The 114,072-nt window shown below is 60.3% G+C and carries 91 protein-coding genes and 8 tRNA genes; 37 read left to right on the top strand and 62 right to left on the bottom strand.

Features of this window, described 5'->3' with window-relative positions; all coding sequences use genetic code 11:
- Window positions 1-316 precede the first annotated feature (316 nt).
- From AAA069_RS05190 to AAA069_RS05200, 3 genes are read right to left on the bottom strand one after another with little or no spacing between them, the layout of a single operon-like run.
- Window positions 317-1,522, bottom strand: coding sequence for an ABC transporter permease (locus AAA069_RS05190; RefSeq protein ID WP_349127745.1), 1,206 nt, complete (start codon window positions 1,520-1,522; stop codon window positions 317-319).
- Window positions 1,509-2,696, bottom strand: a complete 1,188-nt coding sequence (locus AAA069_RS05195) for an ABC transporter permease (protein ID WP_349127746.1) — start codon at window positions 2,694-2,696, stop codon at window positions 1,509-1,511. The genes AAA069_RS05190 and AAA069_RS05195 overlap by 14 nt, the downstream gene beginning before the upstream one ends.
- Before the next feature lie 9 nt (window positions 2,697-2,705).
- Window positions 2,706-3,644 carry an ABC transporter ATP-binding protein gene (locus AAA069_RS05200; RefSeq protein WP_349071247.1) on the bottom strand — a complete coding sequence of 313 codons (939 nt, stop codon included), beginning with the start codon at window positions 3,642-3,644 and terminating at the stop codon, window positions 2,706-2,708.
- Between the two features lie 197 nt (window positions 3,645-3,841).
- Here AAA069_RS05200 and AAA069_RS05205 point away from each other — a divergent pair, with 197 nt between their 5' ends.
- Together AAA069_RS05205 and AAA069_RS05210 are read left to right on the top strand one after the other, a co-directional pair.
- Entirely contained in the window at window positions 3,842-4,987 is a 1,146-nt protein-coding gene (locus tag AAA069_RS05205; protein WP_161144988.1) for a histidine kinase, read from the top strand.
- The gene (locus AAA069_RS05210; protein WP_349127747.1) at window positions 4,984-5,613 is read left to right on the top strand and encodes a response regulator transcription factor; all 630 of its coding nucleotides are present in this window, start codon (window positions 4,984-4,986) and stop codon (window positions 5,611-5,613) included. The genes AAA069_RS05205 and AAA069_RS05210 overlap by 4 nt, the downstream gene beginning before the upstream one ends.
- A gap of 597 nt (window positions 5,614-6,210) precedes the next feature.
- Here AAA069_RS05210 and AAA069_RS05215 read toward each other — a convergent pair.
- The 9 genes from AAA069_RS05215 to AAA069_RS05255 all read right to left on the bottom strand — a co-directional run bounded on the left by AAA069_RS05215 (window position 6,211) and on the right by AAA069_RS05255 (window position 22,439).
- Window positions 6,211-12,507, bottom strand: a complete 6,297-nt coding sequence (locus tag AAA069_RS05215) for an FctA domain-containing protein (protein WP_349127748.1) — start codon at window positions 12,505-12,507, stop codon at window positions 6,211-6,213.
- Window positions 12,508-13,235: 728 nt separating this feature from the next.
- Window positions 13,236-13,577, bottom strand: coding sequence for a 4Fe-4S dicluster domain-containing protein (locus AAA069_RS05220; RefSeq protein WP_349116460.1), 342 nt, complete (start codon window positions 13,575-13,577; stop codon window positions 13,236-13,238).
- Window positions 13,578-13,584: 7 nt separating this feature from the next.
- On the bottom strand, window positions 13,585-14,673 hold the full coding sequence (locus AAA069_RS05225) for a nickel-dependent hydrogenase large subunit (RefSeq protein WP_349127749.1): 1,089 nt from the start codon (window positions 14,671-14,673) through the stop codon (window positions 13,585-13,587).
- A 5-nt stretch (window positions 14,674-14,678) separates the two neighbouring features.
- Complete coding sequence (locus AAA069_RS05230; RefSeq protein WP_349127750.1) at window positions 14,679-15,389, bottom strand: NADH-quinone oxidoreductase subunit C; 711 nt, start codon at window positions 15,387-15,389, stop codon at window positions 14,679-14,681.
- Window positions 15,389-15,940 carry an NADH-quinone oxidoreductase subunit NuoB gene (gene nuoB, locus AAA069_RS05235; protein ID WP_349127751.1) on the bottom strand — a complete coding sequence of 184 codons (552 nt, stop codon included), beginning with the start codon at window positions 15,938-15,940 and terminating at the stop codon, window positions 15,389-15,391. The genes AAA069_RS05230 and nuoB overlap by 1 nt, the downstream gene beginning before the upstream one ends.
- 12 nt (window positions 15,941-15,952) lie before the next feature.
- Window positions 15,953-18,835, bottom strand: a complete 2,883-nt coding sequence (locus tag AAA069_RS05240) for a proton-conducting transporter membrane subunit (RefSeq protein ID WP_349127752.1) — start codon at window positions 18,833-18,835, stop codon at window positions 15,953-15,955.
- A gap of 286 nt (window positions 18,836-19,121) precedes the next feature.
- On the bottom strand, window positions 19,122-19,517 hold the full coding sequence (locus tag AAA069_RS05245) for a transposase (RefSeq protein ID WP_006235758.1): 396 nt from the start codon (window positions 19,515-19,517) through the stop codon (window positions 19,122-19,124).
- A gap of 447 nt (window positions 19,518-19,964) precedes the next feature.
- Window positions 19,965-21,995: a bilirubin reductase, long form gene (bilR, locus tag AAA069_RS05250; protein ID WP_349127753.1), complete on the bottom strand. Its 2,031-nt coding sequence runs from the start codon at window positions 21,993-21,995 to the stop codon at window positions 19,965-19,967.
- A 367-nt stretch (window positions 21,996-22,362) separates the two neighbouring features.
- Window positions 22,363-22,439, bottom strand: a tRNA-Met gene (locus AAA069_RS05255).
- Between the two features lie 196 nt (window positions 22,440-22,635).
- Between AAA069_RS05255 and AAA069_RS05260 the strand changes: the two genes are divergently transcribed.
- Entirely contained in the window at window positions 22,636-23,409 is a 774-nt protein-coding gene (locus AAA069_RS05260) for a type III pantothenate kinase (RefSeq protein WP_349127754.1), read from the top strand.
- A gap of 145 nt (window positions 23,410-23,554) precedes the next feature.
- Here AAA069_RS05260 and AAA069_RS05265 read toward each other — a convergent pair whose 3' ends face one another.
- From AAA069_RS05265 to AAA069_RS05275, 3 genes are all read right to left on the bottom strand, one after another.
- Window positions 23,555-24,256, bottom strand: coding sequence for a hypothetical protein (locus AAA069_RS05265; protein ID WP_349127755.1), 702 nt, complete (start codon window positions 24,254-24,256; stop codon window positions 23,555-23,557).
- Window positions 24,257-25,999: a dihydropteroate synthase gene (gene folP / locus AAA069_RS05270; protein WP_217107394.1), complete on the bottom strand. Its 1,743-nt coding sequence runs from the start codon at window positions 25,997-25,999 to the stop codon at window positions 24,257-24,259. It lies immediately after the preceding gene.
- A gap of 95 nt (window positions 26,000-26,094) precedes the next feature.
- Window positions 26,095-26,847, bottom strand: a complete 753-nt coding sequence (locus AAA069_RS05275; protein WP_349127756.1) for an NAD-dependent protein deacylase — start codon at window positions 26,845-26,847, stop codon at window positions 26,095-26,097.
- 135 nt (window positions 26,848-26,982) lie between these two features.
- Between AAA069_RS05275 and AAA069_RS05280 the strand changes: the two genes are divergently transcribed.
- Entirely contained in the window at window positions 26,983-27,801 is an 819-nt protein-coding gene (locus AAA069_RS05280) for an exodeoxyribonuclease III (protein ID WP_349127757.1), read from the top strand.
- Between the two features lie 150 nt (window positions 27,802-27,951).
- On the opposite strand, the gene AAA069_RS05285 is transcribed toward AAA069_RS05280, so the two are convergent.
- The 3 genes from AAA069_RS05285 to AAA069_RS05295 are packed head-to-tail and all read right to left on the bottom strand — an operon-like array spanning window position 27,952 to window position 31,200.
- Window positions 27,952-28,665: a DUF6580 family putative transport protein gene (locus AAA069_RS05285; protein ID WP_349127758.1), complete on the bottom strand. Its 714-nt coding sequence runs from the start codon at window positions 28,663-28,665 to the stop codon at window positions 27,952-27,954.
- A 4-nt stretch (window positions 28,666-28,669) separates the two neighbouring features.
- On the bottom strand, window positions 28,670-30,313 hold the full coding sequence (locus AAA069_RS05290) for an ATP-binding cassette domain-containing protein (RefSeq protein ID WP_349127759.1): 1,644 nt from the start codon (window positions 30,311-30,313) through the stop codon (window positions 28,670-28,672).
- The gene (locus AAA069_RS05295) at window positions 30,313-31,200 is read right to left on the bottom strand and encodes an energy-coupling factor transporter transmembrane component T (RefSeq protein WP_271739759.1); all 888 of its coding nucleotides are present in this window, start codon (window positions 31,198-31,200) and stop codon (window positions 30,313-30,315) included. The genes AAA069_RS05290 and AAA069_RS05295 overlap by 1 nt, the downstream gene beginning before the upstream one ends.
- 200 nt (window positions 31,201-31,400) lie before the next feature.
- Here AAA069_RS05295 and glmU point away from each other — a divergent pair, with 200 nt between their 5' ends.
- The 5 genes from glmU (at window position 31,401) to gltA (ending at window position 37,459) form a co-directional block, all read left to right on the top strand.
- Window positions 31,401-32,813, top strand: a complete 1,413-nt coding sequence (gene glmU / locus AAA069_RS05300; RefSeq protein ID WP_349127760.1) for a bifunctional UDP-N-acetylglucosamine diphosphorylase/glucosamine-1-phosphate N-acetyltransferase GlmU — start codon at window positions 31,401-31,403, stop codon at window positions 32,811-32,813.
- 192 nt (window positions 32,814-33,005) lie between these two features.
- On the top strand, window positions 33,006-33,992 hold the full coding sequence (locus tag AAA069_RS05305) for a ribose-phosphate pyrophosphokinase (protein ID WP_117769752.1): 987 nt from the start codon (window positions 33,006-33,008) through the stop codon (window positions 33,990-33,992).
- Between the two features lie 223 nt (window positions 33,993-34,215).
- The gene (pth, locus tag AAA069_RS05310) at window positions 34,216-34,845 is read left to right on the top strand and encodes an aminoacyl-tRNA hydrolase (protein WP_006235792.1); all 630 of its coding nucleotides are present in this window, start codon (window positions 34,216-34,218) and stop codon (window positions 34,843-34,845) included.
- A gap of 374 nt (window positions 34,846-35,219) precedes the next feature.
- Window positions 35,220-36,059, top strand: a complete 840-nt coding sequence (locus tag AAA069_RS05315) for a sulfide/dihydroorotate dehydrogenase-like FAD/NAD-binding protein (protein ID WP_006235793.1) — start codon at window positions 35,220-35,222, stop codon at window positions 36,057-36,059.
- A complete protein-coding gene (gene gltA / locus AAA069_RS05320) occupies window positions 36,050-37,459 on the top strand; it encodes an NADPH-dependent glutamate synthase (protein WP_349127761.1) in 1,410 nt (469 codons plus the stop codon). Before AAA069_RS05315 ends, gltA begins: the two co-directional genes overlap by 10 nt.
- Before the next feature lie 126 nt (window positions 37,460-37,585).
- On the opposite strand, the gene AAA069_RS05325 is transcribed toward gltA, so the two are convergent.
- The 11 genes from AAA069_RS05325 to purF all read right to left on the bottom strand — a co-directional run bounded on the left by AAA069_RS05325 (window position 37,586) and on the right by purF (window position 47,661).
- Complete coding sequence (locus tag AAA069_RS05325; RefSeq protein ID WP_117734775.1) at window positions 37,586-38,209, bottom strand: cytidylate kinase-like family protein; 624 nt, start codon at window positions 38,207-38,209, stop codon at window positions 37,586-37,588.
- A gap of 48 nt (window positions 38,210-38,257) precedes the next feature.
- On the bottom strand, window positions 38,258-38,896 hold the full coding sequence (locus AAA069_RS05330) for an amino acid ABC transporter permease (RefSeq protein WP_349127762.1): 639 nt from the start codon (window positions 38,894-38,896) through the stop codon (window positions 38,258-38,260).
- Window positions 38,897-38,899: 3 nt separating this feature from the next.
- Window positions 38,900-39,646 carry an amino acid ABC transporter permease gene (locus tag AAA069_RS05335; protein ID WP_035136546.1) on the bottom strand — a complete coding sequence of 249 codons (747 nt, stop codon included), beginning with the start codon at window positions 39,644-39,646 and terminating at the stop codon, window positions 38,900-38,902.
- A gap of 25 nt (window positions 39,647-39,671) precedes the next feature.
- Window positions 39,672-40,547, bottom strand: coding sequence for a transporter substrate-binding domain-containing protein (locus AAA069_RS05340; protein WP_161144972.1), 876 nt, complete (start codon window positions 40,545-40,547; stop codon window positions 39,672-39,674).
- An 8-nt stretch (window positions 40,548-40,555) separates the two neighbouring features.
- Window positions 40,556-41,287, bottom strand: coding sequence for an amino acid ABC transporter ATP-binding protein (locus AAA069_RS05345; RefSeq protein WP_055251548.1), 732 nt, complete (start codon window positions 41,285-41,287; stop codon window positions 40,556-40,558).
- Window positions 41,288-41,533: 246 nt separating this feature from the next.
- Window positions 41,534-41,977 (bottom strand): GatB/YqeY domain-containing protein, encoded by a 444-nt coding sequence (locus tag AAA069_RS05350; protein WP_349127763.1) that lies wholly within the window; start codon window positions 41,975-41,977, stop codon window positions 41,534-41,536.
- Window positions 41,978-42,031: 54 nt separating this feature from the next.
- On the bottom strand, window positions 42,032-43,252 hold the full coding sequence (locus tag AAA069_RS05355; protein ID WP_349127764.1) for a peptidylprolyl isomerase: 1,221 nt from the start codon (window positions 43,250-43,252) through the stop codon (window positions 42,032-42,034).
- A gap of 170 nt (window positions 43,253-43,422) precedes the next feature.
- Window positions 43,423-43,887 (bottom strand): PTS sugar transporter subunit IIA, encoded by a 465-nt coding sequence (locus AAA069_RS05360; RefSeq protein WP_349127765.1) that lies wholly within the window; start codon window positions 43,885-43,887, stop codon window positions 43,423-43,425.
- 152 nt (window positions 43,888-44,039) lie between these two features.
- Window positions 44,040-44,741 carry a phosphoribosylglycinamide formyltransferase gene (gene purN / locus AAA069_RS05365; RefSeq protein WP_349127766.1) on the bottom strand — a complete coding sequence of 234 codons (702 nt, stop codon included), beginning with the start codon at window positions 44,739-44,741 and terminating at the stop codon, window positions 44,040-44,042.
- Window positions 44,731-45,834 carry a phosphoribosylformylglycinamidine cyclo-ligase gene (gene purM, locus AAA069_RS05370; RefSeq protein ID WP_055251557.1) on the bottom strand — a complete coding sequence of 368 codons (1,104 nt, stop codon included), beginning with the start codon at window positions 45,832-45,834 and terminating at the stop codon, window positions 44,731-44,733. The genes purN and purM overlap by 11 nt, the downstream gene beginning before the upstream one ends.
- Before the next feature lie 156 nt (window positions 45,835-45,990).
- Complete coding sequence (gene purF / locus AAA069_RS05375; RefSeq protein WP_349127767.1) at window positions 45,991-47,661, bottom strand: amidophosphoribosyltransferase; 1,671 nt, start codon at window positions 47,659-47,661, stop codon at window positions 45,991-45,993.
- A 296-nt stretch (window positions 47,662-47,957) separates the two neighbouring features.
- Between purF and AAA069_RS05380 the strand changes: the two genes are divergently transcribed.
- Window positions 47,958-49,187 carry a putative ABC transporter permease gene (locus AAA069_RS05380; protein WP_148331752.1) on the top strand — a complete coding sequence of 410 codons (1,230 nt, stop codon included), beginning with the start codon at window positions 47,958-47,960 and terminating at the stop codon, window positions 49,185-49,187.
- 106 nt (window positions 49,188-49,293) lie between these two features.
- Here AAA069_RS05380 and AAA069_RS05385 read toward each other — a convergent pair whose 3' ends face one another.
- From AAA069_RS05385 to rpsF, 15 genes are all read right to left on the bottom strand, one after another.
- A complete protein-coding gene (locus AAA069_RS05385; protein WP_229025831.1) occupies window positions 49,294-49,710 on the bottom strand; it encodes a molybdenum cofactor biosynthesis protein MoaE in 417 nt (138 codons plus the stop codon).
- 53 nt (window positions 49,711-49,763) lie between these two features.
- Window positions 49,764-50,762: a class B sortase gene (locus AAA069_RS05390; protein ID WP_349127768.1), complete on the bottom strand. Its 999-nt coding sequence runs from the start codon at window positions 50,760-50,762 to the stop codon at window positions 49,764-49,766.
- 35 nt (window positions 50,763-50,797) lie between these two features.
- Window positions 50,798-51,262 carry a 5-(carboxyamino)imidazole ribonucleotide mutase gene (purE, locus tag AAA069_RS05395; RefSeq protein ID WP_006235810.1) on the bottom strand — a complete coding sequence of 155 codons (465 nt, stop codon included), beginning with the start codon at window positions 51,260-51,262 and terminating at the stop codon, window positions 50,798-50,800.
- A 483-nt stretch (window positions 51,263-51,745) separates the two neighbouring features.
- A complete protein-coding gene (carB, locus tag AAA069_RS05400; RefSeq protein ID WP_349127769.1) occupies window positions 51,746-55,060 on the bottom strand; it encodes a carbamoyl-phosphate synthase large subunit in 3,315 nt (1,104 codons plus the stop codon).
- Between the two features lies 1 nt (window position 55,061).
- Window positions 55,062-56,501, bottom strand: a complete 1,440-nt coding sequence (gene carA, locus AAA069_RS05405; RefSeq protein WP_349127770.1) for a glutamine-hydrolyzing carbamoyl-phosphate synthase small subunit — start codon at window positions 56,499-56,501, stop codon at window positions 55,062-55,064.
- 207 nt (window positions 56,502-56,708) lie between these two features.
- Window positions 56,709-57,674 carry a hypothetical protein gene (locus tag AAA069_RS05410; RefSeq protein WP_349127771.1) on the bottom strand — a complete coding sequence of 322 codons (966 nt, stop codon included), beginning with the start codon at window positions 57,672-57,674 and terminating at the stop codon, window positions 56,709-56,711.
- Window positions 57,675-57,693: 19 nt separating this feature from the next.
- Window positions 57,694-59,466 carry an ABC transporter ATP-binding protein gene (locus AAA069_RS05415; RefSeq protein ID WP_349127772.1) on the bottom strand — a complete coding sequence of 591 codons (1,773 nt, stop codon included), beginning with the start codon at window positions 59,464-59,466 and terminating at the stop codon, window positions 57,694-57,696.
- Between the two features lie 80 nt (window positions 59,467-59,546).
- Window positions 59,547-60,242: an NUDIX hydrolase gene (locus tag AAA069_RS05420; RefSeq protein WP_349127773.1), complete on the bottom strand. Its 696-nt coding sequence runs from the start codon at window positions 60,240-60,242 to the stop codon at window positions 59,547-59,549.
- 21 nt (window positions 60,243-60,263) lie between these two features.
- Window positions 60,264-61,568: a phosphoribosylamine--glycine ligase gene (gene purD, locus AAA069_RS05425; protein ID WP_349127774.1), complete on the bottom strand. Its 1,305-nt coding sequence runs from the start codon at window positions 61,566-61,568 to the stop codon at window positions 60,264-60,266.
- 118 nt (window positions 61,569-61,686) lie between these two features.
- Window positions 61,687-62,973, bottom strand: coding sequence for an adenylosuccinate synthase (locus AAA069_RS05430; RefSeq protein WP_161160904.1), 1,287 nt, complete (start codon window positions 62,971-62,973; stop codon window positions 61,687-61,689).
- Window positions 62,974-63,066: 93 nt separating this feature from the next.
- A complete protein-coding gene (gene dnaB / locus AAA069_RS05435; RefSeq protein ID WP_022094074.1) occupies window positions 63,067-64,458 on the bottom strand; it encodes a replicative DNA helicase in 1,392 nt (463 codons plus the stop codon).
- 224 nt (window positions 64,459-64,682) lie between these two features.
- Window positions 64,683-65,222 carry a 50S ribosomal protein L9 gene (gene rplI / locus AAA069_RS05440; RefSeq protein WP_022094073.1) on the bottom strand — a complete coding sequence of 180 codons (540 nt, stop codon included), beginning with the start codon at window positions 65,220-65,222 and terminating at the stop codon, window positions 64,683-64,685.
- Window positions 65,223-65,237: 15 nt separating this feature from the next.
- Entirely contained in the window at window positions 65,238-65,504 is a 267-nt protein-coding gene (gene rpsR, locus AAA069_RS05445; protein ID WP_006235829.1) for a 30S ribosomal protein S18, read from the bottom strand.
- A gap of 72 nt (window positions 65,505-65,576) precedes the next feature.
- On the bottom strand, window positions 65,577-66,029 hold the full coding sequence (ssb, locus tag AAA069_RS05450; RefSeq protein WP_006235830.1) for a single-stranded DNA-binding protein: 453 nt from the start codon (window positions 66,027-66,029) through the stop codon (window positions 65,577-65,579).
- 48 nt (window positions 66,030-66,077) lie between these two features.
- On the bottom strand, window positions 66,078-66,371 hold the full coding sequence (rpsF, locus tag AAA069_RS05455; RefSeq protein ID WP_006235831.1) for a 30S ribosomal protein S6: 294 nt from the start codon (window positions 66,369-66,371) through the stop codon (window positions 66,078-66,080).
- A 504-nt stretch (window positions 66,372-66,875) separates the two neighbouring features.
- On the opposite strand from rpsF, the gene AAA069_RS05460 reads away from it, so the two are divergent.
- The 4 genes from AAA069_RS05460 (at window position 66,876) to AAA069_RS05475 (ending at window position 69,416) form a co-directional block, all read left to right on the top strand.
- Window positions 66,876-66,966: transfer RNA gene (locus tag AAA069_RS05460), tRNA-Ser, on the top strand.
- 48 nt (window positions 66,967-67,014) lie between these two features.
- Window positions 67,015-67,105, top strand: a tRNA-Ser gene (locus AAA069_RS05465).
- Window positions 67,106-67,473: 368 nt separating this feature from the next.
- Entirely contained in the window at window positions 67,474-68,163 is a 690-nt protein-coding gene (locus AAA069_RS05470) for a TRIC cation channel family protein (protein ID WP_252200106.1), read from the top strand.
- Window positions 68,164-68,270: 107 nt separating this feature from the next.
- Window positions 68,271-69,416, top strand: a complete 1,146-nt coding sequence (locus AAA069_RS05475; protein WP_349127775.1) for a polymer-forming cytoskeletal protein — start codon at window positions 68,271-68,273, stop codon at window positions 69,414-69,416.
- A 128-nt stretch (window positions 69,417-69,544) separates the two neighbouring features.
- On the opposite strand, the gene typA is transcribed toward AAA069_RS05475, so the two are convergent.
- The 14 genes from typA to AAA069_RS05545 form a co-directional block, all read right to left on the bottom strand.
- On the bottom strand, window positions 69,545-71,383 hold the full coding sequence (typA, locus tag AAA069_RS05480; protein ID WP_006235837.1) for a translational GTPase TypA: 1,839 nt from the start codon (window positions 71,381-71,383) through the stop codon (window positions 69,545-69,547).
- 117 nt (window positions 71,384-71,500) lie between these two features.
- Window positions 71,501-71,950, bottom strand: coding sequence for a hypothetical protein (locus AAA069_RS05485; RefSeq protein WP_089572580.1), 450 nt, complete (start codon window positions 71,948-71,950; stop codon window positions 71,501-71,503).
- A 30-nt stretch (window positions 71,951-71,980) separates the two neighbouring features.
- Window positions 71,981-72,337, bottom strand: a complete 357-nt coding sequence (locus AAA069_RS05490; protein WP_349127776.1) for a hypothetical protein — start codon at window positions 72,335-72,337, stop codon at window positions 71,981-71,983.
- Between the two features lie 33 nt (window positions 72,338-72,370).
- Window positions 72,371-72,871, bottom strand: a complete 501-nt coding sequence (locus AAA069_RS05495) for a bifunctional nuclease family protein (protein ID WP_118098345.1) — start codon at window positions 72,869-72,871, stop codon at window positions 72,371-72,373.
- A gap of 159 nt (window positions 72,872-73,030) precedes the next feature.
- A tRNA-Ile gene (locus AAA069_RS05500) sits at window positions 73,031-73,107 on the bottom strand.
- A gap of 4 nt (window positions 73,108-73,111) precedes the next feature.
- Window positions 73,112-73,187, bottom strand: a tRNA-Ala gene (locus AAA069_RS05505).
- A gap of 67 nt (window positions 73,188-73,254) precedes the next feature.
- A tRNA-Ile gene (locus AAA069_RS05510) sits at window positions 73,255-73,331 on the bottom strand.
- A 299-nt stretch (window positions 73,332-73,630) separates the two neighbouring features.
- Window positions 73,631-76,342 carry a DNA gyrase subunit A gene (gene gyrA / locus AAA069_RS05515; RefSeq protein ID WP_349127791.1) on the bottom strand — a complete coding sequence of 904 codons (2,712 nt, stop codon included), beginning with the start codon at window positions 76,340-76,342 and terminating at the stop codon, window positions 73,631-73,633.
- Between the two features lie 41 nt (window positions 76,343-76,383).
- Entirely contained in the window at window positions 76,384-78,414 is a 2,031-nt protein-coding gene (gyrB, locus tag AAA069_RS05520) for a DNA topoisomerase (ATP-hydrolyzing) subunit B (RefSeq protein ID WP_349127777.1), read from the bottom strand.
- Between the two features lie 105 nt (window positions 78,415-78,519).
- The gene (locus AAA069_RS05525; protein ID WP_349127778.1) at window positions 78,520-79,083 is read right to left on the bottom strand and encodes a DciA family protein; all 564 of its coding nucleotides are present in this window, start codon (window positions 79,081-79,083) and stop codon (window positions 78,520-78,522) included.
- Window positions 79,070-80,176, bottom strand: a complete 1,107-nt coding sequence (recF, locus tag AAA069_RS05530; protein ID WP_349127779.1) for a DNA replication and repair protein RecF — start codon at window positions 80,174-80,176, stop codon at window positions 79,070-79,072. The genes AAA069_RS05525 and recF overlap by 14 nt, the downstream gene beginning before the upstream one ends.
- A gap of 9 nt (window positions 80,177-80,185) precedes the next feature.
- On the bottom strand, window positions 80,186-81,289 hold the full coding sequence (dnaN, locus tag AAA069_RS05535; protein ID WP_349127780.1) for a DNA polymerase III subunit beta: 1,104 nt from the start codon (window positions 81,287-81,289) through the stop codon (window positions 80,186-80,188).
- Between the two features lie 238 nt (window positions 81,290-81,527).
- The gene (locus AAA069_RS05540) at window positions 81,528-83,252 is read right to left on the bottom strand and encodes a DnaA/Hda family protein (RefSeq protein ID WP_349127781.1); all 1,725 of its coding nucleotides are present in this window, start codon (window positions 83,250-83,252) and stop codon (window positions 81,528-81,530) included.
- Window positions 83,253-83,267: 15 nt separating this feature from the next.
- Entirely contained in the window at window positions 83,268-84,692 is a 1,425-nt protein-coding gene (locus AAA069_RS05545; protein WP_229025827.1) for an ATP-binding protein, read from the bottom strand.
- Window positions 84,693-84,965: 273 nt separating this feature from the next.
- On the opposite strand from AAA069_RS05545, the gene rpmH reads away from it, so the two are divergent.
- The 9 genes from rpmH to AAA069_RS05590 all read left to right on the top strand — a co-directional run bounded on the left by rpmH (window position 84,966) and on the right by AAA069_RS05590 (window position 89,996).
- Entirely contained in the window at window positions 84,966-85,100 is a 135-nt protein-coding gene (rpmH, locus tag AAA069_RS05550; RefSeq protein ID WP_019127408.1) for a 50S ribosomal protein L34, read from the top strand.
- Between the two features lie 20 nt (window positions 85,101-85,120).
- Window positions 85,121-85,459 carry a ribonuclease P protein component gene (gene rnpA / locus AAA069_RS05555; RefSeq protein WP_006236191.1) on the top strand — a complete coding sequence of 113 codons (339 nt, stop codon included), beginning with the start codon at window positions 85,121-85,123 and terminating at the stop codon, window positions 85,457-85,459.
- Window positions 85,456-85,680 (top strand): membrane protein insertion efficiency factor YidD, encoded by a 225-nt coding sequence (gene yidD, locus AAA069_RS05560; protein WP_082222962.1) that lies wholly within the window; start codon window positions 85,456-85,458, stop codon window positions 85,678-85,680. Before rnpA ends, yidD begins: the two co-directional genes overlap by 4 nt.
- 29 nt (window positions 85,681-85,709) lie before the next feature.
- The gene (locus AAA069_RS05565; RefSeq protein ID WP_118373080.1) at window positions 85,710-86,480 is read left to right on the top strand and encodes a YidC/Oxa1 family membrane protein insertase; all 771 of its coding nucleotides are present in this window, start codon (window positions 85,710-85,712) and stop codon (window positions 86,478-86,480) included.
- A gap of 44 nt (window positions 86,481-86,524) precedes the next feature.
- Complete coding sequence (locus AAA069_RS05570) at window positions 86,525-87,094, top strand: R3H domain-containing nucleic acid-binding protein (protein ID WP_022093802.1); 570 nt, start codon at window positions 86,525-86,527, stop codon at window positions 87,092-87,094.
- 87 nt (window positions 87,095-87,181) lie between these two features.
- Entirely contained in the window at window positions 87,182-87,928 is a 747-nt protein-coding gene (gene rsmG / locus AAA069_RS05575; protein WP_349127782.1) for a 16S rRNA (guanine(527)-N(7))-methyltransferase RsmG, read from the top strand.
- A gap of 134 nt (window positions 87,929-88,062) precedes the next feature.
- Complete coding sequence (locus AAA069_RS05580; protein WP_022093800.1) at window positions 88,063-88,863, top strand: ParA family protein; 801 nt, start codon at window positions 88,063-88,065, stop codon at window positions 88,861-88,863.
- Window positions 88,856-89,752, top strand: a complete 897-nt coding sequence (locus AAA069_RS05585) for a ParB/RepB/Spo0J family partition protein (protein ID WP_349127783.1) — start codon at window positions 88,856-88,858, stop codon at window positions 89,750-89,752. Before AAA069_RS05580 ends, AAA069_RS05585 begins: the two co-directional genes overlap by 8 nt.
- Window positions 89,742-89,996, top strand: a complete 255-nt coding sequence (locus AAA069_RS05590) for a hypothetical protein (protein ID WP_148331771.1) — start codon at window positions 89,742-89,744, stop codon at window positions 89,994-89,996. Before AAA069_RS05585 ends, AAA069_RS05590 begins: the two co-directional genes overlap by 11 nt.
- Before the next feature lie 199 nt (window positions 89,997-90,195).
- On the opposite strand, the gene rlmN is transcribed toward AAA069_RS05590, so the two are convergent.
- Entirely contained in the window at window positions 90,196-91,248 is a 1,053-nt protein-coding gene (rlmN, locus tag AAA069_RS05595; protein WP_349127784.1) for a 23S rRNA (adenine(2503)-C(2))-methyltransferase RlmN, read from the bottom strand.
- An 85-nt stretch (window positions 91,249-91,333) separates the two neighbouring features.
- On the opposite strand from rlmN, the gene AAA069_RS05600 reads away from it, so the two are divergent.
- Window positions 91,334-92,299, top strand: coding sequence for a D-alanine--D-alanine ligase (locus AAA069_RS05600; protein WP_349127785.1), 966 nt, complete (start codon window positions 91,334-91,336; stop codon window positions 92,297-92,299).
- The gene (locus AAA069_RS05605; RefSeq protein ID WP_349127786.1) at window positions 92,293-95,187 is read left to right on the top strand and encodes a helicase C-terminal domain-containing protein; all 2,895 of its coding nucleotides are present in this window, start codon (window positions 92,293-92,295) and stop codon (window positions 95,185-95,187) included. The genes AAA069_RS05600 and AAA069_RS05605 overlap by 7 nt, the downstream gene beginning before the upstream one ends.
- On the opposite strand, the gene AAA069_RS05610 is transcribed toward AAA069_RS05605, so the two are convergent.
- Together AAA069_RS05610 and AAA069_RS05615 are read right to left on the bottom strand one after the other, a co-directional pair.
- The gene (locus tag AAA069_RS05610; RefSeq protein WP_152068603.1) at window positions 95,184-96,101 is read right to left on the bottom strand and encodes a WYL domain-containing protein; all 918 of its coding nucleotides are present in this window, start codon (window positions 96,099-96,101) and stop codon (window positions 95,184-95,186) included. The two genes, AAA069_RS05605 and AAA069_RS05610, sit on opposite strands and share 4 nt — an antisense overlap.
- Window positions 96,088-97,110: a WYL domain-containing protein gene (locus tag AAA069_RS05615; RefSeq protein ID WP_349127787.1), complete on the bottom strand. Its 1,023-nt coding sequence runs from the start codon at window positions 97,108-97,110 to the stop codon at window positions 96,088-96,090. Before AAA069_RS05615 ends, AAA069_RS05610 begins: the two co-directional genes overlap by 14 nt.
- 198 nt (window positions 97,111-97,308) lie before the next feature.
- Between AAA069_RS05615 and AAA069_RS05620 the strand changes: the two genes are divergently transcribed.
- Both AAA069_RS05620 and AAA069_RS05625 read left to right on the top strand, forming a co-directional pair.
- Window positions 97,309-100,467 (top strand): hypothetical protein, encoded by a 3,159-nt coding sequence (locus AAA069_RS05620; RefSeq protein ID WP_349127788.1) that lies wholly within the window; start codon window positions 97,309-97,311, stop codon window positions 100,465-100,467.
- A 21-nt stretch (window positions 100,468-100,488) separates the two neighbouring features.
- Window positions 100,489-100,707 (top strand): hypothetical protein, encoded by a 219-nt coding sequence (locus AAA069_RS05625; protein ID WP_349127789.1) that lies wholly within the window; start codon window positions 100,489-100,491, stop codon window positions 100,705-100,707.
- A gap of 66 nt (window positions 100,708-100,773) precedes the next feature.
- Here the strand turns inward: AAA069_RS05625 and AAA069_RS05630 are convergent, their stop codons facing one another.
- A complete protein-coding gene (locus tag AAA069_RS05630) occupies window positions 100,774-104,205 on the bottom strand; it encodes a SpaA isopeptide-forming pilin-related protein (RefSeq protein ID WP_349127790.1) in 3,432 nt (1,143 codons plus the stop codon).
- A gap of 297 nt (window positions 104,206-104,502) precedes the next feature.
- On the opposite strand from AAA069_RS05630, the gene AAA069_RS05635 reads away from it, so the two are divergent.
- The 10 genes from AAA069_RS05635 to AAA069_RS05680 all read left to right on the top strand — a co-directional run bounded on the left by AAA069_RS05635 (window position 104,503) and on the right by AAA069_RS05680 (window position 113,449).
- Window positions 104,503-104,577, top strand: a tRNA-Gly gene (locus AAA069_RS05635).
- A 425-nt stretch (window positions 104,578-105,002) separates the two neighbouring features.
- A complete protein-coding gene (purB, locus tag AAA069_RS05640; protein ID WP_022093797.1) occupies window positions 105,003-106,349 on the top strand; it encodes an adenylosuccinate lyase in 1,347 nt (448 codons plus the stop codon).
- Between the two features lie 128 nt (window positions 106,350-106,477).
- Window positions 106,478-106,741 (top strand): TIGR03905 family TSCPD domain-containing protein, encoded by a 264-nt coding sequence (locus AAA069_RS05645; protein WP_006236206.1) that lies wholly within the window; start codon window positions 106,478-106,480, stop codon window positions 106,739-106,741.
- A complete protein-coding gene (locus tag AAA069_RS05650; RefSeq protein WP_138374268.1) occupies window positions 106,741-107,952 on the top strand; it encodes a twin-arginine translocation signal domain-containing protein in 1,212 nt (403 codons plus the stop codon). Before AAA069_RS05645 ends, AAA069_RS05650 begins: the two co-directional genes overlap by 1 nt.
- A gap of 153 nt (window positions 107,953-108,105) precedes the next feature.
- The gene (locus AAA069_RS05655; RefSeq protein ID WP_006236208.1) at window positions 108,106-108,828 is read left to right on the top strand and encodes a response regulator transcription factor; all 723 of its coding nucleotides are present in this window, start codon (window positions 108,106-108,108) and stop codon (window positions 108,826-108,828) included.
- Between the two features lie 11 nt (window positions 108,829-108,839).
- On the top strand, window positions 108,840-110,405 hold the full coding sequence (locus tag AAA069_RS05660; protein WP_040360026.1) for an ATP-binding protein: 1,566 nt from the start codon (window positions 108,840-108,842) through the stop codon (window positions 110,403-110,405).
- 118 nt (window positions 110,406-110,523) lie between these two features.
- Window positions 110,524-111,402: a phosphoribosylaminoimidazolesuccinocarboxamide synthase gene (locus tag AAA069_RS05665; RefSeq protein WP_035136481.1), complete on the top strand. Its 879-nt coding sequence runs from the start codon at window positions 110,524-110,526 to the stop codon at window positions 111,400-111,402.
- Window positions 111,403-111,978, top strand: coding sequence for a hypothetical protein (locus AAA069_RS05670; protein WP_022093792.1), 576 nt, complete (start codon window positions 111,403-111,405; stop codon window positions 111,976-111,978).
- Between the two features lie 89 nt (window positions 111,979-112,067).
- A complete protein-coding gene (locus AAA069_RS05675; protein ID WP_161155894.1) occupies window positions 112,068-113,348 on the top strand; it encodes an aminopeptidase in 1,281 nt (426 codons plus the stop codon).
- Window positions 113,349-113,376: 28 nt separating this feature from the next.
- A tRNA-Lys gene (locus AAA069_RS05680) sits at window positions 113,377-113,449 on the top strand.
- The last annotated feature ends 623 nt before the right edge of the window (window positions 113,450-114,072 follow it).

The raw sequence follows: 114,072 nt of genomic DNA on the forward strand, positions 1-114,072 counted from the left end.
CCTGCCCGGCACTTTCCTATCAGCCGTCGGGGGCGGCGCGCCCCGCGCCGGCAGCACCCAACAGGCCCTCTCGGGGGCAGGGACGTTCGGCCGTGCGCGGGCGCCCGGTCGGCGGCCCGTTCTGGGCGCGCCTCAATCGTAGCCCGAGACGGTCCCGGGCTGACAATTTCGACTGTAATGGACGTTCCCTTTCTGCCGGCAGCTGGGGACAGTCCTTGGCAACCCGGCCGGCAAGCCGGCGGTTCGGCAAAGACTGTCCCCAATGAGTACCCACCCGATGGCTAGTCGTTTAAGAACGCCCCCAACGACTAGGCGGTTAGGCGCGGGATTTGTTGTGGGCGAGGGCTAGGCCTACGGCGGCGATGGCGGCGGCGAAGAGTACCGTGACGCCTAGGTCGCAGGCGATGTCGTCCAGCACGGCGAACGTCAAATCCGAGGCAAGCGCCTTGCCGATCGCATCGTTCACCCAATATGTCGGCACAAAGTGCGCCACGGTCTGCACGGCCGGGCCCATCAGCGACAGCGGCATCCAGGCGCCGCCCAAAAACGTCATGAGCATGCCGAGCAGGTTGCCCACACCGTTGAGCAGCTCCTCGCGCGCACCCAGGCTCGAAAGGGCAAAGCCAACGGCCAGCGGCGTGCACGCCAGGGCAAACGTCGCCGCCAGTGCCAGGCACACACGGCCCACGCCGACCTCGGCGACCGCGCCGGCAAAGCCCACGACGCCCATCATGCTCGACACAAACCAGATGCAGACGGTGATCACGGCGGCGGCCGCAAACACGGCGAGCGAACGCCGGCGCTCGGAGATTGGGCCGGCATCCATACGACGCACGCGCTCGGGCTCGTTCATGCCCGAGAACACCAGTCCCACCGATACGATGACCGACGAGATAATCGCGTACGCGCCAAAGTTGAAATACGACTCGAGCGTGGCGGCAGCCGTCGAGTCGACCTTGACCTGCTCGATCTGGACCTCGGCACGCTCGGTGGCCGCGTGTTCGGCAGCCTTGGCAACGTCGCCGTTAGAAGCAGCGGGCTCAAGCGCCGCCGCAGCGCCCGCGAGCGAGATCCAGCGCGAAGCCTCGGCAGACGAAAGCGCCGCCGCCATGGTGCCGGCACCGTAGGTCACATCGAGCTTGGGCAGGGACTCCCCCGCGCGGGCAGCCGCGACCAGGTCGTCCTCGAACCCCTCCGGGATAAAGAACACGCAGTCGGCGCTGCCCTTGGCGCTGTTGCTCTTGGAGAGCGCGTCCGCAAGGTCGTACGTGTCATCGCCGACGCCCGTGACCAGGTCAAACCGCGAACCTAGGTGCTTGGTGAGCGCAAGTGAAAGATCACTGCCATCGCGGTCGACCACGATCACGTTGGCGTCGTAGGGCTTGTACTCGGTGAGCTGCGACGAGTTCCAGCTCACAGATGCCGCGATGAATACGCCCATCAGCGAAATGAACACCGTATAGATGAGCAGGTAGAACGGGTGCGCCAGCGCCATGCGAAGCGCGGTCTTAAAGGTGCTCATAGCGGCTCCTTCCAAAAATCAGCGTGGCGGCGGCAACAAACACCAGCGTCATGAGGACCAGCGCGCCCGCGCGAACGGCAAAAGGCCCCAAGTCTTCAAAGAAATACAGGCGGTTGAACATGTCGCAGATAAGCTTGACGGGGTTGAGCCAGCACTCAGCCGGGCAGGCGCGGGCGACGTCGTCGGCAAGCGCCATCGCTGGCTCGCCGTAGAGGCCGGCGAACAGGGCGCACGTAGTGGCAAAGCCCGTGAGGATGCCAGACTTGGACGCCTTGCCGCCCTTAACGGGAAGCGTGCCCACAAAGAGTCCCAAGCCCGTGGCGGCAAGCGCGGAAGCGGCGCCGCCCACCAAACACAGCCCCTCGCGCCCGCCAAAGTCGACGCCCACGACCAGACGCACGTAGCCGATCGCGATCGCCATCGAGGCAAAGGAGACCAGCCACGAGCCCACAAAGATACCGGCCAGCGACGCCGTTTTGGAAAGACCGCCCACGCAGCGACGCGCGCCAAGACCCGACAGATTGGGCTGCAGGTCGATGACGCTCAAGGCGGCAAACTCGGCAGACATCATCGCGACCAGGCCAAAGAGCGCGTAATAGTAGATGACCGTGCCGTCGGGCGTGGTGCGTGTCAGGCTTACGCGGCGGGTGCCGCCCTCGAGCGACAGGGCGCGCGCAACCGCCTCGGGGTCGGCGAGCGCCGCCGGGTTGTCCTGGGCAATCTGGGACATGAGCTCGGCATTTTGTGTATACGAGCTTGCCACCGTCTCCAAAATGCTGCGGTCGATGAGCACCGACGACGCACGCGAGTTGTCATAGCTCGAAAGCAACGTGAGTTTGGGCGTGCCCGCGTCGTCGACCGTATGGATGCCCGCAACCTCGCCGGCCTTAAGCGCACGGTTCGCATCGGCTGCGTCGTCGAGCTCGTGGGTCTCGAGCAGATGATCGTCACCTTCCTTGGCAAGCGACGTCGCCACGCCCTTAAAGGTCGAAGCGTCCCAAGCCTCGTCCGCCACGACGGCAACCGGCACCGGGTCGATCTTGCCGTCGGAGCTGAGGTTCGCAAACATAAACATGAACATCGTGGAAAGTGCAATGGGAAAGAGAGCGCCCCAGACCCACGTGCTCGGCCGGCGCAGCAGCGTCTTGACCGTAGTGATGATGGTGTTGAACATGGCCGCCCCCTAGTCGCGCAGCTCGCGGCCGGTGATCTCGAGGAACACGTCGTTGAGGGTCGGCGGCTCGCTCCACACGCGGCCGAGTGCCACGTCGGCAGCGCGCAGCGTGTCGAGGATGTCGACCAGATTGTGCGGGCTCGCTTCGCAGGTGCAGACGAGCTCGCCGCCGGACAACTCAACCGAAAGCACGTGCTCGAGGGCGCGCAGCCGCTCGACCGTGGCGGTCTCTACGGCGCTGACCTCGACAGTCACGCGCTCGCCCATTTGAATCATGCGTTTGAGCTCGTCATTGGTGCCCTGCGCCAGCACACGTCCGCCGTCCATGATCATGATGCGGCTGCAAATCTGCTCGACTTCCTCCATGTAATGGCTGGTATACACCACCGTGGCGCCCTCGTCGCGCAGGCGGCAGATGCCCTCCAGGATGGCGTTGCGGCTCTGCGGGTCGACCGCCACCGTGGGCTCGTCAAAGAAGATGAGCTCGGGCTTGTGCGCGATACCGCAGGCGATGTTGAGGCGACGCGCCAGGCCGCCCGAGAGCTTGCCGGGGCGAAACTTGGTAAAGTCGCCCAGCCCGACAAAGTCGATCGCCTCGTCCACCAGCGCGCGGCGGCGCTTGCGGTCGTTGACGTAAAGGCTGCAGAAATAGTCGATGTTCTCGCGCACCGTAAGCTCGTCAAACACCGCCACCTGCTGCGGCACCACACCGATGCGGCGCTTGAGGTCGTAGCGGGCGGGCGTCATGGGCTCGCCGAACAGCTCGATGGTGCCTTTGTCGTAGGCGAGCAGCTGCAGAATGCAGTTGATGGACGTGGTCTTGCCCGAGCCGTTGGGGCCCAGCAGGCCAAAGATCTCGCCGGGGGCGATGCTCAGGCTAAAGTGGTCGAGCGCGATAAGGTCGTCGTAGCGCTTGACGAGGTTTTCGACGTGGACGATGTCTGTCATGAGGCGGCCCTTCTGTTGATTGCGGCCCGGTACGATTGCATCATCGCAGGAGCGAGCGGCGCGCACCAGTGAGCTTTGTCACGAGTGCGGAGCTTGGCCGTGCGGCCTGCCGACGTCCCCGCTTTGCCGCGTGGGAGGAATGTCACGGTTGCGCAGGCGGTCCCTCCACCACGCGCGGCTTCGCGTACAATACCCGTATGAACAGGCTTTTCGACAAATCGATCGTGCTGGCGTGCTGTATTGCGGCCGCCATGGGTCTTGCTGTGGACGCTCGCCTGGTCGCGGCGTTTTGCCTTGGCGTTATTGCCACCTCGCTGGCCGAGGTCGTACAGGGAAACCGCGCCCGCCGTGTGAGCGAGGCCGCGAGCTACGCCTGCATCATCGCGGCTGTCTTCGTGCCGCCGTTTGTGCCGTTTGCGCCTCTCGCTCTCTATGACATCGCGCGACGCGTTCGCCGTGAACGAATCTGGCCCGCGCTGGCGATTGGCGCCGTGTTTGTCTGCGCGCTTGTCGCGGACCTTCGTGGTGGCGTGCTCACCACCCGAACGCTGCTGTTAACCGCCATCCTTTCGGTTGCCGCCACCTTGCTATCGCTACGCACCGCCCAGTTGGAGCGCGAGCAGCGGCGCATGCGCCGCACCCGCGACGAGCTGCAGGAACGAGCCCTCGCGCTCGAGGCGCGCAACCGCGATCTTGCCGATCGCCAGGACTACGAAGTCGAGCTCGCGACGCTCGCCGAACGCGCCCGCATCGCGCGCGAGATCCACGATAACGTCGGGCACCAGCTCACGCGCGCCTCACTGCAGGCCGAAGCCCTACGCGTGGTCCACGCCGACGAGCCTGGCGTCGCCGCCGATTTCGCCGACGTTAAACGCACGGTTGACGAGGCGCTCCAGCTTGTGCGCACCAGCGTCCACGCGCTCAACGACAACGCCGTCGACCTTTCCGTGCAGCTCGAACGCATTGTCGAAGGCACACGCTCGGACGGCGGCCCGCAGATTGAGCTTGAAGTTATGGCCGAACATGCGCCCGCAAACGTCGCCAACTGCTTTGCAGCGGTCCTGCGCGAAGCGCTCTCCAATACCATGCGCCACGCTTGCGCCCAGACCGTCACCGTACGGTGCATGGAGCATCCGTCGTTTTACCAGCTCATTGTTACCGACGATGGCGTGGGTGAGGTCCAAGCAAGCGGCCGCGGCACCGCAGAGGGCATGGGGCTCGCCTCCATGCGCGAGCGCATCGAGGCGCTTGGCGGCACCTTCACCGCCGGCCCGCGTGCCGGCGCCGGCGGCTGGCGTGTGTTTGCCACCGTTCCCAAACAGCAAGGAGATGAGGGCCGATGAGGCTCATCGTTGTCGACGACGACCGCTTGGTGGTCGATTCGCTCAAGATTATCTTGGGCGCCCAGCCGCAGATCGAAGTGGTGGGCACCGGTGCCAACGGCAACGATGCGGTGGCGCTCTACGCCGAGCACGCACCCGATATTGCGCTGCTCGACATCCAGATGCCGGGACGCGACGGCCTTTCGGCCGCGCGCGAGATCCTTGAGCACGACCCTGCGGCGCGCGTGGTGTTTCTGACGACGTTCTCGGATGACGAGTACATTGTGTCGGCGCTCAAGCTGGGCGCCCGCGGCTACCTGATCAAGACCGATGTCGCTGCCATTCCGCCGGCGTTGGCGCAGGTCATGGACGGCAAACGCGTGCTCGAGGGCAAGGCGATCGAGGACATCGATTTTGACGGAACGGACGTCGAGGCGGGCACGCCCCGCCGGCCCGCAGCCTTCGCCAGCCTGACCGACCGCGAGTTCGAAGTCGCCGAACTCATCGCCCGCGGCCTCGACAACAAAGAGATCGCCGCCACCGCCTACATGGGCGAAGGCACCGTGCGCAACCACATCAGCTCAATCCTGGCAAAGATGGGCCTGCGCAACCGCACGCAGATCGCTATCGCCTACCTGCGAGGGTAGTTGCCCGAAGACCGACCGTTCCGGCATAGCAAAATGGCTGCTACCGATTTAAGGCCATTTCAAAACTATGCCGGTTTACGGGGCCAAACTCAGGACCCCCATCCATACCCGCGTTTTCTGCAAAATGACGGCTCGTCTACCTGCGGTTTTATTTTCACGAATATCGGCATGGTTGGAGACTCGTAACTCAGCCCCGTAAACCGGCATAGTTTTGTTCGGGCGGCCCTGGACGAGTGCCTCCGCCAGCCTCGCGGGACCAAAATGATCCGTTTTCCTCCGTCCCCAAGGGATCAGCCGGAACCGCTCGCCACGAAATCGGCCCATCTACTACGTTTGACGCGATACCCATGACCATACCTTCGTTTTGAACAAAACCACAGGCGTTCTACCTGCGGTTTTGTCTTCGCGTTTTTTTTGGCATGGTTGGGGGTAAGGGGCTAAACGTAGTAGATGGGCCGGTTTCGTGGCGCCCCCGGCACACAAAAGTGCCGCCACGGAGGAGGGAGATGCCTCCGTGGCGGCTGGGGGTAGGAGTAGGTCGGAATTTAGCCCTGCCGGCCGCCCGGGGCCTTTTGGCCCCGGGCGCTGTCGACGTGCCTAGCGCTTACGGATACCCCAGACTAGGGCTCCGACGCCGGCCATGGCGATGACAAATGCCATAAGCAGAGCGGCAGCCTGTTGGTCACCCGTGGTGGGCAGGAAACCCTTGACCGTCTTGACGATGTTCGTCACGGTCTTGGGCGTGCCGGGGTCGGGCGTCGGCACGGGCGTCTCGGGCTTCTTGTACGTGTTGTTGAACACGATACCCTCGACGCTCTTGTCGCCCTTGGTAAAGGCAACGTTCGCCTTGAGGTTGCCCTCGCCGTCGTCGACCACGTTAACGGTCGCGGTAAAGACGGACTTGTCGTAGGTCATACCGGCCTCGTCACCCTTGACCTCGCTGATGGTGTAGACGTACGTACCGGGCTCGTCGTACTCGAGCTTGTCGAAGTTGATCTTGCCGTCGGCATCGTTGGTAACCGTAGACTCGATGTCCTCGCCAACGAGCTTAAAGCTAAACTCGTCCTTCTTGAGCTCGCGTCCCTCGAGCACCTTAATGGCGCCGATGGAGACCTGCGTGGGCATGGCGTGATACTTGTTGGTAAAGCCAGCCGACTCGGTGGTTCCCTCGAGCTTGTGCGTCGCGGCCAGCGTACCGTCGCCGTTGTCGGAGACGGTGGTCACGACGGTGTAGGTCGTGCCGTCATAGGTGACACCCTTGTACAGGCTAAGCGCGTTCGGGCGAGCCTCGCGCAGCGTGTACGTGTGCGTACCGGGCGCCTCGTAGTGGATCGGGCTCAGCGTAACGTTGCCGTTGGCGTCGTTGGTGCCGCTGGCGACAACCACGCCGTCCTCGAGCAGTTCAAACGTGAACTCGCCGGTTGCAAGGTCACGTCCGGTCAGACGCTTAACCGTCTTGACCTGATCGGTCACGGAAGAGTCGGTGGGCGCCACGACGTAGGTGTTGGTGAACGTGAAGTCCGCACCGTCGTCGCCGTTGCGCACGACACTCAGATGTCCGGCGCCGTCGTCAGTCACGGTGTAGGAAACCTTGCGCGTGGCGTTGGTGTCATTGGTCACGCCAGGGGCACTACCGGACTCGGTCACCGTGTAAGTAAAGGTGTGCGAGCGCGGAGCGGTGGGGGCTGCGGGCTCGGGCTCGTCGCTGGGCTCGTCGGCGTTGGCATCGGTGTCGGCCTCTTCAGCCTCTGCCTCGTCGGCCTCTGCCTCGTCGGCCTCGGCTTCGTCAGCTTCGTCTGCCTCGGCCTTATCGGTCGCATCGTCCGTCACGCCCAGAGCGCGGTTGAGGTCCTCGAGCGTAAAGTGGATCTTGCCAAAGTCCACGTTGCCAGCCGCGTCGTTGGTTGCGGTCGTGCGCTCGGGCATCGGGGCACTAGCCTCGTCGGCGGTCACGGTAAAGGTGAACTTGCCCGTGATGTCAGCCGGGGTCAGGCCCTCGGCAGCTTGGAGCTTCTTAGTGCCGGTGAGCGCGGCATCGACGGCTTCGGCGCCGTAGACGTTCTCGAACAAGGGCTCGACGCCGCCGTAGTCGACCGTTGCCGTCAGGGTACCGTCACCGTTGTCGACGACGATAACCTTAAAGCCAAAGCTCCACGTTGTAGCGGAAACGCCATTCGGCAGCCCGAATAAATCTTCGTAGGCCGTGTAGTTAATGGTCCAGGCAAGCTTGCCGTCCTTATCGGTACGATAAGCAAGCCCAGCAGCCTCAAGATTAGCAAGCATCTTGGTGTCGTAGTGCAGCGTATCAAAGCTCACGTGCCCGCCGATATTGGGCTTGAGGTTTTCGTATGCCACAAGCTCACCCTGATAGGCGATGCCGAACCAGAACTCGCCGTCGGCCATCGGGCGGCCGGTCAGAGTCTTGGTGGCAACGACCTGAGCAGCGGTGCCACCAGGCGTGTTGGTCGTAGCGCTGTAACTGTTGTGGAACGGCACCAGGGCTTTCTCGACCTTGTTCTCGCCACTCTTGTGGACCGTCTCATGCGTGCCCTCGGGACCACCGGAAACGGTCGTCGTAGCAGTGAGCGTACCGGCGGTGTCGTCGGCGATGGCGATCGTCACCGTGCGTACGGCGTCATCGTAGGTGTAACCGGGCTGGCCGTCGTTCTTTTCGGCCACGGTGTACTTGAAGGTCTTGCCGGCGTCAGCCTGCGTAAATTTAACCTCATGACCAGCCAGAATGTCGATCAGTCCGACCGTTGCCTCTGCCGTCGCAGGGGACTTGAAGTTGTTGGCTCCGGGCAGCAGGCCAAGCGCGTTGGCCGAGGCCTCGTCGGCAGGCGTCACGGTAAACGTGAACTGGCCCTCGGTCATGGGGCGGCCGTCCAGATACTTGCTGAGCCACAGACCGCCGGCCGCGGTGTAGTTAAGCTCAGTGCGGTACGTGTTGGTAAAGCGTCCGTTTTCCTTCTTGGTGACATTGGCGGTCAGCTTGCCCTCGCCGTCCTCGGTCACGGTTACTTCGGCGGTCGCGACGTGGGAGTCATACGTCATGCCGACCGTATTACCCGCGTTCTCGCGGATCTCGTACTTGTAGGTTCCGGCAGCCGTGTAGCGAATCTTGCCGAACTTGATGGCGGCAATGCCGTCCTTCGCATCGTGCTTGCTCACGGTTACGGTTGCAGGATCGGGTAGCGGAGCGCCATCGGGGGCGGTAATGGTAAAGCCGAACTCGTCCCCATCCGTCCACTCGCGACCGTCGATGGCCTTGCTCAGGTCAAAGTCGAGGTCTGCATCGGTCGGGGTCACGCTGTAAGTGTTCTTGAAGGTTGCGGTCTTGGCGTCCTTCAGGACATGCTCGGCCTTGAGGGTGCCGTCGCCGTTGTCCGTGATGGTGGTCTCGATGGTGTACTCGGCGTCACTGTAGGTGATGCCCTTGCTGGTGGTTCCGCCGTTGGCCTCGCGCAGCGTGTAGGTGTGCTTGCCGGCCTTGTCGTACTTCACGGCGCCCATCGTGATCTTGCCCTCGGCGTCGTTCTTGCCGGTGGCGACGACCTTGTCGCCCTCGACGAGCTCGAAGGAGAACTCGCTGTCCATGAGATTGCGGCCAGTCAGGACCTTGTTCGCGGTGATCTGGTCGGTAACGCTCGTCTCGACAGGCGTCACGTTATAGGTATTGGTGAACGTAAATGCCACATCGCCGTCCGGCTTGCGGGATACGCTCAGATTGCCCTTGCCGTCATCAGTCACGGTGAAGGAAACCTTGCGCGACAGATTGGCGTCGTTGGTCACGCCAGCCACTTCGCCGGACTCGGTCACGGTGTAGGTAAAGGTGTGCTCGCGCTTCTCGGGCTTCTCGCCCAGAGCCTTGTTAAGGTCGTCGAGCGTAAAGGCGATCTTGCCAAAGTCGACCTTGCCGTCAACGTCGTTGTGCACGCTCGTGCTCGCAGGCATAGGCGCGCCCTCTTCACCGGTCACGGTAAAGGTGAACTTGCCGGTGATATCAGCCGGGGTCAGAGCGTCGTCAACCTGCAGATTCTTGATACCCGCAAGCGATGCCTCGGTAGCATTCGTGGTGTAGGCGTTCTTGAACTCGATGCTCTTGACGTCCTTGGCGTCCTTCAGCTCGTGCGTGGCAACCAGCTGGCCCTTGCCGTTATCGGCGATGGTCGTCACGATGGTGTAGACCGCGTCATCGTAGTCAATACCGCCGGCGTTGCCCTTAACCTCATGCAGCTTGTAGGTGTGCTGGCCGATCTCGGTGTACTTGATGGCACTGAACGTCACCTTGCCGTCGGCGGCGTTCTTAACGGTCTCGACAGGCTTAACTTCCTTGTCAATGATTTCGAGCAGCTCAAAGCTGAACTCGTCGGCCGTAAGGTCACGCCCGGTCAGAGACTTGGTCACGGTAATCTGGTCGGTGACGCTGGACTCAACAGGATTCGTGGCGTAAACGTTCTTGAACTCGGTCTCGCCCGAGGTCACCTTCACGCCAGCGCTCAGCTCACCCTTCTTGTCGGGCGCTACCGTCACGGTGATCTCCGCGACGTTCTTGCTGTAGGCGATGCCGTCAATCGTGGTCCCGGCATGCTTTTCACTGACCTTGTAGACGTACGTGCCAGGTTCGGTGTATTCGATCGTGCCGAAGTCGATGGCAGCCTTGCCCTGGTCCAGGTCAGCCTTGCGCACGGTCGCAGTCCTAGCCGCAGGCATCGGGGCGCCGCTCTCGGATGTCAGGCCAAACTCAAACGCGTCAGCATTCGTCCAGTCGCGACCCTTGAGCACCTTGGTCAGGCCAAAGCTGGCCTTGGTGTTCACCATTGCCGGCGTCATGTCATACGCAAAGCTGATCTTGCCGTTGTTGCCCAGGTAGGAATTGACATGCGTCGCGGTCGCCTTGGCAGACACGTTGTTCCACTTGGGGTTGAGAACGTCGGTCGCGGTACCAGTGCTGTTGCCGCCCACGCTGCCCTTGGTAGTGTGGAGCTCATCGATAAAGGCCAAACGCGCGGTTCCCACGCTAAACGAAAGGTTGCCGTCCTCGTCGGCAACAAGAGCGCCGTCAAACTTCGCTGCGTCGCCGCCGACAAACTCGATGACAGCAGTGGCGGGCTTGGCCTCGCCGTTCGAGCCCCGCTCCTCAAACTCATCCTTGTAGTAATAGGTGCCAGTATCTGCCAGCGAATTCTTTGCAGGCTGCGTGCAGTCCTTATCCGCGTAAATGGGAGTCTGCTTCTGGAAGTAGTAGCAGCGGTTGGTGTCGGCCGGCTCAAAGGTCGCAACCGTATCACCCAGCGCACCACCGCTCCACTTGTTCGCGTAGAAGCTCACGGTCTTGGTGCCGTCAACGACAGTCGTATTATGCTCGATGTAGTTCTTGAGCCCTGCTACCTTCTCGGGCGTAAACAGGTTGTCAAGTGCGGCGCTCTTCACGCTCGAGGCATACTTCACCTGAATGGGCTTAACGTTGTCGACCGAAAGCTTGCCGTCTACGGTCTTAAAGTGACTCAGCGGAATCAACGACGCAGGAATGTTAACCGTTACGATATCGCCCTTCCGGGGATTGTCATCGCCAGCACGCTGCACGGTGATGAGCAGGTCTTTTGCCTTGCCGGAAAACTCGTAGGTGTCGGTATTGGTTTCTTTGTTGACCGTCTTGCTCGCCTTGGTAAACGACATGCCGTTGATGACGACTTCGGTAAATCCGTCGACCTGCATAAAGTCGCCCAGCTCGTCGGTAAACGTGATGTAGCCGGACTTGGTCTCGTCGTAGCCCTTATGGATTTCGGTCGGATAAGGCGGCTCCGATGTGATGGCCTGTGAGATGTCGTCGAAGACCTTCTTGAGCTCTTCAGCATTGGTCGCCGACTTGTAGTAGTCGGAGTTTTCCGCGCGTGTGCCAAGCTCGTCGCTCGCATACGACGTGGCATCGGGATAATTACTCGACACGGCGTGCATAAACTTGTTGACGTCGCTTGTCCCCTTTTTCGAGGGATCGGCAGCGGGGTCCGCTCCACTAAAGATGCCGATGGTATAAACGGTGGCCTTGCTGTCCTTCATGTTCTTGGCAGCCGTCACGGCAGCATCGGCGACGCCAGAATCAAACTCGCTGTAGCTCGTTGGCTTGCCGTCGGTAAAGAACACAACGATCTTCTTGGCATCTGCGCGACCAGAAGTGATATCCCCGGCCAGTTCCAGACCATAGTCGGCACGCGTAGCACCGCTTGGCTTGATTCCAGCAACTGTATCCTTAAGAGCTTTCACGTTGCCGCCGGAGCAATCGGTCAAACCCTTCATTACCTGCGAGTGGTTGTACTTGTATTGGCCTTGATAGTACGTGTCATTGCCGACCTTATCAGTCTTATCACCCGCAAACTTAACAATGGCAACCCTATGCTGCCTATCAACGCCCTCGATAGCCTCGTTTTGTTTGGCGATGGTATTGATAAAGCTGTTCGCAGCGCTCTTCAGTGCATCGATACGCTTGGTGCGATCTCCGCCACCCATAGGATCATCCATCGAGCCGGAGGCATCCAACACCATCACGATGTCAAGTGGCGTGGTGACTGTCACGGTTGAATTAGACGTCGAGGACATCGCCGAAAGCGTGGTCAAAAAGTCCGACTCTTCGTTTTCCCCGGTTGCCTTGACCGTCTTATCGGTCCAGATTCGGCCGACGTTTTGGGTCGTTACCTTATTGCCGCCGTGGCCTGCCGCCCAGATTTCCCAGCGTCCGCTGGTATCGGGGTCGACGACCTTTCCGGTCATTATCGGTCCGTCCATTCCCGTGCTGGACCTGGCGTTGGCCTCGGGCAGCATGGCGAATGCTGCGGCTGGCAACACCAGCACTACGGCCAGTATCACCGCCAAGAGACCCCTCGTGTACTTACTCATCGCGTCTCCCTTCTCACTGTCTCAAACCTTGCATCAGCCTAAAGTTACGAAATGAGACACAATTAGGGCAGGTGACACACGTTCCAGATTTGATTTTGGGCGTGAGACAAATGTCTCACCGAAGTTGAGACACGAAAGTTTTCGCAGGAAAACGGGTGCGACTCGGAGCCAACAGGTCAAAATGATCCGTTTTCCTCCGTCCCCGGGGGATCAGTTGGTAACGCTCGCCACGAAATCGGGCCATCTACTACGTTTGACTCGATACCCCGACCATAGCCGCTTTTCATGAAAAACCGCAAGCGTTCTACCTGCGGTTTTCATTTCGCATTACTTGACGTGGTCGAGGACTGCCGCCTAAACGTAGTAGATAGGCCCATTTCGTGGCAGACGGGTCACGCGGCAGCCCTCGTGAGGCAAAAATGATCCGTTTCCCTCTGTCCACGGGAGATCAAGGGCTGCTACGGATATGGTGCTATTTCAAAACTATGCCGGATTACGGGGCTAAAGTCGGAGTCCTCATCCATACAGCCTTTTTTTGAAAAACGGCAGGCTATCTACCTGCGGTTTTGTTTTTCGATTTTCTGTATGGTTGGGGATTCGCAATCCAGCCCCGTAATCCGGCATAGTTTTGTTCGTGGCAGCCCAACCGCGCGTTTAAGCGCGGGGCCGGTGGGGCATTTTTGCCCCACCGGCCCCTATTCCAGCGCTATACCAGCCCCATCCCAGCGTTACTCCGGCTTGGTTTCTACCGTGGGAGTCTTATTCGCCGCAACTGGAGTACGAGCGGTGTCCATAGTCAGGCAGTGCTTGGGGCAGCTCTCGATGCACTCACCGCACACCACGCAGGCATACGGGTCGATCGACCACGTTCCACCCTTGCGATCGACCGCGAGCGCGCCCGCCGGGCAGCGGCGCACGCACATGCCGCAGCAGATGCACACGTCCATGTCGTTGACGATGTGCCCGCGCAGGCGCTTGGGCGCCGCGAGCTTCTCCTGCGGATAGCACACCGTGACCGGCTGCTTGACCATAGAGCCCAAGGCCGTCTTGGCAAATGTCAGCAAACTCATGCCGCGCCTACCTTTCCGTGCAGCTAATGCAGGGATCAATGGTCAGGATAATCATGGGCACGTTGGCAATGAGCACGCCCTGCAGCGCATGCGTCAGACCTGCCAGGTTTTGCGACGTCGGCGTGCGCACGCGAAAACGGTCCAGATTCTTGGTGCCGTTGCCGCGCACATAGTAATACGCCTCGCCGCGCGGCTGCTCAATCACAACCTCGCCGCGCGCGCCGTCGGCCGGTGTAAGCTTGGTGCGCCCGCCGATCCCGTCGTGCGGAATCTTGCCCACAAGCTCCTTAATGATGTCCATGGCCTGCGTGACCTCGGCACAGCGCACCTGGCAGCGGGCATAGCAGTCGCCATCGCTAGCAACGATAGGCCCAAACGCGGCCAGATCAGCATAGGCGCCGTCGCCAAACATGCGCACGTCGTAATCCACGCCCGAGGCGCGACCGAACGGGCCGACCATCGACAGATCCAGCGCGTCCTTCTTGCTGATCACGCCCACGCCGTGCAGGCGCTCGCCGCAGCTATTGTCGTCCAAAAACGTATGCACCAAGGCCTCGTAGTCAGGACGCATGGCATCGAGCGTCTGGACAATGCCCGCCAGTTCGGAGTCCTCAATGTCGTGTTTAAGGCCGCCGATCTCGTTAATCGAAAGGATCACGCGGCCGCCGCAGGTGCTCTCAAAGATCTTAAGAATCTGCTCGCGTAGGGTCCACGAACGATAGAACAGTGCCTCGAAACCAAAGGCATCGGCGAGCAGGCCCAGCCACAGCAGATGCGAGTGAATGCGCGAAAGCTCGTGCAGAATGGTGCGGATATACTGCACGCGGCCGGGCGCCTCGATGTCGAGCATGCGCTCGCAGGCGCTGGCATAGCCGCAGCTGTGACCCACGGCGCAAATACCGCAGATGCGCTCGGCGATGTAGCCAAACTGATGCATATCGCGCTTTTCGGTGAGCTTCTCGAGCCCGCGGTGTACAAAGCCGATCTGCGGAATTGCCTCGAGAACGCGGTCGTCCTCGATCACCAGGTCCAGATGAAGCGGCTCGGGCAGCACCGGGTGCTGCGGGCCAAACGGAATGACGGAGCGATGTGCCATGGGCCTTACGCCTCCTTTTTCTGCTTGTCGCGGGCAGCCTTGGCGGCAAGCGCCGCGCGGACCTTGGCCGCTTTTTCGGGATCCATGGCGGCGAGCTTTGCCTCCATCTCGGCAGCCTTGAGCGCGGCCTTGGCAGCGGCCTCATCGTGCTGAGCATCGGAACCGGCAGCCGCAGCGGGCTGAGCGACGGCAGCGCCCGCAGCATCGCCAGTGCCCTCCCCCGCAGCGCCCGTGGCAGCGGCGGCCTTCTCGGCCGCGGCCTTGCGCGTCTTGGCCTCGGCAGCGGCACGGACCTTCATGGCTTTCTCGCGCGCGGCCTTCACCTCGGGCGTGATAACGCTCATAGGCCCGGCAGTCGAGACCTGGTAGAAAAAGCCCTTAAAGTCGATCTGCATGTCGGTGATGGCAAGCCCAAACAGGTCGTGGACCTCATTTTCAAACGGGAATACCGCCGGATAGTACGAGCTGATGGACGGAATCTCTTGGTACTGATCAATTCCCTCAACCACCAGGTTCTCAATCGCATAGCTGCCGTCCTGCGCAATATGCTCCTGAGCAGCACGAACGTTGATAAACGTATAGACCAAGCGATACGAGCCGTCGTCGACGTTGCGTTCAGCGTGCATTTGCACAAAGCGCGCGCCGACGCCCTTAAGCGCCTGGACATGCGACAGGAGCTCTTCGATCCCGACGGTGGTATAGATTGCCTTTTGCATTACTCGGCCTCCCTTGCAGCGGCGGTCGCGTCGCCGGCCCCCGCAGCCACAAACCCGTCCTCGCCCAGCTCAACGCCACCGTCCCAAGTAGCGGCACCGCCCACGGTAAGCGGGTCGCCGCCGGCGCGCATCACGGCCTCCTTCTGGTCCAGGATGCCACACGCCTCCACGATGGCATCGATCACCGTCTCGGGGCGAATGGCGCACCCGGGCGCGTACACGTCCACGGGAATCGCGCGGTCCACGCCGCCGATCACGTTGTAGGCATCGCGGAACACGCCGCCCGAACACGCGCAGACGCCGCACGCCACCACGCACTTGGGCTCGAGCATCTGGTTGTAAATCTGGCGCACGACGGGCAGGTTCTGGGCATTGACCGACCCCGTCACCAAAAAGATGTCCGCATGCTTGGGGTTGCCGGTGTTGACCACGCCAAAGCGCTCCGCATCAAACAGTGGCGTGAGCGAGGCCAGCACCTCGATATCGCATCCGTTGCAGCTCGAGCCGTCGTAATGAATAACCCACGGCGAGCGCGACATTTTATGATCCATGGATGCCGCCTCCTAAATAAATACGTCGACGAGGATGGGCATAAGGTTGAGCAGGCCAAACACCAGCGCCACGCCCCATCCGAGCCTAAAGCAGCTGCGCCAGGTGCTACGTGCGAAGGTGTTGTCGATCAGGACCTCGACAAAATACGTCGCGGCCATCACGACCAGGGCAACCACCCAGCTCACGGGGTTGTCCCAAACAAAGAACATGCCCACCCACATCAAAAACAGCACGGTCTCGCACCAGTGCATAAGGGTCATCTTGGCCAGCGTGCCGCCGCTCATCTCGGTGGCGACGCCCTGGACAATCTCCTGATGCGCGTGATGCGAGTACGAAAGGTCAAACGGCGACTTGCGCAGCTTGATGGTAAGCACCGCGAGCAGCGCCAGGAAAATGGGCGCGCTGTACACGATGATGGGGGCCGACTGCCCCGTCGCGGCGATGGAATCAAAGCTGTCGGTGGCAAGGTACAGGCCCACGCTCATCAGCAGAACGGCGGGCTCGTAACTCATAACCTGCAGCAACTCACGATCGGCGCCAACCTGGGCAAACGGGCTTTGCGTCGAGGCGGACGCCAACACCACAAAGATCGCGGCTAGCGTAACCATAAAGGCGCACAGCAGCGTGTTGGAGCCCGACACAAAGATGCCGCCGCCCACGACGGTAAAGATGAGCGCGCACGCCATGTAGGTATCGTCCATGGTGTTTACGCTGGCGGGAGCCTTGCGCAGCAGCTTGGCAACGTCGTAGAAGGGCTGCAGCAGGCGCGGACCCACACGGCCCTGCATGCGGGCCGAAAGCTTGCGGTCAACGCCGTCGATCAGGCCACCAGCCAAAGGCGCCAGCAGGGCAAACACCACGGTACCAATAAAGATGCCCACGACGCCCGAACCTTCGAAATACTTGCCGCGCAGCACCGATGGCGCGCTCATGGCAAGCCTCTCGGGCCCAATCCACGCGCAACACAGCAGCGCAAACAAGATAATGCTGCAGCACACGACGCTACCCGCGGGGCCAATACGCTTCTCGCCAAGGGCGTCCTCCGAGTACCAATTGCGCTTTTCGGCCTTCACCTCGTGTCCCATCGAGCCGCGGAAATGGCGATATTTGTCGGTTCCCACACCCGAAAGATATACGTTTACGTGCGGCTTGTTGCTCACGCGGAATGAAGTCAGCAGCACCACGGCGATAAACGCCACGATAACCACCATCAGATACATGGCGTCCTTGCCAATAACGTACGGCACGCGGCCAAACACCATGGCCAAGTAAGGCGACACCAGACCGCTCGAGATAACCGGGAACGCCACGCAGCACAGAATCAGCAGCGCGGCGATGGTGTTGAGCGCCATCCATTCGGTCTTATGGACATTGACCTCAACGTTTTGAGCCGTGGGGTCGACGCCCGAAAGCTTGGCAAGCCACTTGCCCCAGAAGTAAAACGTCGCGGCCGAGCCAAAGGCCAGAACCATGATCATGAGCACGTTGCCGGTCTGCGCAAACGCCACCAGGGCGCCCCACTTGGACACGAGCATGCCAAACGGCGCCACAAACATGCCCATGATGCCCAGCATCATCAGGCGCGTCAGGTGCGGCATGCGGCTGAACATACCGTCCATGTCCTCGATATCGCGGCTGCCGATATGATGCTCGGCGGTGCCCACGCACAGGAACAGCAGCGACTTGGCCACCGTGTGGAACAGGATCAGGAAGATGGCTGCCCACACGGCCTCGGGCGCGCCGACGCCCAGGCAGGCACTGATGAGGCCCAAGTTGGAAATAGTGGAGTACGCGAGCACGCGTTTGGCGTTGCTCTGCGAGATGGCCATGAGGGCCGCGAGCAAAAACGTGATGGCACCCACACTCGTGACCATAAAGCCGGTCACGGGATAGATGGCATAGAGCGGGCTCAGCTTGACCATCAGGAACACGCCGGCTTTGACCATGGTTGACGAGTGCAGCAGGGCGCTCGTGGGCGTGGGGGCAACCATGGCGCCAAGCAGCCAAGTGTGGAACGGCATCTGTGCGGCCTTGGTAAGGGCGGCGAGCGATAGCAAGATGACCGGCATCACCAGCAGCGCGGACTGCGCGGTGCCGGCGCCGGAAAGCTCGATCATGCCCGAGATGGTCAGCGGCATGCCGTTAACGTGCAGGTACATGAGTCCGACCAAAAACGCGATGCCGCCCAGCATGTTGAGGATGATCTGGGTGAAGGCGTTCTTGATGGCCTCGGGCGTGCGCGTGTAGCCAATCATGAGGAACGAGCACACGGTGGTGATTTCCCAGCCGCAGAACAGCCACTCAAGGTTATCGCTCGTCACGATGACGAACATGGCCGAGAGGAACAGGAACATAAGCGCCAGGAACTGCGGGCGACGGTCGGGCGCGGTCTGCCCGCGCAGCGCGGCCTCGTGCTCGTCATGGGCCTGGAAGTCCTTCATGTAACCCAGGGCATACACGCAGATCAGGCTGCCGACGATACCGACGGCGAGGACCATGATCACGCTCATGTAGTCCAGGTAGAGCGGCGTCGCCGTGACGGCTTCGGCCGCGGGCAGCGTCATGGCTGCAAAGGCGAGCGAGCCCACCAGCTGGACTATGCCGAGCACCGTGGTGAGCGCGTTCCTATATTTATACGCGTTGTACAGGATGACGGCGCACAGGATGACATCGATGGCGGAGCTGATGATCGAGAGCACATGCGAGGTGCCGGGGGCAACCTCAAAGCTCTGCGGACCCGTGCCAAAAAACAAGACGGCGACTACAACTGTCACCGCCATAATAATGCCGGAGCCTACAAGCCCCACCGCATCGCGGGCGCGGTCACCGCGCGCGAGCAGCATGCCCAGCGCCGGTACCAGCGGAAACAGGGTAAGGAAATACAGTAGCGTCATACCATCACTCCCCCATGCAAAAACGCTGCAATTGTTTAACGTTATAGCTCAATTGAGGAGTAGCGGCGGCGGGTTTTCGGTCAACTGGGGAGTTTTAGGCGTACGGGGCAAGGGCACGTCCGCTTTGGAGCAGAGAGGCGACGCTCCCCCTATCGCAGCGACAGGCGCGCGGGCCACTGCGCGCAGTTTATTGGCCACTTTGGAGGATGTCCCGACAGGCTCGCGCCGGTCCAAAAAGTTGGCGCGGCAAGAAAAATGCGCCCCTGTGGGCGCACCATCCCGTTTGCTATTCCGCCTTTTTAACGCGCGGCTTGCGACCGCGCGGCTTATCGACCAGTGCGGACTCACCGCTCTCACGGTACTGACGGCACCAAGCCTTGACCGAAGACTCGCTGGGAATCTTGTGCTTGATCATGGCCTCGCGAACCGTCAAGCCGTTTTCCAGACGGTCCTTAACCACAGCGAGCTTTACGTCGTACGAATAGGTGTGATGATGCGAACCGGCATTGAGAACGGCGTCGGCACCGCCCACGGCATACGCGCGGGCCCACTGACGAGCCGTGGCCTGGGGAATGCCAAGCTCCGCGGCGAGGGCGCGATGACCGACCCCCTCTTGGAGGATCTCGACGGCGCGCTGCCTAACCTCGGGCGCATGCGTGCGAGTCCTAGTTGCTTCCGACATACCTGCCACTTCTTAGCCTTAACCGTTAATCTGCCTTCTTACGTGCAAGTTAGATAGTAGCATTTTACTGTTTGCTCAAAGCAGTTAATTAAAATAGACGCGGCGTTATCTGGGCATTTGGCACCAAATTACGACATTTCTTTATCGATTATTTACGCTGGTAGCTGACTCACGGCTAATCGTCATTCGCTTGTCAACAAAATTGGCATCTCTTTATGTCCTTTGGTATAGAGGATATGGTTATTAACCCCTCCCCCAATAATTTTGAGTGATCTGCGAGGCAGTAGACGTCCGCACTCCTCATGATTACCGCGCATTGCCATCCACCGGAGCAAAACAAAAAGGGCGAGACCTGCGCGCTTGCAGGCCCCGCACCGGTTGACATCCGACGGGACACAGCCGGGCGAGACGGATCCGTGCTACCGACCCGCCTGGCCGCGAAGTTAACTACAGCTCGTTGGCCGCGTGATATGCCGTGCGAATGGCGCTCGCGATGTCGGCGGTGCGCTCGCCCGAGCAGTCTCCCACGCAGGTCACGGGCACCGTCACGCCATCCAGGTCAAACGCGTTGGCCTTGGAGCCCACGGCCATCACCACGTAATCGCAGGCGATCTTTACCGGCTCCTCGGCGCCGTCCTCGGTAGTGCGAATGGCCTCCACGCCCTCGTCGGTAATGGCGGTCAGGCGGGTCTTCACGTGCTGCTCCACGTTGTGCTCTGCAAAGTCGCTCATAATCAGCGGCAGAATGGTCTCGGACTCGCCCGCGGCAATCTTGTCGAGCATCTCGACAATCGCCACCTCGCAGCCGCGCTGCAGCAGGTACTCGGCAGTCTCGGTGCCCACCAGGCCACCGCCAATGACGGCGACGCGGCCCGTAAGCTCCACCTTGCCGGCCAGCACGTCCCAGCTCGAGACGACCTTGTCCGAGTCGGCACCCGGAACGGGGATGACCACGTCGTGCGCGCCCACGGCAACAATCGCAGCGTCGGCGGCGTTGAGGTCCTCAGCGGTAGCGGCATGGCTGAGCTCAACCTTCACGCCCAGGCCGGGCAGAATCTTCTCGTAGTACTCAACCGAGCGCATGATCTCATCCTTGCGCGGAGGCGCAGCCGCCAGCACAATCTGGCCACCCAGATGATCGCTCGCCTCGTAAACGGTCACGTCGTAGCCGCGCTTGGCCGCCACGCGTGCGGCCTCTAGGCCGGCGATGCCGCCGCCCACCACGGCGATCTTCTTGTCGCCCTCGCCCGGCTTAATGGCTATGGTCGCCTCGTCGCCGTTCTCGGCATTGAGCACGCACGAGATGTACCTGCGATTTTGAATCGCATCGACGCAGCCCTTGTTGCAGTTGAGGCACTCGCGAACGGGCTCGCCCGTGGCGGCCTTCAGCGCAATGTCGGGGTCGCACATGAGCGAGCGGCCGTAGGCGATGATGTCGGCCGCGCCGTCTTCCAGAATCTTCTCGCCGGCCTCGACCGAGACAACACGGCCGACGGTTGCCACCGGCACGGAAACCAGGGCCTTGACGCGCTCGGCCACGGGCAGCGTCCAGTTGTAGGGCATGGCGCCCATGGGCGGAATGGTGTCTCCCATGTTGCCGGTGTGGTTGGCCTGCGCGACCTGGATCATGTCGATGCCCGCGCCCTCGAGCAGCTTGGCGAACTCGCAGGCCTCGTCGGGCTGCAGGCCGCCCTTGCCGCGCGGCGTGCCGTCGGGGTTCTCCATGATCACGGGGAGCTTGTACTCCACCATCAGCTGCGGCGCTGCTTCCTTAATGGCAGCGACGACCTCGAGCGCATAGCGAACGCGGTTCTCGAACGAGCCACCATACTCGTCGGTGCGCTTGTTGAGGATGGCCGAGCACAGCGAACCCACCAGACGGTCGCCGTGGACCTCGATGGCGTCGATCCCGGCCTGCTGCGCGCGGGCGGCCGAGGCAGCGATGGCCTCCTTGATCTGGGTGAGCTGCTCTACGCTCGCCTCGTTCACAAAGTGCTGCATGTCGTGGTGCAGCTTGGCGTAGGCCTGGTTGCGGATCTCGTTGGACTCGGCCATCTTGGCGGCAAAGGTCTCCTCGTCGCCGGCGGCCTTGGCCTCCTGCGCGGCCTTGGCGGCGACCATGGAACCCATGACCATGCGGCCGACACCGGGCACGTCGTACTCGGGGTGGAACAGCTGCAGCGCGACCTTGGCACCGTGCTTGTGGACGGCATCGGCCAGCGCCTTAAACGTGGGGATCTGGGCGTCGGTTGCCAGCTTGGGCGTGGGGCTTGCGGTCATGACGGGGGCAACGTCGCCGATGACGATGTAGCTCACGCCGCCACGGGCCAGGCGCTCGTAAAAAGCCAGGCTGCGCTCGCCAATGGAACCGTCGCGCTCCTCGTAGCCGGTGGTGAGCGGCGGGAACATAATGCGGTTTTTGAGCTCAAGGGGGCCAACCGTAATGGGCTGGAGCAGCTTGGATGCAGGTGCGGTCATGAACATTCCTCTCTTGTAGGCGCGACGGCGATGATGCCGCGTAGTTGTCTAGAGGATATGGCATGGGGGCACAGCGGCACAACGGAAATCGGCGAATATCAGGTGGCAGCAGGTGGATGGGGCGTGGCGGCCCGTCGGTTTGTCTCAATCTGTAACAGTTACTCGGCAAAACCGGGTCTTACTGTTACAGATCGAGACAAACACGACCCAACCCACCGGTATATCTCGATCTGTAACACCTAGCCGCCCAAATCGGGTCTAGATGTTACAGATCGAGATTTTGTTTGAGAGGCCGAGAATTGGACCGAAAACACGATCCCGAAATAACAAAAAAGCTCGCCGGCTAGGCCGACGAGCTGCAAGTTCTTGGTCGCGGGGGCAGGATTTGAACCTACGACCTCCGGGTTATGAGCCCGGCGAGCTACCAGACTGCTCCACCCCGCAATGTCTGGGCGCCTCATGTGCGCAAGAAAGGATATTACGCGGGAGTTCGGTAAACGGCAAGGAAAATCTCGTAGAGCATAATTCCTTCATATTTAAACCCCTCAGCCCCTATCACCGTAAACGAATCGCAGCCGAGCGCCGTCGACGGCACGTATACAATGGTGTGCGTCCTTTTATGCCGACACCGGGAGTAGACATGCTGCTCGCTATCGATATGGGAAACACGCAGACGGCCATGGGCCTGTTTGACGGAGACGAGCTGGTGCAGTCGTGGCGCATGCCCACCGACCGCTCCTATACCGCCGACGAGATCCATGTGCGCCTGATGGGTTTCTTTAAGATGTACGGCCTTTCGCTCGATGCGGTCGACGCGATCGCCTTTGCGGGCGTGGTGCCGCAGCTCTCGCGCGAGTGGCGCGCCGTGGCCGACCGCATTGCCGCAGACGCCATCGTCATCGGGCCGCAGACGGCCGCCGTGACCAAGCTGCGCGCGGCGCGCCCCCAGGCCGTTGGTGCCGACCGCATCGCCAACGCCGTCGCTGCCGAGACCTTCTACGGCTCCCCGGCGATCGTGGTGGACTTTGGCACCGCAACCAATATCGACGTCATCGACGAGGACGGTTATTACATTGGTGGAGCGATCGCGCCGGGCATCCGCATTTCGATGGACGCGCTCGCCGCCCGAGCCGCCAAGCTCGCCAGCGTTCCGCTCGAGGCGCCCGAGCACGCCATCGGCCGCGATACCGAGGAGTGTATCAAGGTCGGCGCCGTAACGGGCGCCGCCGCCATGGCCGAAGGCCTGGTCGCGCGCATGAAGCGCGAGCTGGGGCGCGAGGACGCCGCTGTTATCGCCACGGGCGGCCTCGCCAGCATCGTCGCCGATTCGACCGACGCCTTCGACATAGTCGACGGACAGCTCACCATCAAGGGCATCTGCGAAATCTACCGCCGCATGCAGGAGCTGGGATAGAGCAGGGGCTTAAGTCGAGCACGCCCGATGCCACAGCCCCCGCAAACGTTCGCCAAACCCATTCCCCAGATAGGCGAAACCCTCCCCGGCACAGGCCGAGAAGGGTCTTGTTGCCATCGTTATCTTTGAGCGCTGGCGCCCCGCGCTACAGCCCGCGAATTCGTACAGCCTCGGGCGGAAACTCCTGCTCGCCGGCATCGGTCTTGATGGTCGCGCGGCCCCAGATGTCCAGGCCCGCAAACACACCGACCGCAAGCGGCAAGCCGTTGGGAGACACCGCCGCAACCTGGCGGCCCAGCAGCGGCACCATGTCGAAGTACTCGCCCAGCACGGGAGCCAGCGGCCCTGCGGCGCCTTGCGGCGTGTTGGCAACAACCGCCCAGGCGTCCACGCGGGCCAGCACGGCGGCGGCCAGCGTCTCGACCAGCGCTTCGTCAGCCACGTCCACACCAAGCTCGCTCAGCGCCGAACGCTCAATATCCACCGTCACGGCACCGAACATGCCCGCAGCACCGGCACCGCCGTTCACGGCAACACGCGCGAGCGACGTCTCAAACGCAGGCGCACCGCACACGATATCGCTCGGCCACTGGATACCCACCTTACCGGCAAGGCCCAACCCCGGCGTCGAAGCCGTGCCCACAAGCGCGTCCATCATGCCCATAGCCGCCACAAACGGCAGGCCGTGGAAGGCATGCATGTTCACATCGGGGCGCACGACCAGCGAAAACATCAGCGATGCATCGCCCGCGCTCCACGCGCACCAGCCCGCGGACATGCCCTCGCGGCCCGCGCCGCGAGCCGCGTCGAGCTCGGTGCCAGCGGCAACAGCATTCATCTCGATCATCTACATACGCCCCAATTCGCCCACGATATGGCCCACGCGGTCCTCGGGCTCCTTGACCTCGACGCCGTTGTAGCGGAAGAACCGCGCCGGGTCGTGCATCAGGTCCTCGAGCGGCACCAGCACAAAATCGCGTTCGCCGATCAGCGGATGCGGCAGGCGCAGCTTTTTGCCGCCGTGGGTCTCGCCGTCCATCCACAGCAGGTCCAGGTCGATGGTGCGCGGACCGTTGGCCTTGGCCTTTTTGGAGCGGTCGCGCCCCAGCTCGGCCTCGATCTTCATAAGCTCGTCGAGCAGCACCAACGGCGCCAGCTCGGTCTTGATCTCGATGACGGCGTTGGCAAACGCGTCCTGGCGCGTCTCGTAGGCAGGCTCGCTCTCGTAGATCTTGGAGGAGTTGGACACGCAGGTGAGTGGAATCTCGGCGATCATCTCGCGTGCAGCGCGGATGTTGTCGCAGCGATGCCCCAGGTTGGAGCCCACAGCCACAAACGCGCGGCGCGGCTGCGGCTTGGCAACCGCCCAGTAACCGTTCAGGAACTGCGCAAAACCCGCGGCGTCGTGCACGCGCACGATGTTGGCACCGGCCTGGATGGCGCCCAGGCACACGCCAAACGTAGCGGCATCGCGCTCGGCGGCCTCGGTCACACCCGAGACGGCGCCCACAAAGCGCTTGCGCGACACGGCGCACATGAGCGGATAGCCCAGTGACGCCATCTTGGCAGTCTCGCGCTGGATGACGATGTCCTCGTTAGCCGACTTACCAAAGCCCGGGCCAGGATCAATGCAGATGCGGTCGCGCGACACGCCGGCATGGATGAGCGTGCGGGCCTGGTCGGACAGAAAGCCCATGACGCGGCGCATGATGGGCGCCGAATCGGGCAGGGTGAAGCGGCGGAGCTGCGAGGTGGGCACGTAGGCTTCCTCGCGGCGGGCGCTGCGGCGCATCATGGCGGCCAGGCGGTCATTGGACTCCGATGCGGCCTCGGTGGCTGCGGGAGTGGCCTCGGGCGCGGGCGCGACGGTCTCGGCGGCAGTAGCCTGCTCGGCGGCCGGCGTCTCCTGCTCGCTTGAAGGCTCGGACGTGGGCTCCGGTTCGCCAAACGGCAACGAGGGCTGCACCACGCCGCCCGGAAGCTTGGCCTCCGGCTTAGGCTCGCCCAGCAACTTGCCGCGACGGCGGCGAGCCGGCTTCTCGGCCTCACGCGCGGCCTCGGCAGCCGCCTCGCGCGCCTTCTCGGCAACAAACGCCGCTGCCGAGGTATCGAGCTGCACCGTTGCGTGTGTGCGTGCGGGCGCGGCGACCTCGCCGGCATGCATCACGATGACGCCGCAGGTGCTCGTCTTAACAAACTCGACCATCTTGGGATCGGTGAAGCCGGTCACGTCATTGACGATCGAGGCGCCGCAGCGCACGGCCGCCTTGGCAACCGCCACATGACGCGTGTCGATCGAGACGATGGCGCCCTCCTTGGCCAGCGCGCGCACCACGGGCAGCACGCGGCGAGCCTCCTCGTCTGGGTTGACCGGGGTAAAGCCGGGGCGCGTGGACTCGCCGCCCACGTCGATGATGTCGGCGCCGGCGTCGAGCATCGCCAGGCCGTACTCGATGGCGGCATCCGGGTCGAAGTGCTCCCCGCCATCGCTAAACGAATCGGGCGTCACGTTGAGGACGCCCATGATGCGCGGACGGTCAAAGCTGAGCTCATACTTTCCGCACCGCCATGTCTTGCTGTCGTTCGCCATGAACATCCTCCTAAAATGCCCACGCCGCCGAGCTTGGGGAGCTGGCGGCGGGGTCGCTTTGCACTCAGTCTTTCTATTGTATCCGCGCACGCGGGCTAGAACGCAAACGCGGCAGCGATGTCGCAAGAAATCAGCAGGTCGGCATTTGCATCCTGATCGGTGGGAGCAAGATTGCAAATGGCCAGCGTATCGCCGGTAAAGTAACGCGTAAGGCCTGCCGCCGGATACACCACGAGCGAGGTCCCGCCCACAATAAGGGCATCGGCCGCGGCGATGGCGGCAACGGCACCGGTCAGCACATGCTCATCGAGCGGCTCTTCGTAGAGCACTACATCGGGCTTGATGCGGCCGCCGCACGCGGGGCACGCAGGCACGCCCGCGGCGTCCTCGTGCTCGCGCGAGCAAATCCACTCGGCGCTATAGACCGCGCCGCACGACTGGCAAATGTTGCGATGGACCGATCCGTGCAGCTCGAACACGCGCTGTGAGCCGGCCATCTGATGCAGGCCGTCGATATTTTGCGTCACCACGGCATCAAGCTTGCCGGCGCGCTCCAGCTCGGCCAGCTTGGTGTGGCAGCGGTTGGGCTTGGCGCCAAGCGCGATCATCTTGGTGCGGTAGAAGTCGAAGAACTCGGCCGGGTGCACCTCGTAAAAGCTATGCGAGAGCATGGTCTCGGGCGGGTAGGCAAACTGTTGGTGATATAGGCCGTCCACGCTGCGGAAATCGGGGATGCCACTCGCCGTGGAAACGCCCGCGCCGCCAAAGAAGACCACGCGCTTGTGGGTGCCGAACAGCTCCGCCAGCGCGGCGGAGGCCTGCCTGGGGTCCGATATTGCCTGCGTCATATGAGTCCTCCGTCCTTGTTGGTCGGGCAGCGTTGAGCGACGTCCCAGCATGCGTCCTTTAAGTCAGCATGCGCGGAGCCCACCCCGCCCCTGTTGCGCTAATCTTAAGCCTGCCAACCCCGTCGAAAGGACACCATGCCTCAGACTTACACTTTCGCCTCGTGGAACGTCAACGGCCTGCGCGCCGTGCTCAAAAAGGACCCGAGCTTTATCCAGATCGCGCAAGAACTCGACGTCGATATCCTGGCGCTGCAAGAGACCAAGTTGCAAGAAGGCCAGGTTGATATTGACCTGCCCGGCTATCACCAAACCTGGAGCTACGCCGAGCGTAAAGGCTATTCGGGCACTGCGGTCTTTAGCCGCCAGGAACCGCTGCGCGTGCTGCACGCCGACGCGCTGCTACCCTACGCCGGCGAGGGCGAGGCGGCCGTACTCGTCGCCCAAGCCGCAACCGAGGGCCGCGTCTGTGCGCTCGAGTTCGACAAGTTTTGGTTTGTGGATGTCTACACGCCCAACGCGCAAAACGAACTCGCGCGCATCGATGTGCGCATGGCCTGGGACGATGCCTACCGCGGCTTTTTGAGCGCGCTTGAGCGCGAGACCGGCAAGCCCGTCGTAACTTGCGGCGACTTTAACGTGGCGCACGAGGAAATCGACCTTAAGAACCCCAAGTCCAACCGCGGCAACGCCGGCTTTTCGGACGAAGAACGCGGCAAGTTTACCGAGCTGCTCAACGCCGGGTTTACCGATACCTGGCGCGCGGCAAACCCCGACGTCGAGGGCGTCTACAGCTGGTGGAGCTACCGCTTTAATGCCCGCAAGAACAACGCAGGCTGGCGCATCGACTACTTCCTGGTAAGCGACGCAATCGCCGACAACGTACGCGACACCGGCATCCGCGGCGACATCTTCGGCAGCGACCACTGCCCCGTCACCCTCACGCTAGAACTCTAGCCCCAAGTAATTCCTGGGGGGGACAGAGGAAAACAGATTATGTGGCCCCTCTCCCCCTATAAGTTGCGGTGGAATAGTTCCTGTTTGGGCAGCAAATAGCCAAAAACGAGAACTATTCCACCGCAAGTTCGTGAGGGAACGCAAAATGCCCTACAGCCCGTACTTCACGACGACGCGGTCGATGCGGCGACACCAGGGCTTGTACAGAGCGGCCAAAAACACGCAGGTCGCGAGGCCGTGTGTGATATCGAACGGCACTGCCGTGGCAAGACGCGCCACGACGCCCGCCCACGTGAGCGGTTGTACAAAACCGATAATGTCGTACGCGTTGATCACCACGCCGTACAGCAGACCCGAAGCAAAGCCGTACGCCATCAGCGCCGGCATGCGCACGGTTCCATCCGCACGGTCGAACGCACCGGCATGCGCCAGCGCACCGCCAACATAGCCAACCAGGCCCCAGGCATACATCTGCCATGGCGTCCACATGCCCTGCCCAAAAAAGAAATTGCTGGTCAGTGCTGCCAACGCGCCGACCATGAAGCCGTTGCGACGCCCGAGCGTCGCCCCGGCGATGATGGCGATGGCGCTCACGGGTTTAAAGTCGGGAATGGGGCCGAACAAGATGCGGCCCGCCGCCGCCAGCGCCGCCAGCACCAGCGTGGGCATAATCTGGCGCAGGCCCGGTCGCGACGCCTCGTAGCCTGCAAAGAACAGCGCAAGCACCAGCGCCACCACGACAAGCATGGCGAGCGCCGCCTGCTCAACGCCCGCCAGCAACGCCGTTGCCATCACCGCAGGCACCGCCAACAACAGCGGAATCTCCAGTTTTGTGAGTAAACGCGAGAAACGACAGTCCGTCATCCCATCACGCCCTATAGAACACGTTGTCGGCAAAGAAGTCGGCCGGGGGCCCCACGCAGGCAATCTCGCCGTCAAACATCATGGCGACGTCGTCGGCTACCTGCTCGGCAAAGTCCAAATCGTGCGTAGCCATGATGACGGTGCCGCCTGCCTGCGCGTGCTTGCGCAAAGCGCAGGCGATGATGCGGCGGCTCTCCAGGTCCAAGCCCTTCGTGGGCTCGTCAAGCAACAGCAGCTCCGGACCAATCAGCAGCAGCTTTGCCAACGCAAGCAGCTGGCGCTGACCGCCCGAAAGATCGTACGGGTGACGCGCCTCCAAGCCGTCCAGTCCCAGTTGCGCTGCACGCTCCCGCGCCAAGTTCTCGTCATATCCGCAGGTCGATGCCCATTCCATCAGCTCGTCGCGCACCGTTTCGGCGACCAGCAATGCCTTGGGGTTCTGTGGCAACAGCGCCGCCGAGGCCGCTTCGCGCACCATGCGGCCGCGCTGCAGCTTGGCGGTCTTCGCCAGCACCGAGAGCATCGTCGACTTACCGCATCCGTTGCCGCCCACGATTGCATGCACCGCGCCAGCCGAAAACGAAGCATCGAGCCCGCGCAGCACCCAGCCGGACGCTCGATCGTAGCGAAACCAGCCTTCCGACAGGGTGGTAGCCGACCCGCCGTGCATTTTTTGGAGTATTCTGCTTCCATCCGTGCGCGAGAAGGCTTCCGAGCCGTTCTCGAGCGACGTTTGCGCCACAAATTCGGACGATTTGTCCAATTCCGAACTTTTTTTCGCGCTCGATACGTCCCCGGGCGGCTCCAGAGAGCCCAAATTGTCCTCACGTCTGCTGAATACTCCTTTATTTGCACATCGGATGGCACCCCACCCCAACATGTCATCGGAAAACAGCGATTCTCGGCGTCCCAAAGAAGCCATATCCGTCACCTCGCGCACGCGACCGTCCTCAATCCGGTACGCACACGTCACGTATTCGAGCATTGGGCGCGGCTGATGCGTCGCCACAACAACCGTGCAGCCCAGCTCGCGATTCACACGAAACAGCGCGTGCAGGAAATTCTTCTCCGCAACCGGATCAAGCTGAGACGTGGGCTCGTCGAGCAGCAGCACGCGCGGGCGCAATGCCAGCACAGCCGCCAGCGACAGCAGCTGTTTGCGTCCGCCCGAAAGCGTATCGGTGTCGCGGTGGAGCCAATCTTCCAGCCCAAAGAAATAGCTGGTCTCAGCTACGCGACGACGCATCTCATCACGCGCTAGCCCCAAGTTTTCCAGGCCAAACGCCATCTCGTGCCACACGGTTTCGCACACGATCTGGTTCTCGGGATCCTGGAACACATAGCCCACGCGCTCCGCCGATGCCCGCACATCCATGTCGGCGACGTTCTCGCCCAGCACGCGCGCATCGCCAGTGCGCTCGCCCGCCGGAGCGATCTCGGGTTTGAGCAGCGACAGCAGCGTCGACTTACCCGATCCGGTACCGCCAACAAGCAGCGCAAACGCACCTTGGGGAACAGACCAGTCGAGCCCCTCGAGCACCGCAGCATCAGCATCGGGGTAGGCAAAGCTCAGGCTCCGCACCTCAATCGCCGGCATATCCGGGCCGCACGCCGCGCCCGACACCGGGCCCCTATCCAACCGAGCCATCAGCCAAACCTCCTCTCATCAATCGCGTGCAATGCGCAAGGCAGCATCATCCAGGCAGCGTACACGACATAGCCCAGCCACGGCGCCGGCACCGAGAGCTGCGGATAAAACGAATACTGCGTCGTCGCGGTCGCCGCCACGGCCACCGCGGCGGCACCAAACAGCGCGAGCCCGACCAGCGCGGCAACGTCGCTGCGCCCCAGTCGATACCGCGCATACGTCGTACGACGTGTCGCGGCACCCCACCCGCGCGAGCGCATCGCGTCCGCGCGCTCCAGCGAATCTTCCATGCCCCAGCCCATCAACACGCTCGACGCCCGCAGGCGCGATCGCACGGGATCGGTGGGCGCGCGGCCCGGCACATCAATCGCATCCTGCACCGCCAGCACCGTACGACCGCGGCGCAAAAACTGCGGGATAAGCCTCATGCACATCGAGATCATGAGCGCAATCACCGGTGCGGCATTGCCCAGCAGCGCGAGCACCTTGTCGTATTCGAGCATCGACGCCGCGGCCTCAAACCACAGCACGCTCGCCACAAACAGTCCGCCCATGCACAGGCCATATACCATGCTCTCCAGATACACCGTGCGCATACCAATACGGAACAGCTCCGTCGAGCCCGAGGCGTTAAACAGCGGATTGACCAGCGCGATAATCAAAATCACCGGTAGCTGCCAGCGAAGCGCCCCCAACGTGCGCGCAGCACCGCGCGTCGCAAGCCCGTACGCCAGCCCGCCCGCAAGCGACAGCGCGATCAGCACCGGTTGCATCGAGAACATGGTGAGCCCCAGCGTCAGCACTATATAGAGTGCCGGCACAGCCGGATGCGACATCGAGAATGCCGCGACGGGCTCGCCGCCAAACTCCTCTCGTATGTTGTCCACGGGCACCCCCGTCCCCTCGCTCAAACGACAGCTCCGCAGCACCGCCAACGCCGCACGCAAGCAGCGCAAACGCCACGCCGGCGGCGCAAGCCTCAACCGCCGCAAACCAATCGTTACGCGCTCATCATATGCCTGCGGTATCATATTGCGCCGTGTATCGTTTCCAAACACACGTCTCTAATAACGTAACAGGAGATCACATGGACGCAACCGCAATTATCCTCGCCGCCGGCGAGGGCACCCGCATGAAGTCGAACCACTGCAAGGTTTCGCACAAGATCCTGGGCAAGCCCATGGTCCAGTGGATCGTCGACGCCACCATCAAGGCCGGCTGCAGCCGCGTCGTGGTCGTCATCGGCAGCCACGCCGACGAGATGCGCGCCCTCATCGATGGCGCCTATGCCAACAGCGCCACCAAGGTCGAGTGCGTCGAGCAGACCGAGCGCCTGGGCACCGGTCACGCCGTAAAGGTCGCGCTCGAGGCCTGCGGCATCACGCAAGGCCCCGTCGTCGTGCTCAACGGTGACCTGCCGCTCATCACCGCCGACACCGTCGCCAAGTTCGCGCAGACCGTCGCCACCGGCGAGCTCGCCTGCACCGTCATGACCATGACCCCGCCCGATCCTTTTGGCTACGGCCGCATCAAGCTGGGCGCCGACGGCCAGATCGAGCGCATCATCGAGCAGAAGGACTGCACGCCCGAGCAGGCCGCCACGCTGCTGGAGTGCAACGCCGGCTGCTACGCCTTTGACGGCGCGCAGCTCGCCGCCCACATTAACGAGATCGGCAACGACAACGCGCAGTCCGAGTACTACCTGCCCGACATGCTCGAAATCCTCAAGGGTCACGGCCAGGCGGTCTCCATCTTCCACTGCGACGACTACCGCGACGGCCTGGGCGTCAACAGCCGCATCCAGCTCGCGCAGCTCACCGCCATCGCGCGCGACCGCATCAACGAGCACTGGATGGCCGAGGGCGTCACCTTCATCGACCCCACGCAGGCTTGGATCGGCCCCGACGCTACCATCGGCCGCGACACCATCGTGTGGCCGCAGACGCATCTGATCGGTCACGTCACCGTGGGCGAAGAGTGCCAGCTCGGCCCCAACAGTCGCCTCACCGACACCACCGTCGGCAGCGGCTGCATCATCGATGAGACCATCGCCATCGAGGCCGTCATCGAGAACGGCGTCGACTGCGGCCCGCGCGCCTACCTGCGCCCGGGCACCCACATGCTCGACGGCTCCAAGGCCGGCACGCACGTGGAGATCAAGAAGTCCACAATCGGCGAGGGTTCCAAGGTGCCCCACCTGTCCTACATCGGCGACACCACCATGGGCTCCGGCGTCAACGTGGGCGCGGGCTCCATCACCTGCAACTACGACGGCGTCCACAAGCACAAGACCGTCATCGGCAAAGATGCCTTCATCGGTTCCGACACCATGATGGTCGCGCCCGCCCAGATTGGCGACGGCGCACTCGTGGCCGCCGGCTCCGTCATCACCGAGCCGGTCCCGGCCGACGCACTCGGTCTGGGCCGCGCCCGTCAGGTAAATATTGAGGGCTGGGCCGCCGATTATCGCCGCCGTCTGCACGAGGACGACGAGGCATAACGTTTTATCAAGCACAAAAGGAGCTGTTCCATGGGGACGGCTCCTTTTTCTATCGTGACCTGCGCGACCGGATGAGTGGTCGGTTCGTGTCCGTTGACGGTAAAGACGTTATCAAGACCCGATTAACCCCGCCGCACGGTTACAATGCAAAAAGGCATCTATATGGCATTCGATATATAAAGGAGAAGGGTAATGCCGATTAATGATCCCGAGAAGTCGGAGAATATGCGCAAGTCCATCCGCGTGTATTCCGGTTCCTCCAACCGTCCCCTCGCTCAGAAGATCGCTGAGTACCTTGGGGTCGAGCTTTCGGGCCTTACGCTAAAGCAGTTCGCCAACGGTGAGATTTACGCCCGCTACGACGAGACCGTCCGCGGCGCCGACGTCTTCCTGATTCAGTCCGTGGCCGGCGGCAACGTCAACGACATGCTCATGGAGCTGCTCATCGCCACCGACGCTGCCAAGCGCGCATCCGCCCGCTCCATCACCGCCGTCATCACCCACTACGGCTATGCCCGCCAGGACCGCAAGGCCGGCCCGCGCGAGCCCATCACCGCCCGCCTCGTCGCCAACCTGCTCGAGCGCGCCGGCGTCGACCGCATCATCACCCTCGACCTGCACCAGGGTCAGATCCAGGGCTTCTTTGATATCCCGGTCAACCACCTGTCCGCACTGCCGCTGTTTGGCCAGTACTACAACGCCATGAACTTCGACACCGACAACCTGGTTGTCGTCTCCCCCGACGTGGGCCGCGCCAAGGCCGCCAAGAAGCTGTCCGACATGCTCGGCTGCGACCTGGCCATCGCCCACAAGGGCCGTCCGCGCCACAACGCCGCCGAGGTCATGGGCATCATCGGTGACATCAAGGGCAAGACCTGCATCATCAACGACGACATGATCGACACCGCTGGCACCCTGTGCGCCAACGTCAAGGAGCTCAAGGCTATGGGCGCTGGCGACATCTACGTCTGCGCCACCCACGGCATCTTCTCCGGTCCGGCCATCGAGCGCCTGAACGACGCCCCGATCGTCGAGTGCGTCGTCACCGACGCCATTCCCGTCGAGGTCGGCGGCAAGATCAAGACCATCTCGGTCGCCGAGGAGTTCGCTCAGGCCATCTCCGCCGTTTACCACGAGGAGCCCGTCTCCACGCTCGTCGGCGGCGACTTCGCGCTGTAGTCGCATCGTCCTTGCAACCCGGCGCATCGCCGCCGGAACAGAAGAAACCCCCGCGCTCCCCCTTGCTTCGCAAAGGTCGCGCGGGGGTTTCTTCTGTTCCGGCGGCTCGCTCTGCCGCGGCCGTGCTTTTGTCTGGTGGGATTTCGCTGAAGCAAAGCCTCGCCTTCGGCGGGCGTGGTAGCCTTTGTCGTTGATTGAACTATTTACGTAACGGAGGACAAATATGGCAGCTGCACAGCCGCTTAAGATTCGCATGGTTGCCGGACTTGGCAACCCGGGCGAGGAATATGCCGAGACCCGCCACAACGCCGGCTTTAAGGCAATCGACGAGCTGGCCCGTCAGGCCGGCGTCACGTACTGGAAAAACCAGGCAGGCGCCGAGGTCGCGCTCATCAACATCAATGACCCCGAGGAAGAGGGCGGCAAGCGCCAGATTGTGCTGGTCAAGCCGCAGTCGTACATGAATACCTCGGGCGGTCCCATCTCCAAGCTCTGCCGCGAGTACAAGATCAAGGCCGAGGAACTGCTCGTAATCCACGACGAGCTCGATATTCCCGCCGGCGACGTGCGTGTTAAGGTGGGCGGCGGCCATGCTGGCCACAACGGCCTGCGCTCCATCATCGACAAGATGGGCAGCCGCGACTTCAGCCGCATCCGCACCGGCATCGGCAACCCTCCCGGCAAGATGGCCGTCGCCGACTACGTGCTTAAGCAGCTGCGTGCCCGCGAGGCCGAGGATTTCCAGGACACCTGCGCCCGCGCGGCCGACGCCGCCGGCCTGGCGATCGTGCACGGCGTGGTCTATGCCCGCGACCATGTCAACGGCGCCGCCTCCGCCAACGGCAAGCACTAAAACCTATCGTTTAGGGACAGGTTTATTTTGGCAGGTTTTACCTGCGGAAACGCCCCAGTTGCGGCATCGCAATCAACCGCGTGCCACCATACGCACATAGCACCCCAAAGGGGGCCGGCCTCATCACAACCCGAGGCCGGCCCCCTTTGCCGTTTTACCCGATAAGACTGACCAAAATAAACCTGCCCCTGTTTGGTAGGCCGAAGTAGATAAACCCTGCTCCCAACCGCCGAAGACACACGTAAGCGACATGTTCATGAGGGTATAATTTGCACCGTATGTCTGCACAACGCCTGTGCACGTACGGTTTTATTCGGGCTACCGTCCATTTCCGTGGAGGCACGGTTCGGCGGCCCTAACAAGAGAGGGGTTCTATGTATAAGATCCTGGAGAAGACGCAGTTCTCGGAGAAGGTGTTCAAGTTCCGCATCGAGGCGCCCGCAATCGCCAAGCATGCGCACGCTGGACAGTTCCTCATGGTTCGCGCCAACGAGACGGGCGAGCGCGTCCCGTTTACCCTGGCCGGCTGGAACGGTGACGAGGGCTGGGTCGAGTTCATCTTCATGGTGATCGGCAAGACCACCGAGATGCTGTCCACCTACGAGGCCGGCGAGTCGCTGCGCGACGTCGTGGGCCCGCTGGGCGTTCCCACCGAGATGGCTGAGGGCCCCTGCGCCGTCATTGGCGGCGGCGTCGGCCTGGCAATTGCCTTCCCGGTCGCCAAGCACCTGGTCGAGACCGGTCATGAGGTGCACGCCATCATGGGCGCCCGCACCAAGGACCTCCTGCTCATGGAGGACCAGTTCCGCGAGCTCCTCGACGAGGACCACATCCATATCACCACTGATGACGGTTCTTACGGCGAGCAGGGCGTTGTCACCGCTCCGCTGGAGCGCCTGCTGCAGGACAAGGCCGTGAGCCAGGTCTTCTGCGTCGGCCCCGTTCCGATGATGAAGTTCTCGACCCTCACCGCCCAGAAGTACGACACCCCCATCACCGCGTCCCTCAACCCCATCATGGTTGACGGCACCGGTATGTGCGGCTGCTGCCGCGTCGAGGTGGGCGGCGTGACCAAGTTCGCTTGCGTCGACGGCCCCGACTTTGATGCCACCCTGGTCGACTGGGATGACCTTCGTGCCCGCCAGGCCGCTTACCGTTCCGAAGAGGGCGAGTCCCTCAAGGCCTATGAGGAAAAGAGCTGCGCATGCCACTAGTTAACGGTCGTTTCGTTGCCGATATGAAGTCGCCCCGCACCCCCGATAACGAGGAGCCGGCTGCTGAGCGCGCCTGCGACTTCCGCCCCGTCGACAAGGGCTTCACCGAGGAGATGGCGCTGGCCGAGGCCGAGCGCTGCCTCAACTGCAAGAAGCCGTTCTGTGTTGAGGGCTGCCCCGTCAACATCAACATCCCCCGCTTTATCGAGCAGATCCGCGAGAAGGACTTCGGCGGCGCTCTCGATACCATCCGCGAGGACTCCATGCTTCCCGCCATCTGCGGCCGCGTCTGCCCGCAGGAGAACCAGTGCGAGGGCAAGTGCATCCGTGGCAAGAAGTCCGAGCCTGTGGCCATCGGCCAGCTCGAGCGCTTCCTGGGTGACCGCCCCGAGCTCGCTTCCACGCCCAAGATGGCTCCCAAGAACGGCAAGAAGGTCGCCGTCGTCGGCTCTGGCCCGTCCGGCATCACCTGCGCCGGCGAGCTCGCCCGCAACGGCTTTGACGTTACCGTCTTTGAGGCCTTCTTCACCGGTGGCGGCGTGCTGGTCTACGGCATCCCCGAGTTCCGTCTGCCCAAGGCGGTCGTCAAGCGCGAGATTGACGGCCTGGAGGACATGGGCGTCAAGTTTGAGTACAACTCCGTCGTGGGCAACATGGCCACGGCCGAGGAGCTGTTCGAGCAGGGCTTCGACGCCATCTACGTGGCGACCGGCGCTGGCCTGCCCAAGTTCCTCAACGTCCCCGGCGAGAACCTGCCCAACGTCTTCTTCGCGAACGAGTACCTCACCCGCGTGAACCTGATGAAGGCCAACAAGTTCCCCGAGTACGATACCCCCACCAAGCACGGCAAGAACGTCGTCGTCTTTGGTGGCGGCAACGTGGCTATGGACGCCGTCCGTACCGCCAAGCGTCTGGGCGCCGAGCACGCCATCATCGCTTACCGCCGTACCGAGGACGAGATGCCCTGCCGTCGTGCCGAGCTGCACCACGCCAAGGCCGAGGGCGTCGAGGTTCTGCCGCTCGTTTCCCCGCTCGAGTTTGTCGCTGGCGAGGACGGCTCCGTGTGCGCCGTCAAGGTCCAGAAGATGGAGCTCGGCGAGCCCGACGAGTCCGGCCGTCGTCGCCCGGTGCCCATCGAGGGCGCCATCGAGGAGATCCCCTGCGATGTCGCGATCTCGGCTATCGGCACCAACGCCAACCCCTTCGCTGCCAAGATCGGCGGCAAGATGGAGCTCAACAAGTGGGGCTACATCGTCGCCGACGAGGAGACCGGCCAGACCACCGATCCCCGCATCTGGGCTGGCGGCGACATCGTCACCGGTGCCGCTACGGTCATTCTGGCGATGGGCGCCGGCAAGAAGGCCGCTGTCTCCATCACCAAGAGCCTGCTGGGCGAGTAATCACCTACAGCGCTAACCACCAAACGGCAAAGTCCCCGTCGAGCACACGCCCGGCGGGGACTTTTTCTATGCCGGCCGCCCGACCACCACGATAGGGACAGGCACCTTTGTGATGGTTTTGGTCGGTTAGCCTTCGAGCTGGGCCACTTTGTAGCGGTAGGCAGCGGCGATAACGTCTTTGCAGCCCTCGCGGCCCAGCTTGGCGCGGTTGACGACGATGTCTTTACCGCTCGTCATCTTCCACTTTCCGGCACTGTAGCGCTTATAGAACGCCTCGCGCGCCTTCTGCTGCTGCTTGACCAGCTTGGCGCCCTTCTTTTTGTTGAGGCCGCGCTTCTTGCGCACGATCTCGACGCGGTCCTCAAAGGGCGCAGTCACCAGCACGGCGATGTGGTTGGGGTTGTTGCGCAGCAGATAATCGGACAGACGGCCTTCGATAATGCAGCTCTCGGTCTCACCCAGATCCAAAATCACCTGGCTCATCTTTTGGAACAACTTATCCGAGTACGAACGTGCATCGTAGCGGTCGGGCAGAAACGCCATGTTCTCCACGGCCAGACGCTCGTCGTAGGCGGCCATCTTGTCGAGCGACTCGCCCGCGCGCAGCGAAGCACGCACCAGCAGCTCGTTATCGTACAGCGGAATCCCCAGCTCATCGGCGAGGATGCGACCAATCTCGTGGCCCTCGGCGCCAAAGTCGCGCGCGATGGTAATGACCACAGGATTCTTCTTATTCTCCAGATCGCTCATCGCGATTCCTTTCTCTATGTGACAAAGGGACAGTCCCTTTGTCACATTCTACGCTGCCACGATACGACGTTGATACGCTCGGACCAGCAGCGAGATACCAAAGTTGAGCACAAAGTACATCGCAAACACCAAGCCGTAGAGCATAAGAACCTGCGACAGATCGATCGCGTGGGCCATCACGACATTTGCCGTGTACATGAGCTCGGCCACGTTAATGCCCGAAAGAAACGAGCTGTCCTTGATGACGGTCGTGCACTGGCTAAACAGCGCCGGAATGATCGTCTTAAACGTCTGCGGCAGAATGATGTAGCGCATGGTGGCAAAAAAGCCGAAGCCCTGGCTCTGCGCTGCCTCAAACTGGCCGCGCGGAATCGAGTTGAGGCCGCCGCGCACAATCTCGGCCATAACAGCGCTGGTAAACAGCGTAAAGGCGATGGTCGAAATCACAATGTCCAAACCCTGCACCGTAAAGTAGATAAACAGGATCCACAGCAGGTTCGGCGTGCAACGGAACAGCTCGATATAGGCGCTCACCAAAATACGGAACGGGCGGGGCGCGTAGCTTTTAACGAGCGCCAGCACCGTGCCAAAGATGAGCGAGAAAAAGATCGACAGCGCCGAGATCTCAATCGTCTTAACAAAGCCGCCCCAAATGTAGAGCAGGTTGGTCGCGTTGAAGATTTCCATGCGCTAGGCCTCCTCTACGTTGTCGAGCCCCAGCTCGGCCAGGCTCACGCCGCGCGGACGCTCCTTGGAGCGGCGCTCGAGCCACTGCACCAGCATGGCGAGCGGAAAGCAGATAATAAAGTACATAAGGCAGCAGACGATGTATCCCTGCAGGTAACCGTACAGACTCACAAAGTTGTCGGAACGGTACATAAGGTCGCCGCCGGCCACAAGTGCCAGCACCGACGTGTTCTTGACCAGGTTGAGCGCCTGGTTACACAGCGGCGGCAGAATGATCTTGAATGTCTGGGGCAGCACGATGTACCAATACGCCTGCGCACGGGTGAAGCCCTGGCTCTGGGCCGCTTCCATCTGACCGCGCGGAACCGCCTCGATACCAGTGCGGATGACCTCCGAAATGTAGGCCGCGTGATACAGGCCCACACCCAAGAAGCCCAGCACGAACGGCGCGATGCGCACCGGCTGGTCGGCACCGGTTATGGCCTGCAAAAACTGCGGACCGGCCATGTACATAAAGAGCACCTGCACGGGCAACGGGGTGTTCTGGTAAAACTCCACGTACACGCGGCTTATGGCGCGCAGCACGCGCGAGCGAGTGGTAGAGAACACGCCCAGCAGCGTGCCCAGCACCAGCGACAGCAGCAGGCCGGCAACGACCACCTGCAGCGTCACGCCAAAGCCCTCCCAGAAGGGCCCCATGTTTTGGAATGTCGTCGACCAACGGTCGGCGTCAAATAATCCTTCGAGCATTTGATTCCTTCCTTGGACGATGCGCCTATACAAGACCCCAGGTCTTGACCTCTTGGTCGAGCCAGCCGTCGGCCAGGCGATCGCAAATCACCTGATCGACCACGGCCGAAAGGTCGCAGCCCTTCTTGGTCGCCACGCCGTAGCCCTGCTCGCCAAACTTGACCTCGGGCTGCAGCAGCTCAACGGTCTCGTTCATGTAACCGGCCAGCGTGGAGCGGTCCATGGCAAAGACATCGATATTGCCGGCGTCGAGCGAACTCTTGATGATGGGGTAGCCGCTAAAGGCCCTAAACTCGGGCTTGCAGCTAAAGCCGTTGTCCTTGATCATCTGCTCGATCAGGCCCTGCGTGGTAGCACCCTGGCTCACGCCGATGACCTTGCCGTCCAGGTCCTCAATCGAGGTAAAGCCCGAACGCTTCTTGACCATGAGTCCCACGTAGTCGGTGCGGTACGGCGTCGAGAAATCCCAGCTCTTCTTGCGCTCGTCGGTGATGGTGTAGGTCGCCGCGACCACGTCAAGCTGGCCGTTATCGATCAGCGGGCCGCGCGTCTTGGGCGTTACATCGGTAAACTCGACAAGCTCCTGGGCGCGGGCCTCCTTGTAACTCACGCCAAAGACGGCAGCAGCGATCTGGTAGCACAAATCAACTTCCATGCCCTCAAAGCGGCCCTTGGCGGTGTCGTAATAGCCATAGCCGGGAACGTCCTTCTTAACGCCGGCATTCAGATGGCCACGCGACTTGATGGCCGCAAGCTTGGACCCCTTGTCGGAGCCCTCGCTGCTGGTGGAGTTGCCGCAACCGGCAAGCGCGGTCCCCGTCAGCGCAAGCATGCCGGCGCCCGCCAGCTGCAAAAAGTGACGGCGCGACACGGCCGCCCTCGTCATATCCGTCATGTCCATCACCGCACCTAGTGCAGAATCTTGGACAGGAACTCGCGGCAGCGCGGGTTCTCGGGGTTATCGAAGAAGTGCTCGGGCGTGCCCTCCTCCAGGATGCGGCCGTCCTCCATAAAGATGACGCGGTCGGCCACCTGGCGCGCAAAGCCCATCTCGTGCGTCACGCAGATCATGGTGATATCCTCCTGCGCGAGCTCAATCATAACGTCCAGGACTTCCTGGACCATCTCGGGGTCGAGCGCCGAGGTCGGTTCGTCAAACAGGATAATAGGCTGCTTGGTGCACAGGGCACGGGCGATGGCGATGCGCTGCTGCTGACCGCCCGAGAGATTCTGCGGATACTCGCCGGCCTTATGCGCCATGCCGACGCGCTTGAGCGCGGCGATGGCGATCTCGGTCGCCTCCTCCTTGCTCTTCTTTTGCAGCTTGATGGGCGCAAGCGTCAGGTTGCCGAGCACCGTCATGTTGGGATACAGGTTGAACTGCTGAAACACCATGGAACTATACTTGCGAGCCATCTCCAGGTGGTTCTTTTTGGTGAGCGGCGTACCGTCGATGATGACCTCGCCCGACGTGGGCTCCTCCAGATAATCGACGCAACGGATGAGCGTCGACTTACCCGAACCGGAAGGCCCGATCATTACGAGCTTCTCGCCGCGCTTGACGGTGAGATTGATATCTTTGAGCACATGCAGGTCGCCAAAGTACTTGTTGAGATGCTTGATCTCGATCATGTCTGCCATGAATGTCCCTTCCCTGCGTTTACACGAGTTGAACTATTGTACGGAAAGAACCACGTTTCCGCAGCCCACACTACATCCCCGTAAAGAACCCGCAACCTTCCACCCACTCATTGGGGACAGACTTAAATGAGTATCTGCTCATTGGGCACTCATTTAAGTCTGTCCCCAATGAGTGCCCAGCCCAGCAAAAAGGGGCGCGACCGCAATGGTCACGCCCCTCAGCATCGGCTATGTGTCGGCCAACCCTTAAGCCAGCTTTGCTCCGACGATCTTTGCCGCGGCCGGCTTATCGAAGTTGCCGCCGGTGGCCTTGCCCAGTGCACCCATAACCCGGCCCATCTGCTTCTTGGAAGTAGCGCCCAGCTCGGCGATAACCTGCTCGATCAGGGCCTCGAGCTCCTCGCCCGAAACCTGCGCGGGCAGCAGGCTCTCCAGAATCTTGACCTGCTCGGTCAGGTTGTCGGTACGCTCCTGGTCGGTACCGGCCTTGATGGACATCTCCAGCGTCTCGCTCGTCTGCTTGATCAGACGCTTGATCATGCTGTTGACGTCTTCCTCGGTCACATCGCGGCGCTCGTTGACCTCGATATTCTTCACCTCGGCCTTAACCTGGCGAATGATGGACAGGCGAACCTTGTCCTTGGCCTTCATGGCCGCGATCATTTCCTTCTGCAGCTCTTCGTTGGTCATCTGCAAATCCTCTCTAATAGGGTGGGCGGCACTCGCGCGAGCACCGCCCCATGATTACTCAGTCGTCGACGAATCGTCGGTCGAACTCTTGGTGACGCCCTTCAGGCTGACGTTATACGGGACGTCCTTGGGCATGGGGTTGACGGTGATGTCGGCATCCTTCTTGTACTGCTCCAGCCACTCGCTGTACGCGGTGCTGGCCGCCTGCGTCTTCACCACGTTGGAAACGTACTTCTTGATGGCCTTGGGCACCTGGTTGATGTCATCAACCTGATTATCGACATGGAAGTAGTCGGTGCACTTGATGACGTGGTAGCCATAGGTCGACTCGACGACTTCGCTCACGTCGCCCTTATTGAGCCCCTCGAGCGCCGTCTGGTAGCTGTCGACAAAGGTGGTGAGCTTATCCCAGCCCACATCGCCCTTCTTCTCCTTGGAACCTGTGTCCTCGGAGTACTGCTCAACGGCGTCCTCAAAGCTCAGCTCACCGGAGTTGATCTTGTCCAGGCACTCCTGCGCCTTGGCCTTGGCGGCGGCCTTGTCCTCGTCGGAGGCGTCGGAATCAACCTTGATCAGGATGTTCGACGAGCGGCGGGCGTCGTTGTAGCTGGACAGGTTTTCGTTGATGTAATCGACAATCTCGCTGTCCTTGGGCTTGCTCGTGGGCGCGACGGCATCCTTGAGTTTCTGCTGCGCCAGACTCTCCTTGAGCGAGTCCTTGTAGGTGTCCTCGGTATAGCCGTAGGTCTTGAGGGTCTTCTTAAAGGCCTTGGCACCGCCCGCGCTCTTGCACGCGTCCTTCCAAGCCTTCTCGACCTCCTCATCCGACACCGTCACGCCGTTCTCCTTCTGTGCCTGTTGAAGCAGAATCTGCTGCGTGTAGGAGTCGATGAGTTGCTTGCGGTACTTCTTGGGCGTGAGGTCGTTGTCAACCAGATACTGCGCCCAATCCTCGTCCTTGGTGTAGCCGTAGGACGTGCGCATGCTCATGATCTGCTTGGTCACAGTGTCCTCGGTGAGGTTGGTGCCGTTGATAGTAGCAGCAACACCGCCGGTCAGCTTGTAGCCCGAGGTATCCTCGGCCTGCGACATAAGGCCGGAGCACGCCATGGCCGAGACGGAAAGCAGCATTGCCAGCACGCCAATAACCACCAGGACAATCTTGACGGTCTTAGACACGTACGTCTTGCGCTGCTTCTTGCGAGAACTGGAGGCGGCGCGAGCCTGCTGCTCGGGCGTCGGCTCGGGCGCGGGGTTCTTTTTCTTATTTGCCATAGTTGGCCTTTCGCATAACGAATCGAACAAACGCCATTGTGTCACAACGCAGCCCCCGCGGCACGCTTGGTGCATTGGGGACAGGTTAATCTGCACCATTTTGGTGCAAAGGGGACAGCTCTGGCAGCCGGCAGTTAGGGACAGTCCCCAAGTGCCGATTCAGCCCCACCTTAGAAGTAGCGGCGGATGGCGTCGACCATGCCCTGGGGCGTGGTCTGGCCGAGCACGTCGGCTGCGGCATCGGCGCCCATAAAGATGTTCATGAGTGCCTGCAGGGCCTCGACCTGGCCGCCCGGCTCGGCAATACCCAAATTGATGACGATCTGCGCCGGCACCGGAGCGCCCATGCCAGCCATAGCGTTAAATGTCACGGGCGCGGCGGGCTTCACCACCGCGATATAGGGCTTGGCCACAAACCCCAGATCGGTATGCGGAATGGCAATGTTTGCCGCCGGCATGGCAAGACCCGTGGGATAGGCATCCTCGCGCGTGCGAACGGCGTCGAGCCAACCGGACGCAATGTAGCCACGTGGTGCAAGCTCGCCCTCGAGCCGCGCAAGCACCTCATCCGGCGTTGAGCACTCCCAATCAAAAAACACCAACTCAGGCGTAAACAGCGCTTCGTTATCCGCCATGCGCTCACCTCTCTCATCTAGTCACCTGCGACGTTCTTGAATGACTAGTCGTTAAAGACCGTCCCCGATGACTACCCAAAACAAAAGGTGGCCACGCGCGCCTTGGCACCAATGACCACCCTGACTACTCGGCTAAATTGTACTGTGCGCCGCTAGCCGCGAGGCGCGTCAATTGCGACCTTGCCGCTCTCCAGCACGTGGACGCGGCCGTCGGCGAGCATCTGCACGACCTCGGGATACAGCACGTGCTCAATCGCGTGGATGTGCTCCTCGAGCGTGTCGACATCCCAGCCCTCCTCAACAGCCAGCGCACGCTGGGCGATGATGGGACCGTTGTCGTAGATCTCGTTGGCAAAATGCACGGTCACGCCAGTTACCTTGACGCCGCGCGCAAAGGCATCGTCAATCGCATGCGCACCGGTAAAGCTCGGCAGCAGCGCCGGATGCAAGTTGACCACGCGGTTGGGAAACGCCGCCAGCAGCGGCGTGTGCACCATGCGCATGTAGCCGGCCATGACCACATACTCGCAGCCGCGCTCGAGAAGCTCGTGCGCGATGATCTCGTCAGCGGCGATGGGGTCGGCGTAGACATCCTTGGACAGCGTGAGCGTCTGGATGCCCGCGCGCTCAGCGCGCTGCAAACCCTTAGCCGAAGGACGGCTCGACACCACAAGCTCAATCGAAGCGTTGAGCTTGCCGACGGCGATCAGATCGATCAGCGCCTGCAGGTTGGTACCCGAACCGCTGATGAGCACACCGATCTTGAGCGGCTCGGCCGTATCGGTGCCGGTCGGACGGGTATAGGGCACAAAATCCAGGCCCTCGGCAGCAGTCATCTGCTCGTTAGCGCTCATCGGAGTACACGACCTTACCGGAACCCTCGACGCACTCGCCCACGCGGAACGGCTTCTCGCCCAGCGCGACCAGAGCCTCGGTCACCGCGGCCTCGTCCTCGGGGGCGACGATCAGGCACAGGCCAACGCCCATGTTGAAGGTCTTGCATGCCTCATTGGGCGCGAGCTCGGCCTGGCGCGACACATAGGTGATGACGGGCGGAACGTCCCAGCCCATCTCGGCACCGTTGCGGGTGACCACGGCGTCGACGTCGTCGGCGAGCGCGCGGTTGAGGTTCTCGGTAATACCGCCGCCAGTGATGTGGGCGATGGCGTGCACGTTGGCGCCGCCGCGCAGCAGCTCTAGAATCGGCTTGACGTAGATGCGCGTGGGGGCCAACAGGGCGTCTGCCAGCGATGCGCCGCCGAGTTCCTCGAGCGGACGGCTCAGTTCCTCGGCCTTAGCGGCGGCCTCGGGCGTGCCCGGCTTAATGCCGTCGACGCCGATGACCTTACGCACGAGCGAGTAGCCGTTGGAGTGCACGCCGGTGGAAGGCAGGCCCAGAATTACGTCGCCGGGGCGGACGTTCGCGGGGTCGAGCATCTTGGGACGATCGACGACGCCCACGGTAAAGCCGGCGAGGTCGTAGTCGGCCGGAGCCATGACGCCCGGGTGCTCGGCCATCTCGCCGCCCACGAGCGCGCAGCCCGCGAGCTTGCAGCCGTCGGCCACGCCCTTGATGATCTTTGCCATGTGCTCGGCCTCGATGTGACCGATGGCAACGTAGTCCAGGAAGAACAGCGGCTCGGCGCCCGAAGCCAAAATGTCATTGACGCACATGGCGACCAGGTCCTGGCCCACCGTCTCGTGACGGTCCATGATCTGGGCGAGCACGAGCTTGGTGCCCACGCCGTCGGTGCCGCTGATCAGGATCGGATCTTCCATATCCTTAAGCGCGGCGGCCGAGAACAGGCCACCAAAGCCACCGATGCCGCCGATAACCTCGGGGCGGTTGGTGTCCTTAACCATTTGCTTAATAGCGTCGACGGCGCGGCCGCCCTCGGCGGTATCGACGCCGGCATCCTCATACGTCACATGCTTGCTGTCGCTCATCTGAGCCTTCCTCTCCCACTACCGTCCGCCGCGCGGGCGCCAAACGGTGCTCATAGTTGCGTTCATTTCGGCGCGCGCCATAACAGCACGCGCCGTCATATCAACAAAACAGCAGGTAAAACCTACCAAAATGAACCTGTCCCTACATGGCAGGTTTTAGGCCTCGCCGTGCTTCTCTTCCCAGCTGCGGTCGTCGTATTTCTCGACCACGGCGTCGTCGTCAAAGTGCAGCGGCTTATCCAGGTTGCGGGGCTTAAAGCCCTCCATAAACTTGTCGCGGCCAAAGCTCTCGGGAATCGCCACGGGGTAGCGGCCGGTAAAGCACGCATCGCAGTAACCGCCCTTGGGCATGACCTTCAGCAGGCCCTCGACCGAAAGGAAGGCCAGCGAATCGGCGCCGATATACTCGCAAATCTCGTCGACCGTCTTGTTGGCGCTGATAAGCTGCGACTGTACGTCGGTATCGATACCGTAGAAGCACGGCCAGATGACCTCGGGCGAGTTGATGCGGATATGAATCTCCTTGGCGCCAGCGTTGCGCAGCATCTTGACGAGCTGCACCATGGTGGTGCCACGCACGATGGAGTCGTCGATGACGACCAGGCGCTTGCCCTCGATGTTGTCGCGCAGCGGGTTGAGCTTCATGCGCACGCCCATGGCGCGCAACTCCTGCGTAGGCTCGATAAACGTACGGCCCACGTAGCGGTTCTTGATGAGGCCCTCGCCAAAGGGAATGCCGCTCTCGTGCGAATAGCCCTCCGCGGGCGGCAGGCCGGAGTCGGGCACGCCGATGACCAGGTCGGCCTCGACGGGCTCCTCATGTGCCAGCTGACGACCCATGTCGTAACGGCAGGCATAGACGCTCTTGCCGTTCATGATAGAGTCGGGGCGGGCAAAGTAGACCTGCTCAAAGATGCAGTTGGCGGGCTCTTCAGCTGCAGGCACGCCCTGCTCGGATACCAGACCCTCGGCGCTGATGCGCAAGATCTCGCCGGGACGGACGTCGCGAACGTACTCGGCACCCACAATGTCAAGTGCGCAGGTCTCGGAAGCAACGACCCAGCCGCCGGCGCGCGTGACATGGACGGCGGAGTCGACCGTCGCGGCGCCGTCTTGCGAGGGCAGCTGCGAAACGGATGCGGCATCGGCTTGGTCCAGACCCTCGTCCACCAGCTTGCCCAGCACGAGCGGGCGAATGCCGTGCGGATCGCGGAAGGCGTAGAGCGCCTGCTCGTTGATGAGCGTCATGGCGTAGCCGCCGCGCACAAGCTCCATGGTCTTGCGAATGCCCTCGCGCAGGTGGCCCGTACGCTGGGTAAAGTAGCCGATAAGCTTGGTCGCGACCTCGGAATCCGAATTGGAGAGGAACGGCACGCCCAGCTCGATTAGCTGGCGGCGCAGCTCGTCGGTGTTGACCAGAGTGCCGTTGTGAGCAAGCGCGATAATGACGCTGTTGATGGTAGAAAGATGCGGCTGCGAGGCTTCCCAGCTCTTGGCACCGGCAGTGCCATAGCGCACGTGGCCCACGGCCAGCTGACCGGAGAGCGTCGACAGGTCGGCGTTGGAGAACACGCGATCGAGCAGTCCCAGGTCTTTGCGAACCATAACCGTGCCGCCGTCGCCCACGGCGATTCCCGCCGATTCCTGGCCGCGATGCTGCAGCGCGCGCAGACCAAAGTACGTCAGTCGAGCCACATCGCGATCGGGCGCCCACACACCAAAAATGCCGCATTCCTCATGCAGCTGGTCAGAGTCCGGATCATACGTCGACATGGCGTTCACCTGTCCCGCGGCACGCTCGGCCGCGCGGATGGTTTCTTGAGACATGGCATCCCCTCAGAGCCTCGTATTTTGGCGTTACCCGCCTTATTATACGCACGGCGCGACGCGCTCCCCCGCGCATGAGCAGCGCTTTTTAAAAGCCCACCGAGCTTATTATCCGTTTTGCGACCAAACATTTTATTGGGTAGTCCACTCTCAGGGGCAACGGCCTCGAAGACTTCCCGTGCGCCGTGTCTCGCCCGCGCTAGGGGCTACATTGTTGCAATTGGGACGTTCGTCCTGTCTTTTAGCTGGTCGTCGGCGTATCCTTGTAGGCTACTACAAGACGAGAAAGGTAGCGTATGGATCGAAATCAACTCGACCCCAGTGTCCCCAGCACCACGGAGGCCAAGAAGATCCCCCTTATCATCAAGGTCTACGCAGTCCTGTGCACCCTATCTGGCGTGGGCACGCTCCCGTCAGTCGCCGTCTTTATGTGGCAGGTCATCACCGCACTCATTAACGGCAACGTCGCCGCTAAGCTCGGTGATAACACCCTGGTCGCGGTTGGCCTTATCGTCGCCGGCATTATGCTCTCGGCGGCAAGCGCGATCATCTTGATCGTCTTTGGCCTGGACCTCATCAAGGACCAGCGGCGCAATGCCGCCCGCCTGTCTTACGTCCTCATCGCATTTACCGTCGTGGAGCTTTTAGTTGACGTGATGCTCCAGGGCATCGGACCCTTCCTGCTGCGCCCCGCCGTCCAGCTTGTCATCCTCATTGCGCTGTCGGCCACCGTCGACCCCACGCTACGCCAGGAGCGCGAACTGCAGCGCCGTCTGCAAGAGATGCTCGACCGCGATGCCGCCGCCGAGGGGATGCTCGGCCGCGACGAAACCGGCGAGGGCTACATCAAGCTCAACTACTTCAACCTGTTCTGGGTATTCTTCGTCTGCAGCGTGTTAGGTCTCATTCTCGAGGAAGTCTGGCATATGGTCGTCGTCGATCCCGGCGTCTATCAGGACCGTGCCGGTATGCTATTTGGCCCCTTTAGCCCCATCTACGGATTTGGCGCGGTGCTCATGACCATGGCGCTCAACCGCTTCTATAAAAAGAATCCTCTGATCATTTTCCTGGTAAGTGCCCTGATCGGCGGCGCTTTCGAGGTGTTTGTAGGCTGGTTTATGCAGACCTCATTTGGCGTGGTGTCGTGGAGCTATTCACACATTAGGCTATTCGGCATGCCCGATCCCATCGCGGTATTGACCGGGGGACGCACATGCACGCCGTTTGCCTGCATGTGGGGCCTGGGTGGCCTCATCTGGATCAAGGTCTTGCTGCCGCGTCTGCTTAAGCTCATCAATATGATTCCATGGAAACGCCGCTACTCTGCTACCGTCATCCTGACCGCCGTCATGTTGATCGACGGCGTCATGACGTTGCAATCGCTCGACTATTGGTATCAGCGCGTCAACGGAACCGTTCGAAATATTCCCGTCGCACAGTTCTATGACAAGCATTTCGATAACGAATATATGGAGAACCGTTTTCAGAGTATGACCATGAGCCCCAAGGACGCCACACGCGTGTAGCAAACGCCAGAGCAAAATAGCTCCAACACATCAAAGCCCGCTGGCAGATCTACATGAACTGCCGGCGGGCTTTCGCTATAGACAGACTCGGATTGCCGACGAGGCCTTACGCCTCGCGCTCGACCTCGCTCACGCACTCGTTCTTGATGGTGCCGACGAGCGACTGCAGCGCATCGACCACATGCGGGCGAATGTCTCCGCCAATGAGCACGAGCATGATGTCGTCGCCCACGGTAAGCTCGCCGCTCGCCAGCCACACGCGCACATAGCCGATACCCGGCATCGTGCGCGTCGCCTCGATAGCGGCCTGCACCTTTTCGGCATCGAAGCCAAACACCATGCCGCCCACCTTGTGGCCTGGCGCCACGCCATCGGTCTCGACTCCGCGCACTTCGGCCTTGGGCGTCGCGCGCACCACGCCGTTGTGTGTCAGGTACATCCCACAATCAGCCGCCGAAACATCGGCCTTGGCTTCGCGCAGCCAAGCATCAACCGAAGGCATCGATTTGCCGTTCTCAAGCATCATTTCTCCTTTTGATTTCCAGGGTAGTCTTTTTGGGACGGGGCCCGGACACTTTATTCCTCGACCAGCGTGAGCACCATGACGGCGCGCGTATTGCTAAATGACAGCGAACGGCAGGTCACAAGCGTTACGACCTTGGTTGCCGAAGCGGCACGATCGATGGCATCGCTCGCCACGGCAGAGGCACCGTCGAGCATCTCGGACAGATAATTCTTCAGTCCGTCATCGCCCTCAAAGTTGGGCGTGCGCGCCTTGGCATACGTGTCCTCGACCACCTTGGTCGCCAGCGGACGCAGCTTATACGTTGCATCGCGCGTGATGTAATACACGTACTCGATGCTATCGAACGTTGCCTGATCAGTGGTGTCCGAAATCACGTTGAACATCGACCCATCGTTCATATGGTGGCCGTAGATCGTGGTCTGCTGATCCACCATGCCCGGCGCGGTGTCGTCGCTATCCAAGAAGATGGCACCGGACGCGTTAGCCGTACCGTCAAACAGCGTGTTGAGGTATTTGGAGTTGTTGTTCGTCTGCACGACGGGATAGTTGATGTTGGTGCCGGGCGCGTAAATCCAACCCACAACCTCGGGATTCGTCTGGGCAAGTGCATCAAAGTCGATAATCGGCACGCCGCTGGCGTCCTTGTCGCTCACATATTGTTTTTCGATCTTTTGATACGACTCGCTCGCCTGCTTGTAGCCAATCTGGGCGTTGATAAAGATGGCGGCAGCGGCAACGATTAGGCCGATGCCAATAATGATGAGCAAGATGGGGATAACGGAGCGGCGCTTTTTGCGCGGCGGCTCGGTGTAATCCGACGGCGCGGCATGCGATGAAGACCGGGGCGGCTTCTTAGCATTGCTATAAGATGAAGGTCGATATGCGGCCGGCGCGTCCTGTCGACGATGCGTCGCCGGTGTCACGGGGCGCGGCGTGCGCGGCTGCTGAGGAGAGGATGTCCGACCCTGCTGTGCCGCACAGGCAGTACCAGGCTTCGACGGATCGGGAATCTGAGAAGCCTTGAATCGTTTTCCCTGATAGTCGGACATGGCTCTCCTTATACTGCGGTGAAACGGCGGAACGCCTAGGCGTCGGCCATCTCCTGCTTCATCTTCTCGATAACCTTGCGGTACTCGGGGTCGCAAGCGCCTAGAATCTGCGTGGCGTAGATGGCGGCGTTCTTGGCGCCGTTGATGGCAACGCAGGCCACGGGCACGCCCGAAGGCATCTGCACCATCGACAGCAGCGAATCCATGCCGCCCAAGTCACTCGTCTTCATAGGCACACCGATAACCGGCAGCGGCGTAAAGGCAGCCACGACACCACCCAGGTGAGCGGCCTTGCCGGCGGCGGCGATAATCACTTTGATACCGCGATCGGCGGCAGTCGAGGCCCACTCGTGGACCTTCGCCGGCGTGCGGTGTGCGCTCGCAATGACAAGCTCATAGGGCACACCAAGCGCCTCGAGCTCGGCGGTGCAGCCTTCCATAACGCCCAGATCGGACTTGGAACCCATGATGATCCCGACAACCGGCTTTTGATCTGCCATAAACAAAGACCTCCCGTTGAGAGCGGTGACGCGGCCAATCCGCGACCCTTAACTACTGAGAGTAGTATAGCTGCTCCCGTCCCTGCGGTCTGCGTGGTGCTTTGCGGGCGGGCCAGGCTTTATCTTCACTCCGGTTGCTTTGCAAAGTCGTTCAGATAAAGCCTGTCCCGCCCGCAAAGCACCCCTCGACCTACCGGGGATTGCTATGACGTACGTTGGCTGATTTGATTTGAAATGGGAGGTTGACGAGACTGACAGGCCCCATACAAAACGTGGGCCCTGCCGTTCGAACGAACGGCGGATCCCACACTCATTTTCTATTCAGCCCTAGTCATCGCGCAAAGCCCCTTCCGCAGCACACGGTGCAGCCAAGTCACCGCAGGCCGGGGCGGGAGGGGCCGAGTTTCCTCCTGAGCGACTCTGCTTGCAGCCGGAGCGAAAGGGGGAAATCTCGGCCCCTCCCACCCCGGCCGACCAGGTCAACTACACCGTGTACTGCGGCAGGTCCTGCAGGGCGATGACGTCCATGCCCATGTCGTTGGCGCTGCCGTGACCCTGCTGGTCCTCGCGCACGGCCTCGATGGCACTCACGTACGTGTTGGCCGCAGACATCGCCGTCACGCAGGTCACGCCACGACGGACGGCCTCGGTGCGCAGTAGATAGCCGTCGCCGCGCGAACCCGGGCCGTACGGCGTGTTGATGATTACCGCGATCTTGCCATCGGCGATGAGGTCGCCGATGTTGGGGCGCTCGCCGTCATGCGGGCCGCTAATCTTCTCCACGACCTCGCACGTCACGTTGCCGCCGCGCAGTACACGCGCCGTACCCTCGGTGGAGCAGATGTCAAAGCCCAGGTAGCGCAGGATACGGGCGACCGAAAGGATGTGACGCTTGTCGCGGTCGCACACGCTAATGAACACCTTGCCGGCACTCGGGTCGGGCAGCTTGTAGTCGATCGCCAGCTGCGTCTTGGCGTATGCCTCGGGATAGCTCTTGGCGATACCCATGACCTCGCCCGTCGACTTCATCTCGGGCCCCAGGATAACGTCGGCACCGGGGAAACGGCCCCAGGGCATAACGGCTTCCTTCATGCAGAACCAGTCCAGCTGACGCTCGTCGCTCGGCAGGCCCAGGCTCGCGATGGAATCGCCCGCCATGATACGCGCCGCGCACTTGGCCAGCGGCACGCCGGTTGCCTTGGAGATGAACGGCACGGTACGGCTGGCACGCGGGTTGGCCTCAATCACATAAACGGTCTCGCCCTTAATGGCGTACTGCACGTTGACCAGGCCGCGGACTCCCAGCGCCATCGCGATGCGGCGCGTGGTCTCGCGAAGCTTCGCCTGCAGGCTCTCGCTAAAGCTGAACGGCGGAATGCAGGTCGCGGAGTCACCGGAATGAATACCGGCCTCCTCGATATGCTCCAGGATGCCGCCGATATAGACTTCCTCGCCGTCGCACAGGGCGTCGACGTCGGACTCGATCGCACCCTCCAGGAAGCGATCGAGGTACACCGGGTAGTCGGGGCTAATGCGCGCGGCCTCGGCCATGTAATCGCGCAGATGCTCGGCATCGTAGGCGATCATCATGCCGCGGCCGCCCAGCACGTAGCTCGGACGCACCAGCAGTGGGTAGCCGATGTGCGCGGCCACGGCCTCGGCCTCCTCAAACGAGGTGGCCTGGCCCGCCGGCGGGTACATGATACCCAGCTTGTCGAGCAGGGCGGCGAAGCGCTCGCGGTCCTCGGCAAAATCGATGGCGTCGGGCTTGGTACCCATGATGTTCACGCCGCTCTCCTCGAGCATGCGTGCCAGCTTAAGCGGGGTCTGGCCGCCGAGCGTCACTACGACGCCGTCGGGACGCTCAACGTCGATAACGTCCATGACGTCCTCGTAGGTGAGCGGCTCAAAGTACAGGCGGTCGGACGTGTCGTAGTCGGTCGAAACGGTCTCGGGATTGCAGTTGACCATGATGGTCTCAAAGCCGCGGGCGGCCAGCGCATAGCTCGCATGCACGCAGCAGTAGTCGAACTCAATACCCTGGCCGATACGGTTGGGACCGGCACCCAGAATCATCGCCTTGGGCTTGCTTGCCGGCGTGGTCTCGTCGGGGGCAACGCACTTCTTGGCGACCGGGCTCGTGCGGTAGATGTTCTCATAGGTCTTGTAGTGGTATTCCGTGGCACTCGAGAACTCGGCGGCGCAGGTGTCGACTGTCTTCATGCTGGGGACCACGCCCAGACCCTTACGGTAAGCGCGAACAAAGCGCTCGTCCGAGCCGGTCAGCGCGGCAATCTCGGCATCGCTCGTGCCATACTGCTTGAGCAGGCGCATCGCGTCGGCGTCAATGTCTTCCACGCGCAGGCCGCGAATGCTCTCCTGGACCTGCACCATATCGCTGATGCGATTGAGGTACCACGGATCGATACCGCAGATGGTGTGGATGCGCGCAACATCCCAGCCACGGCGCAGGGCCTCGACCACAAAGAAGATGCGGTGCTCAGTCGGGGTGCCCACAGCCTGGGCGAGTTCCTCGTCGCTCAGCTTATCGGCGCCCTCCTTGCCACCGGCGCAAATGCCCTGGTGCCCGTCTTCCAGCGAGCGCATGGCCTTGCCAAAGGCCTCCTCAAAGGTGCGACCGATCGCCATGATCTCGCCCACGGCCTTCATGCGCGTGGTGAGCGTGGGGTCGGTGCCCTTGAACTTCTCGAAGGCAAAGCGCGGCACCTTGACAACGCAGTAGTCAATCGTGGGCTCAAAGCAGGCAGGCGTTGCCTTGGTAATGTCGTTGACGATCTCGTCGAGCGTGTAGCCCACAGCCAGGCGCGCGGCGGCCTTAGCGATGGGGAAACCCGTGGCCTTGGAGGCCAGCGCGGACGAACGGCTCACGCGCGGGTTCATCTCGATGACGATCAAGCGACCGGTCTGGGGGTTCACGGCAAACTGCACGTTGGAGCCGCCGGTCTCGACGCCGATCTTCTCCAAGATGGCGAGCGAGGCGACACGCATGCGCTGATACTCAAGGTCGGAGAGGGTCTGCGCCGGCGCCACGGTGATGGAGTCGCCGGTATGCACGCCCATGGGGTCGAGGTTCTCGATGGAGCACACGATGATGCCGTTGCCGGCGTGGTCACGCATGACCTCCATCTCGTACTCTTTCCAACCCTCGATGGACTCCTCGACCAGCACCTCGTGGGCAGGCGAGAGTTCAAGGCCCTGGCTCACGATGGAGACGAGCTCCTCGTGGGTGTGCGCGATGCCGCCGCCGGCGCCACCGAGGGTAAAGCTCGGACGCAGCACGCAGGGATAGCCCACGCGCTCGGCGATGGCCTCGGCGTCGGCCACGCTGTAGGCATAGCCCGAGCGCGCGACCTCCAGACCAATCTCGGCCATGGCCTCGTTAAAGAGCTTGCGGTCCTCGCCGCGCTCGATGGCGGCCAGGTCGCAGCCGATCATCTCGACGCCGTACTTGTCGAGCGTACCGTCTTTCGCCAGCTCGACGGCGGCGTTCAGACCGGTCTGGCCGCCCAGCGTGGGCAGCAGCGCGTCCGGGTGCTCTTTCTTGATTACGCGCTCGATAAACTCGGCGGTGATGGGCTCGACATAGGTGCGGTCGGCCAAGCCCGGGTCGGTCATGATGGTCGCCGGGTTGGAGTTGACCAGGATGACCTCAAAGCCATCCTCCTTGAGCACCTTGCAGGCCTGGGCGCCGGAGTAGTCGAACTCGCAGGCCTGGCCGATGACGATGGGGCCCGAACCAATGACGAGGATACGCTTGATGTCAGTACGTTTCGGCATGTTAGTTCTCCTCGGTCTCAGCGGTCTCGGACTCAGCAAAGTTCCAGCCGGCAAGGCGGTCCTTCGCGGTGTCGATGTCCAGGTAGTTCTCCTCGCCGTCCATGAGTCGCGTAAAGGCGGTAAAGAGATAGTGGGCATCGGTGGGGCCAGGCGAGGCCTCGGGGTGGTACTGGACCGAGAAGCACGGTGCGTCGAGCAGCTGGATGCCCTCGGCGGTGCCGTCGTTGAGGTTCACATGTGTCAGGCGAATGCGACCAAAGCGCTCGTTCATCACGACCGGCGCGATTCCGCGGCGCACCCAGACGCGCAGATCTCCATCGGCCGCATGCTCGGTCTCGCCGCCGGAAAGCTCGGAGACAAGCTTGCCCAAGCTGGGGAACAGCAGGCCAAAGCCATGGTTTTGCGCGGTGATCTCCACACGGCGGCTTACCAGGTTCATAACCGGCTGGTTGCCACCGCGGTGACCGAACTTAAGCTTTTCCATCTGGGCGCCGCAGGCCAGGCTGATCATCTGGTGACCAAGACAAATACCAAAGACCGGCACCTTGCCGATCAGCTGCTGCACCTGCTCGTAGGTCTCCACCACGGCGTCGGGGTCGCCGGGGCCATTGGACAAAAAGACGCCGTCGGGATTCATGTCGAGCACCTGCTGGGCAGGCGTGTCCCACGGCACGACGGTAAGGTCGCAGCCGGCGCGGACCAGCCCCTCCAGAATGCCGCGCTTCACACCGCAGTCGTATGCGACCACTTTGTGACGGGCAGGAGCGGCAACCGCAAGTGCAAAGTCATGCGTGGCAGGCAGGTCGGCGGCCACAAACTCGTGAGGCGCGGGGCAACTTACGGTCTTCACCAGGTTCTCGCCTACCAGCGTGGGCGCTGCGGCCAGACGCTCGGCAAGCTCGTCGACGTCGAAGATCTCGGTCGAGATAATGCCCATCTTGGAACCATTGTCGCGCAGATGGCGCACCAGGGCGCGGGTGTCGACACCCTCGATAGCGACGATGCCGTGAGCGCGCAGGTACTCCGGCACGCTGACGGCCGAGCGCCAGTTAGAAGGCGTGGCGCACATGTCGCGAACGATCATGCCGCGCATAGCCGGAGCGCTCGCAGGGCGCACGGCGTCGCCGGGGAAGGCCGACTGGACGTCGGTCTCGTCGATACCGTAGTTGCCGATCTGCGGATAGGTCATGGTTACGATTTGGCCGGCATAACTCGGGTCGGTCATGACCTCAAAGTAGCCCTCGAGCGAGGTGTTGAAGCAGACTTCGCCGGTCGCGGTGCCCTCGGCGCCGCATGCACGTCCATAAAAAATGGTCCCATCCTCAAGATACAGGATGCAGGGACCGCAGGTGCCCTTGCTGGTTTTGGCCAGCATACGCTGGCAAAGCTCGCTGGGCGCGAAGGTGCGGGCGGCAGCGCCCGCGGTATGGTTGTTCGCCATAATTCTCCTTCCCGGTCTCACAGGACCGGCTTAAAGGTGTGTAGTTAGGCCTCGCGGTATTGTAACCGCAAGCATGCCTCATGGCGTTAATTTCATCGAAATGTTTACGAAATGATAATTATGACTTTCTATGCATAATGATTTTTGAATCCCCGCCCCAGAAAAATCATCCCGCGGGGCTTGTGGCTCACGCGGGATGACGGCGTCTTACTTTTTCTTGTCCTGTTCCAGCAGATCGGACGGTAAGCGATCGGGCTTGCCGCCGCGGAAAATCTCGCGGCCATGCAGACGATGCTCCAGGTCACGTTCGGTCTTTTCCTCGTCAATCTTGGTCCGGCTCACCACCGGGTCCTCAATCAACGACGACACCGAGTTCACCTGTTTTTGAATGCGCTCGGCGATGGTGTCATCCATACTCACGATGCGCATCTTCCAGTCGATATTCGTGGCGTTGGATGAGCTCTTGGTCCACACGAACGTCAGGATGGCGCTCTGGTGGCCGTGGGCGGGAAACATGCCAAAGAAGGAATCGTGCTGAATGTTGCTATCCTCGTCGATATAGGCGTGAACGTTATACACCACGCGGTCGATCTTATCGTTGAGCAGCGCGTTGGTCGCAAGCGCCGCGGCCTGGATCTGACCATTGGACAGCAGCTCGAGCTCGTTGGCAGACGATGTGTCCAACACCGTCACCTCGACCGTGCCCGTACGCTCATCGGCTTCATCGACGGTAAAGTCGAGTGGGAACTGCGTAAAGCCGTTGCCCCACTCAAGGCCGCCCTTCAGCGCCGTCGAAACGGTATCGACCGAAACGCTCTCTGACAGGTTGGCGGTGTTCAGACGACGCATCACGCCGTAGCCGACCTGCATGCCCACGATCAACACCAAAATACCGATGACCACGGCCATCGCGGTCTTCGTAATGGTATGGCTCACCTGCGAGCCCGAAGGATCGTCCTCGGACAGCGGGTCGATATGTTTTGCCTGGCTCGCGCGGTCCTCGCTGCGCAGCTGCGCTAGTGCCGCTTTGTCACCGCGCTTGGCCGCAGCCTCCTTCTCACGCATGCGCTCGGTTCGCTTTTTAGCAAGCGTGGGATCCAAGACACCGGATGAATCGATTTCGGAGAATAACTCCGTCACTTCTTCCGGAGTCAAAGGGTTCTTGTCAGCCATAAACTTCCTGTCATATCAATCAGTCGAGCTCGTGCGCACGCGCACCTTCGAACTGCATTCGATAGTAACGGGCATAGGTGCCGCCACGGGCGAGAAGCTCCTCGTGCGTGCCACGCTCCACAACGCGACCATGCTCAACGGTCGCAATCTCATCGGCATGCTTAATGGTCGAAAGACGGTGGGCGATGATAATCGTGGTGCGGCCGCGCGCCAGTTCTTCGAGTGACTCCTGCACCGCCTCCTCGCTCTCGTTATCCAAAGCACTCGTCGCCTCGTCCAAAATCAGGATCTTGGGGTTCTTGAGAAACACACGCGCGATGGCAACGCGCTGCTTCTGTCCGCCCGAAAGACGGCTGCCGCGCTCGCCCACGACCGTGTCATAGCCCTGTGGAAGCGACTCGATAAAGGTATCGATGTTGGCGCGACGGGCGGCCTCGGCGATCTCTCCTGCCGTAGCACCCGGCTTGCCGTAGGCGATGTTCTCGCCGATCGTACCGTCAAATAGATAGACATCCTGCTGCACCAGGCCGATGGCGCGGCGCAGGCTCTGCTGCGTCACATCGCGCACGTCCTGACCGTCGATGCTAATGGATCCGGCAGCCACGTCATAAAAGCGCGGCAGCAGCGAACAGGTCGTGGACTTGCCACCGCCCGAAGGGCCAACCAAAGCGATGGTCTGCCCGGGCTTGATAGACAGATCCATATGGTCGATAACGGGACGCTCGTCGGCATCGCCCTCGCCCAGCTCAACATCCTCGTAGTTAAAGCACACGTCGTGATACTCCACGGCGCCGGCAGTCACCTGCAGATCCGTAGCGCCCGGCTTGTCCTGGATATCCGGCGCGGTCGAGAGCACCTCGTCCATACGCTTAAAGCCGGCGATAGCCTTCTGATACGTTTCGGCCGAATTGACGAGTGTCTCGAGCGGCGTGCAGAACAGCGAAATGTAGAGCGCAAAGGTCGCCATATCGACCGCCTGCAGCTGTCCCTGGGCGACCAGCCAGCCGCCCAGCAGCACCACGATCACGTACAGCACGCCCGAGAGCAGGCCATACGTCGCGGTATAGACGCCCATGGCGTGATACATGTTTTCCTTGGACGAAAGATAGCGATTGTTGGAGGCGCGAAACTTGAAGCGTTCGGTCTCCTCATTGGCAAAGCTCTTGACCACGCGCATGCCCGCCAGCGAATCCTGCAGCTGAGCATTGATGCCGCTGATCTTTTTGCGGTTGTCGCTAAAGACCTCGCGCATGCGCATGTTCTGCCAAAACATGATGACCGCAAACGCCGCCGTCACCACGGCCATGGCGAGCGCCAGCACCGGGGCGATGGTAAAGAGGATCACAAACGAGCCGATAATCTCGATGCCGCAGATGATGATCCACTCGGGCACGTGGTGCGCCGCCTCGCAGATATCGAACAGGTCGTTGACCACACGGCTCATCATGTCGCCCGAGCTGTTGCGATCAAAGTACGCAAAGCTAAAGCGCTCATACTGGTCGAACAGGTCCTCGCGCATCTTGGACTCCATGCGCGCGCCCATCACGTGACCCCAATAGCTCACAAAATAGCGGCAGGCGCAGCGGACGACATACATCAGCACCAAGCCCACCGCGATCATGCCGAGCGCCTGCATAATGGCAGCCTGACCCTGAGTAAATAGCCCACCGGTCAAATTGCGCAGAATAATAGGAAACGCAAGGTCAATGGCAGCAAGCACCAGAGCACAAACAGTATCAGCAACAAAAAGCCCCATCTGGGGCTTGTAATACGAAAGAAACCTCTTAAACATGCAGTCCTCGGAGATAAAACAATAACGTAAGACCCTGGAGCAAATAATCAGTAGTGTTTGCCCCAGGGTCGCCCTCGCTTTTAAAGCTCAGTTCCGCCCAGCCTGTGTGCGATGCTGTCACAGGCCAAGGCGCCTACGACGGTCTTGGCGTCTTCGATCTTGCCGTCGAGCACGGCGTCGATCAGCTCGTGCAGCGGCACCAGGTCCACGTTGACAAACTCATCATCATCGGGGTTGGGCGCATCAAACTCGAGCTTGGTAGCCAAGTAGATGTGGATGATCTCATCGCAAAAACCGCAGGACGTGACAATCGACGTCAAAAAGCGAATACGGCCAGCCCTAAAGCCCGTCTCCTCATGCAGTTCGCGCTTGGCGCAATCGAGCGGGTCCTCGCCTGGATCGAGCTTGCCGGCGGGAATCTCGACCGTCACGCGGTCGATGGCGGTGCGGTACTGACGCACCAGTACGATCTTGCCGCTCTCGGTCAGCGCCACAACGGCCGCCGCACCCGGATGGCGAACGATATCGCGGGCGCTGCGGTGACCGTTGGGCAGCTCAATCTCAAGACGGTGGACGTCGAGGATCTTGCCCTTCCAGGCGCACTCCTCCGAAAGAATCTTCTCGTGCAGATCGGCATCGTGCGGGTCGTCGTCGCCCAGCACCAGCGCCGGCTCGTCAGCGACCTCGCCACCAGGCTCGCCCTCGGCGTGCCCATACATGCGGCTGTCCTCTTCGACGATCTGCGCGTCCACGAGCTCTTCGTTCTTCTCGTCCATCCGTCTCATTCCTCTCGGATTTTAGGCATCCCAGGCGTCGCGACCGCGCAGCGCGCGCAGGCCGATGTCGTGACGCAGGGTCTTGCCCTCAAAATCAATCTTCTCGCAGGCCTCGTAGGCAAGGTTGCGAGCGTTCTCAAACGTATCGCCCAGCGCGGTCACGGCAAGCACACGGCCACCATTGGTCACGAGCTGGCCGTCCACCACGGCAGTGCCTGCGTGGTACACGGTCACGTTCTCCATGGCCTCGGCATCGGCGATACCGGTGATGACCTTGCCCTTCTCGTAGCTGCCGGGATAGCCCGCGCTCGTCAGGACAACGGCCACGGCCCACTCGTCGCGCCAGTCGAGTTCAATCTGATCGAGCTCGCAGTTGGCGCAGGCGAGCATGACCTCGACCAGGTCGTTCTTAAGGCGCGGCAGCACGACCTGCGTCTCGGGGTCGCCAAAGCGGGCATTGAACTCCAGCACCTTGGGGCCGGCAGGCGTGAGCATAAAGCCGCCATACAGGCAGCCGCGGTAGTCGATACCCTCGGCAGCGAGCTCGGCCACGGTCTGCTCCATGACCTTTATCATCGTGGCGTGCTCCTCGTCAGTCACGATGGGCACCGGGCTGTAGACGCCCATGCCGCCGGTGTTGGGGCCCTTGTCGCCCTCGAGCGCGCGCTTGTGGTCCTGCGAGGTGGCCATGGGGCGCACGGTCTTGCCGTCGGTAAAGGCCAACAGCGAGCACTCGGGGCCGGTCAGCATCTCCTCGATGACCACGGTATTGCCGGCATCGCCAAAGGTGCCGCCAAAGCACTCGCGCACGGCCTCCTCGGCCTGCTCAAGTTCGGTCGCCACGATAACGCCCTTGCCCGCGGCAAGGCCGTCGGCCTTGACGACCAGCGGGGCGCCCTGCTCGCGCACGTAGGCGAGAGCCGAAGCCTCGTCGGTAAACGAGCCGTAGGCTGCCGTCGGAATACCCGCGCGCTCCATGAGCTGTTTGGAAAACAGCTTGGAGCCCTCCATCTGGGCGCCCTCGGCACCCGGGCCAAAGCAGGGAATACCCGCCGCGCGCACGGCGTCGGCCACGCCCGCCACGAGCGGAGCCTCGGGGCCAATTACCACGAGTCCGCATCCGTGGCTCTGCGCAAACGCCGCCACGGCCGCAGGATCGCAGTCGTCGAGAACAACGTTCTCGCCGCAGCTCGCGGTGCCGCCGTTGCCCGGCGCAATGTAGAGCTTGCCGGCGCGCGGTGATGCTGCGAGCTTAGCTGCCAAAGCATGCTCACGGCCGCCGCTGCCCAACAACAGGATGTCGATGGTTTGAGTGTCCGCCTTCAAGGGTGCCTCCTCTATGGATGAATGGCCCGCTCCGCGCGAGCCCTTTGCAAGCAAATATACCCCTCGGCCGCCCGTCCGGGCTGCAAAGGGGTATATTGCAATAACCAAATAGTCCCGATTACTTCCAGAATCGGTTGATGATCTGCTCGCGACCAGCGCCGACGCCAATGAACGTCACGCGGGTGTGTGCCAGATCCTCGATAAACGCCACGTAGTCCTGAGCCTCCTGCGGCAGCTCGTCAAAGCTGCGGCAACCGGTAATGTCGCACTTCCAGCCGGGGAGCTCCTCGTAGATGGGCTTGGCATGCTCAAAGCGCACCTGATGCTCGGGCACGCTCGTGTAGCGCTCGCCATCGACGTCGTAGGCCACGCACACCTTGATGGTGTCGAAGGCCGAAAGCACGTCGAGCTTGGTCACGGCGATATCGGTGAGGCCGTTGACGCGCGAGGCATAGTTGGCGATAGGGCCGTCAAACCAACCGCAACGACGACGGCGACCGGTGGTCACGCCGTACTCATAGCCCTCCTCGGTCAGCGTGTGGCCAGCCTCGGACTCATAGGAAAGCTCGGTGGGCATGGGGCCCGAACCGACGCGGGTGATATAGGCCTTCATGACGCCCAGCACGCGGTCGACGTTCTTCATGCCCACGCCGGAGCCGGTGATGGCGCCGCCGGCGGTGCAGTTGGAAGACGTCACGTACGGATAGGTGCCGTGATCGATGTCGAGCAGCGTCGCCTGGGCGCCCTCAAACAGCAGGTTCTTGCCCTCATCGATCATGTTGTTGAGCAGCAGGCTCGTCTCGGTGATGTAGGGACGCAGGCGCTCGGCCATCGGCAGGTACTCGTCGCAAATCTGGTCCACGGTGTAGGTGGGCAGGTTGTAGATGAGCTCGAGCTCGGGGTTCACGCGGGCGAGAGCGGTCTCCAACTTGTCACGGAACAGCGCCTCGTCCAGCATGTCCTGCATGCGCAGGCCAATGCGGGCCATCTTGTCCTGATAGCACGGACCGATGCCACGCTTGGTGGTACCGATGTTCTTCTTGCCGAGCTTCTGCTCAAAGGCGCCATCCAGATCGATGTGGTACGGCATGATGACATGCGCGTTGCCGCTAATCTTGAGGTTCTTGGTGGTGATGCCGTCGGCCTCGAACATGTCAATCTCCTCAAGGACAACCTTGGGGTTGACGACGCAGCCGTTACCGATCACCGACACGTGGTCGGAATACATGATGCCGGAAGGCACCTGGTGCAGGCCGTACTTCTTGCCGTTGACGACGATGGTGTGGCCGGCGTTGTTGCCTCCCGAGTAGCGCACGACGGCATCGAAGTCGCCGGCGACCAGGTCGCAAATCTTACCCTTGCCCTCATCGCCCCACTGGGCACCGACCAAAACGGTTGACGGCATGTTTACTCCTTACATTCATGGACTGTCTACGCGCCACACCGGCACGCAGAAGCACAAAACATTCCCAGTATACCCGTGCAACGGGCGCCTGTCCTACTCCTCGGCATGTGCCCCATCAAGCTCATAGAACTTGGTGGATGCCGGCAGGAACATCAGGTCGACGTCGCCGATCGGGCCCGAACGGTTCTTGGCCACGACGATACGCGTAACGCCCTCGTCGGGTCGATCGTCACGCGAGGCCTCAGCCTCGTCGGCGGAGCGGTCCAAGAACATAACGATATCGGCGTCTTGCTCGATGGAGCCCGATTCACGAAGGTCGGAAAGCTGCGGGCGCTTGCCGGTACGGGATTCAACCTGACGCGACAGCTGCGACAGCGCGATGAGCGGGATCTTGAGCTCCTTGGCCATGATCTTTAAACCACGCGACATCTCCGAGACCTCGACGGTACGGCTCTCGGAGCGGCGTCCCGGCGGAGGACTCACCAGCTGCAGGTAGTCCAGGATGATGATTGCCTTCTCCTTGTTATGGAGCATACGGCGGCTCTTGGCGCGAATCTCGGTCACTGTGGTGCCGGGCGTATCGTCAATCAGAATATCGAGCTTGGACAAGGTCTGCGTTGCCTCGTTGATATTGGCCCACTGCTCGGGGCTAATGCGGCCCATGCGGAAGTCACTGATCGAGATCATGGCGTAGGCACAAATCAGACGCTGGGCAATTTCCTTGCCCGACATCTCCAGCGAGAAGAAGCCGACGGTATAGCCAGCAGCGGCGGCGTTGAGCGCCAGGTTCAGAGCGAACGACGTCTTACCTACAGCAGGACGGGCGCCGATAATGATGAGCTGGCCCTCGCGAAAACCCATGAGCATACGGTCGAGTGACGGAAAGCCCGTGGGCACGCCCGCCGCCTGACCACCGGCCTGGCACACTTCCTCGGCCTCGTTATAGGCCTCGACCATAAACTCGGTCAGCGTCTTGTAGCTCGACTTGACCTCGCGCGCCGTAACCTTGAGCAGCTTGCTCTCGGCCAGCTCGACAACCTCTTTGGTGTCGGTGGGGGCGTTATATGCCAGCGCGTTGATCTCGTTGGTGGCGCCGATCAGCTCGCGCAGCATCGAATCGCGGCGAACGATGGCGGCATGGTGCTGCCAGTTGACGAGCGACAGGGTCTGACCCATCAACTCCAAAATGTACGCTTCGCCGCCCACGGCATCGAGCTTGTTGATGCTTCGTAGGTAATCGATCAGCGAGATGGAGTCGATGGGAATGCGGCTGTTGTACATATCGACCATCGCGGTATAGATGGTCTTATGAATGGGCCGGTAGAAGTCATCGGGCTGCAGCTCGACCTGGGCTTCTTCGACCACCTCGGGCGATAGCAGCATAGCGGCCAGTACATTGGCCTCTGCATCTTGGTTTTGGGGAAGACCCAACTTTGAGCCGCGGTCCTCGACCGTCAGCCCGGTCTCCCTATCGTCATATGCCATGAGCATCCTCATTCATATCGCTTGCGAGCATCCATAGTATCAGCCACGGTCCCAAAACGCGCCGCGCGCCGCCAATCATCACCGAACCAAACGGATGAACGGTCCTGTATATAGGACTTCGACGCAACGTTCACCATGACACTCACTCAGCGCAAAAAACAAAAGGGCGCCCTGGTTTCCCAGAGCGCCCTTCTTAGAACAAGATTGTTGCGTTGCAGCAAATGCTACTCGGCAGCAGCCTCAGTCTCGACCTCGGCGGTCTCGGCCTCGGCGACCTCAGCGGCCTCCTCGACCTCAGCCTCGGCAGCGAGCTCCTCGGCGGTAACGCCGACGAGAACGACAACCTCGGCCTTGATCTCGCGGTACAGCGAGATGGCAACGGTGTGGGCACCGGCAACCTTGATGGGCTTACCGAGCTCGACGCGCTTGCGGTCGATGTCCATACCGAGCTGAGCCTTGATGGCGTCAGCGATCATAGCGGCGGTAACGGAGCCAAAGAGGATGCCCTCGTCGCCGACCTTGACGTCAACGGTGACCGTCTTGCCCTCGAAGGCAGCCTTGGTCTCGTTGGCGGTAGCCAGACGGACGGCCTCGCGCTTGGCGATGTTGTTGCGACGCTCGTCAAGCTGCTTGAGGTTGCCCTTGGTGGCGGCAACAGCGAGCTTCTTGGGGAACAGGAAGTTCTCAGCGTAACCCTGAGCGACCTCTACGACGTCACCCTCGCCGCCCTTGCCCTTGATCTCATCGAGAAGAATAACCTTCATGATGCGTCTCCCTTCTTAGCCGCGGTCGCGGTTGCCACGAGAGGAAACCACGGGGACGGTGTACGGCAGGAGAGCCATCTCGCGGGCGCGCTTGATGGCGTTGGCGATGTCATGCTGATGCTGCGTGCAAGCGCCAGTGACGCGACGGGGCTTGATCTTGCCACGGTCGGTCATGTACTTACGAAGAAGCTGAGTGTCCTTATAGTCGATGAACTCAGTGTTCTCCTTGCAGAACTGGCAGTACTTACGACGCGGCTGACGTGCAGAAAAATCATTAGCCATGTCAAAATACCTTTCGTTTGGCAACTTCGGCGAACCGAAGCCGCCTCTCACTCAAAAATAGGTGAACAACCCTTAGAACGGGATGTCCTCATCGTAGACGTCGACCGCGGGCGGCGTAGCCACCGGTGCGGCAGGACGTGCTGCGGGCGCGGGAGCTGCGGGGGCGTAACCGCCCTGATCGTAGCCACCCTGGCCACCACGGGAGCTCATAAACTCGATCTCATCGACGATGACCTCAAGCTTGCTCCGGCGCTGGCCGTCGCGCTCCCAAGAGCTGTAGCGCAGCTTGCCCTCGATCGCGACCTTGTTTCCCTTTGCCAGGAAACGGCTCACGGCCTCGGCGCGGGTGCCGAACATGGTGCAGTCGACAAAGTTGGGATAGTCCTCCCACTCGCCAGTCTGCGCGTTGCGGCGACGATCGTTCACGGCGACGCCAAAGGACAGAACCTGAGTTCCGCCAGCGGTGGCGCGCAGCTCGGGATCGCGGGTGAGGTTACCGGTGATGTTCACTCGATTGATGCTCATAACTCACTACTTCCTCTTGGGGCACAAGCCCAGTCCAAAACGACAGTCTTACTCCTGGTCGTCGCGACGGACGATCATGTGGCGAACCACAGCGTCGGTGATGCGCAGGACGCGATCAAGCTCGGCGATCTGGGTAGGATCTGCGTGGAAGTTGATGAGGGTGTAGTCACCATCGGTGAGGTCGTTGATCTCGTAGGCGAGCTTGCGCTTGCCCCACTCGTCAACGGAGTCGACCTTGCCAGCGCCCTCAGCGATCGTGGTATCGATACGCTTCATAACAGCGAGACGAGTCTCGGGGTCGAGCGACGGGTCAACAAAGAACAGCAGTTCATAAGCCTTCATATTGTCACCTCCTCTGGGCAAATGTGGCTTCAGGTCGTGAAGGTGCGCCTGAAGCAGGAAAAGACTTGGTAATAATATCTTTCAACCTCCCAGGCCGCAAGAATATGCAGCTACAACCTCATGACCTCCACATATGTCCATGCTCGCACCACGTTTCATGCGCATTCCAACCAAATGCCGACCAAGAGCTTGACGGATTTGTGGACAAGATACGGTGCCGCGGGGACAAGCTGAGCCAAGCCGCAGGTCAGCGGGCACAAGGCTGTGGTCGCAAAATGCATACCAGTGGTCCACAGCACCACCCATAGATTTTTAAATTCATTGCCAAGTCGCTTATGAATACCCCTTTCGAACAATTGAGTTGATCAACCACGCTGGTCGGAAGCCGTTTTTTGGCACCTCAAACCCCACTGCAACGCCAAGCGCGGCCGAGCGTTTTAAAAAATGCCAACTTTTCTGTTTGCACTTTGCGATTCCTCGTGTATACTGACTTTCGCATTTAACGGAGAGTTGTCCGAGTGGCCGAAGGAGCACGATTGGAAATCGTGTAGGCGTCAAAAGCGTCTCCAGGGTTCAAATCCCTGACTCTCCGCCAGTTAATTCCAAAGCAGGCCTTCGAGCCTGCTTTGTTTTTACCCCACGCGGAGGGGTGGCAGAGTGGTTGAATGCGGCGGTCTCGAAAACCGTTTGGCCTGTATAAGGTCACGAGGGTTCGAATCCCTCCTCCTCCGCCATTTAGATTGAGAAAGCTCCCAGATCGGGGGCTTTTTTCTTTTAAGTCCCTTACAAGCAAATACGGCGGAGGAGGAGGGATTCGAACCCGACAGGGCGCAAAGCGTAAAGAAAACGCGCCACGGGCGCGTTTTTAGCGCAGCGCGGTCGGCTTACGCCGACCGAATAAATTTTGAGCGCTGCTCAAAATTTAGACATCCCTCCTATTCAGCCACGCCCCCATCGTGTTCAGCATCAACCCAGATTCCCAAACATGGTGCCTACGCCCGCACCCGGTCCCGACCGTTTGCCGAGCAATAGGGTCGCAATCGGCGCCGAACATGTACTATGTACGGGCATTGTCCAAATCCGTAATCCAAAGGACCCCATCTTGCCCGTCGTCGCCGCTATAACCGTTACCTCACACGCCTCGGATGCCATGGTCGCTATTCCGTTTTGGCTCGAGATGTTCGCTGTTGTCGCTGCATCGATCTCGGGTGTGCTGGTTGCGCGCGAGCACAAGCTCGACCTGGTGGGCGCGGTCGCGCTCGCGGTGGTCTGCGGTCTGGGCGGCGGTCTTTTGCGCGATATGACGCTCCAGGTCGGCAACGTCTACATCCTCAACCAGCCGATGGCGCTTCCGCTTTCCATTGCCACGGCAGCCATCATCTATATTTTCCCGGCAATCGTCGACAAGCCCGAAAAACTCATTCCCCTGCTCGACATCATCTCTGTCGGCATCTACGCCGCCACTGGAGCAGACAAGGCGCTGGTCTACGGATTTGCGCCGGCGGTGTGCATCATGATGGGCTTTTTCACCGCGGTGGGCGGCGGCATGCTGCGCGACGGCTTTATGGGCGTGGTTCCGGGCATTTTCCAACGCACTAACTTTTATGCCATCGCGGCCATCGCCGGATCGACAAGCTACGTGTGTCTCGTTATGAGCGGCATCATGAGCAATGTCGCCGCGCTGATCGTATGCGTTGTCGTGACCATGGGTCTGCGCTGGCTCTCGCTGCGCTTTGACATCAAAAGCCCCACCGAAGAAGACATCGCGCGCTTTTTGCATCGCAAAAAGTAGGTAGCGCGGGCTCATCCTTCGAAATGCAACCGAGAGGTTCTTTTAGAGCGCCCGCACGTTGGGTACCCTGTTAGGTATATGCCGAACACCTAACAAAAGGATCAACCATGGCTTTCAATCAAACCGCGGCGGCGCCGTCACACAAGATGCGTCGCTGCCTGCTTATGGCATTCGCGCTCATCGCGCTGGCGATCACCGCGCTTCCCACGGCGTCGTTCGCCGGCACGGACACCGCAGGCAACGTACTTGCGACCGACAATGACGCCAATCCGTCCGGCGTCGAAGGTGACCTGTACTGGGCAGGTCAGGCCCTCAACTTGGACGATACGTCCATCGACCGCGATATCATCGCCGCGGGCGATACTCTCTCGATCCGCGACTGCACGGTGGGCGGTGCCGTCCGTCTGGCGGCACGCACCATCGACATTGCCAAGACCACGGTTGATGGCAGCGTGACCGTCGCTGGCCAGCACGTTGTTCTCAACGCCGACAGCACCGCCAACTGTTTCTATGCGATAGGCGAGACGGTTGCTCTGCGCGGCTCTGCCAAGTCGGCAGCGCTGGCAGGCGATACAGTGACCATCGATGGCACCGTCGAGGGCGATGTCGAGGTTTGGGCCGACAAGCTCATCCTGGGCAAGAACGCCCACATCACCGGCACCGTGAACGCGCACGTCTCCGAGGACCCCGAGCGCGCCGCGGGAGCCGAGGTCGGCGCGCTCAAGATCGACCGCACCGAGAACGAGGATACTTCCAACGTTAACGATGTCATTGGCGGCATCGTCGCCGCGGCACTCTCGACCTGCTTTGTCGCTCTGCTGCTCGAGCTCGTCTTTCCGCGCGCGACCGCCGGCGCCGCCGGCATGCTCCACCAGCGCCCCATGCCCCTGTGGGTGAGCGGTCTTCTGGGCACGATTGCTATCGTCCCCGCCGTCCTACTGCTAATTATCTCTATCGCTGGTCTGTCGCTTGCCGGAGCCCTCATGTGCGGTGTTATCGGCATCGCGCTGGTGTCGAGTGCCTTTGCAGGGTGCGCGATCGCGCGCATGGTCGGACACAGCCAGAACCGCTACGCCATGGCAGCCGCTGGTGGCGTAATCGCAGGCGCCCTCACGGGGCTTCCCCTCGTAGGCGGCTTCATCAGCGGCGTGGCCTTTGTCTTTATACTCGGCTACATCATCCAAATCATCTGGCACAACGCCCACCTCAAGCCGCAGCAGCCGGCTAACACGCCGGGACTCCCCACTGCTTAGCAGCCAACCTCCACAAAGATGCCAAGCACCTTTGTGGAGGCGCAAACGAACCTGTCCCCTTACACCAAAAAGGGCGCCGACCATTGCGGTCGACGCCCTTTCTTATTGGCGGTTATAAGCCCCAGCGTTTATTTGTTGACCTGACCGGCGCGGACGGCGGCCTTCTTGCGGTCGGTGGCGTTGAGCAGACGCTTGCGCAGGCGAATGTTCTTGGGAGTAATCTCCACCAGCTCATCGTCGGCGATGTACTCCAGCGCCTCCTCCAGCGAGAAGGTGCGGGGCGGCACCAGCTGGACGGAGATATCGGAGGTCGAGGAACGCTGGTTACCCAGGTTCTTGGTACGGGCAATGTTGACGACCATGTCGCCAGCCTTGCTGCGCTCGCCCACGATCATGCCCTCATAGCACTCGGTGCCCGGCTCAACAAACAGCTGGCCGCGCTCCTGCAGCGTACCCAGAGCGTAGGCAACGGCCTTCTCGGTGGTCATGGAGATCATGGCGCCGTTCTGACGGTTGCCGATCTCGCCGGCGTAGGGACCGTACTCCAGGAAGGTGTGGTAGAACACGCCCTCGCCGTGGGTGACGTTCATGATGCGGTTCTTAAGACCCATGATGCCGCGCGTCGGGATCTTGAACTCGAGGTGCGTCACGATGCCCGAGGTGTCCATGCTCGTCATGATGCCGCCGGAGGTACCGAAGACCTCAACGACCTTGCCCGAGTACTCGTCCGGGCACTCGACGACGGCCTGCTCGACAGGCTCCATCTTGTTGCCGTTCTCGTCCTTCTTAAACAGGACGCGGGGACGGCCGACCTGGAACTCAAAGCCCTCGCGGCGCATGGACTCCATCAGGACGGACAGGTGCAGGATGCCGCGGCCCGAGACCTCGACGCCGCTCTTGTCCTCGAGCTCCTCGATCTTCATGGTCACGTTGTTCTCGGCCTCGTTGAACAGGCGCTCCTTGAGCTGACGGGCGCCCACGATGTCGCCGTCGCGGCCGACGAGCGGGGAGGTCGAAGCTTCGAAGACGATGGACAGGGTCGGCGGGTCGATCTCGATGGGCTCGAGCTCGACGGGGTTCTCGGGATCGGTGTAGACATCGCCGATATCGGTGCGGTCGATGCCCACGACAGCGGCGATGTCGCCGGCGCCGACTTCCTGGCACTCGGTGCGGCCCAGGTAGTCGAAGGTAAAGAGCTGCTTGACGGTGGCGGTAGCGCTGGAGCCGTCGTTCTTGACAACCAGGATCTGGTCGCCCTGGTGGATGGTGCCGGAGTACACGCGGCCGATGCCGATACGACCAACGAAGTTGGAGTGGTCGATAGTCACGCACTGCATGGCCAGCGGGGCGTTCTCGTCAACCTCGGGCGCGGGCATGTCGTCGATGATCATATCGAGCAGCGGATACATGTCCATGTTGCCGTCGTTGGGATCAAGGCGGGCAAAGCCATTCATAGCGCTGGCGTAGACCACGTGCTCCATGGCGAACTCAAGCTGGTCGTCGGTGGCGCCCAGGTCGGCCATAAGGTCCAGGCAGTCGTTGTAGGCCTTCTCGGGGTTAGCACCCGGACGGTCAATCTTGTTGATGACGATCATGATCTTGAGGCCGGTGTCGATAGCGTGACGCAGCACGAAGCGGGTCTGGGGCATGGGGCCCTCAAAGGCGTCGACCAGCAGCAGGGCGCCGTCGGCCATACGCAGCACGCGCTCGACCTCGCCGCCAAAGTCGGCGTGGCCCGGAGTGTCGATGACGTTGATCTTAACGTCCTTGTACTCGATAGAGATGTTCTTGGCGAGAATCGTGATGCCGCGCTCGCGCTCCTGGTCGTTGGAATCCAGGACGCGGTCCTCGACCTGCTGGTTGGCACGGAAGGCGTCCGTGGCACGCAGGAGCTTGTCGACCATCGTCGTCTTGCCGTGGTCGACGTGGGCGATGATGGCGATGTTCCTCAGATTGTCTACGCGCATGTAGTTCCCCTATCTTCTATCCATATACAAACGGCACGCGTATGCGGCCCGCCCAGCGATACAACGCTCAGCGGGAATATTGAGCCTTTTACCGAAAACTCGTTTATTTTAGCGATTTTAGATGAGAGGGGTTTCCTCACCTGCAGGTTCAGGGTCGCTCCACATAAAACCATCGCCGGCGCCCATGCCCTCATACAGCACATATGCCGAAAAACCACTCTCGAGCGTGGTTTCGAAGAAGCTCACGAGCAGAGCATCGTGATAGCCGCCGTCAATCTCGACGCAGCCGGTGTAGCCGATGGCATAGCGAGCGATACGGCCCAGGCCCTCGTCCTTAAGACCCATCTTGTGCTCGGAGATAAAGTTGGTGGCCGCCTCGAGGCACGCCTCTTCGCCATCCTCATCGAGCGCCGCCAGATAGCGGTTGGAAGCGGCGTCCTCAATTGCCACGACCACGCCAGGGTTTTCACCGGCGGCAAGGTCGTCCAAGAACGCGCCGATCAGATCGCACACCATGGCGTCGAGCTCGGCGGAGACGTTACCGGCGTCCTGCATATCCTGTGCCATCTTTAGACCTTCCCATCGAGTCTGGCGTCGTTACAGTTCTTGTGCCTCGGCGGCGATCTTAGCGGCAGCGTCGCGAGCGCGCATCATATCCATCGCGCGCTTGTCGAGTACCTTGATCTGACTGGTCAGCATGACCGCATCGACCACACCCCAGATCACGACGCCCGTAGAGATCGAAAACCCAAGCGCACCAACTGTACCACGAAGGCGCGAGCAGATTGCCGCGACAAGGGCGGAGACGACAACCATCTTGATAAACGAGCCGCGGCGTTCGCGAAGCGTGCGGGCCTGCGTCACATAGGCAATGCGAGCCGCCTCAGAAGCCTCCGAGCGCATCTGGGCCTCGCGCGCAATGGCTGCCGCCTCAGCCGACATTCTGCCGGCCATCAGCGAACACTCCGCAACCCTGCCGCTCCGCATTTAGAAATCATCAGGGGAGAGCGTATGGACGAACTCGTCGAACTTCTCGAACTCCTGCTCGTCGTCGACTTCCTCGGCGTGGGTAGAAACAGTGCCCAGGCGATTCATGATGTCATCCTCCACAAACATGGGAGCATTGCTGCGCACGGCGAGGGCAATGGCATCACTGGGGCGGGCGTCGATCTTGCGCTCCTCGCCATCGGCTAGCACGACGATCGTCGCGTAAAACACCGGCGGCTCGGCGCGGACGATCTCGATGCGCTCGAGTTTGGCGCCCAGGGCGCCAACAGTATCGAGCAACAGGTCGTGGGTAATCGGGCGCTCGGCGCGGCCGCTATCGATGCCGCGGCTGATGGCAGCGGCTTCAAACGAACCAGTTTGAATGGAAAGGGAACGCAGTGGCGCGGGCGAGTCCGATTTGCTGCAGCGCTCGCGAAGCACGATAAGCGATGGCACGGGACCGGCGGCCATGACGATGGTCTCTATGTCGACACGAACCATGGAACACCTCCGGTACGTAGCGGTTAACACGCGGCAAGGTCGCCGCATTGAATAGCTATACTACCCAATCTTTCGCACAGCACACAAAACCAAAATGAGATTTATCGCAGACAAGAAAAAAGCCCCGAGGCAACGCCCCAGGGCTCTTCACAGTTTTGATGGTGGACCTGACAAGATTCGAACTTGTGACCTCCCGGTTATCAGCCGGACGCTCTAACCAACTGAGCTACAGGTCCATCATGGTGGAGGTTAGGGGGATCGAACCCCTGACCTCAGGCTTGCAAAGCCCGCGCTCTCCCAGCTGAGCTAAACCCCCACGGAGACAGTAATAAACACCCCAGCGGCGACTCGGCTCTCGCTGGGGTGTTTATTGCGAAAGAAAGTGGTGGACCTGACAAGATTCGAACTTGTGACCTCCCGGTTATCAGCCGGACGCTCTAACCAACTGAGCTACAGGTCCATCGCGCAAGGGATATATTAGATGAGTCGTTACGCGCGCGTCAACAACTTTTTTGAAAATCTTTGAGGGGTGTCGGCCCCGGTCGCACGGCGGCATGCGAAGTCGCCTGCTCGGACAGTCCTGCTCGCACAGAGAGCACATTAAGTGCTCTCTGGCTCGTGCGGAACTCGCGATCGACTTCACATGTCGCCGTGCGACCGGGGCGAACACGAGTCCCAAGGTTTTCAAAAAAGCGGTCGGCGCGCAGTGCGCCGACCGCCGATATATGGGGTCTGATATTTTCTACCAGCCAGGGCCTCTTACTCGTCGAGGAGATCTTCTGGCATGTCGTTGCCGTCGCCTAGATCGACAGGGGTTTCTTCGGAAGCAGAGCCGTTTTCTGTGGCTTCGCCTTCGGGCTTTTCCTTGGCTGCCGTCATGCGGGCGACAGCGCATACGCGGTCGTTGTCGTCGACGGTCATCATCTTGACGCCCTGGGTGGCGCGGCCGGTCTGGCTGATCTCGTCGGTCTTGACGCGAATGACCGTCGCGCCCTCCGTCACGATGAACAGCTCGTGCTGTGGGCCCACCGTCTTCATGGCCGCGAGGTTACCCTTACGCTCGGTCATTTGGATGGTGTAGACGCCCTGACCGCCGCGATTCTGCTCCGGATAGTCCGCGACCGGCGTGCGCTTGCCGTAGCCGCGCTCGGTGATGACGAACAGATCGCCGTTGCCGTTAGTGACTTCCATGCCCAGAACGCTCACACCGTCCTTCAGACCGATACCGCGAACGCCGCTGGTGTCGCGGCCGGTGGCGCGCACCTGCTCCTCGGAGAACATGATCGCCTTGCCCGCGGTGGTGGCCAGGATAATCTTGTCACCCTCGCGCACGCGGCGCACGTTCAGCAGTGCGTCGTCGTCGCGCAGGTTGATGGCAATGAGTCCATCACGGCGACTACGATCGTAAGCGCTCATCACGGTCTTCTTGACCATGCCACTCTTGGTGGCAAACATCAGGTACTCGTCGGCCGGGAAATCGCGGCAGCTGATGACGCTCGCGATCTTCTCGCCCTCCTCGAAGGGCAGCAGGTTGACGATCGCGGTACCGCGCGCCTGGCGCGTACCCACCGGCAGCTCGTGCACCTTCAGGCGATAGACCTTGCCCTTGCTCGAGAAGAACAGCACGTACTCGTGCGTGGACGCGATGAACATCTCATCGATAACGTCGTCCTCTTTGAGATTGACGCCCGACACGCCCTTGCCACCGCGCTTCTGGGCACGGTAGGCAGCCACCGGGATACGTTTAACGTAGCCGGTGTGGGTGATGGTCACGACCATATCCTCGTCGGCGATGAGGTCCTCGACATCCAGGTCCTTCTCAACCTGGCTGATCTCGGTGCGGCGTTTGTCGCCAAACTTCTTGGAGATCTCGCGCATCTCTTCTTTGATGACGCCCAGGATCTTCTCCTCATGCGCCAGCAAGTCCTCGTAGTAGGCGATGGCGCGGCGCAGGCCGTCCAACTCTTCTTGAATCTTGTCGCGCTCCAGGCCGGTCAGACGGCGCAGCTTCATCTCGAGGATGGCCGTGGTCTGCTCGGGCGTAAAGCCAAAGCGCCCGATCAGGCGGCTGCTGGCCTCGGAGTCGGTCTGCGAGGAGCGGATGATGCCAATGACCTCGTCGATATGGTCGAGAGCCATCAAGTAGCCCTCAAGGATATGCGCGCGGGCCTGGGCCTTCTTAAGGTCAAAACGGGTGCGGCGGGTGACGACGTCGACCTGGTGGTCGATGTAGTGCTGCAGCATCTCGCGCAGGCTCAGGCATTTGGGAACGCCGTTGACGAGCGCCAGGTTGTTGGCGCCAAAGGTCGTCTGCAGCGAGGTGTACTTATACAGGTTGTTGAGCACGACCTGCGGAATGACGCCCTTCTTGAGCTCGATGACCAGACGGATGCCCTTCTGGTTGGACTCATCGCGCATATCCGAGATGCCCTCAATGCGCTTGTCGTTGACGAGCTGGGCGATCTTCTCCTGCAGGGTGCCCTTGTTGACCATGTAGGGAATCTCGGTAAAGACCAGGCGGCTGCGGCCGGTCTTGGTGGACTCCACATGCGCCTTGGCACGCACGGTAATGGAGCCGCGGCCGGTCTCGTAGCTCTGCTTAATGCCGGCGCTGCCCATGATGATGGCGCCGGTGGGGAAGTCCGGACCGGGCATGATCTGCATGAGCTCGTCGACGGTGGCGTCGGGGTTGTCAATCAGGTAGCAGGTGGCCTCGATCGCCTCGGTGAGGTTATGCGGGGCGATGTTGGTGGCCATGCCGACGGCGATGCCCTGGCTGCCGTTGACCAGCAGGTTGGGGAAGCGCGCAGGCAGTGCCACGGGCTCGGCGAGCGATTCGTCGTAGTTGGGCTGCCAGTCGACGGTATCCTTCTGCAAGTCACGCAGCAGTTCCATGGCGGGCTTTGCCAGGCGGCTCTCGGTGTAACGCATGGCCGCCGCGCCGTCGCCGTCGATGTTGCCGAAGTTGCCGTGACCGTCGATGAGCGGCGTGCGCATGGAGAACCACTGCGCCAGGCGGACCATGGCCTCGTAGACCGCGGAGTCACCGTGCGGGTGGTACTTACCGATAACTTCGCCGACCGTCCAGGCCGACTTCTTATGTGGGCGGTTGGGGTAGATGCCGCTCTCGTTCATCGCGTACAGAATGCGGCGGTGCACCGGCTTTAAGCCATCGCGCACGTCCGGCAGGGCGCGCGCCGTGATGACCGACATCGAATACTCGATGAACGACTGCTTCATCTCGCGACCGAACTCCGAAATCTGGAGCTGGCCGCCGTTGATATCCTCACCGGCCGAGGCGCCACGGTCGACTTCGCCAAAGCTCTCCTCGAGCTCGGCGTCGTCGTCCTCTTCCTCATCATCATCGGCATCGGGGTTATAGGCGTCCGGGTCGCCGTCCTCGCCCTGCTCAGCACGAGCAAGCAGGCGCTTCAGATCATCGGGCATACCGGCATCGCCGGCCTCGTCCATACCCCCGTTATTGTTGATATCGTCTGCCACGTTACCTCCTCTTAAGCGTCAAGGAAACGCGCGTCATGCGCATGTTTTTCAATGTACTCGCGGCGATAGCCGACCTCGGAACCCATCAGCTCGCGCACGGCGCGGTCCGCCACCACGGCGTCCTCGATCGACACACGCTGCAGGATGCGGGTCTTGGGGTCCATCGTCGTCGAGGCAAGCTGCTTGGGGTCCATCTCGCCCAGGCCCTTGTAGCGCTGGACGGTATAGCCCTTGCGCTTTTTGGTGATCTTGCCGTCCTTGGCCTTGCCGTCCTCGTCGTTATCGTCGGGGTTCAGGCCCAGACTCTGGATGGTGTCGCGCAGGATCTCGTCTTCGGGCTGGCGGCCGTTGGGATACACGTAGTGGATCTTGTTGCGCACCTTAATGCCAAAGATGGGCGGGCAGGCAACATAGACGTAGCCGGCATCGATCAGCGGACGCATGTACTTGTAGAAGAACGTCAGCAGCAGGATGCGGATATGCGCACCGTCGACGTCTGCATCGGTCATGATGATGATCTTGTGGTAGCGCGCCTTGGTGATATCGAAGTCGCCGCCGTCGCCGGCACTCGTCGTGACGCCGCAGCCGATCGCGGTAATCAGCGACTGGATGGTGTCACTCGAGAACGCGCGATGGTCACCAACGCGTTCGACGTTCAAAATCTTGCCGCGCAGGGGCAGAATCGCCTGGATGTCTCGGCGACGGCCGTCCTTGGCCGAACCGCCTGCCGAGTCGCCCTCTACGATGAAGAGCTCGGTGAGCTCGGCATCGCGCACCGAGCAGTCGGCGAGCTTACCGGGCAGGGACGCCGTCTCGAGCAGGCTCTTGCGGCGGGTCGCTTCGCGCGCCTTGCGGGCGGCGTTGCGCGCCTTGCAGGCCTGTTGCGCCTTCTTGACGATCTCGCGGGCGGGCTTGGGATGCTCCTCCAAGTAATCGGCGAGGCCGTCGGTCACGATCTTGAGCGTGAGCGCGCGCATATAGGAGCTACCGAGCTTGGCCTTGGTCTGGCCCTCAAACTGCGGATCGGGCAGCTTGACCGAGATAACGGCCGAAAGGCCCTCGCGCACATCGTCGCCGGTCAGGTTGGCGTCTTTTTCCTTGAGCAGGTTCTGCTTGCGCGCGTAATCGTTGATCACGCGGGTGAGCGCGGTGCGGAAACCCTCAAGGTGCATACCGCCCTCGGGGGTGTAGATGTCGTTGGCAAACGACATGACGTTCTCGCCGTAACCGCTATTCCACTGCAGGGAAACCTCGACCTCGCCCATCTTGGCCACAGGTGCGTCCGGGTCCGATTTGCCCTCGATGTAGATGGGCTCCTTAAAGGCCTCGGGGACGTCCTTGCCCTCGTTGAGGAACCTGACGAAGTCGATGATGCCGCCCTCGTAGCAAAACTCCTCCACGTGGGGAGTCGCCTCGCGCTCGTCGGTCAGCACGATTTTGAGGTTCTTATTGAGGAACGCCGTCTCCTGCAGACGGTTGTGCAGCGTATCGAAATCGTAAATGCAGGTCTCGAAGATCTCGTCGTCGGGCCAGAAGGTGACGGTGGTGCCCGTCGAATCCGAGGTGCCCACGACCTCCATCTTCTTGACGGTCTTGCCGCGCGAGAACTCCATCTCGTAGGTGTTGCCGTCGCGACGAACCTGAACGACCACGCGCTTGGACAATGCGTTGACGACGGAGATGCCAACGCCGTGCAGGCCGCCCGAGACCTTATAGGCCGAATTATCGAACTTACCGCCGGCGTGCAAGATCGTCATGACGACCTCGAGCGTCGGGATCTTTTTAACAGGGTGCTCGTCGACGGGGATGCCGCGCCCGTTGTCGACGACCGTGATGGAGTTGTCGGCGTGGACCGTCACCTGAATCTCGGTGCAGAAACCGGCCATGGCCTCGTCGACGGAGTTGTCAACGATCTCCCACACCAGGTGATGCAGACCGCTGGCGCTCGTCGAGCCGATATACATGCCCGGGCGCTTACGAACGGCCTCGAGACCTTCGAGAATCTTAATCTCGCCGCCATCGTAATCGTTTTCGTTTGCCACACGTCCTCCTTCAGTCAAGAAAATGTGTACAGCCTTACTAGTTTATCGTAAAAAAATACCCTCGGGAACGAGGGTATTTGGCTCTACAAGGCCACCAGATGCGATTTAAGGCTCTTTTTTGCTTTGCACGCCCTTGGCCCACTCGGCGCTGGCTCTCATGGCGTTCTCGAGGGCCTCGCGCAGTTTTTGGTCTTCGATGGGCGCCACTTGGCACTCAATCTCGGTGCGCTCGGCCTCACTGAGGTCGGCGTGCGGAGCCGGCGGGCGCTCGGTCGTCGCCGGGCGCAGACGCTCCTTGGCGGCGGGTGGCGTGTGGCCGGGCGCGGTGGTTTTGAACACCAGGCCGTCCACATGCGCACCGGCGCGCTCCATACGCGCGCGGATGATCTCGCGCAACAGCGTCATTTCCTGCGTCCACGAGGGCGAGTCGAGATATACCAGCAGCTCATTGGACTCGGGCAGGTAGCGCAGACCCGTCACATGCCGCCCCTCGCGCGTGCCCGAGCACACCGCATTCCACGCGCGATAGACCGCACGAGATTCCTCTGCAGCCTCCATCTGCGCGCGGCGCTCAGGCGTCGCGGCCGCCAGGATGCGCTGACGCTCTGCGTTCAAAAATCCACTGAAGGCAACCGTTTCGCTCTCGCGCTCGTAATTAGCACGTCTCACCCATGCCCACCACCTTGGCTCGATCAAGCAGGTCATCGGTAAAGTACCCCAAGTTGGTCGTGGTTATGACCGTCTGGATATCATCGCCGATCAGCCGCAGAAAAGCACCGCGGCGTTCGCCGTCGAGTTCGCTCATCACGTCGTCCAAAAGCAGCAGCGGAGCAGTACCCAGAACATCGCGAGCCACGGCCACCTCGGCCACCTTCCAGGACAGTACCAACGTTCGCTGCTGTCCTTGGCTGGCAAATGAACGGGCGGAGCGACCCGCCACGGTAAACTCAATCTCATCGCGATGCGGTCCCACCAACGTCACGCCGCGGCGAATTTCCTCGTCGGCGTGCTCATCAAGGGCAGCCAGCATGCGCTCGTACGCCCAGCCCTTCAGCTCTTCGCGATCCTCGACCTGGGGCAAATCCCCCAGCGTGGACGTATAGGTCACGTTGGCAGCCTCACCGGATGCCACTTGCCCGTAGGCAGTGTGCACATGGCCCGCCAGCCGGTCGAGCAGGGCCAACCGGTGCACGAGCAGGGCCGAGCCCGCGCGGGCAATCGAATCATTCCACGCGCCGAGCATCTCGCGGCAGCACCAGGTCTCCTTGAGCAAGGCGTTACGCTGGGTCACGCAGCGCCCATAGGTGCTCGCAAGATCGGCATAGCGTGCGCTCAGTTGCATGCCGAAGTCATCGAGGGCGGCGCGGCGCACACTGGCGCCTCGCTTAACCATGTCCAGATGGTCGGGGCAAAACAGCACGCTCGGCAGAACCCCGCGCACACCGGCGGCAGAGCATCTCTTGCCGTTGCGGCTAAACGAGCGCTTACCGTCCTCCGCGCTCAACCCCATATCAAGCACGCGGCCGTCGCCCTCGAGCCTCAGCTCGACCTTGCACGAGCCCACGCCGTCATGGACGAGCTCGGCCGCGGTCGAATGCCTAAACGAGGCGCCGCTCGTCAGCAGCTGCAGCGCCTCTATGAGATTGGTCTTTCCCGCCGCGTTGGGTCCCGCAAGTATCGTCACGCCCTCGTCCAGGGCAAGACGATAGCTCTCGAAACTGCGGTAGTGCGCGACGGAAAGATCGCGGGCGAACATGGTCATGGCGAAGCGCTAGATGCGGACCGGCATGACCAGGTACAGGTAGTTGATCTTGTCGTAGGACTTGAAGATGCCCGCCTGCGAGTAGCTCTTGAGCTCCAGCGTGATCTCCTTCTCCTTGGACAGAGCATTGAGGCAGCCGAAGATGTAGTGGTAGTTGAAGGCGATGGTACCCGGCTCGCCCTCGGCCTCGACATCGATCGTCTCCTGCGCAAGGTCCTGGTCATTGGAAATGGAGGACAGGCCCATCTGCCCGTTCTCGACATCGATCTCGAACTTGACGGCGGGGTTGGCGCTCGCGATAACGGCCACGCGTTTGAGGGCGGCGTTAAAGGCGGCGACGTCGATCTTGACGCTCGTCACGCACGAATCGGGGATGAGCTGCTTGTAGTTGGGGTACACGCCCTCGATGCGGCGCGACACGTAGGTGGTGTTGCCGGCCTCAAAGACAACCTGGGTGTCAGTAGCCCCGATCATGATGGTCGCCTGGCTGGCCATGATGTTCAGTGCGTCGTTAAAGGCGTCAGCCGGAACGTTGAGCTCAAAGGAGCCCTCGAGGGTCGAGGTCTCGACCTGCGTATCGCACACGGCCAAGCGGAAGGAATCGGTCGCCACCAGGCGCACGGTGTTGTTCTCGACCTTCATGTGCACGCCGCCCAGGATGGGGCGAGCCTTGTCGGTCGAGGTGACGCGCCACACGCGGCCGACCATCTCGGACAAGATATCGGTCGGCAGCTCCACGGCACTCTCGATGGCATAGGCCGGAAACTCAGGGAAGTCATTAGCATCGAGCGTGTTCAGGCGGAAAGAGCTCTTCTCGCAACCAATCAGCACCTGGCGCTCGGACAGCTCAAAGGTGACCGGGGCATCGGGGAGGGTCTTGGTGATATTGGAGAGCATCTTACAGGGGATAACCATCTCGCCCTCTTCTTCGACATGCGCCGCGATGCGATGACGGATCGAGATGGTGTAGTTAGAGGTCTGGAATTCCAAGATGCCGTCTTGGGCCTTAACGAGCACGCCCGACAGGATGGGGAGGGTGGATGCCGAAGCGACACCCTTCATAACGACGCCGATGGCTTGTGTAAGCGAGCTCTGGCTGACGGTGAACTTCATCTTTTAATACCTTTCTATAGATATAAATATCTTAATAATAGTAATAGCACTGACGAAACTGTTGATTACTCCCAAAGACGCAGGTCAGACCCAAAAAGAGAATCGACAGCAGCCTGTGTGCAACAGGGGTGGTTTTCCACGTTCAAAACCTGCGCATAACTTTTCATCACCGCGGGTTGGGTTTTAGACACCTTATGCCCGTGGTTTCGACAAGTTTTCAACAGGTGTCTCTATTTCCCTACGAGCGCAGTGTAATTTTATCGCGCAGCGACTTAAGGTCTTCGGTGACGGTGCGGTCTTCCTGGATCATCTTCTGGACCTTTTTGTAGCTCGTGCTGACGGTCGAGTGGTTGCGGTTGCCAAATTCGGCGCCCACCGCCGTGGTCGTCATCTCGCACATCTCGATGGCCAGGTAGATAGCGATATGGCGTGCTTTGGCGATATTGGCGTTGCGACGCGGGCCGATGAGCTCCTCGTGCGTCACGCCGTACTGCTCTTCGATGACGGACTGAACCGTCTGGACGTTGATCTTTTTGGCCGATGTGTCGAAGTACTGGCTGGCGATGGCATCGATATCGTCAAAGGTGAGCTCCCCGCCCTCGCGCTCGCGGTCGCCCGCCTCGCCGGCGCAGCGCTCGCAGAAGCTCTCGAGTTCGCGGATGTTGGTGCCTGAGACCTCGGCCATGTGTTTAAAGTGCTCGTCGGTCAAGTGTCCGCCGTCGCCCCCATAGGCCGCCAGCAGCGAGTCGTCGCCTGCCTCGGGAGCGGCGACGATGGTGTTCTCGTAATAGCGCTGCAAGATCTTGTATTTCATCTCGTAGCTGGGTTCTGCGACCAGGCAGAGCATGCCGGCGTTGAAGCGGCTGGTCAGACGCTCGTCCATGCTCAGGTCCTTGGGGGCGCGGTCTGCCGCGATGACGACCTTCTTGTTGTTGCGGATGAACTCGTCCATGAGCTGGAAAAAGTAGTCCACGCTCGCGCGCTTGCCGATGATGTTTTGGATGTCATCGATGATGAGCACGTCCACGCCGTGGTACGCCTGCATGATGGGGGCGTTGCTCTTCTTTTGGCGGTCGAACTCGGTCATCAGGTCGTCCAGATATGCCTGGGAGTTGGCATACTTGACCTTGATCTCGGGCGACTTCTCGGCGAGCTCGTTTTTGATGGCAAGCAGCAGGTGCGTCTTGCCCAGGCCCGATTTGCCGTAGATGAACAGTGATGTGCACGTGCCGCGCTCGTCCGCGAGGGCGGCAAACTTGAGTGCCGAGCGATAAGCATGGCTGTTCTCGGGGCCGTAGACAAAGTTCTCAAAGGTAAATTTTGAGTTCGCGGCGAGCGGGGCTCCATCCGTATTCTGCTCGGCCGGCACGGTCGGTGCTGGCACGGGTGAGGCGGGGGTCGCAGCTTGCGTGGATTTAGTCGGCGCTCCGCCCTTCATCTGGTTCATCATGCGACGAAAATCATCGGCCGAGAGCGTGTTCTTGATTGCAATGCCCGAATCCGCGCCCGCCGCTGCGTCGTGAGCGATGGGCATGTGCGTGACGGGCGCGTTCGTTGACGTCGCCGCCGCGGTCGGCAACGGTGCCATGGTTTCACGGGAAACATCGCTGTGCTGGTGCTCGATTGTCGGCACGTCGCCTGCGGAGGTCGGTGCCGCCGGGGAAGCGGCGGGAGCCGTGGCGGGCGCCGTCGCGGCAGCGGATTCCGTTGCGGCGCCTTGCGGTGCCACGATGTCGAGCGCGATCGGTGCAAAGGCGATTTCTTCCAGATAGGCCTCAATAGTCGGCTGATGCTTTTTGAGCTGCGCGATGGCAAAGCGCGAGGGGGCCTCGATCGTGAGCGTATCTTCGGTCAGGCTTATGGCCCGCGATTGCCCCAGCATGTTGATGAGGCGTGCATCTTGGCCGTCGCGCTGGCAAAAGGCGATGGCATCCCCCAGGATGATGCTTGCTTCCTCGTCCACTGTCTCTCCCGTTCTTTAGCTCTGAGCTCGCACGCGAGCGGCGCCGAGTTCGGTCAGATGGTATTTCTGGCCATGCTTGATGACCAAGCCGGCCTGCGCCAAGTCATTGAGCGTGCGTGACCAAGTGGGGGCCGAGTTTCCAAACGCCCTCGCCAGATCGGTTGCACCGCACGCTTGATTTTGCGCCAGATAGCCCAGCGCGGCGTTGCCGCGATCGCTTACGAACACGTCCGGTTGTGGCTGCGCATACTGATTTGCTGCATTAGGATACATCATTTGAGCTGCTGGTTGTTGAGAACTCTGCATCGGCGGCATTTGCTGTTGAAAACTTTGAGGCCACTGTTGGTAAGGCTGCAGAGGCATCTGTTGGGCCCAGGGGTTGTACTGCTGCTGCGGCATCTGCTGGTACGGCTGCTGATATCCCTGCTGGTACTGCTGCGGGAACTGCTGGCCATACCCCAGTGGCGGCATCTGCTGATATGGATATCCCCGTTGGTACGGCTGATAGCCCATTTGCTGGCCACCCGGTGCCCCCGTCGCCTGCTGCATTGCTGCTGCATCCTGATCTGCCAGCGGCATGGCCTCTGGCATGTTTGGCGTCATCGACATAGATGCCGCCTGGGGCTCTTGTGTGGGAAGCATTCCGGGCTGCTGCATCTGCCCCACGGGGGGCTGCATCTGCTGCGTTGCCATGGGCTGCTGCGCAAAAGCTCCCGGCAGGGGATATGTGGGCTGCTCCGTCTCGGGCCGCACGGCAGCACCGCGTCCGCCGGCACGCTCGATTTCCTGCACGCGTTTAGGGTTCAGGCTTACCGTAACCACGGTGCCGTTGCCCATGTTGTCCTCGATGGATACGGCACCGCCGGCGTTTTCCAAATACTCCTGCACCATGGGAAACCCTGCTCCGGTTCCACGGATATAGCGCTTCATCTTGCTGTTTGCGCTGGTAACGCCAAAGTCGAAAGCGCGTTCCTTGTCGTCGATGCCGGGTCCTTGGTCAGCAAAGCGGATGGTGTCTCCGCCGTCCAGAATCGAGATGATGGGCTCTGCAAAGTGTGCGTGGATAAAGTTTTCGACAATCTCGCGGATGACCATGAGCGAGATATGGCCACCTTGTTCTTTCATGCACTGGTAGACGGTGTTGGTCGTCTCTTCCAAATACGTGCGGACATCTTGCGGATCAATGACGATCACACGCGGTGTCGACAGCATGTCGTCATAGACGGCGATGCGCGCGGCGTACATGGCTTTTGGCGCCTGCGTTGTCGTCTGTTCACCTTCGTCACGCTCTTCGCGCACGCCGGTGATGTGCTCGTTGTCGGGTGCCGGGTCTCCGGAATCGACCATGGTGTAAAAGTCGTCAGACATGCCGCTCGCAATCTTCCAAAAGGTTTCGAACAAATAGTAGCTCACCGTGCAATGTTTCTCATCTTTCGACAAACTTTCAAAACCTGTTGAAAACTTTGGAAAACGGACGAAAAGTTCTCAACATTGCCAACATGACCTGTTGAAAACTCGATGAAATATCGTGAAAAGTTGCCATGCACCGCTAAATCGAGCTTGGCTTATGGGGGAACCGTGTGAACTGCGCAACCTTTTACCTTTGATTTCTTGACATTTGAACATTGATTTCCCTACAATCTTCAAGCTCACGTGTCTATATCTGCGTCCGCGTCCCCGCGGACACTCGAAATGCAGCAGGAGGAACTTAAGATGAAGCGTACGTATCAGCCTAATAAGCGTAAGCGTGCCAAGACCCATGGCTTCCGTGCCCGTATGGCCACTAAGGGTGGTCGTGCCGTGCTCGCCCGTCGTCGCGCCAAGGGCCGCAAGCGTCTCACTGTCTAGCAGCGATACACACATCTCGCATGAAGACTATTAAGTCTCGGCAAGATTTCGAGCATGTGTTCAGTCAGGGGCGTCGTTTCAATCACCCTCTGATTCGAATGACCATATGTGAATCGGTTGGCGAAGGCGACTCCGGAAGGGTCGCCTTCGTTGGTGCTAAACGGCTCGGTTGTGCTGTCGTGCGCAACCGTTCTAAGCGTGTGATGCGCGAGGCCGCCCGCAGCTGTGGATTTCCCGTTGCGGGTTATGACATCATCTTGTTTGCAACTCCCAAGACGAGGGTTTCCTCGCCGCAGGAGATGGACAAGGCGTTGCGTTCGCTTATGAAGCGCGCCGGCGTTGCCGGGGAGGAGCGATGAGCAATCACGTTTTGCGACGTGTTGCCATCGCTCCTATTCGCATATATCAACAGGTTATTTCGCCCTTATTGCCTGACGCCTGCATTTATTACCCAACGTGCTCGCAATACGCCATCCAGGCGATTGAGAAGCACGGTGTTTTGAGAGGCTGCTGGCTTGCCGTGAGGCGCATCGCTCGCTGCAATCCCCTGCACGTCGGCGGTTATGACCCTGTGCCCTAGCGGGCACTCGCTATCGGAGGAAAACTTACATGTGGGATTGGATCGTTAACATCCTTTTCGAGCTGCTCAAGCTCATCCAGACCTTTGCGGTCGACTGGGGCCTGTCCATCATCATCCTGGTGGTCATCATCCGTCTGCTGCTGACGCCGCTCATGCTCAAGTCGACCAAGTCGACGGCTCGCATGCAGGTGCTGCAGCCCAAGATGCTCGAGATCCAGGAGCGCTATGCCGACGATCCCCAGCGTCAGGCCGAGGAGATGCAGAAGTTCTACAGCGAGAACAAGTTCAACCCCATGGCTGGCTGTCTGCCGCTGCTGATTCAGATGCCTATCCTGTTCGCCCTGTTTACATTGCTGCGCAACCTGCCGCAGTACTTTAACGACGGCACGTTCTCGTTTTTCAACATCCTGCCCGACCTGACCACCACGCCGAGCGCTTCCTTTGCCGATGGCTTTATGGTTGCACTGCCTGCGCTGGTTTGCCTGATCCTGTTCGCCGTCCTGACCCTGATTCCGCAGCTCTATATGTCGCGCAACCAGACCGGCCAGCAGGCTCAGAGCATGCGTATGATGGCCGTTGTCATGACGGTCATGATGCTTTGGATGGGCTGGAGCCTTCCCGTTGGTGTTCTGCTGTACTACGACGTCTCGTCTGCTTGGCAGGTTATCCAGCAGATTTTTGTGACGCAGAAGGTCATCGACAAGGCGAAGGCCGATGAGGAGGAGCGTCTTAAGAACGCTCCGCTGCAGGTTGAGGTCATTCGTCGAGAGAAGAAGCCGCGCCCGCACAAGAAGAAGTAACGGGATATCAATCTTATTTAGGTACCTAACTTTTGGAGTACGTTATGTCTGAAGAGATCATCGAGGATATGCTTGAGGAGGTTGCCCCGCAGGTCGCGGGCGATTATCCCGAGATTGCACAGCGCTACAAGGCTGGTGAAGAGCTGACCGATGAGGAGCTCGACACCATTGCCGATGTTGCGATTTCCATCCTGCGTTCCATCCTTTCGCACTTCGATGCCGCCAACTCTCCTATCGATGAGTATGAGGGCGACGAGGGTGAGCTGATTTTGGATGTAACGGCTCCCGACCTTGCTGTTCTCATTGGCCGTCATGGTCGCACCCTTGATGCCCTTCAGGTTATGTTCTCTTTGCTGGTGAGCCGCAAACTTGGCTTTAGGTATCCGGTTGTAGTGGACGTAGAGGGATACAAGAGTCGCCGTCAGGACAAGGTTGCTTCCATGGCTCAGTCTGCTGCCGAGCGCGCTATCCGTACTCATAAGAGTGTGTCGCTTCCGCCTATGAATGCCTATGAGCGTCGACTGGTTCATATTGCGCTTCGTGGTAATGATGCAGTCGATACTCACTCCGAGGGCTCTGACCCTGATCGCCATGTGGTAATTGTTGCTCGATAATCTACTCGAGCTTATGCTAAGGGGACGTGGTTTCCACGTCCCCTTTTTTTGTCAAAAGTTCTCGATACACTGATTTTTGTCAGAAAGGTGCTTCTGTTGTTTGTACTTACTGATCAGCAGGCTGAAGAGATGCTGAGCCGTCTAACTTACTATTGCAAAGAATATTCCTTGAGCGTAAATGATGCTGAGCTAAGGAAATGTATTCAGCATTTGGATTTGGTTCTGGAAACAAATAAGACAACCAATCTCACCCGTATTCTTAACGTAGAAGATGCTGCAGTACTTCATATTCTTGACTCGCTTGTTTTGCTTCCTTATATCAATAAGGCTCCTGAGGGGGCTTTGCTCGATATGGGAACAGGTGCGGGTTTCCCTGGTATTCCATTAACGATAACCACGCATCGTAAAGCTACTTATATTGACTCTGTTGGCAAGAAGGTTGATGCTTGCAATTCTTTTGTTCATGCTCTGGGATTGAAACATGCTCATGCGGTTCATGATCGTCTTGAAGAATATGCTCGAAGCCATAAGAAGCAGTTCTCTGTCGTAACCGCTCGCGCACTCGCCCCTCTACCGATTCTTGTTGAGTATGCGGCTCCGTACCTTAAGGATGGAGGGCTATTTGTTATCACGAAGGGCAATCCATCGGATGAGGAGCTTGCTTCCGGCATGTCAGCAGCTAAGATTTGCGGCTTCACTTTGCTTCTGAATGACGCAATCGATTTGCCTGAGGGCTTGGGCCATAGGGAGTTCATTGTTCTTAAGAAGAGTCATCCAGCATCCGTTTCATTGCCTCGTGTAAATGGCATGGCAAAGAAGAATCCGCTTGCTTAGATGTTTCACGTGAAACATAATGGATAGTAATTACTTGCCATGTTTCACGTGAAACATGGCAGTTGATATCGAATCGGAATGTTTCACGTGAAACATCCTCCGTTTGACAGCTTTAATACACACCAGGAGGGACCGTGGGATTTCGCGACGTTAAGCGTTCGAAGAGCGCTAAAGACACGCGTATTATTGCAATCATCAATCAAAAAGGCGGTGTCGGTAAGTCAACGACGGCTGTAAACCTTGCAGCAGCACTTGGTGAGCAGGGTCGTAAGACGCTCATTGTCGATTTTGATCCGCAGGGAAACAGCACAAGCGGATTTGGAATTGAAAAAGAAGACCTTGACCACTGCATCTATGATGCATTGTTGAATGATGTGCCCGCAGAATCGCTTGTTCTTGATACGAATTGCAAAAAGGTATTCGTAATTCCGGCAACAATTCAGCTTGCAGGCGCCGAAATTGAGCTCGTAAGCGCAATTGCTCGTGAAACTCGCCTCAAAGATTTGCTTGAACCTATTCAAGATGAGTTCGATTTTATATTCATTGACTGTCCGCCCTCGCTTGGTTTGCTGACTATTAACGCATTGACCGCCGCAGACAGCGTTCTTATTCCGATTCAGTGCGAGTATTATGCACTTGAGGGCGTTACGAAGCTACTTGAATCAATGAAGATGGTCAAATCGCGTCTAAATAAGGGCTTGGATACGTATGGCGTACTTATGACCATGTATGACTCGAGGACATCACTGTCGAATCAGGTTGTTGAAGAGGTTCAGTCGTACTTTGGTGATAAGGCCTTTAAGACGTTGATTCCCCGTACTGTTAAAATCTCTGAAGCTCCTTCTTTTGGAGAACCGGTTATTACTTATGCACCGCAAAATAAGGGTGCAAAAGCATATATGAATCTTGCAAAAGAGGTGATCAAGCGTGCCTAGCCCTAAAAAGCGCAGTGGATTAGGTCGTGGATTGAGCGCACTGGTTTCTGAAGCTGAATATGAAACCGGTGGTTCGTCTGCTGCAGCGACTTCTGAAACCAAGCTGCCCATCGAGGATATTGTTCCCAATCCGAATCAGCCTCGAATTCACTTCAATGAAACTGAACTTCGTGAGCTAAGCGAGTCTATCCAGGAACACGGTGTTTTACAGCCGCTCTTGGTTCGTAAACATGGCAACGGATATGAAATCATTGCTGGCGAGCGTCGCTATCAGGCATCCAAACTGGCAGGCCTTGAAGAGCTGCCAGTCATCATTAAAGAAGTTAATGATGAAGAAATGCTTGCTCTTGCACTTATTGAAAACCTTCAGCGTTCTGACCTAAATCCTGTAGAAGAGGCAAAAGGCTATCGTCAGCTCATTGATGCAAGTGGGATGACCCAGGAGGCTCTATCAAAGGCTGTCAGCAAGTCACGTTCTGCAATTACAAATTCGCTTCGCCTTCTGGATCTTCCTGAAGTCGTCCAGCAGATGATATTTGAAGGAAAGCTCACGGCAGGTCACGCTAGGGCAATCCTTGCCGTTCCATATGAGGATGCCAGAATTAGGCTTGCGGAGAAGGTTGTTGCAGAAGGTCTTTCGGTCCGTGCGACAGAAAATCTTGCTCCGTTATTTTCTGCCGGAGAGACACCAAAGACCTCTAGGCCTGCAACACCACAGTCGTTCAAGAAAGCCGCGCGCGTTCTTCGTCAGGTATTTAGTACTAACGTGCGCGTGAAGAGTTCGCGTGGAAAGAACAAGATTGAAATTGAGTTCAAAGATGAGGAAGAGCTCTCTCGTATTCTTGGCGAAATGATTCAGTTCGATCAAGGAGGCCAAGATGAGGAATAAGATTTTAACAGCGATTGCATTGGTGACGACTGTCGCGGCTGGTACCTTTGCTGGCTATAAGATCGCGACAGACGATGAACTTCGAGGTCGTTTGCTTCGTGGCGCGCAAGATATCGTCGATACTTCCAAAAAGAAAATGGATGTTATGACGGAAGATGTTGCCATGCGTACTGCTCAGGTAACGAAGAATCCCAAGATTAATCAAGGTTGGGTTAGCAACCAATGGGAAAATGTAGGCTATTAGGTACCTAACAATTACTCAGCATATATTGAGGGGTCCTTGTCCGGTTCACGAGACAAGGACCCCTTATTTTGGCCGTAAAAAATGGGACAGGTAGCAGCTGATTCAAAATAAAGGTCAATAAATGAAACGACCCCGGTTGCATATTCTGTAACCGGGGTCGTTCGATGTTTCACATGAAACGTTTTGGGGTGCGACTCCCCTATGCGTTCTTCTGAACTTTGAAGCGCTGCTTCAGTTGTCCGCAAGCGGCGTCAATATCGTTACCACGGGAGTTACGAATCGTGGTCTCGATGCCACGGGACTCAAGACGACGCTGAAGATCCTCAACCTTATGAATCGGCGACGGCTTGAGCGGGCTGCCCTCGATGTCGTTAAGCTGAATCAGGTTAACGTGGCACAGCGTTCCCTCGCAGAAGTCGCAGAGCGCCTGCATCTCGGGATTCGTATCGTTAACGCCTTCGATCATGGCATACTCATAAGTCGGGCGGCGGCCAGTCTTCTCGGTGTAGAGCTGAAGCGCCTCGTGAAGGCGAAGCAGCGTGTACTTCTTAACACCGGGCATGAGCTTATTGCGCGTCGACTGAATGGCGGAATGCAGAGAAACGGCAAGCGTGAACTGCTCGGGGATATCGGCAAATTTGCGAATACCGGGAATAACGCCGCTGGTGGAGACGGTGAGGTGACGAGCACCGATACCAATGCCATCGGGGTCGTTGAGGATTCGCAGCGCCTTGAGAACCTCATCGTAGTTGGCAAACGGCTCGCCCTGGCCCATGAAGACAACGCTTGTTGCACGTTCGCCAAAATCATTCGAGACATGCAACACCTGGTCGACGATCTCTTGAGCGGTCAGAGAGCGCTTGAGGCCGTTGAGACCGGTAGCGCAAAAAGCACAGCCCATGCCACAGCCAGCCTGAGTAGAAACACAGACGGAGAGTTTATTGCGACGAGGCATACCGACAGTCTCGACGGAAATGCCGTCGTGGTACTCGAGCAGATACTTGCGCGAGCCGTCTTTGGAAACCTGCTTGATAAGCTCCGTCGGCGTGTCAAAGGCAAAAGCCTCTTTAAGCTGCTCGCGGAAGGCCTTGGGAAGGTTGGTCATATCGTCAAACGAACAAACGTTCTTCTCAAAGACCCATTCGATGAGCTGTTTCGCGCGGAAGGCGGGCTGGCCAAGTTCTGCCACGAGCTCGCGAATATCGTTTTGGCTCAAGTCGCGAATGTCCTGAGATTTAGTCCTGGGATTCATGGAAGCCTTTCGATTTTGGGGAAACGTAGAGGGTATCGCTACAATATGGTATCAGCTGCAGAAATTATAGAGGAGGAGTCTGCCCATGCCGGGTAAAAGCCTAGAGAACATGCACGTAGCGGTCTTGGCGGGCGGTCATTCCGCCGAGCGCGAGATCTCGCTCAATTCGGGAAAGAACGTCGTGGTGGCCTTGAAGGAGGCCGGCTACACCTCGGTGGAGCTGCTCGACACGGCCGCTGATGACTTTATGGTAACCATGGCGACTGGCGGTTTCGATGTGGCGTTTATCGCCATGCACGGTGCCGGCGGCGAGGATGGCGCCATGCAGGGTGCCATGGAGACCCTGGGTATCCCCTACACGGCGTCGGGTGTGCTCGCGAGCGCCTGCGGTGCCGACAAGGAGGTCTCGAAGCTCCTATACGCTAAGGCGGGCATTCCCATTGCCCCCGGCCTGGCGCTCGAAGTGGGCGATGAAGTCGATATCGATCATATCGTCGAGGTTTGTGGCGAGCACTGCTTTGTGAAGCCGGCCGTAAACGGTTCCAGCTATGGCATTTCCCTGGTCCATGAGCCCTCCGAGCTTCCCGCGGCAATCGCCAAGGCGTTTGAGTACGGCGACAAAGTGCTGGTCGAGAAGTGCATCGAGGGTACCGAGATCACCGTCGGCGTATACGGCGAAGATGACGTGCGCGCTCTGCCGATTGTCGAGATTCGTAAGCCCGAGGACTGCGAGTTCTACGATCTGGACGTGAAGTATGTCGACCCTACGGACATCCATCGCATTCCGGCGCAGATTTCACCCGAGAATTACGCTCGTGCCCAGGAGCTTGCCTGTGCTGCTCACAAGGCCCTCGGTTGCCTGGGTATCTCGCGCAGCGACTTTATCGTGAGTGAGGACGGCCCCGTTATCCTCGAGACCAATACCATTCCCGGCATGACCGATACGTCGCTGTATCCGGACGAGATCCGCCACACCGACGACATGACGTTCCCGCAGGTCTGTGACAGCCTGATCCGTATGGGCCTTCGTCGAGCGGGCATTGCATGCTAATCGAGGACGCGGTTTCGTCAGGAACGCCGCAGTTTGTCATCGACTCCTATGCCACGATTGCCGAACGCGCCAAAACGCAGTCCTTCGGCCTTATCGAGGAAGATGTAATTGTCCTCGATACCGAGACCACAGGTCTTTCGGTGCAGGACAACGAGCTGATCGAGATCTCGGCGGCCCGTCTTTCGGGCCGCGAGATCGTCGACCGCTTCGATACCTTCGTGCATCCCAAGCAGCTGATTCCCGCCGAGATTACCGAGCTCACGAGCATTACAAATGCCGATGTGGCAGATGCCCCGTCGGCCGTTGAGGCCGTAGCCGCTCTCGCCGATTTTGTCGGTGGTTGCCCGGTAATCGCACATAACGCCACGTTCGACCGCTCGTTTATCGAGTCGGTCAAAGGCGGCGTCAACGTGAGCGATATTTGGATCGATTCGCTGGCGCTGTCGCGCATCGCGCTTCCGCGCCTGGCCTCGCACAAGCTGTCTTTTATGGCCGATCTGTTTGGCTGTGACTCGGTATCACACCGTGCCAATGCCGACGTCGACGCCCTGTGTGGCGTATGGCGCGTGTTGCTCGTGGCACTCACCGACTTGCCCCAGGGCCTCATGGCGCGCCTAGCCGACATGCATCCGGACGTGCCTTGGTCCTATCGTCCAATCTTCTCATTCTTGGCGGGGCAGAACCCTGGTTCTATCTTCTCTCTCAGCGCCGCTCGTGCTGACGTTCTCAAGGCCGATCGCGCCGACGATCGGGTGGACGCCGACGAACTGCCGGTCCTCAAGATGCCGAGTCGTGAGGAGATTGAGGCAGACTATGCGCCAGGTGGCCTGGTCAATCGCATGTATCCCACCTACGAGCCGCGTGATGAGCAGATCGCGATGGCGCTCGAGGTCCGCGATGCGCTGGTCACGGGCACTCATCGTGTAATTGAGGCGGGCACAGGCGTCGGCAAATCGATGGCCTATCTGGTGCCTTTTGCCGAGGCAGCGCGCCGTAACAACATCACGGTTGGTATTGCGACCAAATCGAACAATCTAGCCGACCAGCTCATGTACCATGAGCTTCCAAAACTTGCCGAGCAACTGGAAGGTGGTCTGTCATTTTGCGCTCTCAAGGGGTATGACCACTATCCGTGCCTGCGCAAGCTTGAGCGCATGAGCCGCGGCCAGGTCGAGATTACCACCAAGCGCGATCCGGCGGACACGCTCACGGCGGTCGCGGTCATTATGGCGTACGTCTGCCAATCAGCCGATGGCGACCTCGACTCACTTGGCATTCGGTGGCGCAGCGTCAACCGCCCCGACTTTACGACGGCCTCGCGCGAGTGTGCTCGTCGCCTCTGCCCGTTTTTCCCTGATAAATGTTTGGTCCACGGCGCTCGCCGTCGTGCGGCGCATGCCGATGTGGTGGTCACCAACCATTCCCTGCTGTTCCGCAATGTTGCGGCCGAGGGCAGGATTTTGCCTCCGATTCGTCATTGGGTAATCGACGAGGCCCATTCTATCGAGCGCGAGGCGCGCCGTCAGTGGGCGCGCGTGGTGTCGGCGGACGAATCACGCGTTCTGTTTGAGCGCCTGGGTGGCTCGAGCACCGGTGCGCTAAGCCAGGTTTCCCGTGATTTGGCAACCTCCGAGGGCTCTACGCTCTATCTGGGCCTTACTGCCAAGGCGACGTCGACGGTTGCGCGCGCGAGCACGGCAATCGCCGACGTGTTCGATGGCGTTCGCGAGCTCGGCCGCCGTGCCCGTGGGGGTTATGACAATGCCAATCTATGGATTGGCCCCGAGCTGCGCGAATCTGACGACTGGCATGATTTCTTACCGTCGGCCTACGCTGCCATCGATGCATTGGAACGAGCTGACAAGAGCGTCGACGCGCTGGTGCAAGCCGTCGCCGCCGACAAGCCCGAGGTTGTTGTCGACCTGGGTGATATCTCGCGCCGCCTGCACGAGCTGGCCGAGAACCTCAAACTCATCATTGATGGCACCGATGAACACTACGTGTATTCGCTGCAGGTCAATCGCAGGTTGCGCGCCGGCGGAGAGTCAATGACCGCAGAGCGCATCGACATTGGCGAGGCCTTGGCAACCGAGTGGCTGCCCGAGGTTCACACGGCTATCTTTGCCTCGGCGACCATGACGGTGTCCAAAAGCTTTGAACACTTTAACCACGCGGTCGGCCTCGATCGCATCGGTGCTTCAACATCCTCATCGTTGCACTTGGACTCGAGCTACGACTTCGATTCGAACATGGCTGTAGTCGTTGCGGGCGATATCCCCGATCCGCGCGATCGTGAGAGCTATCTTACGGCGCTCGAGCGCGTGCTGGTCGACGCCCATCTTGCCATGGGCGGATCGGTGCTCACACTGTTCACCAATCGGCGCGACATGGAAGACCTGTACGCCCGCGTTGAGCCCAAGATGGCCCGTGCGGGCCTGGAGCTCAACTGCCAGCAGCGCAACTCATCTCCTCGTCGCCTGCGCGACCGGTTTATCAACGAGCCGACCTCGTCGCTTTTTGCTCTTAAGGCCTTTTGGGAGGGATTCGACGCCAGCGGCGAGACGCTGCGCTGCGTCATCATTCCCAAACTGCCGTTCTCGAGCCCTACGGACCCGCTCTCGTGCGAGCGCAACCTGCGCGAAGACCGCGCTTGGGCGCGCTATTCGCTGCCCGAGGCGGTGCTCGAGGTCAAGCAGGCGGCCGGCCGCCTTATCCGCTCGTCGACCGATTGCGGCGTGCTGATTCTGGCCGACCCGCGCCTGGTGACGAAGGGCTACGGAAAGAAGTTCTTAACGTCGCTGCCCACAAGCTCCTACCAGCGCATCGAATCGGCGCAGATCGGGCACTATCTGCAACTGTGGCGCGCACGCCACGAGCGGCGGCGCTAAAGCGGACAGACGAGGGTTTTTGCCATATCGCACAGACGCTTTGACAGGGCGGGGTCATCCAAGATGCGGATGGCTCCGCCCGCTGCGATTATCTGGCTCAGTAGCCAACGCTCGGAGCCGTAATGCACGGTTACCGTTGCCATGTCTGCCCCGCTGCGCTCGATTAGGGTGATGCCGGCCCAGTCCAGATACTCCGCCATATCGAATGGCATCAAGAGCTTTGCGCTACGCTGCGTCCGAGCAAGGGAATCGTGGAGGGATGTGACGTCCGGTGCATGAGGCACGACGGAGTCTTCCGTCAAGGCGAGTCCCTCGATTTTATCCATGCGATAGGTGCGCTGCTCATCGACCGCGATGTCCCAGGCAATCAGGTATGTTTGGTCGCCGTTTGCCGTAATGCGCAAGGGGTCGACCAGACGCTCACGTGGCCGTGCATCGTCCATCGAGCGATACGAGATGCGGCAGCGAACGCCGTCCTGAATGGCGCAGCTCAGCTGCTGCCAGTGCGACCCGTGGTTGACGGTGTCAAAGACGCGCTGATTATAGCCGAGCTCTTCGGGTAGAAGAGCATGTCGAATCCGAGCCGCCGCCTGGGGCTCGATCCCCAACGATTCAAGTTCATGGTTGAGCACAGCGCCCTCGGCGGCACTCAGGCGCAGCGGTAGCACACGACCGGCGTCACCGGTGAGGACCACACGCTCGCCGCGGCATTCGCAGATGATGCGCGCGCCCGATTCTCGGTCCGCGAGCGTCGAGACGATCTCGAGAATCTCGTCGAGCGACACCCCCGTGATGTCAAAGCGACTGCAAATCTCGGTTCGTGTCATGCCGCTCTCGCCGGCGGCGTAGAGGGCTTCCATGATGTCGATGGCGCGCGAGAGTCTCTGCTCGCTGGTGAGTTTACGCACGGGCATGCTCGTGCACCGTCCTTTCAATGAGGCGGTTCCACGCCTGCTTGAGCGATTTGGGGGCCACGGGCCTCATGCCGTCCACGGCGTGGGCCATGCAAAATGAGGCGGCGGCTTCAAGGTCACGCACGTCAACGGTCCAGGTCCATCCCGCATCGGTGTGTGCGAGCTCACCTCGCCCGCGCGTGAGGCCGTTGATCATATCGATCTGCGTCTGAGGGGCGAACGAGAACGTGGCTGCAACGGGCGGTCGGTCGGCAAAATCGAATTCAAAGAACAGATAGTCGTTGAGATTGAAGTCCGCAGGGATGGCGTAGGCCTTCGAAGGACGCCAAGCGCGAACGATACGGTCGCAGCGGAATGTCCTGATGCCGTCGGTGACATTGTCGAGGCCGCAGAAGTACGCCACGCCCTCGCGTTCGAACATGCCGTAGACGCAGACGGTACGTTCTTTCTGCTCGCCGCGTCCGTTCTGATATAAAAATCGCAGCGCGCATCGCTCGGCAAAGGCGCTCCATACCGCATCGACGGTGGGAGAGCGGCGGATTGGTGCTTCGTCCACCGTCGTCCTACCGGTGAGATAGGCAATCTTGGAGCGAATATCGGCAAGCGGTGCGGCAAAAGTGGACGAGCCGGCCGCTAGTGTCTGGTCGATGGCGTTGAGCAGGATATCGGCGTCGTCTGCGGTGATGAGGCCGCCTGCTGCAAAGGTGTGCTCGCGGTCGATTGTCCACGAGCTTTCCTCGGTCTCCTGCGCACCGGCGGGGCGAACCTCCTTGATTAAGATGCCGCGTTCGAGCAGCTTGTCACGATCGCGTCGAAACTTGCGCTTATCCGAGTCGATATTGCCCGAGCCATATCCCAGGTCAGAATCCAAGACGATCTGCTCGGTCGTCAGCGGTTCGGGGGAGCTATTGAGCACAAAGAAAAGATTGAGGATGCGCTGAGCCGTTTTATCGAAACTGGGCTCCGAATTTCCCTTTTTAATTGTCTCGGTCGTGTCGCTTGCCGTCATAGAGTCCTCGCATGAGAAGGTGGTTTGCTGCCATGATTTTAGTCCGATATGGAGATTAGGCTATATCCTTGTCCGCTCGGGGCGTTAAGATGGCCCGAATTCGGTCGTTTGCGCTCGCTCGGGGTATACTTTCGACTATATACGGTTCTAATGTGCATGCATTGGGCCTATTTGTCGGATTATGGATGTGGAGCGCACATGGCGAACACCCAGAACTATATTAACCACCTGCTGCAGAACACCGGCATTACGCCGGCATGCAGCGAAGAAGAGCGCTTGGCTGCCGAAGATATCGCTCAGATCTTCCGCAACCACGGCTTTGACCCCGAGGTTCAGGAGTTCAATGCCCCAGCGCCCAGTAGGTTGGCATTTGCCGTTACCGGTATTCTTGCGTTTGCCGGCGCCCTGCTGATGGGCATCGGCGGCGGTATCGGCTTGGTCGGCACCTTGCTGGCCATTGTCGGCGCCGTTCTTTACGTGCTCGAGCGCACGGGCCACCCCGTGGTTTCGCGCCTGGGCAAGACGGGCGTGAGCCAAAATGTCATCGCCTACCACAAGGCCTCGGGCCCGCTCGCGTCCCCGCGTAACCGCCCGGTGGTCGTTGTCGCACACTACGACTCTCCCCGTGCTGAGCTGCTCGCCCGCGAGCCTTATGCTTCGTATCGTGCGCTCATCGCCAAGCTGTTGCCCGTTGCCACGGTTGCCCCCGCTGCCGTTGCCATCCTGCGTATTCTGCCGCTCCCCGGCGCGCTCAAGGTTCTGCTGTGGATTGTCGCGATCCTCGCTTCCCTCGTTGCACTTGCCAACGCGGCAAACATCATCTCTAACCGCCACATTCTTCCCTATACGTCCGGCGCGGTGTGCAACAAGTCTTCTGTCGCCGCTATGCTCGGTGTCATGGACAACGTTGCTCCCTTCCAGGGCGAGAACGAGTTTCCCGACGATGTTCCGTTCGATACCTATTTTGGGGAGCAGAAACGTCGTGCCGAGGAAATGGCGCGCGCGGCGGCGGAGTATGCCGCGGCCCAGCAGCAAAACGACTACGGCAACACCATCGAGTACGAAGAGCCTACCTACGCCGAGGACGAGTTCGGTCAGCCGATTGCTCCCGACGCTCAAACCGAGCCCGAACAGGGCGAGGCTTTTGACGAGCAGATCGAGGGCTTTGAGGGTGCGTCTGCCGACGAGACGCTGATCGGCGCCATCGTGCCCGAGAATCAGAATCAGGCTGCCCAGGCCGAAGAGTTCAATGACGAGGTTCCCGCTGCTGAGCCGGCGGAGGAGCCTGCCGCGGCCGAGCCCGAGCCCAAGCTCTATCGCAACGCCGCCGGCAACATCCGCTTTGGTTCGGATGCCATCCGTGCGCTCGGAATGCTTCCCGAGTCCTGCACGCTCGATTACGAGGAGGGCGAGGAGCCGACGTTTGAGCCCGAGCCTGCGCCCGTTGTCACTGCGGATGATGAGTCTGCCGCGGTTACCGCTGCCGTTGCCGAGCCCGAGGCGGTGTCTGCGATCGATCCCGCGGCAGGACTGGACATTTTGGCTCCCGCCGCGCCGGCGCAAGACGTTGCGGACGAGTCTGACGACGATTACGTTGAACAGCCGAGGCGCGTGTCTTACGAGAGCGATACTGATTTCTCTGCCGAGATTCCCGCGGCAACGCCCCATGCCGATATTGCATCCGCGTTCTCTTCGATTGGCGCCAGCGCTTCCAGCTTCTTTAAGGGTGCGCTTGCAAAGGGCAGGAAATTTGTCGACGATTTCGAGGAGAAGCGCGCTGCCGCACGCGAGGCTGCCGAGCAGGAGGCTATCGCTCAGCAGCAGGCAGCCGAGGCGTCACGTGAGCGCGCGGCGCAAGAGTTTGAGCAGAACGAGGCTATGCAGTCCGGGCCCGTCGACGCTGCCGAAGCTACGACGTCCTCTGAGTCCCAGCAACCGACGTCAGCGGATGTTGTTGAGGCAACAACGTCTTTCGAGGCTCAGCAGCACGTCGATAGCACCATGTCGTTTGATGCCGCGCAGTTCGATTCCACGATAACGTTTGAAAAGCAAGGCACCGCAATTGCCGAGCCCCTTCCTGTTTCCGATGAGCAGGGCGACGCGGCAGACGATGACGAGCCCATTGATGCTGCCGAGGACGAGTCCGTCGAGGCCAACTCTGACGAAGAGCAATACGCGGCAGCCGATCAAGGTGATTCGACCGAGGTCGAGCAGGAGGAAGTGCCTGCGGTTTCCGAGACTCCCGAGACGGATGAGTCGAGGCCTTACTCCACGCAGATTTTCACCATGCCGACCCCGAGTGGTTCCGGTGCCACGGTTGCCAATGTCGCTCCCACCCAGGACGAAACGGTCGATTCCCTTATGGCCCAGATTTCCTCCCAGGCATCGCCGCGTCCGCAGATGAATGTTCCCGATCCGGCGTCGGCACCGTCGCCTGCACCTTCCTCGTCTCCGCTGGCTTCGGTCCCCGATCCGTCGCTGCCGTCTATGAAGCAGGCAAACGTTGCGTCTCGCACGTCGCTGTTCGACCTTCCCGATCCCTCTGCCCAGGTCAACGACCCCTTTGCTACTGCCCAGGGTCCCGAACCCACATCGGCACCCGTTGCGCCTTCTATGCCCGTTGCGTCGGGCGCGCAGCCGATCGAGACCATTTCGGCTCCCGCCCCGGCGGCACCCAAGTCTCGCAAACGCGGCCTGGGTGGCCTGTTCGGTCGTAAAAGGAAAAACGAGCAGGACAGCATGAGTGATTGGCTGGGCGTCGAAGACGATTACGATGCCAAGAAGTCCGGTCGCGGTATCGGTTCGTGGGATAACTTCGAGGACGATAACGATGGCTGGAAGGGCGGCGCTACGTCTTCCGATGGCGCTTCTTCCGAAGATATGCTCTCGGCTGTCGCCTCTATGGGCGATGATGAGCTGCTCGGTCACGATATCTGGTTTGTGGCAACGGGCGCCTCGGATTGTGATGGCGCCGGCATGAAGGCCTTCTTGGCTTCGCATCGCGATAAGCTCCGCGGCGTATTCTTCATCAATCTTGAATCCGTCGGCGCCGGTAGGCTTTCGGTGGTGACGGTCGAGGGCGAACAGCAGCTGCTCAAGGGCGATCGCCGCATCATGAACCTGGTCAGCAAGGTGTGCAAGTCGTTCCATGTCGATTGTGGCGCGCTCGAGATGCCCTATGCCAAGACCGATGCCTACGCCGCGCTCGAGGCGAGCCGCCGAGCCCTCACCATCGCCGGTGTGGACGGCACACGTCTGGCTTGCGCTCGTACCGAGGACGACCTGCCCCACAATGTCAACCCGACGAACATTGCCACGGTATCCGAGGTCGTTACCGAGGTTATCCGCCGTTCGTAGGCGGAGCTCTAAGGAGTCAACGTGTTTTCGTATATTAAGCGCCATTGGCCTGTCTACGTGATTTTGACCTTGATTGCCATTGCGTTAGGATTTGGGGCCGCCTACATCGTGGGTGCGAAGGGCTCGACCCCCGCCTCCGAAATCAGCGAAGAGGTGGAGCAAGAACAGAGCACGGGTGCCGATGGGATTCCTGAGTCCGAGCAAGCAATCGTTGATGGTGGATCTTCGTCTTCAGAGTAGATACGGCGATTTAAATGATTGAAAGCGGGTGAGCCGGGGGACTGGCTCGCCCGCTTTTTCATCGCGCTAGCGCTTCTTTGGGATCGACCTAAGGCGAGCGAACCATAGGGCTGCGGCACCCGAGGTCAGGAGCGCGGTGATGCAAGCGGCGATGGGAACTGATCCTGTTGCCGGTAGGTCCTGCGGTAGGGTACAGCGTTGAATGACACGGTCCTCGTCATGTGACTCAAGTTTATCGCCACCGCCGTTGCGGCAAAGATCGACGCGTGCGCTGTTGGTGAGTGCAGTTTGGGGCGTATAAGCCGATGTTGCCTGCATGTGCACGACTGCGCCCCGAGCGTCTGTGCCAAGGATTGCGTTTGCATCGTCAAGGTCGTCGTGTTCATCTTTGAGATCATCGCGGGTCCAAGAATCCGCATCGCTTCGAGTCGTAAAGTCGGCGGCTACCGCACCGTATTCAATTCGAATGCCCGTTACGACGGTATTGGATGCAAGGTCGAGTTCTTTCGCCTCGAGTGTGGTGGATTCCGTGGTCGAGATATCCGCCTTCCAGAGGTGCCAACCGTCGTAATCGACGAGGCGACAGTCCTCACCCAGGCTCTCTTTTACTTCGTCGGACTCAAGCCAAGGATTTTCGTGCCCATCGTCAAGTGTCGCGTTTGCCGGCTCATCGACGTCTGTCGAGTCCAACGGCGTCGTGCGATACCATACGTTGCACAGACCGTTGAGGTCGCCGATGGCGACGGGGGTTTCGATTGAGATGAATCTCGCCGTGCCGTCTTTGGCGCACTCAAGATCATCGGTAATCGTAAACTCATCAACCCAAGTAGCGGAATCGTTTCGAGCATCGATGGTATAGGAGAAAAGCCCATCACTATTGGTTTGCGTCGTGGCGCGGTTTTTACCATCGCCGTTAGCCAACAGGCCCTTTTCGATAGGTTGGACAAGTTCCTGACGCTTGTCGACCTGCCCCTTGATCTCGATGGGCGCATCCTTCATCGCGACGGATTGGACTTCTCCCGTATCTTTTATTTCAAACGTTATCTCCTCGGCAAGGTCATAGGTCCGCGGAGACATCATTTCTCGCAACGAGTAGGTGCCAGGTGCAAGATGTTCGACGCGGTGCGGCTTGTCGGATGAGGTCCAGGAGTCTATTTCGGTTTTATCGGGACCATATAAGGTGAGCTGTGCGCCTTCCACTTCCTGCTCACCGCTTGCATCGACCTTGGAGATATCAACCTTGGTGTAATCGTCGGATACGTTAAGCCGTGCTTCTACAACGGGTGTTTTCTGGTCGGCATAAGTAAGGTCGACAATATGGGATGTCCGATCGAGTAAGAAGCCTGCCGGCGCTTGAGTCTCGACAACCTCGTAGCGTGCGGTGCCAGATCCCAGCGGGAGGTCGTCCGCGCGTGCTTCTCCAGTTTCATCTGTCGTGACGGTAGCGACAGTCTCACCGTCGAGCGCGGCAATGCTACCGTCGGGGCGCACGATATCACCCGAGGCACGGATCTCAAAGACGGCGCCCGCGAGGCTGCTGCCGTCTACGGCATCGGTTTTAACGATCCTGATGTTTCCGGTCGCGGCGTGGTCATAATACGAGGCGACTGCAACGGGCGTTAGGTTCATGTCGGCGGGTATGTTTACCTCGATCTCTTCGCCGACAAGATAGGGCTCTTTGGCCGAGGTTTCGCGTACATAATAGGTGCCCGGCACGAGCGATTCGGGCAGTGTGACGGTCCCGGTCGCGTCAGTCGTAAAGGTGTCCATTACGTTATGTGCTGGATACCAGCAAGTTTGTGAGACAGGTTCGTGATTGCTGTCTAGGAGTTGGAAGGTGAATCCGGCTAGTGGAACAGAAGCGCTTGTTTGGGCATCGCGTTTTACAATCTGGAGATGCGTCGACAGCGCGTGGTTGTCTACGATATATTGAAGCTCGGCGCCGTTGGAAATCTGATTGGCCCCGACGGTCCATTCCCCTGCACGTTTAAAACCCTCGGGGACGGTTTCCGGAACCTCGCGAATCGTGTAGCCGGCACGGTCGTATGGGACAGCTCCGTGGACACCGGCGGGTCGCTTGCCTGTGCCGAACCATGCTTCGGGCTGATCTTTGGTGGAGGCAAAGCCATAGATGTTTGTGGTCAGTGTGCCAACAACCTGCTGAGAACTGTTGCTGACAACCTCAAAGACAACACCACCCGCCGGTTGCTCCAGGCCGGATTGGTCGCTATTGCCGTAATCCTTGAATTTGGAAATCTCAAGGTCAAACGCAATGGGGATATCGGAAATGCGAGATTCGATCTCGACCACGCCTGAATCGCCGAGCTGGTCGGCTCCGACGGTATAGGTCCAGCTGTCGTTGGATGGCAGGTAGCCCTCGGGGGTTTTTGATTCGTAGATGGTAAAGGTTCCTAAGGGGACATCGGCGAGGGTGGCCCGACCGCTTTCGTCGGTCGTGAGGATTTGCGCCCATCCAGGGGTTGATTGTGACACACACGTGAACTCTGCTCCTGCGAGTGAAGAACCCACCTGGGGGCCGGCATTCGTCGCGGCATCGAGTTTTACGATATGCAGGTTGATGATGCCGGGCTGTTCATCAATGGCGACCTGTCCACCGTCATTCCCCGTGGTAAAGGCGATGCGATCACGACGGGGGACATAGCCGGCCGGCGCCTTCGTTTCAACTAGGTAGTATGCAGTGTTGGGCAGAAGAGTTGCTTGCGCCCGACCGTTGCTGTCCATCTTGATGGTGCCGACACGCGCGCCGCTGGCGCTCTCAAAAATATCGAATGTTGCCCCGGTAAACTGATAGGTATTGTTTCCGCTGGTAATGGCAGCGTTTGCAGACTGCTTTTGGAAGGAAACAGAGACCGCCGGCAGTACATAGAGCATGTCTTGACGTCTGCTGCCGCCCGATACGGTTCCTAGATAGCGCCGCGCGCGGTGCGGTGCGGCTTTGATGCTTCCTGATTTTGCGCTGTCGTGGAGCCACCGCGCCGCCGCCACGACTTCATTGTCAGCGGTAAAGTGCCCACTCTTGGTTTTGCCCTGAGCGGTCGTGTAGGAGTAGGTACCGTCGACATGGGTAGTGCCGTTGAGCATCCATACGGCAAGCTGGGTTGCGGCGCGGGCGCGATCGGGTGAAAGATGGTAACCGCCAAACGACGTGGCGGTAGGATATCCGTGACAAACGATTGCCGCGAACTCGTCGTCGAGCCACACCCAGCCTTGATCAAAGTTGAGCCATGGGCCGCCCGGCTTGGTGGGGCCGAGGCGCTCCTGGTTCATGCAGTAGGCAATCGAGGCGTCTTGAGCTTCATACTTGCCGATGAAGAAGGGCCCACAATCATCACTAATAGTGCGGAAGCCGAGCTGGTCGTAGCCATCGACGGCAAATGCGGCTCCCGGTGCCAGGCAGCCGAAAAGCAGGAAGAGGAGCAGGAGCAGCGGACCTGTTGCGATTGCGCTGTGGACAGAGTGCGTGGGTGCGTTGGACATGGCTGCTCCTTATCCCTCGTGCGCCGCATGGGGAGGTTGCGACGCGTAGGATGAGGCTACCCCCGAGGTTCATGCGGGTAAGTACCAAAGGCTGACCAAAAGCTTGCCCAATTCCTGACAAATTGAGCTCAAATATAACAATCAAGCAAAAGTGCAGGTAGAAGATAGGGAGAACAGGAGGTCAAAGGTCCTCATCTCCACAATTGACGCGATTTTCAAACGAATCTCCATAGCTAAAACAAGCATCGCCACCCTTGTATCGAACAAGACAACCGCGTTATACTAGCCAACACACAAGCGGGCATCGCCAAGTGGTAAGGCATCAGCTTCCCAAGCTGACACTCGCGGGTTCGAGTCCCGTTGCCCGCTCCAGTAAAAAGCACAAGCACGGCAGCGTTACGTTGCCGTGCTTTTTACTACCAAGCGCCGGGACTCGAACCCGCCAGGGTGCGAGCGTTAAGCAAACGCGAAGCGTTTGTAGCGAGCAGGCGAAGGCGCCGACAGGCGCCTGAAGCCGGTGCGTATTTGCGAAGCAAATACGCGGATGTCCCGTTGCCCGCTCCATCGAGTACGGGGGACCTCGGGAACGTCGGGTCCAACCCGCTGTGCCCGTGCGTGTGCGCGGACCGGGTCTGCCGACCGCAGCCGGTGCGTATTTGCGAAGCAAATGCGCGGACGTCCCCATGCTCGCTCCAATTCCAAAATGTTAGGTTAATGCCTGCTGCCCATACTTGCACCTGCGCACGGTACAATGGTTGGGTTACGACCAACGTGCCAATAACCAAAAAGGAGCCGCTATGATCGATCGCTATACCCGCCCGGAGATGGGACACATCTTCTCCCTCGAGAACAAGTACGCCATTTGGCAGGAGATCGAGGTTCTGGCCTGCGAGGCCCAGGCGGAGCTCGGCAAGATCGGTATTTCCAAAGACGAGGCCCAGTGGATCCGCGACCATGCCAACTTTGAGAAGGCGAAGGTCGATGAGATCGAGGAAGTCACGCGCCACGACGTCATTGCCTTCCTGACCAACATGAAGGAATACATCGATGCCGATGTTCCCGAGGGCGACCCCAAGCCCAGCCGCTGGGTTCACTATGGCATGACCAGCTCCGATCTGGGCGACACGGCCCTGTGCTACCAGCTCACCCAGGCCTGCGACCTGATCATCGAGGACGTCAAGAAGCTCGGCGAGATTTGCAAGCGTCGCGCCTTTGAGGAGCGCAACACGCTCTGTGCCGGCCGCACTCATGGCATCCACGCCGAGCCGATGACCTTTGGCATGAAGTTTGGCTCTTGGGCCTGGGAGCTCAAGCGCGATCTGGATCGTCTTGAGGACGCTCGCAAGAATGTTGCCTTTGGTGCCATCTCCGGTGCCGTTGGCACCTACAGCTCCATCGAGCCGTTCGTCGAGGAGTACGTCTGCGAGCACCTGGGCCTGGTTCACGACCCGCTGTCCACGCAAGTTATCAGCCGCGACCATCACGCCTATCTCGCCGGCGTTCTCGCCACCACCGCGGCCACCTGCGAGCGTATCGCTACCGAGGTCCGCAACCTGCAGAAGACTGATACGCTCGAGGCCGAGGAGCCGTTCCGTAAGGGCCAAAAGGGCAGCTCCGCCATGCCGCACAAGCGCAACCCCATCACCATGGAGAAAGTCTGCGGCCTGTCGCGCGTCGTGAAGGCCAACGCGCAGGTTGCCTTCGACAACGTCGCCCTGTGGCACGAGCGTGACATTTCGCACTCCTCTGCCGAGCGCGTCGCCCAGGCCGATAGCTTCATCGCGCTCGACCACATGTTCCAGTGCCTCATCCGCGTTATCGACGGCCTGCAGCTGTACCCTGCCCGCATGATGGCCAACCTCAATAAGACCCGCGGCCTCATCTTCTCCTCCAAGGTCCTACTGGCCCTCGTCGATACGGGCATCACCCGCGAGGATGCTTATGCCATCGTGCAGGAAAATGCTATGGCCACTTGGCACGAGGTGCAGGATTGCGTCTCCGGCCCCACCTTTAAGGAGCGTCTCGAGGCCGATCCGCGCTGCACCGTCAGCCAGGAGAAGCTCGACGAGATCTTTGATCCATGGGACTTCCTCACTCGTATCGACACAGTCTTTGATCGTCTGGAGCAGCTGAGCTTCGAGTAGGTTCGGGCATAACGTTAGCTTTTTAGGGCGCTTTGCTGGTAATGTGTGTTGCCGGCAAAGCGCCTCGTTGCATTTAGGGAAAGACGGGGATAATAGTCGTCTCGAATAACATTCTGAGAGGGGATCGCATGATTTCGTTTGATTACAAGCCTCAGGGCGTGTGTGCTCGCAATATTCACCTTGACCTTTCCGATGACGGCAACAAGGTGATGGGCGTTGAGTTTACCGGCGGCTGCGACGGCAATCTCAAGGCTATCTCCAAGCTGGTCGAGGGCGCTCCTGCCGATCGCGTAATCGAGGTTCTCGCCGGTAATACCTGCGGTATGAAAAAGACCTCCTGCGCCGACCAGCTTACACGCGCTATCGAGGCCGCTCGCACCGAGATCGCCTAATGGGTATCGCCGATCACATCAAGAACGGAATATCGCGTCGCGGCTTTGTACTCGGTGGGGCTGCCGCGGGCGCTGCCACGGTGCTTGCCGGATGCTCGAAAAAAACGGGCACCAGCGATGATGCCGCCGGCGAGCCGCAGGTTATCAAGGATGATTCCAAAATCATCTCGATTACGGATGAGTACGAGGCAGTCGACATCGATCTTGAGCCGGCGGCGTCATGGACGCTGCCTCTGGGTACGCTGCTGTACTACTGCGACGGCGATTACGCCGCGGCGATGATGGCGCCCGCATCGGCACTGCACGCCAACACACTCGGTGTGCTCAACCTGGGCGATGGCTCGCTTACCACATTAATCGAGGATCCTATCGAGGGCACGGGATATGCATTCTACGATGTCCGTGCCGGCGACAGCGTATTCGCGTGGGTTGAGATGAACTTTGCCAATTCATCGTGGAAGCTCTACGGTCAAAATCTGTCGGGCGCTTCGCTCTCTGGCGACGTGGTTGAGCTCGATCGAGGTGGCAAGGACTATGATCCGCCGCTGTTTACGGCGTTCGGGTCATCAGTCATCTGGTATAAAATGCCCTCGGCAGGTGGCAATAAAACGAGTAGCGATTCGTTTTGCTATCGTCGCTCGCTTGATGAATCCAAGGCCGAGACAATTTGGAAATCGACGGGTCGCTTTGCATCGGCCCCGCGCGCGAGCGACGGCATTTTGACCATCTCGCCGCGTGTCCGCAACGACGAGGGCGTCTACTACGGCATAACGGCAATCGATCTGACCGACGGCAACAACACCAAACGTGCCCAGCTAGTCCTTCCCTCGTCAGTTTCGCCTTTCGAGGCCGTATATATGGGCGATACCTTCGTGTTTTCTATCGAGGCGGCCTATAGTGGTGTGGGCAGCCTGGGCAATATGGGCACGTATATCGGTAATGAGGGAGGGCCGTACCTCTTCCTGTCCCGCGAGCCGCTCGCATGTGCGGCTGGCAAGAAGAATAAATACCTTGTTAAGGTACAGGCGTCGCATTTCCTGATCGACACCTCTGCCAAGACCTATGGCTCGCTGCTGTCGCCCGACCGCGCTTTGGAGTATGGCGATTATCCAGCTACGGCGGGAAAATCGGACTCATTCCTTACGTACGCCACGGTGCGCAACAGCCAGGGTATACCAGAGACGGTCACTGCACGTCTATTCTCTCTTTAAGCTTAGAGGGGTTAAAAAGGCGCCAACAGGGGAATAAACGCGTTGTAATTGTGAGTACCGCCCGCCGAGCTGCCGCGTCATAGCGGCATCCGGCGGGCTCAGGTGCGTTAAAATGGGCTTGTTCTTAGCTAATTGAGACAGGGGGGCCGTGTTATGGCTTCAGATGCAAAAAAGATTCTGCTGGTCGAGGATGAGAAGGCAATCCGTGACGCCGTCGCTGCCTATCTCGAGCGCGAAGGCTACTGGGTTGTGGGCGTCGGCGACGGCCAGTCCGCGATCGAGGAGTTCGAGAAGCATCAGTTCGACCTGGTCGTGCTCGACCTTATGCTCCCCAAGATCCCCGGCGAGCGCGTTTGCCGCACCATTCGCGATACCTCGGATGTTCCCATCATCATGCTGACGGCTAAGGGCGAGATCGAGGACCGTATTATCGGTCTTGAGCTCGGCGCCGACGACTATCTGATTAAGCCGTTCTCGCCGCGCGAGCTCGTCGCCCGCGTTCGCGCTCTGTTCCGCCGTGCCCATCAGGCCGACGAGCCCGCCGTCGAGGTGCTCGACTTCGGCGATCTGGTCATCGATATCTCGGGCCACAAGATCTTGGTCGAGGGCAAGGAAGTCGATCTGACGGCTTCCGAGTTCAAGCTGCTCACCACGCTTGCCCGCCATCCCGGCCGTGTGTATAACCGCATGGAGCTGGTCGAGAAAGTGCTCGGGTATGACTTTGAGGGCTATGAGCGCACCATCGATAGCCACGTGAAGAATCTTCGCGCCAAGCTGGGCGATGATCCCAAGAAGCCCAAGTGGCTCTACACCGTCCATGGTGTCGGCTATCGCTTCGAGGCTCCGGCCAAGACCGATAAGTCGGACGAGAAATAGGGAAATCACATATGACACCTGCGCGCTTTGAAATCGGACAAAAGCACAAGCAGGAGAGCGAGGCGGGTTCCAAGGCTAGTTGGAACACGCCTCGTTCCGATTCACGGCCAACGATGAGCTATCCCTCGCGCATGGCACTTGCTTTTGCTCTGACATCGCTCATGACGGTATTGGTGCTGGTGGGCGTTGTCTCTGTTGTGTGGGGCACGGTCTTTTCGGATTACACCCGCTCCAATATCGTCGAAATCGCCAATTCCGCTGCCGAAAAGTTGGCAACGTCATATGAGGAAAACGGCTCTTGGACCGCGGGAGAACTGCGCACGGTCGCAACGTCGAGTTTGGTTTCCGACGATCTGGGCATGCAGGTCGTCAATAAAAAGGGTGTGATCGTTTATGACGATTCCTGGCCCTCGGCAAGCGCCACCGCCGATGTACGCGAAAACCAGGCTACGACCGACGACACGAGCGGCAAGAGGGCATCGCATAGCCCGGTCTCGTCTGCTCCAACCGACTCCGATAGCGTTGCTAACGTCGAGATTGTAACGTCTTCCGGCGAGCATGTCGGACAGGTAAAGCTGTGGGCCATCGGCTCCGACGCTCTGCTCACCAAGGCGGACTCTGCGTTTAGGGAGAAGACCTTTAACGCCATGGCCCTCGCCGCGGTTGTTGCAATCTGCATTTCGGTCGTTATCGGATCGCTCGTATCGCGCATGCTCACCAAACCGATTCATCGCATCACCAGTACCGCAAAGCAAATCCGTGACGGCGACCTGTCGGCTCGCACGGGACTGCGCGGTGATGACGAGATCGATCAGCTGGGTGAGACCTTCGATGAGATGGCCACTTCGCTCGAGAAGGATATGAAACACGAGAAGCGCCTGACCTCAGACGTTGCACACGAGCTTCGCACGCCGCTTATGGCCATGCTCGCAACGGTCGAGGCCATGCAGGATGGCGTGTATCCCACCGACGATGAGCATTTGGAGACTGTTGCTTCCGAGACGCGTCGCCTGGCTCGTCTGGTGCAGCAGATGCTCGACCTGTCGCGCATGGAAAACAGCACGGCTCCGCTCAACCTTGAGCCGGTGGACATGGTTCCTTTCGTGCGTTCCATCGTTAATGCCCAGGAGCGCCTGTTTGTCGACCGCGATCTGCGCCTGCGTTTTGCGGACGAGACCCAGGGTCACGACGATGTCGTCGAGGCCGATCCCGACATGATCACGCAATGTGTTATCAACCTCATGAGCAACGCCATGCGCTACACCCCCGAGGGCGGTTGGGTCGTGGTGTCGGTGCTCAGTGACCGCAAGCACGTCAGCATTGCCGTTTCTGATACCGGCATCGGTATTGCCAAGGACGATCTGTCGCGCATCTTCGGGCGGTTTTGGCGCGCCGATGCCAGCCGCGCCCGCGAAGCTGGCGGCCTGGGCGTTGGCCTCGCCGTGACCAAGCAGATCGTCGAGCGTCACCATGGCTACATATCCGTGGAGTCGGAGCTTGGAAAGGGTACGACTTTTACAATTCATCTGCCCCGCGAGCACACGGCGGACGCGGCATCTACTACAATGGAGCACTAGCTTTTCGCTATTCGGTGAAGGAGGGGCCGCGTCCCTGCCGCTCCGAGTTTGCGAAAACATGCGGGAAAGAACCCGCATTTCTGTCGTATTTAGGTAAGGAGTGACTCACGTGACAACGATGGAGCGTCGTCCGGATTCCCGTGGCAAGGTTCGTGATATTTACGATGCCGGTGAAAACCTGCTGATGGTCGCCACCGACCGCATTTCTGCGTTCGACTTCATTCTTCCCGACGAGATTCCGTTTAAGGGAGAGGTACTCAATCGCATCTCGGCATTCTGGTTCGATAAGTTTGCCGACATCGTCCCCAACCATCTCGTTTCCATCGACCCGGCGGATTTCCCCGAGGAGTTTGCTGAGTATCGTGACTACCTCGCTGGCCGCGCCATGCTGGTTAAGAAGGCCCAGACGATTCCTATCGAGTGCATCGTCCGCGGCTATCTGACCGGTTCGGGCAAGAAGACCTACGACGAGAACGGCACCGTCTGCGGCATCCAGCTGCCTGAGGGCCTGACCGAGGCTTCCAAGCTTCCTGAGCCGCTGTTCACGCCGTCCACGAAGGCCGAGATCGGTGACCACGACGAGAACATCTCGTTCGAGCGTTGCTGCGAGATCGTGGGCGAGGACATCGCCACGCAGATTCGTGACCTTTCCCTCAAGATCTACAAGGCTGCCGCCGAGTACGCCGCGACCCGTGGCATCATCATTGCCGACACCAAGTTCGAGTTTGGTGTTATTGATGGCAAGGTCACGCTGATCGACGAGTGTCTCACGCCCGACTCCAGCCGTTTCTGGCCTGCTGCCAGCTACGAGGAGGGCAAGATCCAGCCTAGCTACGACAAGCAATTCGTCCGCAATTGGCTCAAGGCCAACTGGGATATGACGGGGGAGACCCCGCACCTGCCCGCCGAGGTCATCGATGGCACGTCCGAGCGCTATCGCGAGGCCTTCCAGATCATCACGGGCTCCCAGTTCACAAGCATGAAGGAGAACGCATAAGTGAGTACCCGTAGCGCCACGAACAAGCGCACGCAATCCCACGAAGTTACCGGGGTTGCGCGCAAGTCTGCCGCATCTGCTAAGCCCGCCCGCCAAGCAGCGAGCTCCGTTCGCGTCGTGCCGGCTTCGTCTAAGGCACGCCGCAAAGAGCTCGAGAAGGGCGAGAACCTCGAGGGCCTCTCTAAAGAGGAGAAGCGCGCCCGCAAGGCTAAGCAGCGCGCCAAGGAGGACCGCATCTATACGGTGTCGAATATCCTCCTCAAGCAGGACGAGGACTACACCAAGCGCCGTCGCATCTGGTGGATTGTGCTCGCCATTGGCATGGTGCTCGTCGTGGCAATTTGGGCCTCGCTGTACTTCGCTCCCGCTGGCATGGTGTCCAGCCCTGTCCAGATGGTCGGCATTGTTTTGTCCTACGTCATCATTTTGGGCGACTTTATCTATGACTTCGCTCGTATTCGTCCCTTGCGCAACATGTACCGCGCGCAGGCCGAGGGCATGTCCGAGAACAAGCTCAACGCTCTTATTGAGCGCGCGGCTGCCGAGGAGGACAAGAAGGACTCCAAGAAGAAGTAGCGTTTGCATACATACTTATCGCTAAGATATAAGGCGCGTCGTTTTTGCGGCGCGCCTTTTTACTGTTCTATAGATAGATGGAGTGGCACATGATTCGAGCTGCCCTGACGGTCGAAGAGGCTCTGGAGGGCATGAAGGCCCTGGAGCCCAAGATTAAAAACTACGCGCGCCTGGTCGTCCGCAAGGGCGTAAACGTCAAGCCCGGCCAGGAGGTCGTCGTTCAGTCTCCGGTCGAGTGCGCGCCGTTTGCGCGCGTGGTGGTCGCGGAGGCCTATGCTGCCGGCGCCGGCCACGTGACGGTCATTTGGGCCGATGATGCCGTGACGAGGCTCACGTACGAGCATGTCGAGAAAAGCTATTTTGAGCAGACGCCCGAGTGGAAGCGCATGCAGCTGGATTCCTTGGCCCAGGATGGTGCCTGCTTTGTCTTTATCGAGGGTGCGGATCCTGCGGCCCTCAAGGGCATCGATCCAGCCAAGCCGGCCGCGGCATCAAAGGCGAGGAATACGCAGTGCAAAGTTTTCCGCCGTGGACTGGATTACAACATCAATCCGTGGTGCATCGCCGGCGCTCCGGTCGTGGCTTGGGCGCACGAGGTGTTCCCGGGAGACGCCGATGAGGTTGCAATCTATAAGCTGTGGAATGCGATTCTGCACACCGCGCGCGCCGATGGCCAGGACCCAGAGAGCGACTGGGAACTCCATGACGCCGCATTCGAAAAGAACCTGCGTTTCCTGAACGACAATCGTTTCGACTACCTGCATTACAACGCGGCAAATGGAACCGATCTGACGATTGGCATGACGAAAGGTCACGAGTGGGCCGGCGGCAAGGGCAAGACGCCCGATGGGCACCCCTTCTTTCCCAACATTCCCACCGAGGAAGTCTTCACTTCGCCCGATCGCATGCGCGCCGACGGTATCGTGTACTCGGCCATGCCGCTCATCCATCACGGCAATAAGGTCGAAGATTTTTGGATTAAGTTCGAGGGCGGCCGCGTGGTGGACTACGACGCCCGCGTGGGCAAGGCAACGCTCGCAAGTATCATCGATACTGACGAGGGCGCTGCTCACCTGGGAGAGGTCGCGCTCATTTCCAAGAACACGCCGATCCGCGAAAGTGGTGTTCTGTTCTACGATACGCTCTATGACGAGAACGCTAGCTGCCATCTCGCGCTAGGTGTCGGTTTCCCCGAATGCATCGAGGGTGGGTATGACATGTCCAAGGAGGAGCTCCTGGAGCATGGCGTTAACGTCTCGAGCACGCACGTCGATTTTATGATCGGCACGGACGACATCGATATTACGGGCATTACGCCTGATGGACGTGAAGTTGTGATTTTCCAGAACGGCCAATGGAGTTGGGAATAGTCCCAGACCGTGGTACAATGCCACCCGCGGGCCGTTAGCTCAGCTGGCAGAGCAGGGGACTTTTAATCCCAAGGTCCAGGGTTCGAACCCCTGACGGCCCACCCAAAGATTGTTGAGACGGTCAACTTCGGTTGGCCGTCTTTTTTGTCGCCCTTTCATGGGTTCGAACCCGTCGGGGCGCGGAGCTGAGTAAACGCGTGAGCGTTTGCCAGCGCAGCGCGCAAGGCGCGAAAGCGCCGCAGCGGCCGCCTGCGAAGCAGGCTGAACCCCTGACGGCCCACCCAAAGATTGTTGAGACGGTCAACTTCGGTTGGCCGTCTTTTTTGTCGCCCTTTCATGGGTTCGAACCCGTATCTAGCTATATATAAGAACGCTTGGCGAACAAAACCCGCCTTTTACCGATGGGAAACAAATAGCTGATGCCTTTGGAGTAAAGTAGCGCTCCAGAGATGACCGATGTCTCAATACACATAAAACAGCTGGTCATCGCCAATATCAGAAGCCAATGCTTCAGTTTTAACCTCAGCGATGCGACTGAGGGACATATTCATTTGTGAACAAAATATGGAGTGCGCGATTCCCGCCCACGGGGCCCCTCCGGTCTGGCAATATATCTCCTTGCCGCGCGGCCCGGTGGAACCGGATCGGCCGCAAAGCGTGCACCTTGAGAACCGGATACTGCGAGGATGGACACACCAGTTGTGTCGCATCCGGGCAGACATCG

Origin of the sequence: Collinsella sp. CLA-SR-H006 (genome assembly GCF_040097075.1) — a bacterium.
Taxonomy (GTDB): domain Bacteria; phylum Actinomycetota; class Coriobacteriia; order Coriobacteriales; family Coriobacteriaceae; genus Collinsella.

Excerpts from the sequence above, each read along its gene's own strand:
- AAA069_RS05240 (WP_349127752.1), bottom strand. The coding sequence starts at position 18,835 with ATGACGCTACTGTATTTCCTTACCCTGTTTCCGCTGGTACCGGCGCTG.
- AAA069_RS05615 (WP_349127787.1), bottom strand. The coding sequence starts at position 97,110 with ATGACGGCAAGCGACACGACCGAGACAATTAAAAAGGGAAATTCGGAG.
- AAA069_RS05280 (WP_349127757.1), top strand. The coding sequence starts at position 26,983 with ATGCCTCAGACTTACACTTTCGCCTCGTGGAACGTCAACGGCCTGCGC.
- AAA069_RS05605 (WP_349127786.1), top strand. The coding sequence starts at position 92,293 with ATGCTAATCGAGGACGCGGTTTCGTCAGGAACGCCGCAGTTTGTCATC.
- AAA069_RS05285 (WP_349127758.1), bottom strand. The coding sequence starts at position 28,665 with ATGACGGACTGTCGTTTCTCGCGTTTACTCACAAAACTGGAGATTCCG.
- AAA069_RS05420 (WP_349127773.1), bottom strand. The coding sequence starts at position 60,242 with ATGGACGAGAAGAACGAAGAGCTCGTGGACGCGCAGATCGTCGAAGAG.
- AAA069_RS05380 (WP_148331752.1), top strand. The coding sequence starts at position 47,958 with ATGGATCGAAATCAACTCGACCCCAGTGTCCCCAGCACCACGGAGGCC.
- AAA069_RS05430 (WP_161160904.1), bottom strand. The coding sequence starts at position 62,973 with ATGCCGTCAACCGTTTTGGTCGGTGCCCAGTGGGGCGATGAGGGCAAG.
- pth (WP_006235792.1), top strand. The coding sequence starts at position 34,216 with ATGGCAGCTGCACAGCCGCTTAAGATTCGCATGGTTGCCGGACTTGGC.
- rnpA (WP_006236191.1), top strand. The coding sequence starts at position 85,121 with ATGAAGACTATTAAGTCTCGGCAAGATTTCGAGCATGTGTTCAGTCAG.
- AAA069_RS05645 (WP_006236206.1), top strand. The coding sequence starts at position 106,478 with ATGATTTCGTTTGATTACAAGCCTCAGGGCGTGTGTGCTCGCAATATT.
- AAA069_RS05210 (WP_349127747.1), top strand. The coding sequence starts at position 4,984 with ATGAGGCTCATCGTTGTCGACGACGACCGCTTGGTGGTCGATTCGCTC.
- folP (WP_217107394.1), bottom strand. The coding sequence starts at position 25,999 with ATGGCGAACGACAGCAAGACATGGCGGTGCGGAAAGTATGAGCTCAGC.
- rlmN (WP_349127784.1), bottom strand. The coding sequence starts at position 91,248 with ATGAATCCCAGGACTAAATCTCAGGACATTCGCGACTTGAGCCAAAAC.
- AAA069_RS05360 (WP_349127765.1), bottom strand. The coding sequence starts at position 43,887 with ATGGCGGATAACGAAGCGCTGTTTACGCCTGAGTTGGTGTTTTTTGAT.
- AAA069_RS05475 (WP_349127775.1), top strand. The coding sequence starts at position 68,271 with ATGGCTTTCAATCAAACCGCGGCGGCGCCGTCACACAAGATGCGTCGC.
- AAA069_RS05195 (WP_349127746.1), bottom strand. The coding sequence starts at position 2,696 with ATGTTCAACACCATCATCACTACGGTCAAGACGCTGCTGCGCCGGCCG.
- AAA069_RS05415 (WP_349127772.1), bottom strand. The coding sequence starts at position 59,466 with ATGTTTAAGAGGTTTCTTTCGTATTACAAGCCCCAGATGGGGCTTTTT.
- typA (WP_006235837.1), bottom strand. The coding sequence starts at position 71,383 with ATGCGCGTAGACAATCTGAGGAACATCGCCATCATCGCCCACGTCGAC.
- yidD (WP_082222962.1), top strand. The coding sequence starts at position 85,456 with ATGAGCAATCACGTTTTGCGACGTGTTGCCATCGCTCCTATTCGCATA.
- AAA069_RS05410 (WP_349127771.1), bottom strand. The coding sequence starts at position 57,674 with ATGGCTGACAAGAACCCTTTGACTCCGGAAGAAGTGACGGAGTTATTC.
- AAA069_RS05200 (WP_349071247.1), bottom strand. The coding sequence starts at position 3,644 with ATGACAGACATCGTCCACGTCGAAAACCTCGTCAAGCGCTACGACGAC.
- AAA069_RS05590 (WP_148331771.1), top strand. The coding sequence starts at position 89,742 with ATGAGGAATAAGATTTTAACAGCGATTGCATTGGTGACGACTGTCGCG.
- dnaB (WP_022094074.1), bottom strand. The coding sequence starts at position 64,458 with ATGGCATATGACGATAGGGAGACCGGGCTGACGGTCGAGGACCGCGGC.
- AAA069_RS05325 (WP_117734775.1), bottom strand. The coding sequence starts at position 38,209 with ATGAGCGATCTGGAGAATAAGAAGAATCCTGTGGTCATTACCATCGCG.
- AAA069_RS05315 (WP_006235793.1), top strand. The coding sequence starts at position 35,220 with ATGTATAAGATCCTGGAGAAGACGCAGTTCTCGGAGAAGGTGTTCAAG.
- AAA069_RS05265 (WP_349127755.1), bottom strand. The coding sequence starts at position 24,256 with ATGATCGAGATGAATGCTGTTGCCGCTGGCACCGAGCTCGACGCGGCT.
- AAA069_RS05220 (WP_349116460.1), bottom strand. The coding sequence starts at position 13,577 with ATGAGTTTGCTGACATTTGCCAAGACGGCCTTGGGCTCTATGGTCAAG.
- recF (WP_349127779.1), bottom strand. The coding sequence starts at position 80,176 with ATGACCATGTTCGCCCGCGATCTTTCCGTCGCGCACTACCGCAGTTTC.
- AAA069_RS05345 (WP_055251548.1), bottom strand. The coding sequence starts at position 41,287 with ATGGCAGACATGATCGAGATCAAGCATCTCAACAAGTACTTTGGCGAC.
- bilR (WP_349127753.1), bottom strand. The coding sequence starts at position 21,995 with ATGACCGCACCTGCATCCAAGCTGCTCCAGCCCATTACGGTTGGCCCC.
- AAA069_RS05660 (WP_040360026.1), top strand. The coding sequence starts at position 108,840 with ATGACACCTGCGCGCTTTGAAATCGGACAAAAGCACAAGCAGGAGAGC.
- AAA069_RS05495 (WP_118098345.1), bottom strand. The coding sequence starts at position 72,871 with ATGGTTCGTGTCGACATAGAGACCATCGTCATGGCCGCCGGTCCCGTG.
- AAA069_RS05490 (WP_349127776.1), bottom strand. The coding sequence starts at position 72,337 with ATGGCCGGCAGAATGTCGGCTGAGGCGGCAGCCATTGCGCGCGAGGCC.
- purM (WP_055251557.1), bottom strand. The coding sequence starts at position 45,834 with ATGAGCGACAGCAAGCATGTGACGTATGAGGATGCCGGCGTCGATACC.
- AAA069_RS05565 (WP_118373080.1), top strand. The coding sequence starts at position 85,710 with ATGTGGGATTGGATCGTTAACATCCTTTTCGAGCTGCTCAAGCTCATC.
- AAA069_RS05665 (WP_035136481.1), top strand. The coding sequence starts at position 110,524 with ATGGAGCGTCGTCCGGATTCCCGTGGCAAGGTTCGTGATATTTACGAT.
- AAA069_RS05290 (WP_349127759.1), bottom strand. The coding sequence starts at position 30,313 with ATGGCTCGGTTGGATAGGGGCCCGGTGTCGGGCGCGGCGTGCGGCCCG.
- AAA069_RS05385 (WP_229025831.1), bottom strand. The coding sequence starts at position 49,710 with ATGCTTGAGAACGGCAAATCGATGCCTTCGGTTGATGCTTGGCTGCGC.
- carB (WP_349127769.1), bottom strand. The coding sequence starts at position 55,060 with ATGCCGAAACGTACTGACATCAAGCGTATCCTCGTCATTGGTTCGGGC.
- AAA069_RS05260 (WP_349127754.1), top strand. The coding sequence starts at position 22,636 with ATGCTGCTCGCTATCGATATGGGAAACACGCAGACGGCCATGGGCCTG.
- purN (WP_349127766.1), bottom strand. The coding sequence starts at position 44,741 with ATGAGCGCTAACGAGCAGATGACTGCTGCCGAGGGCCTGGATTTTGTG.
- AAA069_RS05305 (WP_117769752.1), top strand. The coding sequence starts at position 33,006 with ATGCCGATTAATGATCCCGAGAAGTCGGAGAATATGCGCAAGTCCATC.
- ssb (WP_006235830.1), bottom strand. The coding sequence starts at position 66,029 with ATGAGCATCAATCGAGTGAACATCACCGGTAACCTCACCCGCGATCCC.
- AAA069_RS05650 (WP_138374268.1), top strand. The coding sequence starts at position 106,741 with ATGGGTATCGCCGATCACATCAAGAACGGAATATCGCGTCGCGGCTTT.
- rplI (WP_022094073.1), bottom strand. The coding sequence starts at position 65,222 with ATGAAGGTTATTCTTCTCGATGAGATCAAGGGCAAGGGCGGCGAGGGT.
- AAA069_RS05355 (WP_349127764.1), bottom strand. The coding sequence starts at position 43,252 with ATGGCAAATAAGAAAAAGAACCCCGCGCCCGAGCCGACGCCCGAGCAG.
- AAA069_RS05340 (WP_161144972.1), bottom strand. The coding sequence starts at position 40,547 with ATGGACATGACGGATATGACGAGGGCGGCCGTGTCGCGCCGTCACTTT.
- purE (WP_006235810.1), bottom strand. The coding sequence starts at position 51,262 with ATGGCAGATCAAAAGCCGGTTGTCGGGATCATCATGGGTTCCAAGTCC.
- AAA069_RS05230 (WP_349127750.1), bottom strand. The coding sequence starts at position 15,389 with ATGCAAAAGGCAATCTATACCACCGTCGGGATCGAAGAGCTCCTGTCG.
- purF (WP_349127767.1), bottom strand. The coding sequence starts at position 47,661 with ATGTCTCAAGAAACCATCCGCGCGGCCGAGCGTGCCGCGGGACAGGTG.
- AAA069_RS05620 (WP_349127788.1), top strand. The coding sequence starts at position 97,309 with ATGGCGAACACCCAGAACTATATTAACCACCTGCTGCAGAACACCGGC.
- nuoB (WP_349127751.1), bottom strand. The coding sequence starts at position 15,940 with ATGGATCATAAAATGTCGCGCTCGCCGTGGGTTATTCATTACGACGGC.
- AAA069_RS05610 (WP_152068603.1), bottom strand. The coding sequence starts at position 96,101 with ATGCCCGTGCGTAAACTCACCAGCGAGCAGAGACTCTCGCGCGCCATC.
- AAA069_RS05190 (WP_349127745.1), bottom strand. The coding sequence starts at position 1,522 with ATGAGCACCTTTAAGACCGCGCTTCGCATGGCGCTGGCGCACCCGTTC.
- AAA069_RS05335 (WP_035136546.1), bottom strand. The coding sequence starts at position 39,646 with ATGCTCGAAGGATTATTTGACGCCGACCGTTGGTCGACGACATTCCAA.
- rpsF (WP_006235831.1), bottom strand. The coding sequence starts at position 66,371 with ATGAAGGCTTATGAACTGCTGTTCTTTGTTGACCCGTCGCTCGACCCC.
- AAA069_RS05350 (WP_349127763.1), bottom strand. The coding sequence starts at position 41,977 with ATGACCAACGAAGAGCTGCAGAAGGAAATGATCGCGGCCATGAAGGCC.
- carA (WP_349127770.1), bottom strand. The coding sequence starts at position 56,501 with ATGGCGAACAACCATACCGCGGGCGCTGCCGCCCGCACCTTCGCGCCC.
- purB (WP_022093797.1), top strand. The coding sequence starts at position 105,003 with ATGATCGATCGCTATACCCGCCCGGAGATGGGACACATCTTCTCCCTC.
- AAA069_RS05630 (WP_349127790.1), bottom strand. The coding sequence starts at position 104,205 with ATGTCCAACGCACCCACGCACTCTGTCCACAGCGCAATCGCAACAGGT.
- AAA069_RS05600 (WP_349127785.1), top strand. The coding sequence starts at position 91,334 with ATGCCGGGTAAAAGCCTAGAGAACATGCACGTAGCGGTCTTGGCGGGC.
- AAA069_RS05485 (WP_089572580.1), bottom strand. The coding sequence starts at position 71,950 with ATGGCACAGGATATGCAGGACGCCGGTAACGTCTCCGCCGAGCTCGAC.
- dnaN (WP_349127780.1), bottom strand. The coding sequence starts at position 81,289 with ATGAAGTTCACCGTCAGCCAGAGCTCGCTTACACAAGCCATCGGCGTC.
- AAA069_RS05205 (WP_161144988.1), top strand. The coding sequence starts at position 3,842 with ATGAACAGGCTTTTCGACAAATCGATCGTGCTGGCGTGCTGTATTGCG.
- AAA069_RS05675 (WP_161155894.1), top strand. The coding sequence starts at position 112,068 with ATGATTCGAGCTGCCCTGACGGTCGAAGAGGCTCTGGAGGGCATGAAG.
- gyrA (WP_349127791.1), bottom strand. The coding sequence starts at position 76,342 with ATGGACGAGGCCGGCGATGCCGGTATGCCCGATGATCTGAAGCGCCTG.
- AAA069_RS05570 (WP_022093802.1), top strand. The coding sequence starts at position 86,525 with ATGTCTGAAGAGATCATCGAGGATATGCTTGAGGAGGTTGCCCCGCAG.
- gltA (WP_349127761.1), top strand. The coding sequence starts at position 36,050 with ATGCCACTAGTTAACGGTCGTTTCGTTGCCGATATGAAGTCGCCCCGC.
- AAA069_RS05655 (WP_006236208.1), top strand. The coding sequence starts at position 108,106 with ATGGCTTCAGATGCAAAAAAGATTCTGCTGGTCGAGGATGAGAAGGCA.
- rpmH (WP_019127408.1), top strand. The coding sequence starts at position 84,966 with ATGAAGCGTACGTATCAGCCTAATAAGCGTAAGCGTGCCAAGACCCAT.
- glmU (WP_349127760.1), top strand. The coding sequence starts at position 31,401 with ATGGACGCAACCGCAATTATCCTCGCCGCCGGCGAGGGCACCCGCATG.
- rpsR (WP_006235829.1), bottom strand. The coding sequence starts at position 65,504 with ATGGCTAATGATTTTTCTGCACGTCAGCCGCGTCGTAAGTACTGCCAG.
- AAA069_RS05225 (WP_349127749.1), bottom strand. The coding sequence starts at position 14,673 with ATGGCACATCGCTCCGTCATTCCGTTTGGCCCGCAGCACCCGGTGCTG.
- AAA069_RS05275 (WP_349127756.1), bottom strand. The coding sequence starts at position 26,847 with ATGACGCAGGCAATATCGGACCCCAGGCAGGCCTCCGCCGCGCTGGCG.
- AAA069_RS05390 (WP_349127768.1), bottom strand. The coding sequence starts at position 50,762 with ATGTCCGACTATCAGGGAAAACGATTCAAGGCTTCTCAGATTCCCGAT.
- AAA069_RS05215 (WP_349127748.1), bottom strand. The coding sequence starts at position 12,507 with ATGAGTAAGTACACGAGGGGTCTCTTGGCGGTGATACTGGCCGTAGTG.
- AAA069_RS05330 (WP_349127762.1), bottom strand. The coding sequence starts at position 38,896 with ATGGAAATCTTCAACGCGACCAACCTGCTCTACATTTGGGGCGGCTTT.
- AAA069_RS05245 (WP_006235758.1), bottom strand. The coding sequence starts at position 19,517 with ATGTCGGAAGCAACTAGGACTCGCACGCATGCGCCCGAGGTTAGGCAG.